The sequence below is a fragment of the Lactiplantibacillus sp. B652 genome (genome assembly GCF_023806745.1).
GTDB classification, from domain to species: Bacteria; Bacillota; Bacilli; order Lactobacillales; family Lactobacillaceae; genus Lactiplantibacillus; species Lactiplantibacillus pentosus.
In genome coordinates, this window is the sequence record NZ_JAMSKY010000005.1 from 1 (window position 1) to 115,343 (window position 115,343).

General features: G+C 46.6%; 98 protein-coding genes, 1 other RNA gene and 2 other annotated features (1 of these 101 running past the window's edge). Of the genes, 12 read left to right on the forward strand and 87 right to left on the reverse strand.

The genetic code is table 11. The features are described 5' to 3' along the window. Positions 1–142 precede the first annotated feature (142 nt). The 6 genes from MZO40_RS07580 to racE form a co-directional block, all read right to left on the reverse strand. Positions 143–1,297 (reverse strand): N-acetyldiaminopimelate deacetylase, encoded by a 1,155-nt coding sequence (locus tag MZO40_RS07580; protein WP_088771067.1) that lies wholly within the window; start codon positions 1,295–1,297, stop codon positions 143–145. A 17-nt stretch (positions 1,298–1,314) separates the two neighbouring features. Beyond that, on the reverse strand, positions 1,315–2,025 hold the full coding sequence (gene dapD, locus MZO40_RS07585; RefSeq protein WP_050339331.1) for a 2,3,4,5-tetrahydropyridine-2,6-dicarboxylate N-acetyltransferase: 711 nt from the start codon (positions 2,023–2,025) through the stop codon (positions 1,315–1,317). An 18-nt stretch (positions 2,026–2,043) separates the two neighbouring features. Then, positions 2,044–2,535, reverse strand: a complete 492-nt coding sequence (gene cbpB, locus MZO40_RS07590; protein ID WP_050339332.1) for a cyclic-di-AMP-binding protein CbpB — start codon at positions 2,533–2,535, stop codon at positions 2,044–2,046. Positions 2,536–2,623: 88 nt separating this feature from the next. Next, on the reverse strand, positions 2,624–3,142 hold the full coding sequence (locus tag MZO40_RS07595; RefSeq protein ID WP_088771066.1) for a metallophosphoesterase: 519 nt from the start codon (positions 3,140–3,142) through the stop codon (positions 2,624–2,626). After that, the gene (locus MZO40_RS07600; protein ID WP_088771065.1) at positions 3,139–3,747 is read right to left on the reverse strand and encodes an XTP/dITP diphosphatase; all 609 of its coding nucleotides are present in this window, start codon (positions 3,745–3,747) and stop codon (positions 3,139–3,141) included. The genes MZO40_RS07595 and MZO40_RS07600 overlap by 4 nt, the downstream gene beginning before the upstream one ends. Then, a complete protein-coding gene (gene racE / locus MZO40_RS07605) occupies positions 3,740–4,561 on the reverse strand; it encodes a glutamate racemase (RefSeq protein WP_050339334.1) in 822 nt (273 codons plus the stop codon). The genes MZO40_RS07600 and racE overlap by 8 nt, the downstream gene beginning before the upstream one ends. A gap of 198 nt (positions 4,562–4,759) precedes the next feature. Here racE and MZO40_RS07610 point away from each other — a divergent pair, with 198 nt between their 5' ends. Continuing rightward, the gene (locus tag MZO40_RS07610; protein WP_003639146.1) at positions 4,760–5,278 is read left to right on the forward strand and encodes a YslB family protein; all 519 of its coding nucleotides are present in this window, start codon (positions 4,760–4,762) and stop codon (positions 5,276–5,278) included. A 174-nt stretch (positions 5,279–5,452) separates the two neighbouring features. On the opposite strand, the gene trxA is transcribed toward MZO40_RS07610, so the two are convergent. The 15 genes from trxA to ruvA form a co-directional block, all read right to left on the reverse strand. Further along, positions 5,453–5,764, reverse strand: coding sequence for a thioredoxin (trxA, locus tag MZO40_RS07615; RefSeq protein ID WP_003639147.1), 312 nt, complete (start codon positions 5,762–5,764; stop codon positions 5,453–5,455). Positions 5,765–5,913: 149 nt separating this feature from the next. Continuing rightward, positions 5,914–8,280 (reverse strand): endonuclease MutS2, encoded by a 2,367-nt coding sequence (locus MZO40_RS07620; protein ID WP_050339335.1) that lies wholly within the window; start codon positions 8,278–8,280, stop codon positions 5,914–5,916. A gap of 59 nt (positions 8,281–8,339) precedes the next feature. Continuing rightward, positions 8,340–8,591 carry a cell division protein ZapA gene (gene zapA / locus MZO40_RS07625; protein WP_050339752.1) on the reverse strand — a complete coding sequence of 84 codons (252 nt, stop codon included), beginning with the start codon at positions 8,589–8,591 and terminating at the stop codon, positions 8,340–8,342. Between the two features lie 132 nt (positions 8,592–8,723). Continuing rightward, positions 8,724–9,020: a DUF1292 domain-containing protein gene (locus MZO40_RS07630; RefSeq protein WP_050339336.1), complete on the reverse strand. Its 297-nt coding sequence runs from the start codon at positions 9,018–9,020 to the stop codon at positions 8,724–8,726. 12 nt (positions 9,021–9,032) lie between these two features. After that, the gene (gene ruvX / locus MZO40_RS07635; protein ID WP_003639151.1) at positions 9,033–9,467 is read right to left on the reverse strand and encodes a Holliday junction resolvase RuvX; all 435 of its coding nucleotides are present in this window, start codon (positions 9,465–9,467) and stop codon (positions 9,033–9,035) included. Further along, positions 9,464–9,733, reverse strand: a complete 270-nt coding sequence (locus MZO40_RS07640) for an IreB family regulatory phosphoprotein (protein ID WP_003639152.1) — start codon at positions 9,731–9,733, stop codon at positions 9,464–9,466. The genes ruvX and MZO40_RS07640 overlap by 4 nt, the downstream gene beginning before the upstream one ends. Positions 9,734–11,096: 1,363 nt before the next feature. Next, positions 11,097–13,739: an alanine--tRNA ligase gene (gene alaS, locus MZO40_RS07645; RefSeq protein ID WP_088771064.1), complete on the reverse strand. Its 2,643-nt coding sequence runs from the start codon at positions 13,737–13,739 to the stop codon at positions 11,097–11,099. Between the two features lie 323 nt (positions 13,740–14,062). Further along, the gene (locus MZO40_RS07650; protein WP_021337345.1) at positions 14,063–15,406 is read right to left on the reverse strand and encodes a DEAD/DEAH box helicase; all 1,344 of its coding nucleotides are present in this window, start codon (positions 15,404–15,406) and stop codon (positions 14,063–14,065) included. A 2-nt stretch (positions 15,407–15,408) separates the two neighbouring features. Then, positions 15,409–16,365 (reverse strand): bifunctional oligoribonuclease/PAP phosphatase NrnA, encoded by a 957-nt coding sequence (locus MZO40_RS07655; protein ID WP_088771062.1) that lies wholly within the window; start codon positions 16,363–16,365, stop codon positions 15,409–15,411. Between the two features lie 93 nt (positions 16,366–16,458). Beyond that, the gene (gene dinB, locus MZO40_RS07660; RefSeq protein WP_105962050.1) at positions 16,459–17,592 is read right to left on the reverse strand and encodes a DNA polymerase IV; all 1,134 of its coding nucleotides are present in this window, start codon (positions 17,590–17,592) and stop codon (positions 16,459–16,461) included. Between the two features lie 320 nt (positions 17,593–17,912). Then, positions 17,913–18,296, reverse strand: coding sequence for a preprotein translocase subunit YajC (yajC, locus tag MZO40_RS07665; protein ID WP_050339340.1), 384 nt, complete (start codon positions 18,294–18,296; stop codon positions 17,913–17,915). 77 nt (positions 18,297–18,373) lie between these two features. Next, complete coding sequence (gene tgt / locus MZO40_RS07670) at positions 18,374–19,516, reverse strand: tRNA guanosine(34) transglycosylase Tgt (protein WP_003639158.1); 1,143 nt, start codon at positions 19,514–19,516, stop codon at positions 18,374–18,376. 301 nt (positions 19,517–19,817) lie between these two features. Continuing rightward, positions 19,818–20,852 (reverse strand): tRNA preQ1(34) S-adenosylmethionine ribosyltransferase-isomerase QueA, encoded by a 1,035-nt coding sequence (queA, locus tag MZO40_RS07675; protein WP_003639159.1) that lies wholly within the window; start codon positions 20,850–20,852, stop codon positions 19,818–19,820. Positions 20,853–20,863: 11 nt separating this feature from the next. After that, complete coding sequence (gene ruvB, locus MZO40_RS07680) at positions 20,864–21,880, reverse strand: Holliday junction branch migration DNA helicase RuvB (protein WP_050339341.1); 1,017 nt, start codon at positions 21,878–21,880, stop codon at positions 20,864–20,866. Between the two features lie 16 nt (positions 21,881–21,896). Continuing rightward, positions 21,897–22,508: a Holliday junction branch migration protein RuvA gene (gene ruvA, locus MZO40_RS07685; protein ID WP_088771059.1), complete on the reverse strand. Its 612-nt coding sequence runs from the start codon at positions 22,506–22,508 to the stop codon at positions 21,897–21,899. 1,044 nt (positions 22,509–23,552) lie between these two features. Here ruvA and MZO40_RS07690 point away from each other — a divergent pair. Continuing rightward, positions 23,553–24,068 carry a DUF1015 family protein gene (locus MZO40_RS07690; protein ID WP_050339343.1) on the forward strand — a complete coding sequence of 172 codons (516 nt, stop codon included), beginning with the start codon at positions 23,553–23,555 and terminating at the stop codon, positions 24,066–24,068. Positions 24,069–24,315: 247 nt separating this feature from the next. Here MZO40_RS07690 and MZO40_RS07695 read toward each other — a convergent pair whose 3' ends face one another. The 12 genes from MZO40_RS07695 to yfmF all read right to left on the reverse strand — a co-directional run bounded on the left by MZO40_RS07695 (position 24,316) and on the right by yfmF (position 43,791). Continuing rightward, positions 24,316–27,387, reverse strand: coding sequence for a YfhO family protein (locus MZO40_RS07695; RefSeq protein WP_122217988.1), 3,072 nt, complete (start codon positions 27,385–27,387; stop codon positions 24,316–24,318). Positions 27,388–27,623: 236 nt separating this feature from the next. Beyond that, the gene (locus tag MZO40_RS07700) at positions 27,624–27,956 is read right to left on the reverse strand and encodes a hypothetical protein (protein WP_225424095.1); all 333 of its coding nucleotides are present in this window, start codon (positions 27,954–27,956) and stop codon (positions 27,624–27,626) included. Between the two features lie 385 nt (positions 27,957–28,341). Next, on the reverse strand, positions 28,342–30,387 hold the full coding sequence (gene mutL / locus MZO40_RS07705; protein WP_252133204.1) for a DNA mismatch repair endonuclease MutL: 2,046 nt from the start codon (positions 30,385–30,387) through the stop codon (positions 28,342–28,344). Positions 30,388–30,505: 118 nt separating this feature from the next. Then, the gene (gene mutS / locus MZO40_RS07710) at positions 30,506–33,238 is read right to left on the reverse strand and encodes a DNA mismatch repair protein MutS (RefSeq protein WP_105962046.1); all 2,733 of its coding nucleotides are present in this window, start codon (positions 33,236–33,238) and stop codon (positions 30,506–30,508) included. Between the two features lie 28 nt (positions 33,239–33,266). Continuing rightward, positions 33,267–34,073 (reverse strand): TIGR00282 family metallophosphoesterase, encoded by an 807-nt coding sequence (locus MZO40_RS07715; RefSeq protein ID WP_050339348.1) that lies wholly within the window; start codon positions 34,071–34,073, stop codon positions 33,267–33,269. A gap of 123 nt (positions 34,074–34,196) precedes the next feature. Then, positions 34,197–35,756, reverse strand: coding sequence for a ribonuclease Y (rny, locus tag MZO40_RS07720; RefSeq protein ID WP_050339349.1), 1,560 nt, complete (start codon positions 35,754–35,756; stop codon positions 34,197–34,199). A 230-nt stretch (positions 35,757–35,986) separates the two neighbouring features. Beyond that, the gene (gene recA / locus MZO40_RS07725; RefSeq protein WP_105962045.1) at positions 35,987–37,123 is read right to left on the reverse strand and encodes a recombinase RecA; all 1,137 of its coding nucleotides are present in this window, start codon (positions 37,121–37,123) and stop codon (positions 35,987–35,989) included. A 91-nt stretch (positions 37,124–37,214) separates the two neighbouring features. Then, positions 37,215–38,477 (reverse strand): competence/damage-inducible protein A, encoded by a 1,263-nt coding sequence (locus MZO40_RS07730; protein ID WP_105962044.1) that lies wholly within the window; start codon positions 38,475–38,477, stop codon positions 37,215–37,217. A 1,167-nt stretch (positions 38,478–39,644) separates the two neighbouring features. After that, positions 39,645–40,229 carry a CDP-diacylglycerol--glycerol-3-phosphate 3-phosphatidyltransferase gene (gene pgsA / locus MZO40_RS07735; RefSeq protein WP_003639171.1) on the reverse strand — a complete coding sequence of 195 codons (585 nt, stop codon included), beginning with the start codon at positions 40,227–40,229 and terminating at the stop codon, positions 39,645–39,647. A gap of 22 nt (positions 40,230–40,251) precedes the next feature. Beyond that, a complete protein-coding gene (locus MZO40_RS07740) occupies positions 40,252–41,124 on the reverse strand; it encodes a RodZ domain-containing protein (protein ID WP_050339353.1) in 873 nt (290 codons plus the stop codon). Between the two features lie 103 nt (positions 41,125–41,227). Beyond that, entirely contained in the window at positions 41,228–42,529 is a 1,302-nt protein-coding gene (gene yfmH, locus MZO40_RS07745) for an EF-P 5-aminopentanol modification-associated protein YfmH (RefSeq protein WP_105962043.1), read from the reverse strand. After that, positions 42,526–43,791 carry an EF-P 5-aminopentanol modification-associated protein YfmF gene (gene yfmF / locus MZO40_RS07750; RefSeq protein ID WP_105919786.1) on the reverse strand — a complete coding sequence of 422 codons (1,266 nt, stop codon included), beginning with the start codon at positions 43,789–43,791 and terminating at the stop codon, positions 42,526–42,528. The genes yfmH and yfmF overlap by 4 nt, the downstream gene beginning before the upstream one ends. A 209-nt stretch (positions 43,792–44,000) precedes the next feature. Here yfmF and MZO40_RS07755 point away from each other — a divergent pair, with 209 nt between their 5' ends. After that, on the forward strand, positions 44,001–45,356 hold the full coding sequence (locus MZO40_RS07755) for an aspartate kinase (protein WP_252133205.1): 1,356 nt from the start codon (positions 44,001–44,003) through the stop codon (positions 45,354–45,356). 261 nt (positions 45,357–45,617) lie between these two features. On the opposite strand, the gene MZO40_RS07760 is transcribed toward MZO40_RS07755, so the two are convergent. From MZO40_RS07760 to ezrA, 16 genes are all read right to left on the reverse strand, one after another. Further along, entirely contained in the window at positions 45,618–46,457 is an 840-nt protein-coding gene (locus MZO40_RS07760) for an amino acid ABC transporter substrate-binding protein (protein WP_050339357.1), read from the reverse strand. Positions 46,458–46,472: 15 nt separating this feature from the next. Then, complete coding sequence (locus MZO40_RS07765; RefSeq protein ID WP_050339358.1) at positions 46,473–47,114, reverse strand: amino acid ABC transporter ATP-binding protein; 642 nt, start codon at positions 47,112–47,114, stop codon at positions 46,473–46,475. A gap of 12 nt (positions 47,115–47,126) precedes the next feature. Continuing rightward, positions 47,127–47,768, reverse strand: coding sequence for an amino acid ABC transporter permease (locus tag MZO40_RS07770; protein ID WP_056952760.1), 642 nt, complete (start codon positions 47,766–47,768; stop codon positions 47,127–47,129). A 202-nt stretch (positions 47,769–47,970) separates the two neighbouring features. Beyond that, positions 47,971–48,201: a binding site (T-box leader), on the reverse strand. A gap of 47 nt (positions 48,202–48,248) precedes the next feature. Then, positions 48,249–49,055, reverse strand: coding sequence for a septum site-determining protein MinD (gene minD / locus MZO40_RS07775; RefSeq protein WP_003639179.1), 807 nt, complete (start codon positions 49,053–49,055; stop codon positions 48,249–48,251). Beyond that, a complete protein-coding gene (locus MZO40_RS07780; protein ID WP_101873232.1) occupies positions 49,055–49,723 on the reverse strand; it encodes a septum site-determining protein MinC in 669 nt (222 codons plus the stop codon). Before MZO40_RS07780 ends, minD begins: the two co-directional genes overlap by 1 nt. A gap of 21 nt (positions 49,724–49,744) precedes the next feature. Further along, entirely contained in the window at positions 49,745–50,263 is a 519-nt protein-coding gene (mreD, locus tag MZO40_RS07785; RefSeq protein WP_003639181.1) for a rod shape-determining protein MreD, read from the reverse strand. A gap of 12 nt (positions 50,264–50,275) precedes the next feature. Then, a complete protein-coding gene (gene mreC, locus MZO40_RS07790; RefSeq protein ID WP_252133206.1) occupies positions 50,276–51,121 on the reverse strand; it encodes a rod shape-determining protein MreC in 846 nt (281 codons plus the stop codon). A gap of 70 nt (positions 51,122–51,191) precedes the next feature. Further along, on the reverse strand, positions 51,192–52,196 hold the full coding sequence (locus MZO40_RS07795; RefSeq protein ID WP_003639183.1) for a rod shape-determining protein: 1,005 nt from the start codon (positions 52,194–52,196) through the stop codon (positions 51,192–51,194). Between the two features lie 221 nt (positions 52,197–52,417). Beyond that, positions 52,418–53,056 carry a JAB domain-containing protein gene (locus MZO40_RS07800; protein WP_050339362.1) on the reverse strand — a complete coding sequence of 213 codons (639 nt, stop codon included), beginning with the start codon at positions 53,054–53,056 and terminating at the stop codon, positions 52,418–52,420. 1,079 nt (positions 53,057–54,135) lie between these two features. Next, positions 54,136–55,461, reverse strand: coding sequence for a folylpolyglutamate synthase/dihydrofolate synthase family protein (locus MZO40_RS07805; protein ID WP_105962040.1), 1,326 nt, complete (start codon positions 55,459–55,461; stop codon positions 54,136–54,138). Positions 55,462–55,602: 141 nt separating this feature from the next. Next, positions 55,603–58,272: a valine--tRNA ligase gene (locus MZO40_RS07810; RefSeq protein WP_105962039.1), complete on the reverse strand. Its 2,670-nt coding sequence runs from the start codon at positions 58,270–58,272 to the stop codon at positions 55,603–55,605. 51 nt (positions 58,273–58,323) lie between these two features. Continuing rightward, positions 58,324–58,557 (reverse strand) — a binding site (T-box leader). Positions 58,558–58,594: 37 nt separating this feature from the next. Beyond that, a complete protein-coding gene (gene tpx, locus MZO40_RS07815; protein ID WP_050339365.1) occupies positions 58,595–59,089 on the reverse strand; it encodes a thiol peroxidase in 495 nt (164 codons plus the stop codon). A 160-nt stretch (positions 59,090–59,249) separates the two neighbouring features. Then, a complete protein-coding gene (locus MZO40_RS07820; protein WP_105962038.1) occupies positions 59,250–60,479 on the reverse strand; it encodes a glutamate--cysteine ligase in 1,230 nt (409 codons plus the stop codon). A gap of 1,008 nt (positions 60,480–61,487) precedes the next feature. Beyond that, positions 61,488–62,705 (reverse strand): tRNA uracil 4-sulfurtransferase ThiI, encoded by a 1,218-nt coding sequence (gene thiI / locus MZO40_RS07825; protein WP_105919792.1) that lies wholly within the window; start codon positions 62,703–62,705, stop codon positions 61,488–61,490. A gap of 17 nt (positions 62,706–62,722) precedes the next feature. Further along, positions 62,723–63,877 (reverse strand): cysteine desulfurase family protein, encoded by a 1,155-nt coding sequence (locus MZO40_RS07830; protein WP_050339368.1) that lies wholly within the window; start codon positions 63,875–63,877, stop codon positions 62,723–62,725. A gap of 270 nt (positions 63,878–64,147) precedes the next feature. Further along, a complete protein-coding gene (gene ezrA, locus MZO40_RS07835; RefSeq protein WP_105962037.1) occupies positions 64,148–65,869 on the reverse strand; it encodes a septation ring formation regulator EzrA in 1,722 nt (573 codons plus the stop codon). 170 nt (positions 65,870–66,039) lie between these two features. Here ezrA and MZO40_RS07840 point away from each other — a divergent pair, with 170 nt between their 5' ends. Next, positions 66,040–66,501 (forward strand): GAF domain-containing protein, encoded by a 462-nt coding sequence (locus MZO40_RS07840; protein WP_021338328.1) that lies wholly within the window; start codon positions 66,040–66,042, stop codon positions 66,499–66,501. 201 nt (positions 66,502–66,702) lie between these two features. Then, the gene (rpsD, locus tag MZO40_RS07845) at positions 66,703–67,311 is read left to right on the forward strand and encodes a 30S ribosomal protein S4 (protein ID WP_003641475.1); all 609 of its coding nucleotides are present in this window, start codon (positions 66,703–66,705) and stop codon (positions 67,309–67,311) included. 92 nt (positions 67,312–67,403) lie between these two features. Here the strand turns inward: rpsD and MZO40_RS07850 are convergent, their stop codons facing one another. From MZO40_RS07850 to MZO40_RS07860, 3 genes are all read right to left on the reverse strand, one after another. After that, positions 67,404–68,030: a LytTR family DNA-binding domain-containing protein gene (locus MZO40_RS07850; protein WP_252133207.1), complete on the reverse strand. Its 627-nt coding sequence runs from the start codon at positions 68,028–68,030 to the stop codon at positions 67,404–67,406. Between the two features lie 358 nt (positions 68,031–68,388). Next, positions 68,389–68,718, reverse strand: a complete 330-nt coding sequence (locus tag MZO40_RS07855) for a hypothetical protein (protein WP_105919795.1) — start codon at positions 68,716–68,718, stop codon at positions 68,389–68,391. A 171-nt stretch (positions 68,719–68,889) separates the two neighbouring features. Further along, the gene (locus tag MZO40_RS07860; protein WP_105962035.1) at positions 68,890–69,498 is read right to left on the reverse strand and encodes a DUF1054 domain-containing protein; all 609 of its coding nucleotides are present in this window, start codon (positions 69,496–69,498) and stop codon (positions 68,890–68,892) included. Between the two features lie 131 nt (positions 69,499–69,629). On the opposite strand from MZO40_RS07860, the gene MZO40_RS07865 reads away from it, so the two are divergent. Then, entirely contained in the window at positions 69,630–70,094 is a 465-nt protein-coding gene (locus MZO40_RS07865) for a YueI family protein (protein ID WP_105962034.1), read from the forward strand. Between the two features lie 63 nt (positions 70,095–70,157). Here the strand turns inward: MZO40_RS07865 and MZO40_RS07870 are convergent, their stop codons facing one another. From MZO40_RS07870 to gshAB, 3 genes are all read right to left on the reverse strand, one after another. Beyond that, positions 70,158–70,784 (reverse strand): DUF1648 domain-containing protein, encoded by a 627-nt coding sequence (locus MZO40_RS07870; protein WP_252133208.1) that lies wholly within the window; start codon positions 70,782–70,784, stop codon positions 70,158–70,160. After that, entirely contained in the window at positions 70,771–71,061 is a 291-nt protein-coding gene (locus MZO40_RS07875; RefSeq protein ID WP_003639197.1) for an autorepressor SdpR family transcription factor, read from the reverse strand. Before MZO40_RS07875 ends, MZO40_RS07870 begins: the two co-directional genes overlap by 14 nt. Before the next feature lie 322 nt (positions 71,062–71,383). Continuing rightward, positions 71,384–73,633: a bifunctional glutamate--cysteine ligase GshA/glutathione synthetase GshB gene (gene gshAB / locus MZO40_RS07880; protein WP_105962032.1), complete on the reverse strand. Its 2,250-nt coding sequence runs from the start codon at positions 73,631–73,633 to the stop codon at positions 71,384–71,386. 363 nt (positions 73,634–73,996) lie between these two features. Between gshAB and MZO40_RS07885 the strand changes: the two genes are divergently transcribed. The 4 genes from MZO40_RS07885 to MZO40_RS07900 all read left to right on the forward strand — a co-directional run bounded on the left by MZO40_RS07885 (position 73,997) and on the right by MZO40_RS07900 (position 76,544). Further along, positions 73,997–75,277, forward strand: coding sequence for a replication-associated recombination protein A (locus tag MZO40_RS07885; protein ID WP_050339385.1), 1,281 nt, complete (start codon positions 73,997–73,999; stop codon positions 75,275–75,277). 60 nt (positions 75,278–75,337) lie between these two features. Beyond that, positions 75,338–75,525, forward strand: a non-coding RNA gene (gene ssrS / locus MZO40_RS07890) — 6S RNA. 185 nt (positions 75,526–75,710) lie between these two features. Then, positions 75,711–75,995, forward strand: a complete 285-nt coding sequence (locus tag MZO40_RS07895; RefSeq protein ID WP_021338337.1) for a hypothetical protein — start codon at positions 75,711–75,713, stop codon at positions 75,993–75,995. 66 nt (positions 75,996–76,061) lie between these two features. Beyond that, positions 76,062–76,544, forward strand: a complete 483-nt coding sequence (locus tag MZO40_RS07900) for a universal stress protein (protein ID WP_003644650.1) — start codon at positions 76,062–76,064, stop codon at positions 76,542–76,544. A gap of 1,245 nt (positions 76,545–77,789) precedes the next feature. On the opposite strand, the gene MZO40_RS07905 is transcribed toward MZO40_RS07900, so the two are convergent. The 31 genes from MZO40_RS07905 to MZO40_RS08055 form a co-directional block, all read right to left on the reverse strand. Beyond that, positions 77,790–78,686, reverse strand: a complete 897-nt coding sequence (locus MZO40_RS07905; RefSeq protein ID WP_003639202.1) for a helix-turn-helix transcriptional regulator — start codon at positions 78,684–78,686, stop codon at positions 77,790–77,792. Positions 78,687–79,136: 450 nt separating this feature from the next. Then, on the reverse strand, positions 79,137–80,711 hold the full coding sequence (locus MZO40_RS07910; protein WP_105962031.1) for a glycerophosphodiester phosphodiesterase: 1,575 nt from the start codon (positions 80,709–80,711) through the stop codon (positions 79,137–79,139). Positions 80,712–80,782: 71 nt separating this feature from the next. After that, the gene (locus MZO40_RS07915; protein ID WP_003639204.1) at positions 80,783–81,895 is read right to left on the reverse strand and encodes a D-alanine--D-alanine ligase family protein; all 1,113 of its coding nucleotides are present in this window, start codon (positions 81,893–81,895) and stop codon (positions 80,783–80,785) included. Positions 81,896–81,997: 102 nt separating this feature from the next. Continuing rightward, complete coding sequence (locus MZO40_RS07920) at positions 81,998–83,026, reverse strand: zinc-binding alcohol dehydrogenase family protein (protein WP_105962030.1); 1,029 nt, start codon at positions 83,024–83,026, stop codon at positions 81,998–82,000. Between the two features lie 21 nt (positions 83,027–83,047). Continuing rightward, complete coding sequence (locus tag MZO40_RS07925) at positions 83,048–84,022, reverse strand: DUF2785 domain-containing protein (protein WP_105962029.1); 975 nt, start codon at positions 84,020–84,022, stop codon at positions 83,048–83,050. A gap of 160 nt (positions 84,023–84,182) precedes the next feature. Then, positions 84,183–85,112, reverse strand: a complete 930-nt coding sequence (locus MZO40_RS07930; protein ID WP_050339390.1) for an L-lactate dehydrogenase — start codon at positions 85,110–85,112, stop codon at positions 84,183–84,185. 1,171 nt (positions 85,113–86,283) lie between these two features. Further along, positions 86,284–87,111 carry a MetQ/NlpA family ABC transporter substrate-binding protein gene (locus MZO40_RS07935; protein ID WP_003639208.1) on the reverse strand — a complete coding sequence of 276 codons (828 nt, stop codon included), beginning with the start codon at positions 87,109–87,111 and terminating at the stop codon, positions 86,284–86,286. A 27-nt stretch (positions 87,112–87,138) separates the two neighbouring features. Then, the gene (locus MZO40_RS07940; RefSeq protein ID WP_050339391.1) at positions 87,139–87,831 is read right to left on the reverse strand and encodes a methionine ABC transporter permease; all 693 of its coding nucleotides are present in this window, start codon (positions 87,829–87,831) and stop codon (positions 87,139–87,141) included. Then, positions 87,824–88,855, reverse strand: a complete 1,032-nt coding sequence (locus tag MZO40_RS07945; RefSeq protein WP_003639210.1) for a methionine ABC transporter ATP-binding protein — start codon at positions 88,853–88,855, stop codon at positions 87,824–87,826. Before MZO40_RS07945 ends, MZO40_RS07940 begins: the two co-directional genes overlap by 8 nt. 366 nt (positions 88,856–89,221) lie before the next feature. Continuing rightward, positions 89,222–89,518, reverse strand: a complete 297-nt coding sequence (locus MZO40_RS07950) for a glycine cleavage system protein H (RefSeq protein ID WP_003639211.1) — start codon at positions 89,516–89,518, stop codon at positions 89,222–89,224. A 30-nt stretch (positions 89,519–89,548) separates the two neighbouring features. After that, on the reverse strand, positions 89,549–90,754 hold the full coding sequence (locus MZO40_RS07955) for an FtsW/RodA/SpoVE family cell cycle protein (RefSeq protein ID WP_003639212.1): 1,206 nt from the start codon (positions 90,752–90,754) through the stop codon (positions 89,549–89,551). A gap of 148 nt (positions 90,755–90,902) precedes the next feature. Continuing rightward, positions 90,903–91,130 (reverse strand): DUF2969 domain-containing protein, encoded by a 228-nt coding sequence (locus MZO40_RS07960; RefSeq protein ID WP_003639213.1) that lies wholly within the window; start codon positions 91,128–91,130, stop codon positions 90,903–90,905. Continuing rightward, entirely contained in the window at positions 91,114–91,386 is a 273-nt protein-coding gene (gene yidD / locus MZO40_RS07965) for a membrane protein insertion efficiency factor YidD (RefSeq protein ID WP_003639214.1), read from the reverse strand. The genes MZO40_RS07960 and yidD overlap by 17 nt, the downstream gene beginning before the upstream one ends. A 6-nt stretch (positions 91,387–91,392) precedes the next feature. Continuing rightward, positions 91,393–92,394 (reverse strand): rod shape-determining protein, encoded by a 1,002-nt coding sequence (locus MZO40_RS07970; RefSeq protein WP_050339392.1) that lies wholly within the window; start codon positions 92,392–92,394, stop codon positions 91,393–91,395. Between the two features lie 124 nt (positions 92,395–92,518). Continuing rightward, positions 92,519–93,073: a GNAT family N-acetyltransferase gene (locus MZO40_RS07975; protein ID WP_050339393.1), complete on the reverse strand. Its 555-nt coding sequence runs from the start codon at positions 93,071–93,073 to the stop codon at positions 92,519–92,521. A 106-nt stretch (positions 93,074–93,179) separates the two neighbouring features. Next, positions 93,180–94,496, reverse strand: a complete 1,317-nt coding sequence (gene murA / locus MZO40_RS07980; RefSeq protein ID WP_252133209.1) for a UDP-N-acetylglucosamine 1-carboxyvinyltransferase — start codon at positions 94,494–94,496, stop codon at positions 93,180–93,182. A 1,529-nt stretch (positions 94,497–96,025) separates the two neighbouring features. Continuing rightward, entirely contained in the window at positions 96,026–96,454 is a 429-nt protein-coding gene (locus MZO40_RS07985) for a F0F1 ATP synthase subunit epsilon (RefSeq protein ID WP_105962027.1), read from the reverse strand. A gap of 11 nt (positions 96,455–96,465) precedes the next feature. Continuing rightward, positions 96,466–97,869 carry a F0F1 ATP synthase subunit beta gene (atpD, locus tag MZO40_RS07990; protein ID WP_003639219.1) on the reverse strand — a complete coding sequence of 468 codons (1,404 nt, stop codon included), beginning with the start codon at positions 97,867–97,869 and terminating at the stop codon, positions 96,466–96,468. A gap of 24 nt (positions 97,870–97,893) precedes the next feature. Next, on the reverse strand, positions 97,894–98,838 hold the full coding sequence (locus MZO40_RS07995) for a F0F1 ATP synthase subunit gamma (RefSeq protein ID WP_105962026.1): 945 nt from the start codon (positions 98,836–98,838) through the stop codon (positions 97,894–97,896). Positions 98,839–98,867: 29 nt separating this feature from the next. Then, positions 98,868–100,388 (reverse strand): F0F1 ATP synthase subunit alpha, encoded by a 1,521-nt coding sequence (gene atpA, locus MZO40_RS08000; protein WP_003639221.1) that lies wholly within the window; start codon positions 100,386–100,388, stop codon positions 98,868–98,870. Between the two features lie 22 nt (positions 100,389–100,410). Continuing rightward, positions 100,411–100,956 carry an ATP synthase F1 subunit delta gene (gene atpH / locus MZO40_RS08005; protein ID WP_056952768.1) on the reverse strand — a complete coding sequence of 182 codons (546 nt, stop codon included), beginning with the start codon at positions 100,954–100,956 and terminating at the stop codon, positions 100,411–100,413. Continuing rightward, positions 100,946–101,461 carry a F0F1 ATP synthase subunit B gene (atpF, locus tag MZO40_RS08010; RefSeq protein ID WP_003639223.1) on the reverse strand — a complete coding sequence of 172 codons (516 nt, stop codon included), beginning with the start codon at positions 101,459–101,461 and terminating at the stop codon, positions 100,946–100,948. The genes atpH and atpF overlap by 11 nt, the downstream gene beginning before the upstream one ends. A 53-nt stretch (positions 101,462–101,514) precedes the next feature. Further along, positions 101,515–101,727, reverse strand: coding sequence for a F0F1 ATP synthase subunit C (gene atpE, locus MZO40_RS08015; RefSeq protein ID WP_003639224.1), 213 nt, complete (start codon positions 101,725–101,727; stop codon positions 101,515–101,517). Positions 101,728–101,764: 37 nt separating this feature from the next. After that, on the reverse strand, positions 101,765–102,478 hold the full coding sequence (gene atpB, locus MZO40_RS08020; RefSeq protein ID WP_088771027.1) for a F0F1 ATP synthase subunit A: 714 nt from the start codon (positions 102,476–102,478) through the stop codon (positions 101,765–101,767). A 277-nt stretch (positions 102,479–102,755) separates the two neighbouring features. Continuing rightward, the gene (locus MZO40_RS08025; RefSeq protein WP_105919809.1) at positions 102,756–104,036 is read right to left on the reverse strand and encodes a uracil-xanthine permease family protein; all 1,281 of its coding nucleotides are present in this window, start codon (positions 104,034–104,036) and stop codon (positions 102,756–102,758) included. 987 nt (positions 104,037–105,023) lie between these two features. Next, positions 105,024–105,653, reverse strand: a complete 630-nt coding sequence (upp, locus tag MZO40_RS08030) for a uracil phosphoribosyltransferase (protein WP_003639227.1) — start codon at positions 105,651–105,653, stop codon at positions 105,024–105,026. A 79-nt stretch (positions 105,654–105,732) separates the two neighbouring features. Further along, positions 105,733–106,971, reverse strand: coding sequence for a serine hydroxymethyltransferase (glyA, locus tag MZO40_RS08035; protein ID WP_088771025.1), 1,239 nt, complete (start codon positions 106,969–106,971; stop codon positions 105,733–105,735). 58 nt (positions 106,972–107,029) lie between these two features. Next, positions 107,030–108,049 carry an L-threonylcarbamoyladenylate synthase gene (locus MZO40_RS08040; protein ID WP_105962025.1) on the reverse strand — a complete coding sequence of 340 codons (1,020 nt, stop codon included), beginning with the start codon at positions 108,047–108,049 and terminating at the stop codon, positions 107,030–107,032. A gap of 1,132 nt (positions 108,050–109,181) precedes the next feature. Continuing rightward, positions 109,182–110,042, reverse strand: a complete 861-nt coding sequence (gene prmC / locus MZO40_RS08045) for a peptide chain release factor N(5)-glutamine methyltransferase (protein WP_105962024.1) — start codon at positions 110,040–110,042, stop codon at positions 109,182–109,184. After that, entirely contained in the window at positions 110,035–111,117 is a 1,083-nt protein-coding gene (gene prfA / locus MZO40_RS08050) for a peptide chain release factor 1 (protein WP_003639231.1), read from the reverse strand. The genes prmC and prfA overlap by 8 nt, the downstream gene beginning before the upstream one ends. 13 nt (positions 111,118–111,130) lie before the next feature. Then, complete coding sequence (locus MZO40_RS08055) at positions 111,131–111,709, reverse strand: thymidine kinase (protein WP_050339403.1); 579 nt, start codon at positions 111,707–111,709, stop codon at positions 111,131–111,133. A 257-nt stretch (positions 111,710–111,966) separates the two neighbouring features. Here MZO40_RS08055 and MZO40_RS08060 point away from each other — a divergent pair, with 257 nt between their 5' ends. Together MZO40_RS08060 and MZO40_RS08065 are read left to right on the forward strand one after the other, a co-directional pair. After that, positions 111,967–113,313 carry a Mur ligase family protein gene (locus MZO40_RS08060; protein WP_065674772.1) on the forward strand — a complete coding sequence of 449 codons (1,347 nt, stop codon included), beginning with the start codon at positions 111,967–111,969 and terminating at the stop codon, positions 113,311–113,313. After that, a complete protein-coding gene (locus MZO40_RS08065; protein ID WP_003639234.1) occupies positions 113,313–114,035 on the forward strand; it encodes a type 1 glutamine amidotransferase in 723 nt (240 codons plus the stop codon). Before MZO40_RS08060 ends, MZO40_RS08065 begins: the two co-directional genes overlap by 1 nt. 545 nt (positions 114,036–114,580) lie before the next feature. Here the strand turns inward: MZO40_RS08065 and manA are convergent. Then, positions 114,581–115,343: the 3' portion of a mannose-6-phosphate isomerase, class I gene (manA, locus tag MZO40_RS08070; protein WP_065674774.1), read on the reverse strand. Its footprint extends 203 nt past the window's final position; the window shows 763 of its 966 coding nt (coding positions 204–966); the start codon falls outside the window, past its right edge — the gene reads right to left on this strand; its stop codon occupies positions 114,581–114,583.

Consider the following 115,343-nt stretch of genomic DNA (forward strand, 5'->3'; position numbering starts at 1 on the left):
AAAACTTTATTTATCGAATTCAAATTGAATTCAAAATCAAAATCGAAAAAAAGAACCCAATTCGTAAATGAATTGGATTCTAAATATAACTTCATCAACACCGGTTGACAGAGACCCGATATTTATATCAATACAGTCGTCCTTATTTTCGTAATGCGTTTCGATGGGTCAAGTAACCAGTCATCGCATTGACGCCACTCATAATGGCCGCAGTATGCGGGACCATATTTTCCGAATGCAAGGAGTATGGACTGTCCACACCTAGCCAGAACATGGTGCCCGGAATCTGATGAATCAGATAACCAAAATCTTCACCCGTCATGGCTGGTGCCGTCTCAATAAAGTTCACGTCGGCATCATCCTGCATGTACTGAATGAAGTCAGACGTGATGGCATCGTTATTCTCAACCGGATAATAGCCACCCTGATTGAGCTTCAAATCGATGTTACAGTCGTAAGCCAGCGCCACGCCTTCAGCAATCGTCCGTACCCGCCGTTGAATATGCAAATTCATCTCTTGCGTCAGGGCCCGAATCGTCCCATCAATTTGTGCTTCACCGGCAATCACGTTACCAATCGTCCCGGCGGAGAAGTGACCTAACGTCACGACGCCGCTTTGAATTGGATCAACGTTGCGGGCAACGATCGTCTGTAATTGTGACACGAGGGCTGCACCAGCCACGACCATATCGTTCGCTTGGTGTGGGTAAGCCGCATGACCACTCTTACCGCTAAGATGCGCATGAATCTCGCAAGTGCCGGCAAACAACGTTCCCATCCGGCACCCAATCGCACCGGTTGGTAGATTGGGATTGTCATGGAAGGCAAAGATTTCATCTGGCATCCAATCACCATCAAGAGCGCCACTTTCATACAGCCGTTGCCCACCCGAGGCGTTTTCTTCTGCCGGTTGGAACATAAAAATCATGTCCGTTTCAGGACGATTTTCGGCAAAGTAACTCAAAATGCCTAGCGCCACCGACATATGAATATCATGGCCACAAGCATGCATCACACCCGGATGAGTCGATGCAAACGGCAGGCCAGTGTTCTCAGTAACTGGCAAAGCGTCAATATCCGTCCGGTAACCGATGCGATAATCGTGCCGCTGACCACTAACTTTGACTAGAATCGCGGTATCAAGCGTTGGAATCGTTTTGACCGTCAACCAGTCTTGAGGCATCTTGGCAATGATTGATAGCAAGTATGCCTGTGTTTCGTGTTCCTGTAAGCCGATTTCCGGAATTTGATGTAAGTGTTGATAAATTGGAATTAAATCGGTTTCCCGTAAGACCATGGTTTATCCCCCTCACACTAAAGATTCCGTAATTCAGCCATCAATTCTGTCTTGCTCTTAGTCTTGTCGTCAATGTCTTTCAATTTACGAGCAGGCACCCCACCAACAACGGTGTTTGGCGCAACGTCTTCGATGACGACGGCACCGGCAGCCACAACGGCTCCCTTACCAACGTGCACACCTTCAAGGACAGCCGCATTCGCACCAATCAAGACATCGTCATCGATTTGAACTGGTTTTGCCGAAGGTGGTTCAACCACGCCGGCTAACACAGTGCCGGCACCAATGTGACAATTTTTACCAACGATTGCACGACCACCTAAGATCGCACCCATGTCGATCATGGAGCCTTCACCGATTTCGGCACCAATGTTAATGACCGCACCCATCATGATGACGGCATTGTCGCCAATCAAAACTTGATCCCGAATAACAGCACCAGGTTCGATTCGTGCGTTATATTGCTTCAAGTCCGCCATTGGAACGGCAGAGTTGCGCGCATTGTTTTCTAATTCATAATCTTCGATATTTGCAGCGTTAGCCTTTAAGAACGGTTCAACATCCGCCCAATCACCAAATAAGACCCCAGCGTTGCCGCTGAAGAAAGTTTTGATCGTTGCTGGAACGTTTAATTGGTCCAAAGCACCCTTCACGTATACTTTAACGGGTGTTTTTTTCTTCGCACTGCCAATGTAGTTAATAATTGATTGTGCATCTAATTTTGCCATCGGAGACCCTCCATAAATTTATTTAGCTTTTTCGCTGGTGGAAAAATCCTTCTCAATCATATCATATTGTTTGCCAATTTCATGGGTCAGAAAATTAAAACTCTTCATGAATTCGCGCCGAGTGACGATTCCCTCGAACAGATTATCGTCATCAACGACTGGGACAAACGGATTATCGATCATCAGATGCAAGGTGGCTTCCACGTCGTCAACATCGTGCACCGTCTTGACTTGTGTTTCCATCACATCTTGCACTCGCTGTTGCAATAGGACCTCGGTATTTAATTGATCAAATCCGAGCATCTGTTCAGTAATCAATGGTAATGAGACCAGTCCCTCAAAATGACCACTGTGGTCGAGGACCGGAATTTTGGAATACTTGATCTTGGTCAACACCAAAAATGCGTGATACAAATTATTATCAGTTTGGACATTTGCCACCATGTCGGCCGGAATCAAATAGTGGTCGGCATTGCGCGACAATAAGTCCGCAACTGGTTGAATTAACATACAAGCGCCCCCTTGACTAAGCTTTCATGTCTCTATTGTAACCGGAAACAGGCTCAGTTAAGTCACTAAATGCATTTTTTACCACAATTTAATTTTCAAAATGGAATTTTAGTTCCGGCACAGCTTGCATGCGCCGATTGTAGTATTGGACATCAATCGCAGTCGAACTGGTGGTAACAATGGCGTAGGTCCCACCGATACGTGCAAACTCCCCGCGTGGAAAAGTGATACTACCCGGATTCAAAACGAGCACCCCTTCACGACGCTCAACACCTAATTGATGGGTATGACCAAAGAATGCCAAGCGTGCATGGGCTGCCGTGGCATTAGCTAACAGGTGATCCAACCCCATGTTCACGCCAAACACGTGTCCATGGGTCATATAGACTGTCACGTCGTCAACCGTAGTTTGCACTTCAATTGGCATGTGCGTGTCAAAATCCATATTGCCCTGGACGATGTACATGTCTTTCAATAACGGATCATCATCTGATAGCTCGGAATCACCACAATGAAAAATTGCATCCACTTGATCACGATAAGTTTCTAGTAATCGAACGACAATGTCGCGGTCACCGTGACTATCACTTACAACTAAACATTTCATGCTTTTGACCACCATTCGTCGAATTTCGTCATAAGTTGGCGTAACGCCGCACCCCGATGACTAATCTGATTTTTTTGTGCCGGCGTCAGTTCTGCCAGCGATTTTTGAAACTGGGTTGACCAAAATAACGGATCGTAACCAAACCCATTATCACCACGCGGCGCAATGAGAATCCGACCCGCTAGTTCGCCGTTAACAACGAGTTTGGACCCACTCGGCTTGAGTGCAACTAACGTCGTATGGAACGTCGCCGTCCGCTTGTCTTCTGGAACACCACCGAGATTTGCTAATAATTTGGCATTATTGGCGGCATCATCGTGATCACCAGCATAACGTGCTGAAAAGACCCCCGGATCACCGTGCAAGGCGTCGACCATCAAGCCAGAATCATCCGCGATTGCGGGTAAACCGGTCGCTTCAACCACGACCGTCGCCTTCTTAGTGGCATTTTCTTCAAACGTAATACCATTTTCCTTAATCTCCGGAATATCAGAAAAGTCTGCCAGCGTCTTGATCTGGATGTCATAAGTGGCAAACATTGCGCTAAATTCTCGCGCTTTGTTCGGATTATTCGTTGCAATAATCAATGTCTGTGGTTTAGTCATTTGTTTCACTCCCTAAATCAACATGTTGTGCGTGAAAATCAGGCTGCTCCAGCCAGTCCCGTGCGATAGCTTCAAACTGCTCCGCCGCACCAGTCGTGTAGTATTCATCAGGATACTGTTTGGTGGCAGCATCGTTTGCGATATCTAAGTAATCGAGGACTGCCGAAACATCATTGATCGTCTCAGCACCAGAATCGATCAAAGTGACGCTGGGCCCCATCACGTTTTGAATCAGTGGCCGTAGCAATGGATAATGGGTACATCCCATTACCAGCGTATCAACTTGTTGCTTCTGCATTTGCTGCAATGATTCCGCAACAACGCGTTTGGCAACAGTTGAATGATATTCGTTCGATTCAACTAATGGGACAAACTTGGGGCAGGCCTCTGGAAAAACGGTCGCAGTCGGATCTTTCTTCAAAATCGCTTGGCGATAGGCATCGCTACGAATCGTCCCCTCGGTCGCAATGACCCCGATGCGATTCGTGTGTGAGGCTTTCAATGCGGCCCGCGACCCCGGTGCAATCACGCCAATCACCGGAATCGGTAGCTTTGCGCGTAAATCTGGCAGAGCCGCAGCAGTCGCCGTATTACAAGCAATGACCAGCATTTTAATTTGCTTAGCCATCAAGAAATCCGCCATTTGCCATGAAAAATCCCGCACCTGTTCGGTAGGTCGTGGCCCATATGGCAAACGCGCCTGATCGCCAATAAAATAAACTGTTTCACGGGGCAGCTGCTTCAACGCTTGCTTGACAACGGTCAGTCCGCCGACCCCTGAGTCCATGAATCCAATTGCATGTTCATTTGCCATTTTAAAATCTCCGTTCAATGAATTCTGAAACTTTATTATGGTCTTTTTTGAAATTGATTTCAAGCCAGACTAATTGCGACGAAATTGTAAAGTTTCCTTGGTTAAATTTAAAAAATCCGCCACATCATTAAAAACAAGGTATAATATTGATTATACAGTGGTTCAGATACCACGATTTTTGCATGGAAAGGAATTATCATGACGAACGACTTTTATTCTCAATTTGCGGGCAACTCGATCAAGGCTTCTATTCTCAGTGTAGAATTGTTGCGAGATGCCTTAATACCAAAATTATTGGGTGATGACAGTAGTGGCATTCTTTACTGGGCTGGTAAGGACTTGGCGCGCCAATTTCCTGTCGCTAGTGATGATGATCTCGTGATGTTTTTTGAACAAGCTGGCTGGGGCCACCTCATTGTAATGGATACTAGCGATGAGCTCATTACTTACGAATTGACTGGTGAGCCAGTTGCACGGCGTAGCGCCGCCATCAAGTCACCGGATTTCATGCTCGAAACGGGCTTTCTAGCCGAACAGTCGGCGCTTCACACTAATTGTGTCAGTGAAGCTAAAATCACTTTTCAAAATCGCATGCGGCTGCGCATTTCAGTGACGATTGACCACAATCAACCAATTATTAATCATGATCCGGCCACCCCAATCGAAATCGTCCGCCCACAAGTTGAGCAAGATGACGAAACTGAAGAAGCACAATAAAACGGTCATTTTGACCGTTTTTTTGTGTCGAGCGGCTCTGCATAACAAAACAACGACCAGCTCAAGAATGATCATCATTCCTGAACCGGTCGTTGTTTTTAACCAATAAAGTGGCGAATAGGCTATTTCATTGGCCCAACCCTGGACCGCTATTAGCGATTCAGAATCACTTGTTTATAAATACTGATCTAAAGTTTGTTTGATTTGATCCTTGGAATGGTAGCCAACTAATGTATCGACGACTTCGCCATCCTTCTTAACTAATAAAGTTGGGATACTCATGATACCAAAGTTGCTGGCCGTTTCTGGGTTCGCATCGACATCCATTTTGTTGAACGTCACCTTGTCACCCATTTCATCGGCTAACTGTTCGACAACTGGTGATTGCATCCGGCAAGGACCACACCAAGTTGCCCAGAAGTCAGTTAACGTAACCCCTGAAGCAGTATCCGTTGTAAAAGTTTTATCAGTAGTTGCTGCGACCATGTAAATCGGCCTCCTTTTCTTATTCTGTTACTTATAGTAAGTATACCAGTAACGTCCGGGAACACAAACAATTTGCTCACAATTTAAGTGTTATCGGAAGGACTCACTACCATCATTAGCCTGAGTGGCAATTGAGTGCTTAAATATTGTTACTTGAACTGGACTTCAGTCGCCCCGTTGCCACCGTGATTGGGCGCCGCAAAGTGGAACGACTTGACTTGACGATTCGACTTCAGGTAATTGGTAATTCCCTCGCGGAGGGCACCAGTTCCCTTACCGTGGACGATGGTCACTGACGGATAACCCGCGAGCAGTGCCGCATCAATGTAGCGGTCAACTTGAGTCATCGCGTCCTCATACCGCACGCCCCGCAAATCGAGGTTCGGCGAAACGTGGCTGGCGTTGGCACTCTGGACTGTTGCCCGCGCCCGTTTCGGTTCTGGTTCCGGTGTGACGCGCTCTAAGTCACTGTCACTGATCTTCATCTTCAAGATACCCAGTTGAACTTCCCAGGCGTGCTTGCCCATCCGTTGCATTAAAACGCCCCGTTGTCCGTACGATTTGACGAGGACATCGTCACCTTCATGAAACTCATGTTGGGCTTTAGCCCGGCGCAAAACTCGGTTCTTCTTCAGCTTAGGTTGCTGTTCAAGGGCATTCAAGGCTCCCTTGGCATCAATCAGCTCATTTTCTTTGACATTCGCCGTACCGCTGGCTAATTGCTTTTTACGCAAATCACTGATAATCGCATCGGCCTTGGTCTTACTCTCTTCAACGATCGTATTGGCTTGAACCTTGGCATCTTCAATCAGCTGATCCTTACGTTGTTGATAAGCGTTGAATTCACTCTTCAGTTGCCGGTGCAGTTTTTCTGAATCAGCCACTTGGGCCTTCAAAGCGACTTGCGCATCCTCAACTTGCTTACGTTTAGTGACCAAATCGGCAATCATTGCGTTTAAATCTTGACTATCGGTATCTGTCAGCGAGCGTGCCTGGTCAACGATTGACTGTGGAATCCCCAGCCGTTGTGCAATATCAAGCGCATTACTACGCCCTGGAATCCCGACTAATAATCGATACGTTGGCTTAAGCGTCTGCTCATCAAATTCCATGCTGGCGTTGATCGTATCCGGTCGATTAAACCCGTATGCTTTCAATTCTGGATAGTGGGTCGTTGCGACGACTTGGGTGCTTTTAGCGCCAATCGCATCCAAAATCGCAATCGCGAGTGCGGCCCCTTCTTGTGGGTCGGTCCCGGCACCTAATTCATCGACCAACACTAAGCTGTGTTCATCGATTTGAGCCAGGAAGCTCTCGATATTTTCCATGTGTGACGAGAACGTACTCAAATTCTGTTCGATTGATTGTTCATCACCAATGTCTGCAAAGATTTCATGATAAACGCCGACCCGGCTCCCCGCTTCAACTGGGATAAACAGCCCAGATTGGGCCATTAGCTGCAGTAACCCCAGTGTCTTCAAGGTAATCGTCTTACCACCGGTGTTCGGACCAGTGATCACCATCGCTTGATAATCGATACCTAAACTGATATCGTTGGCGACCACTTTTCGCGGATCGATTAAAGGGTGCCGTGCTTGTCGCAAGTAGACCTCATTGGACGGCGACACTTCTGGTTCAGTTGCGTGCATATCATGGGCATAGCGCGCCTTGGCATTGATAAAATCAAAGTGACCTAAGATGGCCGCGTTGTGAATAATTTCTTCTTGATAAGGTGCAATCAAGTTAGATAATTCTTCCAAGATACGTTGTTCTTCTTGTTTTTCAGCCACTTGGTTTTGCCGCAATCGGTCATTTAAGGCCATAACTGCCTGTGGTTCGATGAAGAGCGTCTGTCCACTGGCACTTTGGTCATGCACGATGCCACCAAACCGCCCCCGATTTTCGGCTTTGACCGGAATCACATAGCGGTCATTACGAATCGTAATAATCGGATCACTCAAATACTTGGCATCATGGCCACGTGTATAGTGTCCCATTTGATTTCGAATTTCAGTCTCTGTCCGGCGAATGCTGCCCCGAATGTGGTTCAATTCTGGGGACGCATCGTCAGTAATATGACCGTCACCTTCAATCGCCGTTGCTAACCGCTTGGTAACCTCTGGCAACGTGACTAATTCATCGACTTCATCGAACAAATGTCGAATGTCATTTTCGGGTGCATCAGCCAACAAATCCGCAAAAAAGCGGGTAATCGCACGGGTTGTCCGTAAAACCCGTGCCACTTGACCCAGCTCACTACCGTTCAAGGTCGCACCAATGGCCAGGCGTTTCATATGTGGTTGGATATCTGCTAAACGGGCGACTGGAATCCCACCCTTTAACCGATAAACTTCCACCCCATCATTGGTTTCGTCCAAGGCGCGCTGAATATCAGCGACCGTGGTCATCGGCTGTAAGTCGTTCAATGCTTGTTGCCCCGTCGCCGAAACGAGGTATGGGGCGAGTTGTTGTTTAACTTGTTGATACTCTAGCGTATTCAATACTTTGGAATTCAATAACATCCCTCCGAAGTTCCAATGAATTACGGAAAGTCGCAAAAAAACGGACAATGCAATTACTTGTCGGCATCATCCGTTTGCATTTTCAATAATTCAGCTTGTTTGTCCACCTGGTCTGAGATTGCGTTAAAAGCGAGTAACGTCGCAATTTCCGTATCCGACATATCAGGTGCTAATTTTTTAAGTTGTGTAATTTGTTCATTCATCATCCGCGTCACCGTTTGCATGTGACGGTCAGATGCCGTGCCGATGATCGTGTAAGTATGACCATCAATTTCCGCTTTGAAGCGGCGCTTATTAGCAGTCATCAACATCCAGCTTCCTTTCAATAACAATAATATTCTAGCATGGTTAGGCCTTTTTTGCGACCGTTAGAACCGCAGTAGGCCCTTCAAAAAGAGCCCGCGGACCTGGGTCCACGAGCTCAACATTACGGGTGACTATTGCATACCACCATCATCGGCTAAGAAGGTGTTCAGCACTTGCTCAACCATATCCCATTCATCATCGGATTCAATGAGTTGCAATTCGCCATTATCGCCATCTTCTGGGTCATAAATGTAGGCTTGAATATCAACTTCATCATCGGCCGGTGCATCTGCCGGGTAAATTAAGATGTAGGAATGACCATAGTCTTCCGAATCAAACGTGAATAAAATATTAAATAGGGTTTCATTACCCTCGTCATCAACTAAGGTGATAACGTCGTTGTCTTTACGATCTTGGTTTTGACTCATGTTAGTTCCTCGCTATTCTTGTGTGAGTTTGCCATGGCGATCCAAGTAATTTTGTAAGATCAAGCTAGCAGCTAGCTTATCGATCACCTTTTTGCGTTTCTTGCGTGAGGTGTTCGCCTCTTCGACGAGCATCCGCTCTGCTTCGACGGTCGTTAACCGTTCATCTTCGAAGTCTACCGGTAAGTGAAACCGAGCCGTCAATAGCTCACCATAATGTTGAGCGGCTTCAGCCCGCGGTCCCAGCGTATTATTCATATTCTTTGGCAAGCCGAGGACAAAGCCCCCAGCATCCAACTCGGTCACAAGTTCAGCGACCCGGTCGATACCGAATTCTTCAGCATCCTCATTAATACGAATAATTTCAACGCCTTGTGCCGTCCAACCAAAAGCATCGCTAATGGCAACGCCCACAGTTCTGGAACCAACATCCAACCCCATTAACTTCATGCATCAACATCCTTATCTGCCTTTAAATAAGACTTGACAAGTTCCTCGATAATCTCGTCACGCTGATGCTTCCGAATTAAGTTCCGAGCATCGTTTAAGCGCGGGATATACGCCGGATCACCAGATAGTAAGTAACCGACAATCTGATTAATCGGGTTATAGCCCTTCTCTTGTAATGCTTCATAAACCGTTGTTAGCGTATCATGGACATCTTTAACGCTATCATTATCGAAGTCAAAGTACATTGTTTTGTCTAATGAACTCATATCAAGCACCTCCCGCTAGTTTCCGCTTCTTGTCTATTTTACTAAATGCCCATATGAAGTACAATCAATCCACTTTGATGTAACACATTCGTAATAATAAACGGCGAAATCGGTTCTTTTCTGCAATAATTACATCATTTACAGGTATTTTTCATTAATAAACCGCTCTGCCAATTGGCGGTCCACGCCACGATAATCTGACATACGTCGTGCTAGTTATTATTTAGCATGAATCATGGTTAAAAGATGCCAATGCTTAAGTTCCAGAACAGCCAGCTTAGACCCGCTGGAAAATAGGGCGAGTTGGCGTAAATCTGCTGTTGCGGAGACGTCCTACGCCGGCTTCCAGGCATTCTGGGCAATGGCCGGAACGTGGTGGACAGATTTAAGCCGACAACCCACGTCTTAAATACTGGTCTTTCACTAACCAAGCAAAAGACACTTGCTAAGTGAAATTTCACCACTGGGCCTTGCCCAGAATACCTTCCAGCCGGGATCCTATTCGAAAGGCAGATATATGCGGACCCAATTTTTAATGGACTGATTGCTGATTCATATCAAACAGTACAGCTGTTATCTAACTGTCAGATTTGTTTTATCTAAAACTTTTTTCTTGATCATTAGGCTATCGTCTAGTCTCATCAGTACAGGAGTGTGTTGATTACTATCCTTTACTTGATATGTTTTCGAATCAGACTAAATATGAACTACTTAATGCTTTGAAATCAGCAATCCTGTCATTTAATAACAAGGTAGTTTCGATTAGATCCGCTCAACAAAATCTTGGCCTGCAAATTCCAGATGAATTTTATTGCCATCATCGATACCAACTCAAAGTTTGTCTGAAGGACCCGTCACCCAGCATTTAGTGGTCAGTTACACCATGTAAGGTGGCCGTTCATCTGCCATTCGAGCGGCTTCCCGACTGGAAGGGCTGGCTGACAATGCTCAAAGGCGAAATTCTTCTTGTCCGGGCGGTTTTCCCGGGCTAGAAGAAGACTCGTATTTGAAATTGCGCAGTGGGTTTCTGCGTGAGTTCAAATCGATGTCCGCCCTGTTCCAGCGTTGTCAGCCGGCCCCGGAAGTCGGACTAGGATGCTCCCGGCTGACAAACACTAAGCTAACTAAACTGGCATCTTTTAATCATGATTCATGACGAACTAACTAGCAAAATGCATAGGCACCGCATCGGTGTTGATTTCGCGATTGATTACCAAAAATCACGGGCTGGCCGTTAAGCATTGCCATATCAAAAAAACGGCATTTCAAATCGAATTGAAAAACCGTTTCTCTGATAAATTTATTATTGTGTCTGCTCAGCTTAATTACAGCGAGTTCATGAGCAAACTTCCAGGCTTACTAATTACTGTTCAGCTAACCAATCATGAGCAGCTTTCAGTGCAGCAGGTAATCCAGCGGGCTTCTTACCACCAGCTTGGGCCAACGTTGGCCGACCACCACCGCCACCACCAACTTGTGGTGCAATGGCTTTGATCAAATCACCGGCTTTGATGCCTGCTTTGACCTTGTCATCACTCACAGCAACTAACAAGTTGACCTTTTCACCGATTACAGTACCCAAAACCAACACGTCTGAATATTGCTTCGTCTTCCAAGTATCAGCTAACTGCCGTAGTTGATCCATGCCAGAAACTTCAACTTGTTGTGCAATCAAGGTGGTGCCATTGACCGTATCGACCTGGTCAAAGACAGCGCCAGCTTGTTGCTTAGCTAAACGACTTTCGAGACTGGCACGTTTTTGTTGTTCGGCCTTCAAGTCGGCTTGCAACTGGCTGATCTTAGTTGGCGTATCAGCTAACTTAGGCGCCTTGACTTGTGCAGCCACTTGCTTCAAGGTCTGTTCTTCACCAGCCAACAGTTCAAAGGCTTCCTTCGACGTAACGGCTTCAATCCGACGAGTCCCAGCACCAATCCCGGTTTCGGAAACGATCTTGAACAAGCCAAGTTCGCTACTGTTCTTAACGTGGGTCCCACCATCGAATTCAATTGAGTAATCCCCGATTGAAACGACACGGACAATTTTACCGTATTTTTCAGTAAAGACCGCGATAGCGCCCATCTTATGACCCGTTTCTTGGTCGGTTTGGATGGCAGTTACCGGCAAGGCCGCCCAGATTTTATCGTTAACGATTTGTTCAACCTTGGCGAGTTCTTCATCCGTAACTTGGCCAAAATGGGTAAAGTCGAAACGCAGGTAATCAGGTTCAACCAGTGAACCCGCTTGCTTCGTATGTTCACCTAAGACATCGCGCAGCGCTTGATCCAGTAAGTGGGTCGCCGTATGATTTTTCTCGACCTTGTTATGGAAGGCAAGATCAACATTCAAGGTGTAGGTGGTATCCTTGTGCATTGGCTTCAAGACTTCCACCGTGTGCAAATGTTGCTTGTTAGGCGCATTTTGAACATCCGTCACCTTGGCCACGGTTGTACCGTCGGCATCTAAAATAACCCCACGGTCGGCAACTTGACCACCCATTTCGGCGTAAAATGGCGTTTTACTGAAAATCATTTCAGCCTTACCACTGTCAACATGATCGACTAAGGTCTCGTCCACGATAATATCGTTCAACGTCCCCTGCACATCCGTCAATTCATCGTAACCAACGTATTCACTCGGCGTCTTGATGTCAATCAACAAACTGCGTTGCACGCCCATTGATTTGGCCCCACTCCGCGCATTACGAGCACGATCACGTTGGGCCTTCATTTCGACTTCGAAGCCGGCTTCATCAACGGCTAAGTCTTCATCGCCAGCGTATTCCTTCGTCAATTCAAATGGGAAACCGTACGTATCATACAGTTTGAAGGCATCCTTACCTGCTAAGGTCGTTTGACCAGCCTGCTTGGTTTCGGCAATCAAATTATTCAGGAGGTTCAACCCATCATTCAAAGTTTCGTTGAACCGCTTCTCTTCACCGGCCACAACTTTTTCGATATAGTCACTGTTTTTCAACACGTCGGGATAATGTGAAACCATGATTTTACCGACAATTGGCACTAATTGATCCAGGAAGGCTTCTTTTAAGCCCAGCTTTTGGCCGTGTAAAATGGCCCGCCGAATCAACCGCCGAATGACGTAGCCCCGGCCTTCATTAGAAGGTAAGGCGCCGTCACTGATGGCGAACGTAATTGCACGCGCATGGTCAGCAATCACCTTGAACGACACGTCGTCCTGGGCATTGTCACCATAATGCTTGCCATCACTTAATTCTTCCGTCTTGTGAATGATCGGCAAGAATAAGTCGGTTTCAAAGTTCGTTTTGGCATTTTGGAAGACCGAGACGACCCGCTCGAGACCCATCCCCGTATCAATGTTTTTACGTGGTAATGGTTCATAGGTATCTTCTGGCGTGTGGTTGAATTGTGAGAAGACGATGTTCCAAACTTCCAAGTAGCGTTCGTTTTCCCCACCTGGATAGTTTTCAGGATCATCATCGGCTAAATTATTAAAACTTTCACCACGGTCATAGAAGATTTCTGAATCGGGGCCGGATGGGCCTTGACCAATATCCCAGAAGTTATCTTCAACCTTAATGATATGGTCAGGTTTAACGCCAGTCTCTTCCCAGAACTTAGCCGCATCGGTATCCTTAGGGTAAACCGTCATGTAAAGCTTCTCAGGATCCCAGCCAAACCATTTTGGTGAGGTCAAAAGTTCCCAAGCCCAGCTGATGGCTTCCTTTTTGAAGTAATCACCAACCGAGAAATTACCGAGCATTTCAAATAAAGTGTGATGCCGTGCGGTCCGCCCAACATTTTCGATATCGTTGGTCCGAATACTCTTTTGCGAACTCGTCATCCGCGGATTATCAGGAACAACTGAACCATCGAAATATTTCTTCATCGTTGCGACCCCAGAGTTGATCCACAATAACGTTGGGTCATCGACTGGAACCAGTGAAGCACTCGGCACGATGGTATGGCCTTTTTCATGGAAAAAGTCGAGATACATTTGCCGAATCTCACTACTACTTAATTTTTTCATCTAATTCTGGCACCCTTTCTTACGCTCCAAATTAAGGCAAAAAAACACCGTTGCTAGCAAAGACGCTGTTAACGCGGTACCACTTTGCTTGCAACGATGTGTTCGTTTACCTCTTAAGCTCATTAACGCTGAGACGCGGACTAGTTTGCTAGTCATTCATTCTTAGGTAGCATCTAACGTCCACCGCACTTTTTCCAGCAGCCAAAGCGTCTCTAGACCGATATGGGCGTTAAATATGTCCTTACTTTGCAAAGTATAGAAAACTTAGCCGACGTTGTCAATACACGCCCACCAATTTCTCTCGACATCGCTGAAAAATCAGCTTAAGATTTACGATCTTTACGGGCCTTTCGAGCAGCGGCGCGTTGTTCGATTCGCCGATCCATCCGTGCTTTATCACTGATCTTCTTGCGAATACGGCGCTTATAGCCTGGTTTGACCTTTTTCTTCGACTTTTTGACGTAACCAATCAACGTTGGATCGAGCTTTTCCTGCTTCGGCCCCCGTTTGGCCCGCCGATTACGGTCATACGAATCAACGATTTCACCATCGCGGATTGCTTTTGGCTTAAACTTAATGCCCATCGCTTCAACCGCACTGACTTTGTCTTCTTCACCAGGGCTATAGAGCGTAATCGCCGTCCCGGCCATGCCATTGCGACCAGTCCGGCCGACCCGGTGAATGAAGAATTCCAGGTCATTCGGAATATCATCATTGATGACGTGCGAAACGCCTTCAATATCGATCCCACGAGCTGCCAAATCGGTCGCCACAACGAACTGATACTTCAATTGTTGGACGTCGCGCATCACGCGCTTACGTTCCCGGGGTTGAATATCACCATGAATCATGGCAACGGTCAGTCCCTGTTGCCGCAGATAATGCGTCAACTCTTGAACCCGTTCCTTGGTATTCGCAAAAATGAGGACCAAGTACGGTTCACCAATCGTCAGTAAGCGGTAAATGATACTATTCTTGTCATGACTCTTCGTTGAAATCAGCCAATTGTCAATCGTTGGACTAATCACGGATTCAACCGGAATTTCTTCCATAACGGGGTTGTTCATGTACTTTTTCAAGAATGGCGTTAGCTTTTGCGGCATCGTGGCTGAAAAGACTAACATTTGTAAATCGGCAGGCATCCGCCCGGCAATTTGATCAACCACGTTTAAGAATCCTAAATCGAGGGTCATATCAGCTTCATCGACAACTAACTGGGTGGCCCGGTGCACGTCCAGCGATTGGGAACGCATCAAATCCAAAATCCGACCTGGTGTCCCAATAATCAGTTGGGGTTGGTGCCGGTGTAACTTTTCGATTTGTTCTTGCTTATCGGTCCCACCGACGTACAGTCCGATGTGAATGGCTTTAGGACTGTGCTGAATCAACTGCTTGGCTGCAGCCTGAATCTGGTAAGCTAATTCCCGACTAGGTGTCGTAATAACGGCTTGAACGTAGCGCTCATCCGCATTTAACTGATTGATCATCGGCAGCAAGAAGGTATGGGTTTTCCCACTCCCGGTTGCTGATTGCCCAATCACACTGCGTCCAGCGGCAATCACTGGAATCAGCTTTTCTTGCACCGCAGTTGGTTTGCGGAAGTTGATTTCAGTCAACGCCTGCATCAAGAACGGCTGCAATTTAAAATCTTCAAAACTTGCGGTCATAGTTAAACCTCTTTCTCATAATCAGTTGCGACTTGGTCAAGTTCCCGAACCACTGTCTCAATCTCTTGTTGGTCTGCTGCCTTGGCGCCACTAGCCAGCGCGTGGCCCCCACCGTCATGCAGTTTGGCAACACCATTGATTGACGGCCCCTTTGACCGAAGGCGAATCCGGAAGTTGCCCTCTTTTTGTTGGACGAAAATAGCCCAGCATTTAACGGTATCGATTCGCCCTGGCAGTGGAACGACCCCAGCCGTACTAGCATCGCCGATTTCAAATGAATTTAGAATATCATTGGTTAAAATCACGTAAGCGGCACCGGAATCGAGCTGAGTCAGATGCTCGTAGACATAGGCAGAGAGCCGAGCAACGGGTAAGGTAATCGTATCTTCAATGCGGTTAACCGCTTCGGCATCAGCGCCAGCCTCCATCAACGCAGCAGCTGCCCGCATGGTGCTAGGCTTCGTGGCTGAATATAAGAACCGGCCGGTGTCACCAACGATGCCTGCATAGAGTAGCCGGGCAGCGTTGGCGGATAGTGTTAATTCCGTCGTGAACTCGGCGTACCAGTTGTAAATCATCTCACTGGTACTCGAGGCGTCCACGTCGACCCACTGGGGATCGCCAAAAGCGTCGTCGTTAGGATGATGGTCAATTTTGACACAGGTTGCCCCGTGATTCCAGAATTCACCATCAACCCGGGGCTGATTAGCCGTATCTAGAACTAAAACTAAGGCGTCCTGATAGTCAGCCTCCGTCACTTCGTCCATCTGACCTAGCCAGTCAAAGCCATGGTACTGCTTGCCGGGCGTCAAGACCCGTTTGTCAGGGAAACTAGTGGTAATAATGTCAGCTAATCCAAGCTGGCTCCCAATGGCATCGGGATCTGGGCGTTGATGCCGATGGATAATAATTGTTTTTGCTTGTTTAATTAAGTCTAAAATTGCTGTTTGGACGGTCATATATGAACCTTCTTACTCTCATAATTTACTGGTGGCGAATCAAACTGTCACAGTACTCCAGTATACCGAAGAATGGGCGGCGCGCCAAATAAATTAATTATCATTTGGATATAACGGTAAAGTCAGGTTCTCAAAAGCCAGTGGGGCTAACCCAGTCAACGTGATGCCTAATAGCCGGATGCCAGAGGAAAAATGCTCATCAACAACGTCCTCAAAAATTTCTTCGGCGTACTGGTCGAACAGTACCGGGTCGTTCGGAATAAATTCAGAAAATGTCCGCCGCTTGGTAATCGTGACAAAATCACCATACCGTAGCTTTAAAACCAGTGTCTTTCCATGCCGTTGATGAGACTGCATGCTAGCCGCAACTAATTTGGCAATTGCCTTAAGATGTGCCGTGACCTCAGTCGTGGACTGTAGGAATGGGCCAAACGTGCGCTCCTTGCCAATCGACTTTCGTTCCCGCAAATATTCCACTGGCCGGTCATCGCTCCCCCGAACACGCCGATACAAGATGTACCCCAACTTACCAAACTGCTGAATCAAATCTAGCTCCGAGCGTTCATACAAGTCTTGACCAGTCATGATTCCTAAATCATGCATCTTGGGCACCGTCTTTTTACCGACCCCGCGGAATTTTTCAATCGGTTCTCGTAATAAAAATGATTCCGCGTCCTGAGGCAACACGATGGTGACACCAGCTGGCTTCCGGTAATCTGACGCTAATTTTGCGATGAACTTGTTATATGAAATTCCCGTCGAACAAGTCAAATGAGTCTGATGCCAAATTTCTTGTTGTAATTGATGGGCGAGCGCCACCGCACTATGCATTTGTTTCTTATTGACCGTCACATCTAAATAAGCCTCATCAAAAGCGATTGGCTCGATCATATCGGTATACTCATGGAAAATTCGATGAATCTGAGCAGAAACCTCTCGATATAACGGAAAATTAGGCGTCTTAAAAACAGCTTTGGGGCACAATTCCAACGCCTTAGCTGCTGGCATCGCCGAGTGGACGCCAAATTGACGGGCAACGTAATTTGCCGTTGTGACCACCCCACGACCACCAGTCTGACGCGGATCATGTGCAATCACCAGTGGTTGTGTCTTATACGCCGGATTTTCCCGTTCTTCAATTGACGCGTAAAACGCATCCATATCCACGTGAATAATTTTCCGACTCGTATCAACCCGAATCGGTGCTTCAATTATCGACTGTGCCACTGGTATCGCCCTCCATCCTTTATCGTTTATTTGGTTATGTATGTGCTAAAATTCAAAGTTAACTGCAGCCAGCTTAAGCTCACTTGGCAGCACCGCATTTTTATGTGAGCTTGCTTAAGTGTTCACAGTGGGTACACCTCTTTGGCCTTAACCACCATCGCTGACCAACAAAACTAGTACTCACCTTTGAAACCTGACAAACTTTCACCTAAGCTAGTCTCTTTATTATACACGAACGTACGTTCAAGCGGGTGCTAAAAGTCTCAGAAAAGCAAAAAAAATAAGGGCAGCCATTACTGACCACCCTTACCTCATCATACTTATTTAGCTTCAGAATCGCTTGCTTCGTCCGTTGCACTGGCAGCAGATTCAGCTTCAGAAGTTGCTTCAGATTCCGCAGCAGCGCCGGATGCGGGTGCAACCGTCTTAGCTTGTGCATCTTCAGCTGGTGAAATTTTAGCAATTGCATTCAAATCGAATACCAAGTAAATCCCGTCACAGTCTAACGTAACCGTCTTTTCAGTTTCGTTAACTTCATCAACGACCCCGTGTAAACGACCAATCGTTGTGACCTTGTCACCACGTTTGATTTTGTTGAGCATCTGTTGATGTTGTTGTTGCTGTTTCTTTTGTGGACGGATCATGAAGAAGTACAGAAATGCAAACATGACCACGATGAACAAAATTGATGCCATTGATCCCATTTAATATCGCTCCTAATCTTAGTAAAAGTTTGACTATCTTTAACTTTAACAAATTACAGGTTGAAATACCAGTATCGCTAGAAGTTTTTCGGATTTTTCTCGTTAAATCCGTACATTTCAAAGAAGTTCTGCCGGAACTCTAGTAAATTATCGTCCATGATGGCTTGGCGAACTTGTTGCATCAGATGCAATAAGAAATACAGGTTGTGATAACTCGTCAACCGAAGTCCAAAGGTCTCGTCAGCCTTAATCAAGTGTCGGATATATGCCCGGGTGAAGTTACGACAAGTATAGCAATCGCAGTTATCATCCAGTGGCGTAAAGTCGTGAGCGTACGCGGCATTTTTGACAACCAAGCGGCCATGTGACGTCATGCAGGTCCCATTACGCGCAATCCGCGTTGGCAAGACACAGTCGAACATGTCAACCCCACGAATGGCCCCGTCAATCAAGGCATCCGCTGAACCAACGCCCATCAAGTAGCGTGGCTTGTTTTCAGGTAGCAGTGGCGTCGTAAAGTCAAGCACGTGATTCATTTCAGCTTTGGATTCCCCAACGGACAGACCACCGATAGAATAACCTGGGAAATCCAGGCTGACTAAGTCCTTAGCACTTTGTTCCCGTAGATCCTTGAACCCAGCACCTTGAACGATACCGAATAAGCCTTGGTAGTCCGGATGTTGATGAACCTTCAAGCCTCGTTCAGCCCAACGACTCGTCCGGGCGACGGATTTGCTGACATAGTCATAACTTTCGAAGAATGGCGGACATTCGTCCAAGCTCATCATAATGTCTGGACCGAGGTCGTTTTCGATTTGAATCGCTTTTTCAGGTGACAAGAACATCTTGGAGCCATTCAAATGATTCTTGAAATGCACCCCTTCTTCCGTAATATCACGGTTCTTGGCCAGTGAGAAGACCTGGAAGCCACCTGAATCGGTCAAAATCCCCTTCTTCCAGTTCATAAACTGGTGTAATCCGCCCGCTTCCTTGACGATTTGTTCGCCAGGACGTAGCCAGAGATGGTACGTGTTGGATAAAATCACGCCTGCCCCCATCGCATCCAGTTCTTCGGGTGCGAGGGACTTGACACTTGCCTGAGTCCCGACTGGCATGAACATTGGGGTCGGGAAAGTCCCGTGGGGTGTAATCAATTCACCTAAACGGGCCCCAGTGTGTTTTTCTTTCTTAATCAATCGGTATTTAATTGCCGGTTCCATAGTTGTTCCTCCGTATCAAAATGTTGCTAAACTCAAATAATGATAGCACGAAATCCAGCCGTGAACCAGTCACAACGATCAACAGCAGCCAACCATCTCATGATGAGCGCCCCCATGCAGAGATAAAATAACAGCACTATACTGGCCGTTTCGAAAATTCACAACTCAACTTCGAAACAGCCGTCACAGTGCTGTCACTATCATTTAATCATTGTAATCAGCTGGAACGTGCCACGTGGTGCACCATTTTGCGGTGTCGCTCACAGACACAACCGCTATCTTAGCAAGTTACACTCACTGACTAGTGAATGAACATCGCATCACCGAAGCTAAAGAACCGGTACTTCTCGTCAATGGCATGTTGGTAGGCTTTCAAAATCATATCGCGTCCTGTGAACGCAGCCACCAGCATCACTAAGGTTGACTTTGGTAAGTGGAAGTTGGTGATGAAGGCATCCACGACTTTCCATTGATAGCCGGGTTTGATGAAAATATCCGTCCAACCAGAATCTGGCTTAATTTCACCATCAAACTTGCTCCCAATCGTCTCCAAAGTCCGAATCGACGTCGTCCCAGTGGCGATGATCCGACCACCATTTTGGCGAACTTCATTCAACGTCTTCGCAGCGTCTTCATCCAATCGGTAGAATTCGCTGTGCATCTTGTGATCATCGATATTATCCTCTTCAACTGGTCGGAATGTGCCCAGCCCAACGTGCAACGTCAAATAAACCAGTTTGACACCCTTATCTTGGACTTTTTGCAATAATTCTTTTGTCCAATGAAGCCCAGCGGTTGGCGCTGCGGCAGAACCGTTTTCCTTGGCATAAACCGTTTGGTAACGGTCAGGGTCATCGAGTTTTTCCTTGATATATGGTGGTAAAGGCGTCTCGCCCAAGCTTTCGAGGATTTCCATGAAGATCCCATCATAGTGGAATTCAATCATCCGAATGCCGTCTTCTTTTTCAGCCGTGACGGTCGCCGTTAACTTACCATCGCCAAATGAAATCACGGTACCGACTTTGGCGCGTTTGGCAGGCTTCATTAGGGTTTCCCATTCATCACCCTCAGTGTTGTGAAGTAAGAGTACTTCAGCATGACCACCGGTTTCAGGCTTAACGCCGTACAAACGAGCTGGCATGACCCGCGAATTGTTCATAACAACCGCGTCGCCAGGATTAAGTTGGTCGATAATATCGTAGAAATGCTTATCTTGCATTTCACCTGTTTTCCGATCCAACTCTAATAACCGTGAACTGTCTCGTTTTTTGATCGGTGTCTGAGCGATTAGTTCGTGTGGTAAATCATAATCAAAATCTTCAAGTGTTAAACTCATGTTGTGACCTCTTATCCTAATTTATTTTGCGGGTATGGGAACCCTAAGTGTTGATAACCCTTGATCGTGACGACCCGACCGCGTTGCGTGCGTTTTAAAAACCCAATCTGTAATAAATAGGGTTCGACAACTTCAGCAATGGTATCCGTTTCTTCACCAATATTGGCCGCAATCGTCGCCAGTCCAACTGGGCCGCCATCGTAATACTCTAGCATCGTCCGTAACAGTTTGTTATCCGTCTCATCTAAACCAGCATCATCGACACGTAAATAAGTCAACGAGCGATCCACGATGGCTTCATCAATAGCGTCCTGATTGGCAACCTCCGCAAAGTCTCGAATCCGTTTGAACAACCGGTTGGCAATTCGTGGCGTTCCACGTGAGCGCCGCGCAATTTCGTGCGCACCAGAAGGCTTGATACTCGTTTGAAAAATGTCAGCTGTTCGCTTCACAATGTCCGTCAGATCAGCAACTTCGTAGTAGGCCATATGTTCAACGATTCCAAACCGATCCCGTAACGGCGCGGACAACATTCCAGCACGAGTCGTTGCACCAATCAACGTGAATGGCGGTAACGGAAAGTGGACCGGATGTGCGGTGGGCCCTTGACCGACAACGATGTCGACAAAAAAGTCTTCCATCGCAGAGTACAGCATTTCTTCCACGATTTTAGGCAATCGATGAATCTCATCAATAAATAAGATATCACCAGGTTGTAATTCGTTCAAGAGTGCGACTAAATCACCTGGTTTTTCAATAGCTGGGCCACTGGTCGTCCGAATATTGACCTGCATTTCATTAGCAATCACCATCGCTAACGTCGTCTTTCCAAGACCGGGCGGGCCATATAGTAGGACGTGGTCTAATGATTCTTCACGCTTACGAGCAGCCTCAATATATACGCTCAACTCATGTTTGACGCGGTCCTGACCAATATACTGGGCTAACGTTTGCGGACGTAGCGATTTTTCTAACGACGCTTCTTCGTCATTGGCCTTATCACCAGATAATAACTTGTCATCGTCCATTCGTTACCCCTCCTATCTATTTCTTCATCAACAATCGTAACCCTTCACTCAGCAGAGCATTCGTATCGGATGCCTGAGTTTGGCTGAAGGTTTCTAACTTCTTCGTCACTTTTTTGACGTCCGCTTTGGAGTAGCCGAGTGCTTCCAATGCAGCCAAGGCATCCGCCAAGGCACCGTCAACTGCCGGCGCTTCAACTTCTAACGCAGTTTGACCCGTCACATCAACGTTCAAGTCATTTAATTTACCTTTTAAATCTAAAACAATTTGTTGGGCGGTCTTCTTGCCGACACCTGGGAAACTCGTTAAATAAGTCGCGTTCTCTTGATTGATGGCTTGAATCAGGCCAGCATGGTCATTATTGGCTAAAATCGCCAAGGCCGACTTTGGGCCAATTCCGGAAACACCGAGTAGCTTCTCGAATAAGGCTTTTTCGTCCGCATCGAAGAAACCAAACAGGCTCATGCCATTATCACTCACGGCTTGATGGATATACATTTTAACGTCAGTTTGCCCCACTTGGTAACGGTAAGGATTAGCCGTCAACACCTTGTAACCGATGCCGCTAACTTCAATTACCACATACCCGGGGGTCACATCGGTCACTTGACCGAGAAAATATTCATACACAGAGAAAACTCCTTTAAATAAAACGTATGTTTGCTTGCTAAATTGTACCACATTACACGTTCTAACGTGTAGTATTAGTTGGGTTGATGTGGCTCAACCCACTGGCAGTTCCTCATTTCTGTATTTTACTAGCAATCTAATCGTTAGTGTCCTGACGCTTTGTGCTAATAATTATTTGTCATGAATTATGATTAAAACATGACAGTTGGTTGGCGTCCTGTTCGTCAGCCGATGCGCGCCTTATTCCGACTTCCGGGGCCGGCTGACAATTGCTGGAACGTAAGCCGACGTCGATTTGAACTCACGCAGAAAACCACTGCGCAATTTCAAATACGAGTCTTATTCTAAGCCGGAAGAAGCCCACTTCCGACTAAGAATAATTTGGCTACTGAGCATTGTCAGCCGGCCCCTCCAGTCGGGAACCCGCTCGAATGGCGGATGAACAGCCACCTAACTTGATACAATTGACCACTGAATATTAAGCGACTAGTCCTTCAGGCTGAGGCTTATTCGGTAGGGATAGTGATTGATGGCAATTAATTACTGAGAAGATTACCTGAATATTATTCGCCCATCGCAAGACTGCAAATTTCAATGCTAACTAATGACTGTCTACTGAGAACCAACGACCATGTCATCAAAAGTTAGGTCCACACATGTCCGCCTTTCGAATACCATCCAGGCTGGAAGGCGTTTCTGACAATGCTAAGTGGTGAAATTTCACTTAGCAAGCGTTTTGTGCTTGGTTAGTGAAAGACCAGTATTTAAGACGTGGGTTGTCGGCTTAAATCTGTGTCCACCACGTTCCAGCGTTGTCAGAAATGCCTGTAAGCCGGTGTAGGACGCATCCACCACAGAAAGTTTACGGTAACTCGCACTGTTTCCAGCGGGTTTCAGCTGGCAGCCCTTGAACTTGCATGCTTTAATCATAATTCACGACAACTCAACTCACACAATCTATTTTCGCACCCCTACACCATGCATAAATGCTTGCCGGCATTCGGTCATCGTGCTATGCTCAGAACCTTAGGAGGAATTATCGATATGCAAATCAAGCCATTTACGGCGCTATTGCCGACCGCATCCGGTCTAACTAAAATTCAAACCGCTACCACTGACTGGAACGCTGATGATCAGCACGTTCAACCTGGTGAAAGCTATTACTGGTATGAATTGACGCACAATGGTATTCACCAGTGGCGGTTAATCGCAAGCTGGCCAGTTGACCAAACAGTGACAACAATGGTGCCCGGTACCATCAATACCGTCCTGTACCAGCAACAACCAGTTATCGAGATGCTCATTGATGACTGGGTCGGTCATTTCGCGCCAGTTGTTGAAGTCACCGACCCCCAAAACGTGACGCACCGGTTGTGGCAGATTACCGAGTCCGAAGTGAACGCTGACATTACCGCTGCAATGGCTCCGGTCACACCACAAAAGACCTGGTTAACCACAGTGAGCACGCCGCTCGTCATGTTGGTGGCGACCACGGAATGGCAGAAATTCCCAGAGGCACCCACAATCCCTGAGCAGCTAATTGCGATGGCAACCGCATAAGTTATCTTAGCAGCGATTCGCTTCATTTATTCAAATACAACTGGCCTAAGTATCTTTGACTGGGCCACCTGAATAGCCTGCGCTGGAATCTTGCTGGATTCCAGCGCAGGCTGTTTTTATGAATTCTCGTCGCAATCCATCATTCAATCAATAAATCCCCCAAAAATAAAAGAGTGGGTGGCTACCCAACACACTGTTCAAAACATGTGTCAGTCATGCCACCCACTTGCTTAAATTACAAAATTAATTATTCACGCATTCGTGGTCGTCGCCGTACCCACAGCCAGACGCTGCCAATCAGCCACAACAGGCCTGCAACTAGACTCAACCAGGCTCCTAGCTTCAGCCCGGGTGTGCGATAAGTCAGTTCGATGCGATGACTGCCAGCTGACAACCGCGCGCCAACAAACCCCTTATTCACCACTTGGGTCTGTACTAAGCGACCATCAACACGTAACTGCCAACCAGTCGAATACGGAATCGACGTGGTCAATACGGTCGCATGCTTAGTCGTTGTCGTCCCCGTGATGCGATTGTTCGTCACATGCTGATACTTCAACCCACTTTTCTGTAAGCGGCGCGTCTCTCGATGCGTCGTCTTACCAAGTGGTACCGCCACTAATTTGGCAGATTTAAAACGCAAACTCCGAATGCTCGTAAAGTTTAACGTGATCAGTTGACGGGCATGCTTGCTGTAGCCCAGGTTGATGACTGCCGAAGTCCGTGGTTCATAATCAGACATATTGGTCGTTCCCAGCTGACTAAAAGTCGTTTGGTTGTCGGTCGTTTGGGCGGTCAGGGAATAGCCACTGGCACTTAAATTCCCCTTGAGGCCATCACGCAAATCGTTGAGTCGATCCACTTTGGTATAGGGCCGCGACGTAAAGACGGTCGTATTTTGACTCGTCTTCAACGCGTGTTTGATTGATGAACGCCGGTAGCTAATCCCATCGAGGACCAAATACAATTCCATCTTGCGATAACGCTTGGGATGTTTGATCGTCAATTGGTACGGGAGCTGATGGCCCTGAACGTCACTAACCATGTGCGTCAGACCCTTGGCGTTATCTTCTTGATTTTTCTGAACCAGCTTTTGATTGGCCGCAATCAGATTCAGTAACCGATTAGATGGCTTCGTTAACCCAGTCGCAGGTGTCAAACTTTCCCGCTGTTCCGGTGTCAGCGTAATCGTATCAGCGGGCAACTTGGTCAACGCGTTATTGGAAGACCCCGTTGCATGCTGATTCCGATAAATGACGACTTTATCCAACGTATCCAAGACATTGGTCGTATCCGCCTGAACGGTGTAATCGACCGTTTTGCCGCTCACAGTTGGGTTGACCGATTTCACGCCGGTTGCATGGGTCGTCGTAACGGCACCCTGAAGCATCGCCTGTTCACGGTCAACGGCACTGAGCTGGTCAAAGGCGTGCTGACTGATTTGACGCCGTTGCGTATAAACTAATGGCAAGGCATTCTTGGACTTCAATAAAATCGTCCCTGTATGATTACTCATGCCATAAATAAATTTATCTGCAAAAATCTTCGGCTCACCAGTCTTCATTTTAACGACTTCGTAACCAGCTGGTAGCGCCTGCTTCTTCAGCTGATCTTCACGGGCAAACAGATATTTGACGCCCAACAAATTGTACATCGTCGTGCGGCCATCCAGTGACCCTAATGGTGAATTCATGGCATATTCCGAATTGCCTAGCGCTTGGCTGAAGGCACCAACGTAGCCATTCTGTACTGAAAAATAGGAGCCAACCGTGTGCGTGTCCAAGACCATCGGCACGTCACTTTCAGCCGAACGCATCGTGTAATAATTAGGCGCAAGTGCCGTGCGATAAAACTGACCACTCGTTGACAGTCCCTTTTGTGCACCATCGAAGTAATTTTTGACCCACTTCATCGCGGCTCCCTGCCGCAATTGCTCGGTACTGTTAGAATTCGTGTTGATACTCAACCATCCGAGCCCATTGTTCGCGAGGTTTAACGTCACGACGCCGAGCAAGAGCACGTAAAATTGCCGTTTGGACAAATTCAACGCGCGATACGCCAGCAGCACCCCGATTAGCGCCAGTAGAATCAAGTAGGTCGCAATGTCATGTTTACGAATATTGAGATAAAAGCCATTGATCAGCCAGATCAGAATCAGTAAACCACCACTGACACCCGCCAACCATTTTAAATCCGTCGCAGTTAGGTCAGTCACCTGATCCATAAAGGCCATCGTCGCGTATGCAAACACCAGCGTCGCCATTAACAACCAGCGATTCGATGGCGTGGAAAAGACGTTGAAGACCGCGGCAAACTGTGGCAACAGAATGCCGACCATCATTGCCAAAATAACCCAGTTCAGTACCCAATAACGTTTGAAATGCCGCAATGTATAAATGACCGCAATAAAGCTGATGCTGCTCAGCCCTAATGTGACCCAGTACTGCACGCTACCACCGTTGGTCAGGAGCCGATTAGGCAAATTAACATAATAATTAATCGGATAACTCGTGAGGCCGTTGGCAAAGTTAAAACTGGCGCGAGTCGCATTCAGCATCGCTAATAAGGTCGGCACCAGTAGCACCCCGGCCATCGCAACGCCGAGCGTCACTGCGACCAGCAATCGCCAAAATAATTGCCAAAACGAGCGCATCACTAATTTAGCCCGTCGCCGTGACCAAAAACGAACTAACGCGTAAATCATACCGCCGAGTGCTAGTAAGTATGCAAAATAAAAATTGCTCAAAATGACCACGGCGGTAATCAAACTGAGTGGCAACCAGTGTCGTCCCCGCAGGACGCGTTCAATGGCCCAGCAGAGCAACGGAAACCAAATCATTGGTAATAAAAAGAACGGATGGTGCATGCCCACGTAGAACGTATACGCCGTAAACGTATACGTCAGTGCGCCGACAAGTTGGCTGACTTTTTTGAAATTAAACTGGCGACTAAAACCTAGAAAAGCCAGACCAACAAAATACAGTCGCAATAAAATCAAGGCTTGGTATGCCCATTCTAGGTGGGACGGCGATACCAAAGCCACTAAATAATTGAACGGATCACCGACGACATAGTAAGCAAATGTCGTTAATTGGTCGGCCCCCAAGCCGAGATTCCACGACCAGCTAAATAATTGCTGGGGGTGGTGTTGTAAGATCCGTTGAAATTCCAACAAAATTGGGAAGTGTTGGGCAATCCCATCTACTTCCCAAATCAGCGTTCGGCCTGCTAAAAAAAGCCCGCTGTAGGTTATCGTGGCAATCACCACAAACATCGCAGTATACCAGACGGCTAGTGGTATTTTTCGTGCTATCTTCAAATCAGGTTCCCCTATCTTGTCATTACGTTATAATCGTAATCCCCATATTTTGCCGTTAAAAACAATGCTCTTATTTTACCATGAACCCATCTTGACTGTGGCAATGCCTTAAAATCTTAATAAAATTCATGGCTAGTTGACGCCTGCGACACGCAATCATTGAATCGCTCAATTAAAGTATTCAAGTGAAGGTTTCAAGCGAAGCGCCCGCTCACAATCACGCCCGGGCATCCGTTTTACCGCCAGTCCCAGTTGTCCAGCGTTTCAATCGTGGTGGTCGGTGGATAGCTTTCAAATAGGCGGACCAACAGCTGTAGCGCTTCAGTTGCATTATCAATCTGGTGACTGATAACGGCGATTTCGGTCGCATCATGCTGTTCCGTCGCCATTTCAAAGGCAGCGACTTGTTCATATAAATCTAAAACGATGCCTTTGGCTTTTGCGGCACTCGGATGCGAGTTTAATTGCCAAAGTGTCGGCCGCGCCGCGATAAAAGGCGCCGATGCTTCTGGCAAATCCGCTAAAAAACAATAGGCAGAATAGGTCTGCCGATAATATAATTTCGTCATATCCATCATATCAACTCCCATTTCATCATCGTTGCTCACTGACGGGTGGCTGAGCCAACGACTTTTTTACCATCATAGCGAATCATTTAGTCCCTTTCAACGACGCGTGACAACCCATCTCTCAATTGTGGCTATCTTCACTGCCTATACGTCAAAATCGGCTTAGATTCATCCATGCCAATCAGACCAATTGCGTGCGGGTCACTTCATACCCCATACCTAATCGTTATCACGCGTTAAGCACCGCGGTGGACCATTTAATCGTGCTCACTAGACCAAACTGGACTTGCCAAGAAAGCTCTAGTCTCAGAGTTCTGGCAAGTCCAGTTTAGTTGATCAAATACTTGACGTTGTTATCTTGAAATCCGCTCAAGTCAGGACGCGATCAGTCGCGCGCTTCATGGCTATCTTGAATCCGTTTGAACATCCGCTCCATGTCAGAATTCGTGAAGTGAACGGTGACCGGACGACCATGTGGGCAATTAAATGGATTCTCACAGGTCGGTAACTTTTCAAGCAAGGCCCGCGCCTGTTGGTCATCCAGATGATGATTGGCTTTGATCGCGCGTTTACACGACATCATAATGGCCGTTTTTTCTCGGAATTGGGCCACCGTCAGCTTATCATCTTGTAGGATCCAATCAATCATCTCTCGAATCGTATCCTCTTCTTGACCGGCTTTAAACCAGGTCGGATGGGCATGGACGATAAAGCTGTTACCGCCAAACGATTCCAAATGCAGCCCTAATTCTGCCAACAACGGCAACTTTTCCTTGATTTTCAGGACATCACTGGTGGGATAATCGAGAATAATTGGCACCAACAGATTTTGCTGGTCAGCACTCACCTCACCAATGGCTTGACGATAATATTCGTAATTGATACGTTCTTGAGCGGCATGTTGATCCAAGATATACATGCCATCGTCCGCTTCAGCCAGCAAATAAGTGCCGTGCATTTGCCCCAAGTAACGTAATTGTGGAAAACGTTCTGTTCCGGGCGCCTCACTCGTTGGTGCGGGTGCGGTCGAATCGGTCACTTCAGGCTCAGCGGTCCTACCAAAGGGCTGTGCGGCCGCTTCAGATTGATACCGCTGGTCAAAAGCTTGGACAGACGGTGTTGCTAGCTCATCAGCCCGACTAATCATGATTGGTTCAGCGGAGGTGGAAGCTGATTGAGTCTCGACCGTTGAAGGCGCGGCTTCAGACGGAACATCTGATGCGACTGGCACACTAATCGTTGCTGCTGAAGTCGAGGTAGCCGTCGTTGCGGCCGCAATTGAAGCCGCAAATTGTTCAGCTGAAGCCGAAGTGGCCGCATTAGCTTTCGTTTTGGGTGTCGCAACGTGATATTGTGAAGACGCAGCGTTTAAGTCCATCGCCAATTGATCTGTTTTGAGATGCTCACGGCGGTGGCTACCCAGGTTGGTCAAGGCGGAAGGAATCAAATTAACATCCACCAGTCGCGCCGTAATCGTTTCACTGATCAACTTCGACAACTCTGGTTCTTTGCTTAACCGCACTTCCTGCTTCGTCGGATGAACGTTGACATCGACTAGTAACGGATCCATCGTTAATGCGATCACTGCGATCGGATAGCGACCTACCATCAACTTTGAGCCGTAACCCTTGATAACTGCTTTGGTCAACTGTTGATTTTTGATGGCCCGCCCATTAATGAGCACCGTGATATATTGGCGATTGGCACGCGTCAATTCCGGTAACGCGACAAAACCAGCTAGCTTGAAATCTGGCGTTTCACCAGCAATTGCCACCATCTTACGGGCATTCTGTACCCCATAAATGCCGGCAATCACTTGTTGTAGGTCACCGCGCCCCGCCGTTTTTAGGAGCTCCTTGGCATTGTGCACGAGTCGAAAGGCAACGCTCGGATAACTCAGTGCAATCCGGTTGACCACGTCTAAGATATTAGCCAGTTCCGTTTGGGGCGACTTTAAATATTTCAGCCGGGCCGGTGTGTTGAAAAACAAATCGGTCACGGTAATATCCGTTCCCTGTCGCAGCGGTGCTGGGGCCTGTTGCAACAATTTGCCACCGCGGTAGTGAATACTTGTCCCAGTCGTGCCGGTACTGGTATTCATCACCACATCCGCGACTGACGCGATACTTGGCAAGGCTTCACCTCGAAATCCTAGCGAATGCACGCGAAACAAATCTTCACGCGACGTGATTTTGCTGGTGGCGTGCCGTTTAAAGGCCGTCAACACTTCTGAATCATCAATGCCATCACCATCATCAATCACCCGAATCGACTGGACTCCCGACTCTTGGACTAAAATATCCACTTGGGTGGCGTGGGCATCGACGGCATTTTCAACTAGTTCTTTTACGACCGAGGCAGGCCGCTCCACAACTTCACCCGCAGCGATTTGATCCGCTAACACGGAAGATAATTCATGAATTTTTCCCATTACCATCGGTCCTTTCCGCTTGATTTAATACTGGTGCTGTTCACGACAAAAGCGTTCGCCGCCGATTAGCCAGTAGCTTCAACCTGCCGACGAGCTCAGCCACAAACGTGTTGCACATTTACTTACCTAATTTTTGTTGCCACTTGTACAATTGGTTCATGACATCCATTGGCGTCATCGCCATTAAGTTCAGATTCTTCAATTGTTGTAAGACTTTTTCACTCTTTGGATCAGTGACCGTTGGTTCGGCAAATAGTGACAGCTGTTCATCAGTAGGTTCGCCAGTTGCTACCGCCTTGGCAGTACCGTCATCACCCCGACTGTCTGCTGCGATCACATCATCAGCGGGGGCTGCCGATTGTTTCTCAGGCTCGCTGTCGGTCGTTGCGGGGGCACTAGCTGATTGCACTGTTGCCGCCGAATGGTCCCCATCACTAGCCGCGAGTGATGCAGCCGTGGTTGAGACCGTGCTGGTTTGATTTTCCAAACTCGTTAAGATTTTATTTGCACGCTTCAACAAACTATCTGGCATTCCGGCCAGCTTGGCCACGTGGACCCCATATGACTTGTCAGCCGCGCCGGGTTCGACTTTATGCAGGAAGACTAATTCGCCGTTCTGTTCGGTCGCGCCAACGTGAACGTTACGCAGGCCACTTAACTCTTGGTCCAGCGCTGTCAGCTCATGATAATGCGTGGAAAAGAGCGTTTTGGCATGAATATGGTTATGCACGAATTCGATGATTGCCTGGGCCAATGCCATCCCATCGTATGTCGCGGTTCCACGACCAATTTCGTCAAACAAGACCAGACTATTGGCCGTTGCGTGTTGTAACGCGTTGTTAGCTTCCTGCATTTCGACCATAAAGGTACTCTGACCTGAAATCAAATCATCAGTTGCGCCAATCCGCGTAAAAATCTGATCAAAAATCGGGAGCTGCGCCGATTTTGCGGGGACAAAGCAACCGATTTGGGCCATGATGACCGTCAACGCTAACTGACGCATGTAAGTACTCTTCCCGGACATGTTCGGCCCGGTAATCAATAAAACCGTCTCATCGGGCGCCATGGTAACGTCGTTTGGCACATAGCTTTGATTGCCCATGACCTTTTCAACGACCGGATGGCGGCCATCGACGATTTTTAAATCATGGTCTTTAGTCAAAGTTGGCCGGACGAAGTGGTAATCTTCACTGACCACCGCAAAGCTTTGCAAGACATCAATCGCAGCCACCGCTTTAGCTAACGTTTGAAGCCGCTGAATTGCCTTTTTAACCGTTTCTCGTACCGTCGTGAATAATTGGTACTCCAAATCGGTAGAATGGCTCTCAGCCTCTAAAATCAGGCTCTCATGTTCTTTGAGCTCTGGAGTGCTAAACCGTTCTGCATTGGTTAAGGTTTGCTTACGTTCGTACCGATCAGCTGGTAACTGCGCCAGATTGGCCTTTGTCACTTCAATATAATAACCGAAAACGCGGTTAAAGCCGATTTTGAGGTTCTTGATACCGGTCGCCTCGCGCTCCTGAGCTTCGAGTGCCGCGATCCACTTCTTCCCGTTGTTCATCGCATCGCGATACTGATCCAACTGTTGATTGTAACCGTCCTTAATAACGCCACCATCCGTAACGGACAACGGTGCATCCTCAACGATGGCTTCTTCAATCAAGTCAGCGACATCTTCGACGGGATCCAGCTGATTGACTTCATCATTGAAAACTTGCGTGTCTAATTCAGATAAGATATAGCGAATCTTTGGAATCTGCCGTAACGACGTTTTTAACTGAATCAAATCCCGGCCGTTGACACTACCGAATGCGACTCGTCCGGCCAGACGTTCTAAGTCATAGACTTTGACCAGTTCTTCTTGTAAATTACTACGTTCAAAATAATGGTCTAAAAGTGCCGCAACTTTATTCTGACGCGTTTTAATATCGTCCTGTACAATCAATGGTCGATCGATCCACTGTTTGAGTAACCGACCACCCATCGCCGTCTTAGTCTCATCGAGCAACCACAGCAGGGTCCCCTGCTTCTTACCAGTCCGGATCGACTTCATTAGTTCCAAATTATATTTAGAATTATGATCTAACTTCAAGAAGTACGATGGTTCGTACGCAACTGCTTTTTGCAAATGCGCCAGACTCCGCTTTTGCGTCACGGTAATATACATCAACAACCGTTCCACCACTTGCTTTTCCAATTCAACCGTTAAATCCTGCGTTAAATAACTGAGCGTCGCTTGAGGGGTCACTTGATTTTGTTCTGAAATTAAAATACCCAATTTCTGGATCTGGTCGCGTAATTCGGCTGGCACCGACTCATCGACCACAATTTCTTTGGTCTGCAGACTCGTTAGTTCATTAACGAGTGCCTCGTTGGTCGTCAGGACACTAGTCTTTAATTCACCGGTCGATAAATCCGCATACGCGAAGCCATATTGCTTGTCGACTTGAATCAAGGCGGTCAGGTAATTATTCGACTTCGCCTGTTCCGCCCCACGTTCTAACGTGGTCCCCGGTGTGACCAGCTGAATCACTTCTCGTTTGACCATTCCTTTTGCCAGCTTTGGGTCTTCCATCTGCTCACAAATGGCCACTTTATAGCCCTTATCGACTAAAATATCAATATAATTTTGCACTGCACGATGCGGGACCCCACACATTGGAATCGGATTTTCCGCTGAGTGGTTCCGCGTCGTCAGCGTCAATTCTAATAACTGGGCACCTTTAATGGCGTCATCAAAAAACATTTCATAAAAATCACCGAGTCGATAAAATAAGAACGCATCGGGATATTGATTTTTAACTGCTAAGTACTGACGCATCATCGGCGTATCTTTCGTTTTTTGTGGCACGCTTAATCCTACTTTCTATCTTTAAGGCTTAATCATCAAAATATGGGTGGTCCGGATTGATTAAAATCCGGGCAATCTTTTTTGCTCGCCCGCTCTGGCCATCAAGGTCAATGACACACCCTGATAACACTGCTGGACTATCTTCTTGGACATTGAAACGGGTCGGCATCTGTTCAAGGAAGCGCTGAATCACATTTTCACGCGTCATTCCCAAGATTCCATTATACGGGCCCGTAAAACCGACGTCACTTAAAAAGGCCGTTCCATTAGGCAGCACCCGCTCATCACTCGTTTGCACATGGGTATGGGTGCCCACGACTGCACTCACTTGGCCATCTAGGTACCAAGCCATCGCTTCCTTTTCACTCGTCGTTTCGGCGTGAAAATCAACAAAAATATTGGGCGTCTCCTCACGTAACTTGGCGACTAATGGTTGCACGGTCGTGAAGGGATCCGCTAAGTTTTGGCCCATAAAGACGTTGCCTTGTAAATTGATCACCGCTAACTTGACCGCATTGACCTTGACGATGGTATATCCCACGCCCGGCGTCGTTGCCGGTGGAAAGTTCAGTGGTCGGACTAACTTCTTGGCACCATTGATAAAATCAAAAATTTCATTGTTATCCCAAGTATGATTGCCCATCGTAATCACGTCAGCCCCAGCCGTCAGGATATCTTTATACACTGCTTCATTGATTCCCCGTCCACGAGTGGCATTTTCACCATTGACGATTGTGACTTGTGGCTTGTAGCGCCGTTTTAATTTGGGTAAGTACGTTGTAATTGCCGTTTGACCGACATTGCCCATGACATCCCCAACAAATAGAATTCGCATAGATTGCTCCCTTGTTTTAACGTTATACCAATCATTTTAGCATTATTTTGCCTTGAAAACGTGCTTGAATGTGACGGAAAATAAAAAAATGAGCTCAGGTTAAGACCTAAGCTCACTTCCCGGTTATTTAGCGTAATCAACTGCTCGAACTTCCCGAATAACCGTAACTTTGATATGACCGGGATATTCAAGTTCATTTTCAATCTGCTTTTTAACATCGTGTGCCAAAACTGTCGCCTGTAAATCAGAGATTTCATTTGGCTTAACGATGACCCGAATTTCACGACCGGCCTGAATAGCGTAACTCTTCTTGACGCCCGCTTGTTCATTTGCAATCGCTTCTAGCTTTTCGAGCCGATGGATGTAATTCTCCAGTGACTCGCTCCGAGCACCTGGCCGCGCGGCTGAAATCGAATCAGACGTTGCAACCAATACGGCAATAATCGACTTCGCTTCCACATCACCATGATGAGAAGCAATCGTATTGATGACTACCGGGCTCTCTTTGTACTTCGTTGTTAATTCCACGCCAATTTCAACGTGGGAACCTTCGACCTCATGATCGACGGCCTTACCAATATCGTGTAATAATCCTGCGCGTTTCGCGAGTGTAACATCTTCACCAAGTTCAGCGGCCAAAACGCCCGCCAACTTCGCAACTTCAATTGAGTGATTCAAAACATTTTGACCATAACTGGTCCGATAATTCAACCGACCAACAAGCTTGATTAAGTCAGGATGCATCCCGTGCAATCCCAAGTCAAAGACAGCTTGTTCACCAGTCTCACGGATTTTTTCGTCCATTTCTTTACGTGCTTTTTCAACCATTTCTTCAATCCGAGCAGGATGAATCCGCCCATCTTGAATCAGTTTTTCAAGCGCGATCTTCGCGATTTCACGACGAATCGGATCGTAACCACTGAGAACGACCGCTTCAGGCGTATCATCGATAATTAAATCAATCCCCGTCAGCGTTTCTAGCGTTCGAATGTTACGACCTTCCCGGCCAATAATTCGGCCTTTCATGTCATCATTTGGTAGCGAGACAACCGATACCGTGGTCTCAGAGACCATATCGGCAGCACTCTGTTGAATCGCTTGGACAATTAAGTTCTTAGCCTCTTTTTCAGACTGCGCTTTCACTTCATCCGTATTTTCCTTAATCAACACGGCGCGTTCATGCGTTAATTGCTCACGAGTCTGGGTCAAGATTTGGTCACGTGCCTGTTCTTGTGATAAGGCGGCGACCCGTTCTAACTCAGCTTGACGTTGCGTGATTAGTGAAGCTGCACTTTGTTGCTGTTGTTCGACACGTTTTTGCTCATTGGCAACTTTTTCTTCTTTTTTGCCTAAAGCATCCTCGCGCTTTTCAAAAGTATTCTCTTTGTGATCTAAAGTTTCTTCACGTTGAAGCAACCGGTCTTCTTGCTTTTGCACTTCATTCCGTCGTTGCTTTAACTCTGTTTCAACTTCAGCCCGGTAACGATGACTCTCTTCCTTAGCTTCAAGGACTTTTTCTTTCTTATGAGTCTCCGCTGCCCGTTTGGCCTCAGAAATAATACCTTCGGCTGTGTTCTTGGCAACATCCAATTCTTTTTCATGGACGTTCTTGCGTACATAGTAACCAATCCCATAACCGACAACAATTGCGATGACTGCGAGGATTATACCGAAAACATTCATGTTTCCACCTCCGCATCACCAAAATCCAGTTAACATAAAATCAACTACAAATTTTCAGATGTTATATTTTGATTATTTACACACTTGTTATTCTAATGTTAGAAACGAACAGTGTCAACTTAAAGTCTTATGGCAACGGACAATCGGCGCCCCTAACTGAGTAGAAAACCAGCGGATTATGTACACAAAACGTCCAAAATAAGTATTTTGGACGTTTGACTAAAGAACGATTATTTATCGGTTTTTGAATCATCAAGATCTAAAGATGTTTCATTTGCAACTGGCTTTTTAGGCTTGGCTTGTGCCTGTGACTTGTCACTAGGTTTAGTTGCCTTATCCTTGGACTTGTCATCAGCTTGGTCGTCTTCTTCACCCGTCTGGTCCATGCCGTATGCATCCCGGACTTTTTGACGAATCTCAGCCATGACATCTGGATGTTCATCCAAGTACTTCTTCGCATTCTCACGACCTTGACCAATCCGGTCATCACCGTATGAATACCATGAACCACTCTTCTTAACAATATCCTTTTCAGCGGCCATATCAACAATTTCACCGGTTTGTGAGATTCCTTGACCGTACATGATATCAACTTCGGCCCGCTTAAATGGCGGCGCAACCTTGTTCTTCACAACTTTGATCCGAACACGGTTCCCAATGATGTTGGTTCCTTCCTTGATTTGTTCAGCACGACGAACTTCAAGTCGAATCGTCGCATAGAACTTCAGAGCCCGACCACCAGGGGTCGTTTCAGGGTTTCCAAACATCACGCCAACTTTTTCACGAATTTGGTTAATAAATAGTGCGATGGTCTTTGTCTTGTTCAAAGTCCCGGATAACTTCCGCAACGCTTGTGACATTAACCGGGCTTGTAACCCAACGTGGGCGTCACCCATTTCACCTTCAATTTCGGCCCGTGGTACTAACGCCGCAACTGAATCGACAACTAAGATATCAACCGCGCCACTGGAAACTAAAGCATCCGCGATTTCAAGACCTTGTTCACCAGTATCTGGTTGTGAAAGTAACAAATCATCAATGTTGACACCTAAATGTTCCGCGTAAACCGGATCCAAGGCGTTTTCAGCATCGATATAGGCGGCCGTCCCGCCTTGCTTTTGAACTTCAGCGACCGCGTGTAGTGCAACGGTCGTTTTACCGGAACTTTCAGGGCCATAAATTTCAACGATTCGGCCACGTGGGTAACCACCAACGCCTAATGCGTCATCTAAGGCTAGTGACCCGCTGGAAATTGTTGAAATGGTCGTCTGGGCAGCGTCACCCATCCGCATAATCGCCCCTTTACCAAAGTTCTTTTCGATCTTTTTTAGGGCAGTATCTAGTGCTGCTTTCCGTGCATCAGCCAAATTATTTCCTCCTTTGGTGCTCGTTTCTGACTCTTAATATCATAGCTGTTCACAGCTAGAATTGCAAGTAAAAAGCGAACAAAAGTTCGTATTATTTTTTCAGTGTCGAATCGGCCGCCAGTGCATGCCGTAATAGGTCCAATCCGGCCATCACGCTGCGCTGACGAATGCGTTGTCGTCCCCCAGCAAAGTGGAATTGCTGGGCAATTGGCGCCTGCTGCCGATAAGCTAAGCCAATCCAAACCGTGCCAGCCGGTTGCCTTTCTAGCCTATCGGGACCTGCGACACCGGTGAAACTGACGGCAACGTCCGTCTGTAGCTGCTGTTGTGCGCCTAAAGCCATGGCTTTAGCAGTTGCCTCGGACACCACCCCATCGGTATCAATGATGTCTTGAGGCACATTGACCAGCTGATGCTTAACTTCATTTGCATACGTCACAAAGCCACCTGGAAAAACTGCCGAAACACCTGACACGCTCCCAAGGGTACTCTGAAACAAGCCAGCGGTTAAGCTTTCGGCGGCCGTAATGCTCAAGTTAGCATCAATCAGCTGTTTAACCACCACGTTGACCAATGAATTATCATCACCGTAGCCATAGAAATAGCGTCCAATCAACGTTTTGATCTGTTGGTCAACTTGGTCGATCGCCGCTTTGGCAGCCGACTCAGTCTCAGCCTGGGCACTCAAACGTAAGGTCACTTCATTCGTCTTGGCATACGGTGCAATCGTCACCGCCGTCTGATTGTCAATTAGCGGTTGTAACTTGGTCGCAAGTGCCGATTCGGTTATCCCGTAGAATCGCATCACCCGCGAATAAATCTGAGCCTGGTCGCCATAAGCTGCTGCCAGCTTCGGCTTAGCTTCCCGGTCAAACATCACCGCTAACTCACGTGGTGGTCCTGGCAACAATAAGAAATCCGCACTGTCAGACGATTGATAAAACGCACCGACCGCCATGCCGTTATGATTGACTAACGGCTGAGCGCCTTGCGGATACAGTGCCTGTTGCCGGTTGTTAGCGGTCATGACCTGTTCATTTTTTGCAAACCAGTCGGTGATTTTTTGCATTGCTGCTGCATCTTCGACTAATGGTACATTTAAATAATGTGCCAATGTCTGCTTCGTTAAATCATCCGCAGTCGGTCCGAGACCACCCGTTAAAATCACTAAATCATTGCGTTGCGCCGCAATTTCAATTACCGCTGACAGCCGTTGCGGATTATCACCCACCACCGTCTGATAGTAACTGTCAATGCCTAACTCAGCCAGTCCACGTGCAATGTGCGTACTGTTCGTATTCGTGATTTGTCCTAATAAAATCTCGGTGCCGACCGCGATTATCTCTGCCTGCATGCCAAAGAACCTCCTCGTAATCACAACGATTACATCCAATGTGGGCGCCGTTCAGCGCGTCCTACATTTAGTATATACGAAAATTAAGTCCGACCCCATTAAAAAGATTACCTTTTTTCTCGCAATTCGGCTAACTTGATAAAACTGGCTACGCGTTGTGCTGATTATTCTTTAGCGTTAAGGATGATTCAATCATGCTATTCCTTAAGTTCAAAAGCAGCCAGCTTAGAAACGCTGGAAAATAGGGCGAGTTGGCGCAAATTTGCAGTGGTGGTAACATCCTACACCGGCTTCCAGGCATTCTGGGCAATGGCCGGAACGTGGTGGACAGATTTAAGCCGACAAACCACGTCTTAAATACTGGTCTTTCACTAACCAAGCCAAAAACGCTTGCTAAGTGAAATTTCACCACTGGGCCTTGCCCAGAATACCTTCCAGCCGGGATGGTATTCGAAAGGCGGATATTTGCGCACCCAACTTTTTGTTGTATTAGTCGTTGGTTCCTTAGTTACAGGGCCATTTTGACATTCAACTGTCAGACTGATTCCAACAATAGCTATACTTTTTTATCCATGCTTTATGGCTACTGACAAGCAAACTTCACTGAACTTGTTAAAACTTTCTCTGGTCATTTGAGATAGCCAAGTCTGGAACTATAAATAAAGGCAATTTTATTGAACAAATTCAAAACTAGCAGCTGTTGAAATTAGTGAACCATTCGGTAATCTTCTCAGTATTAAAGTGCCATAAAGCATTATCGAATATCGATTAAAAGTTTGCTAGAAGGACCAGTCACCTAATATTCAGTGGTCAATTGCACCAAGATAGGTGGCCGTTCATCCGCCATTCGAGCGGGTTCCCGACTGTAGGGGCCGGATGACAATGCTCAGTAGCCAAATTATTCTTAGCTGGAAGTGTCTTTCTTCCGGCTTAGAATAAGACTCGTATTTGAAATTACGCAGCGGTTTTCTGCGTGAGTTCAAATCGACGTCGGCTTACGTTCCAGCAATTGTCAGCCGGCCCCGGAAGTCGGAATCGGACGCGCATCGGCTGACGAACAGGAATCTGATGCCACAGACTTTGACATTGAACTTACCGTTTAAACAGACCATTCCAAATAAAAAACGCCCACCAAGCAACCCGCTCGGTGAGACGTTTCAATCAAGCTTATTTAAACCCATCTGCGAAAACATCCCGGTTTTGGACGAAGTAGTCCACGCCAGAATAGATGACGAAGAATAGGCAGATGTACAGCATAATCAGTGCAAATGGCACGTTGATCGCTGCAAACAACACATTATTCAACAACAAGAAAATAATGGCAATCATCTGTGTCGTCGTTTTAATTTTACCAGGCATGGCAGCTGCCATGACCTTACCGTTGTTTTCAACGATCAACAAGCGTAAGCCCGTCACTGCTAATTCCCGGCACATAATAATTGCAACGACCCAATCAGGAGCGGCATTCATCCGCACCAAAATAATGAAAGCCGTCATCACTAACATCTTGTCCGCAAGTGGATCCGCGAACTTTCCAAAGTTAGTGACTAAATGTTGTCCCCGGGCGATTTTCCCATCCGCTAAGTCGGTTAACGAAGCGACCGCAAAAATCACCGTTGCCACAACCTGGGTGACTGGAATCATTGTACCAGCCCACACCACTTGCCCCCAATTCAGGGGTAAGACCATAATCAAAATAAACACCGGAATCAAGATAATGCGAAACACGGTCAATTTATTAGGTAAATTCAAAGTACCCGCCTCCTCCGCAACACTATTTGATGGTTAACGTGATTGTCCGAACTTTAGAACTGCTGTTGTTCGGATTAAAGTTGAACGCCTTCCCATTAATGGTGACGGTGGTTTCAGTGGCGTTACCAAATTGGAACTTGACCGTCTTCGCATTGCTTGGCAGCGTTAACGTATGTGAGCCGTTCGCTGACAACGTGCCTTGCCAAGTCTGACTACCATTAGTCGTGACTGACGTCCAAGCAGCCTTGCTTGACTTGATAACGACTTTGTTCTTGTCGGCACCATTCGTTAACGTAAAGGCCGTATCACTGCTACCGTTGGCTTTAATCGTCTGTTCCTTGGTCGAAGAAGCCTTAGAACTAGATTTGGCCGAAGAACTAGCCTTCGATGAACTGACTTTCTTCTTCGAGCTTGAAACTTGGACCGACGAACTGTCCGCACTCGTACTAGAGCTCGAGCCAGCATGCGTCCGAACTGCCATAAACCAAATAAACAAAAGAATCAAAACGACAATGGCCGTAATAATGATCGTCGGTAGATAATTTCGAACACGGTTGGCTGGTGAAGCGGGTTGCTCACGGCTGGCCACCCGGGTCGGTTGAACTTCATCAACGTTATCAACGATTTTTTCAGTGTGCACACTTGGCAACTCGTCACGATATTCTTCTAACAGCGCGTTGCCATCGAGATCGACCGTATCCGCATACTGCTTAACAAACGCCCGGACATAAAAATCACCCGGTAACTTGTCAAACTGTTCGTCTTCAATAGCAATCAAATAGCGCTTTTGAATTTTGGTGATTTGCTGCAAATCATCAATCGTAAGCCCTTTCGCTGTCCGGGCGGCTTTTAGACGCGCCCCAATCGTTGTTTTTTCTTCGTTATTTTCACTCATTGACTTTTTCTCCACCCTAAGTCTATTTTCAAAATCTTACGGTTAATAGTATATCACAGCAACTAAATTTAGCAGCCCCATGACAACTAAATTTCAGATTTCTTTAATTCTTTGCTTGTGGCCGAATTTGATATTCACTAATCGCCTGTGATTGCAATAACTGCTCAGCAACAGCGGTTAAATCATCCAAGGTCAAGCTATCAATAACCGCTGGCTCATCAAAGATCGTCGCCGTTCCAAATAAGCGCTGATCATAACGATTAGCAACGGCCTCCAGGGAGTTAGCCATAAAGACGACCCGGCCAATCATTTCCTTTTTAACTAAGGCCAACGCATCGTCCTGGTCAATCACCGACCGACGCCAATTTTCCAAGACGTCAATAATGGCCGTATCAAATTGCGCAGGGTCGTCGGTCTCACCACTAAACGTGACGAAGTTGAACCCATTTTGCAATTCAAAATCATAACCAAACGTATCGTCGATGATGCCTTGATCATATAACCGTAAATAATCGGCTGAAGTATCACCGAATAATAATTCTAATAAAACATTGACTGCAGCACGATACTTGAGCGCTGCCGCACCACTTTCAATCGGCACGAGGCCTTTGACCCCCACGATTGACTTGGCACGGTTGACTGGCATGTCAATCGTCCGATAAGGAATAATGTCATGACCGTCAGCAGCCGTTTCAGGAATCTTACGTTCAATTGGCTGAAAAGCAGTGAAGTCTTTGGCGTCTTGATTGGCTTTGACGAGTGCCAGCACTTCATCTGGATCAAAATTACCAACCACAAATAACGTCATATTTTCTGGGTGATAGAACGTGCGATATGCTGCGTATAGATCATCCGCGGTAATCTTAGCAATCGAATCAGTTGTGCCCGCGATATCATACTGTAATGGGTGATTAGGATATAAATTACCAATCATACCAAAGTACAAGCGCCAGCTTGGATCATCATCGTACATTTCGATTTCTTGACCGATGATGCCCTTCTCCTTTTCGACGGTTGCCGTTGAAAAGTATGGGTCCTGAACAAAGTCCAGTAAGGTCGTCAAATTTTCCTTGAGATGACGCGTCGCCGAAAACAAATAGCTGGTTTTAGTGAAACTGGTAAAGGCGTTGGCACTGGCCCCATACTGACCAAAGATTTGAAAGGCGTCGTGGTCAGCCTTCTCAAACATTTTGTGTTCTAGAAAATGCGCGATTCCATCTGGAAAACGTTGCAATTCAGTACTGCCCGCAGGCACAAAGGTGTTATCAATGGAACCATAGTTGGTGGTCAACGTGGCATATGTTTTGTGATAACCGGTCTTCGGTAGCATGGTCACGGTCAACCCGTTAGCTAGCTTGGCTTGATAAACACTTTCATTAAATTGATCATATTTTTTTACTTTCATTTGGACTCCCCACTTAAGAAAAAGCCGTTATTCAGGGTCGCCATTTTTGCAACCGCAATAATCTGTTCGCGTGTGACGCTTTGAATCTGACGTAACCAGTCCGCGTCTGACACGTGCTGTTGCGTCAAATCGTCAATCAACGTTTGAACGGCAACGGTTCGTTGACTATCCAGACTGGATTCAAAGTCGTTGATCAGCCCCAATTTGAGTTGGTCAACGAGGTTATCCGTGAAGTCGCCGTTTTGAATCGCAGTTAACTGATCCGCAATAATCGCCAACACTTGGTCATGATTCTTACCATCGATTCCGGCTTGCACTTTCAGCACACCACGGAAGGTATCGAGTGAACTGCTGGCATAGTAGGCCAGACTCGCTTTCTCGCGCACATTAGTGAAAAGTTTGGATAACGGTGAACCCCCAAACAATTCATTGAAAACGAGTGCCGCGTAGTAGTGATCGCCACGATAGAACACAGGGAAATCGTACCCGAGGTTCAGCTTAGCTTGACTGAGCGCTTGTTCTTCATGAACTTCAACGTAGTCTTTTAGATTATGATGTTGATAAAATGGCCGTGGCCGACCCGTTGACCGGTCTTCAAACCCGACTTGCTGCCATTGTTCCAGCACAGCCGCTTCATCGATATCACCAGTCACAATGATGTCGATTTGGTCATCTTGTAACAGTTGCTGATAGTAACGATAAAGTGATCGTGCATCGATGGCTGCTAAATCGTCAATCACCCCAAAGCTCGGAACTTGTTGGGCCGGTTCATTGGCGAACAATGCCGCATTTAGTTGTTGGGCCGCATAGTATTGCTTATCGTCAGCAACCGATTTGATTGCCGCCTCTAAATTGGTTTTTTGCCGGTCAAATGTCGCTTGGTCAAACTGGTGATCACTGGCGAGCGGCTGCCAAATGACCCGTTGTAAGAATTGAATAGCCTGATTAGTCAATGGCTGATCCGTGGCTAAATAGCGTTCATTGGCCACCGTAATCGCTAATTGTAAATTATGTGTCGGCCCCTTACGACTGACACCGGCACCAAACGCTGCGCCATACATGGCTGCGAGTGCATTGGCTAACGTCCGCTGGTCAGGATAGTCTGCGGAACTCGTTTCTAATAAGTTTGAGAGTAGTGCCCGCTGAGTGATCGTCGACCGATCCAGTGGTGCACGAAAATTAATCATAATTTGATTGGTTTTAAATTGATGACTAACAACGGTCGTCAATTGAACCCCTTTTGCTAACTGAGTTTGCAACATTTTTCCTCCTTGCATATGTAATAAATAATAAGCGAAAGGCCGAGTTCACGCAACTTTCCGTCTTGAATGCACGCCAATTTTTTCATTATCAGTTTCAAAATGGCGATTATACCCATTAAATTAAATTATCGTGAGTAACAAATAACATTGCCAAGTCGCGTTTTGTCTGCTATTCTTTTCATTATTGATAAAATTAAGGAGCGGTTAATGTGAAAGTAATTAAATTTGGTGGCAGTTCACTAGCTAGTAGTCGTCAACTGCAAAAAGTCCTCTCAATCGTCGAAGCTGATCAACAACGTAAATATGTGATCGTATCAGCCCCAGGTAAACGGTTTGACGGCGACACCAAGGTCACCGATTTACTTATTCAATATGCACGTCAAACGATTCATCATCAAGATACGCAAGCCGTCATGAATACGATCATTGACCGCTATGCAGAGATTGGTCACGGGTTCGATGTGCCTGAAGCCCAATTGACACCGATCTTCGAGACGATTCGTAACTTACCAAAACAAGCTTACGCTGACAACACGTATTTAATGGCAGCTTTTAAAGCCCATGGCGAACGGCTGAACGCGCAACTTGTCGCGGCGGTCTTCCAAAAAAGTGGCCTCAATGCCCGCTATTTGGATCCCAAGGACGCTGGTATGGTCGTCACGGACGTGCCAGATGATGCGCAAATCATCAAGAGTAGCTATGATCAGCTCGCCAAATGGGCCAATAGCGAACAAATCTTAGTGATTCCCGGCTTTTTTGCCTATAACCGAAACGGTCAGATTTGTACCTTTTCACGCGGTGGCTCCGATGTTACCGGTGCCATCATCGCCCGCGGGGTCAATGCCGACCGCTACGAAAACTTTACGGATGTCGATGCCATCTACGCGGTCAATCCCAGCTTAGTGGAAAAGCCAGCAGCCATCAGTGATATGACGTTTACCGAAATGCGTGAACTTTCTTACGCCGGCTTCTCAGTGTTCCACGACGAAGCCTTGATTCCTGCAATTGAAGGCAACATCACTGTCAACGTCAAAAATACCAATCATCCGGAAGCACCAGGTACGCTGATTCAATCAACGCGTGAACCGAACCCAGACTTCCCAGTGACTGGTATTGCAAGCTCTTCCAGTTTTTGTTCACTATACTTACGTAAATATCTGTTGAATAAGGAAGTTGGGCTCGGTCGCAAGATTCTAACGATTTTAGAAAATCACCACATTAGTTATGAGCACATGCCATCCGGGATCGACGATTTGACCATCATTTTCGATGAACACCAATTAACACCGGAACTCGAGAAAACGTTGGTTGCCGAAATTTCAGCGGCAATTAACCCGGATGAAATCTATTTCACCCATGACTACTCGATTCTGATGCTGGTCGGTGAAAACATGCGCAACCGGGTCGGCATCATGTCCCGGGCAGCAACTGCCTTAGCCGAAAACAACATCAAGCTAATTATGGTCAACCAGGGTGCGTCCGAAATCTCCATCATGTTCGGTGTGCACGATAACGATGCGGATCAAGCAGTGGTTGCGTTGTACCACGAATTCTTCAAAGCATAGGCACTAGCGACGTCGGCTTAGCGTACATGACAAGTTGACAAGTTCATCTGACCGGGCTAGTTCGTCAAGCTGCTGGTCATACACGCTACCTCAAACTAGATTCAGCCCAAACAGATGTTGTCTCGAATCCAGTTTGAGTCCACTATCTGACAGGCATATTATTGTAAACTATTAAAAAATCTGTTGATAGCCATCATCAAATTGATGTCTATCAACAGATTTTTTCATCCAGTAATAACGATTGATTTAAATCACGCTAACTTAGTTCTCAACCTTCTGATTACCAAACCACTTCTTATTGATCTTGTCTAACGTGCCGTTAGCTTTCAAGGTCTTCAGTCCAGCATTGATCTTCTTGCGCATCGTCTTATCGCCCTTCCGCATCCCAACGGCGAAGTCTTCGGACTTGAAAGTGCCCTGTGTTTCGTTGTAATCCGCTGAATTGGCTTCGTGCTTGATATAATAGTTCGCATAGACGCTATCAATCAATAATCCCTTAATACGACCGGCATTCAGATCCAAGAAGGCATTCGTAAAGGTATCGTATTGAACAGGCGTCTTCTTAGCAATCTTGTCTTTCAGGAGCTTGGGATTATTTTCAAGTGATTCATAACCCGAGGAACCGGACTGCACACCCAGCGTCTTACCCGTCATATCGTCAAATGAGTTGATATGATTCTTCTTCAACGAAACTAAGACTTGCTTGTTCTTCAAATAAGTATCGCTAAATGCCACGACTTTTTCCCGTTGTGGATTCTTCGTATACCCATTCCAGATCAGATCAATCGTGCCGTTACGCAATTCAGTCGCGTTCATGGACCAGTCAATCGTTTGAAAACTAATTTTGATACCGTACAGCTTGAAGACGGCGCGTGCCAAGTCAATATCGTAGCCGACTAACTTCCCCGACTTTTCACGAAAGCCCATCGGCACAAAGCTATCATCCAAACCGACGACCACGTAGCCCCGCTTTTTGATCGTCGACCAGGTGTCCTGCGTATCCGCACGCTGCGTCACATTCTGACCACAACCACTCAATGTCGTGGCGACACCCATCAACATCACCAGCAGCAGGCCTAGTGAAAATAATCTTTTCTTCATCTATTATGCCGCCTCCTACTGTTGTTTGTTCGGTTCAACGTGGAACATTTCATCCGCAATATTTTCAGCGAAGGTCAAATCATGGGTCACGACGATTTGAGTCATACCGTCCGCCTTTAATCCCAAAATCAACTTTTCAACTTCTTGACGCAAATTCGGATCTAACGCTGAGGTCGGTTCATCGTAGCAGAGCACATTAGGCCGCATTGCCAGTGCCCGTGCGATTGCGACCCGTTGCTTTTGACCACCAGATAATTGGAACGGATACTGGTCGGCGTGGTCACCTAAGTTCAAGCGGTCTAATAGCGTCTGGGCTTGTTTCGTGGCTTCATCGGTAGATTGTTTCAAGACCATCGTTGGCGCTAACGTGATATTTTGCATCACGGTCAAGTTGGGGAACAGTTCAAAGTTTTGGAATACGACCCCAATCACACTGTCATTACTGCGATTCGTGTATGGGTCAAACGGTTGTCCGTCAACCAGAAACTCGCCAGCGTTGACTTTTTCGAGTCCGGTAATGCAGCGTAGCAACGTGGTCTTCCCAGCGCCAGAGGGGCCAACGATACTCAGAATCTCGCCGTCCTTAACGGTTAAGTTCAAATCCTTGATGATGGTACGGCTGCCAAAACTTTTGGTAATATTTTTGAGTTCTAACATATGATGACCTCCTTATTTCCAGTAACTGTAGTGTTTTTCGACGCGTCCGAGGATAAAGGTCGTGACCGCCGTTAGGGCTAAGTAGATGACCCCCACGAGTACCAGTGGAATCAACGTCACATCGCGTGAAGTGGCAACGTTGCCGGCACGCAATAAGTCGCCCAAACCGATGACGTAAACTAAGGATGAATCCTTGATCAAGTTAATGACTTCATTTCCGACTGATGGTAAGACGATTTTGATCACTTGTGGCACCACGATCTTCCGAATCGTTTGCCAGTAGCTCAACCGTAGCACTCGTGCACTCTCATATTGACCGTTATCGATCGATTGTAAGCCACCACGGAAGATTTCCGCAAAGTAGGCGCCGTAGTTCAAGATGAAGGCAAAGAGCGCCGCGTAGTACCGTGGAAAGACGATGCCAATCAGTGGCAGTCCGTAGAAGACGAAGATTAATTGAAGTAATAATGGCGTTCCCCGCATCAGCCAGACGTACAAGTGTAATAACCATTGCAGTGGTTTGAAGTTGGTCATCATGCCGAGCCCGACGACTAACCCCAATGGTAACGACCCAATCAAGGTCCAAATAAAGATTTTAAGTGTCATAACGGCACCAGATAATAATGATGGCAATATTTCTAAAATATAGTGCATGTGCTTTCCCTCCCAAAATTACAGGTCACAAGTCATTTTGTCTATCGATCGTCATGATTTGAGGGACTAAAAAACCGTCCACTCAAGCCTAACGCTCAAGAGGACGGTCATCCGTGGTTCCACCTCAGTTCGTAATAACCTCACAGTTATTACCTCAGGGAGTTTCGTGATAATAAAAAAATCGTCCTTAGGTCATCATACCTAAGAGGACGATTTAATCGCGGTTCCACCTCATATTCATTAGTTGCTCACACAACTAACCTCAACGAGTTTATCACTAAACTCCGCCGCTAACGAGGCCAACCGGAACGACCTACTTACTTCAGTCGTCCAACTCACAGATGTGGTTCGTCATAAGTCTTGGTTATCTTCCCATCATCGATAACTCGCTGAACAAGATGCTCACAACTACTCTTCTGTTCCCTGTTTTTTAATGTTGAATCCATACTAATTGAAAATTAATCAACCGTCAAGCCTTTTTTACTTGTTGCGATGAAAAATTCCGGCAATTCGTGACCAAACACCGGCTTTAGGGGTCTCCAAATTCATCAATGGCACCGTCTCGCCTTCGATTCGACGCGCAATGTTCCGGTAACCCTGCGACGCTGGATTCTTAGGATCCAAGACGATGGGTTCCCCATTGTTAGAAGTTCGAATGACGGCATCATCATCAAACACGATTCCTAATAGATCAATCGACAAGTGATGGGTAATTTCATCAATATCCATCGTCTCGCCATCTTGCATCATGCGCGTCCGAATCCGGTTAATGACTAGCTTGGGCGCTTCAGCTAACGGATATTGTTCTAGTAAACCGACGACCCGGTCGGCATCGCGAATGGCTGAGATTTCTGGCGTTGAGACAATAATTGCCGCATCAGCACCCGCAATCGCATTCATGAAGCCTTGTTCAATTCCGGCTGGACAATCTAACAGAACGTAGTCAAAATCAGGTTTCAACTCATCCACGATGGCCCGTACCTGGTCTGGATTCAATGAATCCTTATCCGCATTTTGCGCTGCGGGTAACAGGAATAAGAGGTCATCAAACCGCTTGTCCTTAACTAGCGCTTGCCGTAATTGTGCCCGGCCCGCGACCACATCCACAATGTCATAGAGGATTCGGTTGTCGAGACCAAGAATCACGTCCAAGTTACGCAACCCAATATCTAAATCAACTAAGCAAACTTTCTTGCCCATTAATGCAAGGGCCGTCCCTAAATTGGCCGTCGTGGTCGTCTTACCAACGCCACCCTTACCAGAGGTGATGACAATTGCTTTTCCCATCAAATCCGTCCTCCATTTCGTGTAAATAGCTTCGGTCGTACCCGTTTTAATTGATTAAGTGGCTGATAGTCTAACGCTTGAATGTCGTTGATATAAACCACATTGGTCCCCTCAACGACTTTTTCGAGGTCAACTAATTCTAACAATTCGCCCACTCGCACACGAGGTACCGTCGCCAATGGACTCACGATGACCGCGTCGTTATGGTCGGGATAGCCGGCTTCCAGAGCACCGTGAATCTCACCCATCACAAAGATACTCCCAGTGGCTCGGAGCACCCCGCCCTCATGAATCTTACCGAAGAACAGCACGTCCCCCGTAATTTCAACGACTTGACCGTTACGAATAATCTGATTAACTAAGTGAACCGTATCGCGTTCAATCATCGCCAGCGCATCAGCGGTCAAAATCACGTCCGCCGTGAGCTTATGAATACTGAACAACGGATACTGCTGAATCAACTGCGTGACTTTTTGACTCTGGTCAGCCGTTAACAGCCGACTTGCTGTATCTAAATCAAACGAGATCTGCTCATCACTGGTGTTATCAGCCTGCAAGCGGTCGAGTAAGACTTTCAAGTCAACCATAATATCGTCAAAACTGGCCGCTTGACGCAAAATTAATTCATAGCCATCATTGCTGGCCTTTAAAACCACACTCTGCTGCATGTTAGAATTCCTTTCTGCCGACTAAATAACACTCAGATATAACCGACGCATTGGATAATATAAAATCACAAAGATTGCTAGGTTGACCGCAATCGTTGGTCCTAGCGTGTACACGGCAAAGTCTGCCAAACTACTTGAGATGACGTGCCCCATCGTGTACCAAATGTACGTAAATGCTTCTAAAATCGTTAAATTGATAATATAAATCATCAGTAATGTCAAAAAATTCAAATCCAACCAAGGTTTGATCTGTCGGCATAAATACACGATCAACGGTAAGCCCACCATGTAGACGCCGAAGACCCCGGTATAATACCAGTCAAAGACCAACCCAACAAAGGTCGCCCAGATGCCGACTGGTAACGCGTCGTGATCATCCAAGAAGACGGCGAAGACCAACCATAGTAAGGTTAGATGTAGCACGCTGGCATAGGGATAGCTGAACAAATGCCCAGCAAAGACATTCGAGAGCGAGCCGTCTAAAAAGAGTGCAACAAATAACCCGATTGGAAAAATGACTCTTAATCTTGAGAAACTCACCGTTGCACCTCCCTATTGTTCAGCGACCGTCACGACCGTTAAGTCACTCAAGTCAGCTGCGGGCGTAATTTCAACTTCGGAAGCCAGCCCATAATCATCCTGCTTGACCTTGAAAACCTTACCAACGTACAGGCCTTTTGGCGTATTACCACCCAGACCACTCGTGACGACCTTATCGCCCTTCTTGATCTTAACGTTAGAGGTCACGGAGCCCATCTCTAGCAAGTTGCTACTCTTATCATAGCCTGAAATAATCCCATTGACGATCTTACCAGCACTATTGGTAATTTGAATGGCAAATTTATTGGCGGAAGAACTCGTATTAGAAATCAATTCAACCTTCGAATTGGTCTGATTGACTTCAACCACCCGGCCAATCAAACCAGATTGTGACATGACGGGCATGTTCTTCTTAACGCCAGCCGTCGCACCTTTAGAAATCACCAATTGGTTCATCCATGAAGAAGGTGTCCGGGTCAAAACATTGGCCGTCACCGTCGTGTAATCAGATAGCGAGTCGTTCAGCTTGAGCTCCTTGCGTAACTGTTTGTTTTCGGCACGCGTCGTTTGCGCACTGACCTTGGCTTGGGCCAATTGGTCAACTTGTTTCTTTAATTTTTGATTTTCTTGATAGGTGTTCAACAAGTCAGAAACTGAGTTGGTCGCGCTTTGTAAACCATTAACCGGCCAGGCAATCACCCGGTCAACCGCACCCGCCACGTCATTTCCAAATTGTTGAATCAATGGTGGTGTTGATTTTTTATCACGAATGGCCACTGAGACACTCATCAAGCCGAAACTAATAATGAAGATAACAATTGCAATTACCAGTTTACGGTTAGAAAAAAACTTTTGCATAATGAACCCCCGGTCGAAAATTCAATGAGTTAACAATAAATAAGCGGGAAGACGTCTTCCCGCTCACCTGTTATCGCTTTTTCATAACGTCGATGCTCTTGAGTGATTCACCCGTCCCAACGGCAACGCAGTCGAGCGGTTCGTTTGCGATGAATACTGGAACTTTGGTTTCATCTGCAATCACTTCAGAAAGATTCTTCAATAAAGCACCACCACCGGTCAAAACAATCCCGTGGTCAATTACGTCTGAGGCAATTTCTGGGGAAGTTTCTTCAAGTGTTTCTTTGATAGCAGAAATAATTTCAGAAACGACTTCTTGAATCGCTTCGGAAACGTCTACTGACGAAATTTCAACCGTCTTTGGTAATCCAGATAACAGATCCCGACCCCGAATGGTTGAGCCTTCGATTTCTTCAGCTGCTTCTAAGGAAGCTGAACCACAATCAATTTTGAGTTGTTCTGCAGTCCGTTCACCGATTAGCAAGTTAAACTTCTGACGAACATGATAAATGATTGAATCATCAATCTTATCACCGGCCATTCGAATTGAACGGCTTGACACGATCCCACCTAACGAAATCGTAGCCACGTCGGTCGTCCCACCACCAATATCAACGACCATGCTACCAGTTGGATCCATTACTGGCAAACCGGCACCAATCGCAGCGGCAAATGGTTCTTCGATAACGTACGCGTCACGCGCACCGGCTACTCGAGTTGCATCGATAACGGCCCGCTTTTCAACTTCTGTGACACCACTAGGTACACAAACCATCACGTAAGGCTTCCCATTTGAGCGGCCTAACGTCTTTTGAATAAAGTACTTCATCATCGCAACCGTCGTATCGTAGTCTGCGATGACCCCGTCCTTCATTGGTCGAATCGCCACAATACTTGCTGGCGTTCTCCCAATCATATCCCGTGCTTCTGAACCAACTGATACAATTTCACCAGTCTTCGTGTTCTTCGCAACTACGGATGGTTCCCGTAATACGATGCCCTTGCCGTCAACGTACACAATTGTGTTGGCAGTACCGAGATCGATCCCGATATTTTTTGTCCCAAATCCGAACACTATATTCATCCCTTCATCATTAACAAATTTAATTTTTTATTTTAGTCATAATAGTAAGTATTATAGCATAGTCGCACTGCATTGAAAAAGCACTGCCTGAAACCTAGCATACCGTAAATCAATAAAAAATACAGTTTCACTATTTAACTTAGATAAAATTTAACAAAAAACGCGATCAGGCCGATGAACAATCGGTCCTAACCCCGTTATTTTACCACATTCTATTGCGAATCCGTATTACAATTTATTAAGCCCTGTTCCGCAAAACTATAGTAATCGTTTACACCGACAATAAAACTATCCAACAATGGCATTCCCATCAATTCACAAGCCAATTGGAGCCGCTTGGTAAATTCAATATCCTTAGTGGATGGTGTGACGTCACCACTGGGATGATTGTGAACAATGACAATTCTCGCCGTCACCGTCATCAACGCCAACTTAATGATTTCACGTGGCTGTGCGGGACAACTGTTGATTGTCCCCTGAAAAACAACTTCACGCCGCAATACGCTGTTTTTGGTATCCAGGCACAAGAGTTGCAGCTGTTCCTGCTCCAGATGCGCATAATCTTCTAACAGCGTCCGCGCTAACTGTTCACTACCATACACCTGGTCTAACAATCGACGCGCCGGGCGTGGCAATAACTGCCCACATCGTAATCCGATTATCAGTCGGTTCCACACTGGATCCTTAGACGATTCGTGTAACCAATCCGTCGCTTCCTCTAATGGATACGACCGTTCAAACATCCAGACAGCGTGATCGACCTCCTCCGCTGGTAAATACGTCGCAAAATACTGCTGAACTAACTCATGCGCTTGGGTCACTGGTACGTATGCCTCTTCTAATATCGTCATCAAAAACACCCTTTCTAATTAGTAGATACGCAAGCACGACGAGTCTCCATTATTTTTATTGAAGTTTTTTTGAAAAAGTTTTTTTGAGTAACATTATTTATCATTGAAACGTGCCACATTGTCGGATGTCTGTCCGTCTGCACATGCTCATCCTACGTCGACTTCTGGGGCCGGCTGACAATTGCTGGAACATAGCCGACGTCGATTTGAACTCACACAGAAAACCACTGTGCAATTTCAAATAGGAGTCTTATTCTAAGCCGGAAGCAACCCACTTCCGACTAAGAATAATTTGGCTATTGAGCATTGTCAGCCGGCCCCGCCAGTCGGGAAGCCACTCGAATGGCAGATGAACGGCCACCAATCTGGGTACAATTGACCTCTGAATATTAAGTGACTGGTCCTTCAAGCAAACTTTTAATTGGCCTCAATAATGTTTTATCACGCTTAATCACTGAAAAATCAGTTGAATTTTATCGACTAAATTCAACGGACATTAATCTTGAATTTGGTCGATAAATTACCTTCGTTTATAATTTGAGACTTTACTATCTCAAACGACTAAGGAAAGTTCTGACAAATTCAGTGAAACTGCTGATTTGAAAAGTTAAAACATGGGTTAGGAAGCTTAGCTATCATTCGAAACTAGTCTGACAGTTGACTATCAAAATGTCTGTGGGCTAAGAATCAACGACTAATCCAACAAAAAGTTGGGTCCACAAATGTCTGCCTTTCGAGTACCATCCCAGGCTGGAAGGCATTCTGGGCAAGGCCCAGTGGTGAAATTTCACTTAGCAAGCGTTTTTGGCTTGGTTAGTGAAAGACCAGTATTTAAGACGTGGGCTGTCGGCTTAAATCTGTGTCCACCATGTTCCGGCCATTGCCCAGAATGCCTGGAAGCCGGCCTAGGACGTCGCCACAACAGCAAGCTTACGCTGAGTCGTACTTTTTCCAGCGGGTCTCAGCTGGCTGCCCTTGAACTTGAGCACGTTTCAATGATTTTTCATGCCGTTAACAGCTTAAAAAAATCAGCGCACCAAGCTAAAAATTTAAGCTTGGTGCGCTGATTAGTTGTGTGGTTAATCTGCATCCGCCTGTTTGAAATAAGCGCGGACGTCGCTGATGAAGTAGAGCGAGCCAGTCAGCAATAACACATCGTCACTCGACATTTCTTGCAACGCCTGCATTAGTGCCGCTTGCCAGTTGTCAAAGACGGCTGCTGAATGACCGCTTGGCATCTCAGCAGCTAATGTGCTGGGATCAGTCGCTTGCCGCTTGGCATTGGGACCCGCAAATTGCGTTAACAACAAGTGGACGTTGGGTAAAGCGCCCAACGTTTGAATCATCTGTTGATGCTGTTTATCTGCTAAAACGGCAAAAATCACATACACCGTTTGCTGTCCAAAACGTTCACGTAAAGTCGCCGCCAATTCGGTGATTGCGGGCTCGTTGTGTGCACCGTCAATCATGATCAGTGGGTCCGCATTTAACCGTTCAAAGCGACCCGGCCACTGAGTTCCAGCCAGCGCCTTTTTGACATCACTCGCACTAACAGGGACTTGCGTCTGTTGGTGATAAGTGAGGTAAGCCGCCAGTGCGACCGCTGCGTTATCGACCTGATAATCGCCGAGTAACGGGGTCGTCAAATCTTTAAAATGTTCATCTAAACCATCAAAGTTGAACCGCTCCTGCCAACCCTGAGGTGCTAATAACTTAGTCGTGAAATCAACATCCAGCGTCTGTAGCGGTGCTTGCTGGTCTGCCGCCGTTTGAACCATGACATCCTGTGCTTCAGCTGGGAGTTTGCCCACAACGACGGGGATTTGTGGTTTGATAATTCCCGCTTTTTGGGTCGCAATCGCCGTCAGTGTATCACCTAGGATCTGCATATGGTCGTAGCCAATCGTCGTAATCACACTGACAGCAGGTGTCCAGACATTGGTTGAGTCATATAAACCACCCAGGCCCACCTCGATGATGGCAATGTCAATTGGTTGGGCGGCGAAGTATAAGAACATCATGGCCGTTATGATTTCAAACTCCGTCGGTCCCCCACTCTCCAGGGTTGCATCTAGCTTGGCAACTACCGGTTGCACCTGTTGAACCAGTGCCACCAAGTCAGTATCGCTGATTGGCGTGCCATCGACACTGATGCGCTCATTAAAACGCGTGATGAACGGTGACGTAAACGTCCCGACTGTCAGTCCATCAGCCATAAACAGTTCCCGTAAATTGGCAACCGTTGAGCCTTTGCCATTGGTCCCCGCAACGTGAATGCCATGGACTTGTAATTGTGGGTCTCCAAGTTCATGTAAGAATTGACGCATCCGCTGCAAAGTCGGCGCCTTTTTAAATTTCGTTCGGCCGTGAATAAAGGCTAACGCATCCGAATAAGTCTCAATCATTTTTGCCTTTCCTCCCTAAGATGCCACCTACTGACATCGTTTCTACCCGTTCATTTAAAATAAAATGGTAACCCTCCCGAACAACTGGGACGATTACCATTTTACCAATTAACTCAGCGATAAACTGAGTCATACGACTAACTAAGCTTGCGCTTTAATGTCGACTAACCGTTGCTTCAAAGCAGCCAATTTGGTTTGGTTATCAGCTAATTTTTCTTTTTCGCTATTAACCACGTCTTCAGGCGCGTTGGCCACAAAGCGTTCGTTACCAAGTTTCTTAGTCGCACGTGCGACTTCGCTCTCAAACTTCGCCTGTTCTTTTTCTAGCTTCTTGATTTCTTCATTCAGATCAACCAATTCAGCGAGTGGGATGTAGACTTCCGCATCACTGATCACTTGAGTCATGGCTAACTTCGGTGCAACCACATCAGCGCCAATTGACAAGGTCTTCGGATGTGCAAACCGTTGAATGTAATCTTCATTAGTCTTGAAGACTGACTGTAGCCGGGCGTTATCCGTCTTGATCAACAAGTCGACCGCTGACGACATCTTTGCATTTGCTTCAGCCCGGATACTCCGAACAGCCGTAATCAATTCGATCAATGAAGCCATATCACTTTCAGCGTCCGCATCGTCAAATTCTGGATGGTCCACCGGATATTGCGCAACGACTAATGATTGGCCTTCATGTGGCATCGACAACCAGATTTTCTCTGTAACGAATGGCATGATTGGGTGGAGTAACCGTAAGATTTGGTCGAGCACGTAGGCTAACACATTTTGCGTGTTGGCTTTAGCTTGTTCGTCATCCCCGGTCAGCACTTCCTTACTCATTTCGATATACCAGTCACAGAAGTCGTTCCAGATAAAGTTATAGAGCGCGCGACCGGCTTCACCGAAGTCAAACTTGTCAAAGGTCGTCGTCACTTGTTTAACCGTGGCATTCAAACGGCTCAAAATCCACTTGTCAGCCAACGTCCATTCACTGGCAGCTGGTAAAACCGGTTTGTCCATCGCGCCCAAGTTCATGATAACGTAGCGGCTGGCGTTCCAGATCTTATTGATGAAGTTCCAAGCAGCGTCCATCTTGGTGTAACTGAACCGGACATCTTGTCCAGCCGTCGAACCGTTTGATAGGAACCACCGTAAGGCATCTGCACCATACTTTTGAATGACATCCATTGGGTCGATCCCATTGCCAAGTGATTTACTCATCTTAACACCGTGCTCATCACGAATTAAGCCATGCAATAACACATTCTTGAATGGTCGACGCCCCGTAAATTCAAGGCTTTGGAAAATCATTCGTGATACCCAGAATGGCAAAATATCATAACCGGTAACCAAAGTGTTAGTCGGGAAATAACGCTTGAAATCTTCCGCATCCGTATCTGGCCAACCCATCGTTGAAAATGGCCAGAGGGCACTGGAGAACCAGGTGTCCAAAACATCAGGGTCTTGTTCCCAATTTTCGGGATCCTTGGGTGCATCAACCCCGACATAAGTTTCACCAGTCGTCTTGTTATACCAAGCTGGAATCCGGTGGCCCCACCAGAGTTGCCGCGAGATAACCCAGTCGTGAATATTTTCCATCCACTGCTTAAAGGCATCTTCAAAGCGCTTAGGAATAAAGTTGACAGCATCGTCGCCAGTCTGATTCTTCAGAGCTTGTTCGGCAAGTGGCTTCATCTTAACAAACCACTGCGTTGATAAACGGGCTTCAACTTGAACATCAGTCCGTTCAGAATGCCCAACACTATGCACGATTGGATCGATCTTAAGCATCAAATCTTGGTCTTCCAAATCTTTGACCATGGCTTTACGGGCTTCAAAGCGGTCCATACCTTCGTACTTACCAGCGTTGGCGTTCATCGTAGCATCTTCGTTCATCGTGTTGATGCGCTTCAAGTCATGCCGGTTTCCGACTTTGAAGTCATTTGGGTCGTGGGCTGGCGTGATTTTAACCATCCCAGTTCCAAATTCAGGGTCAACGTAAGCATCCGCAATAATCGGAATTTCACGGTCGGCTAATGGCAAGATGACCTTTTTGCCAACTAATTCCTTATAACGTTCATCACTTGGATTGACCGCTACGGCCGTATCACCCATCATGGTTTCGGGACGAGTCGTTGCAATTTCAATGTAATGCTTACCATTGAACGTGTAATCCTTGTCCGCAAATGGGTACTTGACGTGGTAGAAGGCACCCTGGTCATCTTTATGAATCACTTCAATGTCAGATAACGCGGTCCGTGCTTGCGGATCCCAGTTGATGATGTATTCGCCACGGTAAATCAAGCCCTTGTTGTATAAGTCAACGAAGACTTTCTTAACTGCGTCTGACAAGCCATCATCCATCGTGAACCGTTCACGTGAATAATCTAATGACAGCCCCATCTTGGCCCATTGTTGCTTGATGATTGACGCATATTCGTCTTTCCAATCCCAGACTTGTTGAATAAACTTCTCCCGTCCGAGGTCATAACGACTAACGCCTTGTTCACGAAGTTTGGCTTCAACCTTTGCCTGGGTGGCAATCCCCGCATGGTCCATTCCTGGCAACCACAGTGTATCGAAGCCCTGCATCCGCTTCTGACGAATAATAATATCTTGTAAGGTCGTATCCCAAGCATGGCCTAGATGCAACTTACCAGTAACATTTGGCGGCGGAATCACGATTGAATACGGTTTAGCTTTCTTATCGCCCGAAGGCTTGAATAAATCTTGGTCTAGCCAAGTTTGATAACGGCCCGCTTCAACGGCGGTCGGATCATACTTAGTTGGCATATCAGTAGTTGGTTCTTCTGACATTGGGGCACATCCTTTCCATTTAGGTACAAAAAAATCCACTCATCCCAATTGAGTTAGGACGAATGGATTCGCGGTACCACCTAATTTTAAAGCAATCACAAGTAACTGCTTTACAGCTTAAACATCGTTGTTAACGAACGGTGTATCCCGTCCGGCTATTCCTACTTAAACGTTCAGAATAACAGCTCGCAAGCTACCTTCGTGCTGAAACGCCAAACGTGTTCCACTACTCACGTTCTCTCTAAAGACGTCATTCAGCACTACTCTCTTGCTCATTGCTAGTTGTCACTATTGTAATGAATTTCCTGGTTATCGTCAATCTTTATTCGAATTGTTTTAAAGCTTCCAGTGCAGCCACATAGTTTGGTTCATGACTGACATTGGGCACGATTTCGTGATAAACGATCTTGCCGTCCGCATCCGCTACATAAATGGCGCGTGTCAACGTCCCATTATTGGGCAGATAAAGATTCGTTGCATACCCAAAGGAAAGCTCCTCATCAGAAGCCACCGTCAGATTTTTCACGCCTTCCTTAGCACACCAGCCAGCTTGATCCGCTACTGAGTTGTTGGAAATCGCGACAAACTGAACGTGGGGGTACTTATCGGCTTGTTGATTGAACTTCTTAGTTTGAATCGAACAAACGCGCGTATCAATATCGGGCATGACACTCAATAGGACTGGCTTACCAAGTAAGTCTTTGGTCTTGATCTTCTTATCATGCGTCGTAAATACTTTGAACTTTGGTAATTGATCGCCATCTTCTAGTGGCTCACCGACTAGGTCTAATGCTTGATCATGAAATAATACTTGCACGAAAAACACCCCTTCGATAACTAATGATTGACAATGTATGCCTTGAAACTAGTATAGCTTAAATTTACCGCAATTTCAGGTGCTTCGCAAACTTTAGCCTCATCAATCGTTAATTTATTTTTAGCCTCCTGGTCGGGATTATTTGCAACAAGATAGTGCGTTAAATCCGACGTGCGGCAAGGTGCAGTGCCAATTGGGTGGCTTGCGTGACTGACCCCTGCGTTTCGTGACACCAACGCGCAGCCAAAGTCAATGCTGGTGCACGTAGTCTGGCTGCAATCAACGTTGCCACGTCTTCTGCTGCCGATTGATGTAAGCTTTGCCCAAGCTCACGTAACGTCGCAGCCAACCGCATCCCCGTTTCAAAATATTGGGTCCTCGCAGTCGGCGCTTCTAACGCCACGTGCTGGTTAGCACGTTGACCGGCGTCAATCCACGCGTCCGGGTCAGTGGGACTTGGCAACCACAACATCAATGCGGTAAACCACGTCACCACTTGAAGTTGTTCATTGGTCACACCGATGATCGACCACGGATTTAAATCTAACTGGCGTAACTCTAAATACTGAATGCCCGTTTGGCGCAAGGTCGATAAGTCACGACCACCACGCAACCGCACTTGTCCATAATACTCTTTGACCGCGCTTAACTGCCCACGGGCGACTGCCGTCTGCAAACTATCACAATACTGTGTCAGTGACGCATAGGAAACATGCAGGCCAGGCCGATTCACGTAGCCCTCAGGACCATTGCGCAGACTACGTACTAACCCATGACTCTCGTGAAATCCCGAATTCGGCCAAACGTGCGGCGTACAGCCATATAAATAAGTTAATAGCCACCGATAATGTAAATAATTTTGCGCGATATGCAAGTAGCAGTGATTCCGAAAGTCGACCGGGTCGGTTATTTCTGTCTGCGTCTGAAATAATGCGGTCAGCAGGTCCGGATTTAAGCTGATATTGCAATGCAGACCAGATAGCATTTGCCGACGCCGACCGTACCGTTGCGCGAGGCCCTCACGATACGCGACCGCCGCCCTGTCCAGCTTTGCAATTGGAATTAGCCTTTCGTCCGTTGGCAAGGCCGGTGGGACACTCAAGGGCCAAATCAGTTCAGGTGCGATTCCCTGGCGAACCTGGCGCGTTAATTCAGTCAACGCCCTACCAGCAGCTTCAGCATTGGAACAAACTGGGGTCACTAACTCGACCTGAGTTTCAGCGAAGTCCCGCTGCAGCCCAGGTAATTTTCCAATCAAAGCGGGCGCCAAATCCGTTTGCGCCAATTGACCAGTTTCAACGATCCGCTGGCCTTCACGCTCGAGGCCGACTTGGAGCATATTCGAATTAATTGCTACTGAATTTAATTTCAATAACTGTTGCCAATCCATGCCCACCGCCCCATTTCTAACGCTATCCTAGCATACCTAGTCCATCGGTTCATAAATGATGACCATTATTTTAGGTCAGCTAACACATTAATTCAACAATATTGATATATTACTGACATTTTGTGCTTGTTATTCTCTAGCATTATAGATGATTAAATCATGCCGGTTGGGATTGCTGTTCGTCAGCCGATGCGCATCCGATTCCGACTTCCGGGGCTGGCTGACAACGCTGGAACAGGGCGGACATCGATTTGAACTCACGCAGAACCCCACTGCGCGATTTCAAATACGAGTCTTCTTCTAGCCCGGGAACCCCACCCGGACAAGAAGAACTTCGCCCTTGAGCATTGTCAGCCAGCCCCTACAGTCGGTAACCCGCTCGAATGGCGGATAAACGACCACCTAACTTGGTGCAATTGACCACTGAATACTAGGAGACTGGTCCTTCAGGCAAAGCTTAATCGGTGTCGATGATGACTGATGGCATTTAATTACTAAGAAGATTGCCTGAATATGATTCACTCATTTTAATACTATTAATTTTGATGATGACTAATCTTAAATTTAACCGATAAATTACCTTTGTTATTGAAGATTTTGCAATCTCAAACGACTTGAGAAAATCCTGACAAGTTCAGTGAGGATGTTTGTCAGATACCTTATCGCATGGGCAAAAGAGTTTATCTATTGTTAGAACCGGTCTGACAGTTGAATATCAAATTGGCCCTATAGCGTAGAAGCAAAGACTAATCTAACCAAAAGTTGGGTCCGCACATGTCTGCCTTTCGAATGCCTGAAAGCCGGTGTAGGAAGCATCCGCTACAGCAAGTTTACGGTAACTCGCACTGTTTCCAGCGGGTCGCAGCTGGCGGCTCTTGAACTTGAAAAATGGCATGATTAAATCATGCTTCATGACGAATTAACTAGCACAATACGGATGACTTATTTTATCTAAGCAACAAAAAAACGAGCACCCAATTTAGCTAGGCACTCGTTTTTAAATAAAAATTAAAGTAGTTCCGCAAAAACGTCTTCTTGAGCATTAAGGTAGTTTTCACCGGGTTTGATCTCGGTCATCTTAATTCCCGCTAAAGCACGTTCCATTAAACCATCAACGTCGATACGTTCTTCGTAAGCACGTGAACGATCCAACTTCGGATGGGTCTTCGGTGCTGGTGGCGCGAAGATCGTACAGCAATCTTCAAAAGGCATGATTGATAGATCATAGGTGTCAATGTCTTCAGCAATCTTGATGATTTCCGTCTTATCCATTGAAATCACTGGCCGTAAAACGGGTAAAGTCGTCACATCATTGATAGCAATCATGCTATCCATGGTTTGTGAGGCGACTTGCCCAAGTGATTCACCGTTGAAAATCGCCTTGCCATGCCGTTGACGCGTCACTGCGTCCATCAACCGCATCATCAAGCGCCGTTGCACGGTCATCAAGTAGCCTTCTGGAACCTTTTCCTTGATTTCCTCTTGAATCTCAGTGAATGGAATCTGAATAAACTTGACGCGACCAGAGTAACTGGCGAGCGTCGAGGCTAATTGTTTGGCCTTGGCGAGCGCTTGTTCACTCGTGTATGGCGGACTAAAGAAGTGCACCATCTCCATGTCAACGCCGCGTTTCATCCCGAGATAACCGGCAACTGGTGAGTCGATACCACCAGATAACATCAACATCCCCTTACCAGCAGTCCCTACTGGCAGGCCACCAGCACCTTGAATCGTTTCGGATGACAAGAAAATCCCATTCAACCGAACTTCGACACGCAGGACGATGTCTGGATTCTTCATCTTAACTTGAATCCCGTCGACGTGGTCAAGAATTTGACCACCCAACATATCGTTGATCTGGTTCGTGTCATATTCGAAGTGGTGGTCAGAACGACGGGTGTTGATTTTAAACGTCATTCCCGGTTGATACTGGGCTTTGATCATTTCGATCGCCGTCGCGTAGACCGCATCCATATCCGTATCCACTCGAATACTTGGTGAAAAGTTTTGAATCCCGAACACTAACTTCAAACGATCCATGACAGGTGCAGCATCTTCATCATTTAACATGATGTGCATCCGGTCACGGTTCGCATGAACTTTTAGAGTTGGAAAATCGTGCAACGCGTTGCGGACGTTACGGCCCAAGCTATCGATAAAGTTCCGCCGGTTCTTACCCTTGGTCGACAACTCGCCGTAACGTACCATAATTTCAGTGTACTGCATGAACAAGTTCCTTTCCGTTATGCATCTGCATTGATTTTAGAGAATTTTTGATAAAGCTGATCAAAAACTTTGATAAATTGGTCGGCTTCTGCCAACGTATTATTTTCATCAAGACTGACCCGGACGGCACTCGTGGCAATATTTTCTTGCACGTGCATCGCCATCAACGTACTTGACGCCATGTGTTTCTTAGACGAACAAGCACTAGTCGTCGAAATATAGATGCCCTGATCTTCAAACGCGTGGACGATGGTTTCGCCCCGCACCCCATTGATCGTGAAGCACAGGATATGTGGTGCAAATCCATCAGTCGGTTGGCTAAAAATCGTGACTTTCGGGAACGTCTTGATGTGGTCGTAGATTCGCTGTTTGATGGCACGTTCGCGAGTGACCTTTTCGTCCTCACCCGTCAATAATAGACGTAGGGCCTTCGCCATTCCAGCGATTGCGGGCAAGTTTTCAGTCCCCGAACGCCAGTTACTTTCTTGACCGCCACCATTCATGAGCGGTGCTAATTTGCGCCCATTCCGCGCATAAATAAAGCCCACGCCCCGGGTCGCATGAAACTTATGGCCTGAGAACGTCACAAAATCGACCCGGTCATTCATGATCATGTTCTGAATGCCCTTGCCGATGCCTTGAACCGCATCAATGTGGAAGTGAATCTTTGGATATTGTTTTAACAAATCAGCCACTTCAAGTAGTGGTTGAATCGTACCAATCTCATTGTTGACGGCCATCGTGGAAACCAGAATGGTGTCCGGTCGAATCGCCGCTTTCAAATCAGCCACGTTAATACGGCCTTCTTGGTCCACGGGTAAGTACGTCACTTCATACCCCAGTTCTTTCAACTGTTCCATCGAATTGTGGATAGCCGGATGTTCGACCGCCGTGGTAATCAGGTGTTTCCCAAAGGCACGTTTCTCAATCGCCGTCCCCTTGAGCACCCAATTATCACCTTCCGTCCCACCTGACGTGAAGAAGATTTCGTGCGCCTGAACGCCGAGTAAATCGGCAATCTGTTGGCGCGATTGTTCCAATAAATGAAAGGCTGTTTCACCAAAGTTATGCAAACTAGAAGGATTCCCCCAGATTTTCTGAGAGACCTTCGTATAAGTATCTAGTACGGCGGGAGCAGCTTGCGTCGTCGCACTATTGTCAAAATAAATCATTACTACGCCTTCTCTTTCCAAGAAAGTGTGCCTTGCACTTACTTTCGATAAGAATTCTTTGCAATTATACCAAAAATTAGGACTGAAACAAGATTTTTTGTTTCAAAAACGCGATTAATCGACGCTAGCAGCAGTATCGCTGAAGCTCACAAGCAATCATCCTGCAATTGTCGGGCATTTTTTGACGCCAATCAAAAACCAGCTGGCCGTGGTTGCGTTCATCACAATCACCACCAACTGGTTGGCATTTATCTTCTTGATTGGCGCTAACTAAGCATCAGCATCTGAACTAGCCGCCTGCTTATTAGCATAGTAGCTGTCCTCAATCCGTTTGTAAGAGCCAGGATCGACCTTATCGACCGCCGTCGCAATAACTTCCAAGCTCCGTGCGTAGTCATGGGCTTCGTTGAACAACCGTTGTGCTTCAACACTCGCTTCTTGAACATCTTCATGACTGTTTTTATAACGATTAGCATATTGCAAGAGTTGTTCGGCAATCAATGCAGCATCCGTCAAATCATCGGTCTTCTCTTTTAAGGTAGCCATATCGGCCTGAATCACGATGAGTTGCTTCGTAATATCATCCATGTTAATCACAAGTTTATTGATATCATGGTCTAAGCGCTCGATTTCCTTAGAAACGACCCTGAAGTAATCCAGATAATCCTTAGGTAAACCTGGCAGATTCAGATTTTCCACTTGGCGTTTGACCGCATGGATTTCAAAATCAAACCGTTGCAAGGTCTCATGAGCCTTAGATTCCTCAGCAGTCAAGTTGGCAACACCCTGGTTGATTGCCACTTGTTCCTCTTCAATGCCGGTGAGTTGTTTGTCCTGCTCCTCAAAGTGAGCTGCAATCTCACTGAAAACCGCTTGCTTACTGGTAATCGCAGTCGTATCGGCTTGATAAACCGCCTGAATATTCTTCAATTGCTCGTTCAATTCACGCGTCCGTTCAACTTCATTGTTATTGAGTGTATAACTTTGTGCTAACCGGTCCAATTCGACTTGTAAGCGGTGGTTTTGATTCATCGCGTGCGTCAAGAACTTGCTGATCTCTTCTTGGCGTTGGTCAACGATGGCTTTGGCGTCGATTTCTGCCTGCATCACATCGTACAAATGATCGATACGCTTCTCAATCGCATGATTGCCATTTTCCGCATCGGTGACTTTCAAGTCGCCCAGCAACGCGGTGTTATCATCGATGGCTTGTTTGAGGCCCTGAATCTCAGGTTCGATTGAATCCACTTCGAAGTGAAAATGTTGGGCGGTCAATTGTTGATAACCACTCGCTAGTTCAGCTAATTGATCAGGAAAGCCACTCACTAAGTCTTTATAAATCGGTGGAATCCGGTCAATATCCATTTCAAGGGCGCCGGTATCATGATGTAACTGGTCTAGGACCTTTTCAGCCGCATCGTGATCGCCAGCCTTCGCTAATTCAGAAAAATGATCGAAGTCACTTTCCAAGTTGGCGAGCTGATCTTCAAGTTTGTCGATACTCGGGCCAAACGAGAAGTTTTGCGACAACAACGTCTTCCGCAAGTTTTGATATTTTTTCTCTAAACTCGCAACCGCTTGACGGTGGGCCGCATCGGCGTCATCTAAGGCTTGTAGCCCGTCACGAATTTCGGCCTGCCGCTGTTCGATTTGATCCAACAGTGCCGCGACTTTTTTTAGATTTTGTTGGGCGTCTAAGAACTTGATGCCGCGCGCCTCGGTGGTAATTGTCGCCAATTTATCGCTTACTGCGGGCAACTGGTCGTTTTCCACTTCTTGACCAGCACTCTGCAACGCTTCCAACTTTTCTAACGAGCCGCCCGTTAGTCCGAGTTGTTCAATTTTTTCGAAATCCGTGGTCTGTGATTGTTTCACTAACGCTTGTTGGCGCTCCGTCAGTTGGCGGACTTGCTTATCAATATAATATTGAAAGCCCTTGACCGCCGCGTAGATGACAATCGCAACCACCACAATGCCGATTGCTACTTGCATACGAATACCCCTTACATTAATTATTCCGTTTTAATTGCGTTGCGCCTCACCCTGCTGAGAACCGCAGCCTTGCTTTTTTCTGAAAATCCAATTAAAATCTATCTTAAATTATAACATAGACGTAACTAACGGACAGTAACAATTTGTTAACATTCAAGGAGGATTTTCCCATGGCTACCACCGAAACATCACTTATGAACCAACAGCTCGACGCGTTACTTTTTCAAGAAACGAACTTGGTCGCGAACCTAGCCAACGCTAGCGCCCTCCTCAACAGTACGTATGACGACTTGAACTGGGCCGGCTTCTACTTATTTAACGATGAGACTGGCGAGCTTGACCTCGGTCCCTTCCAAGGCAAAGTTGCCTGCATGCACATCAAAGTCGGTGCAGGGGTCGTTGGTACGGCCTTTGAAACGCAAACTAACCAACGGATCGCGGACGTTCATCAATTTCCAGGCCACATTGCCTGCGATAGTGCCAGCAATTCTGAAATCGTCGTTCCAATCACCAAAGACGGTCACCAAATTGGCGTCCTCGACGTTGATTCCCCATCCTTAGACCGTTTTAGTGCCGAAGATGAGGCTGAATTAACCGAATTCGTCGCAATTTTAACGACGCACATTGACTAACCATTACCAAACGTGTTATGCTACTCTTTGTGTAAAATAATGCAGCAGTAAGTGGGTAAGCTCGTCAACAGATTGGTGCCAATATTTTGGTCAGTTAGTAACCTGCGGCTGCAATGGTGAACCCTGCAGTCCAATCTGAACGAATATCGAACTTACATCGGATTATTTTACTCCAACTAAAATTATTGGAGGAAACATTTTATGTCTCGTTATACAGGTCCAAGTTGGAAGATTTCCCGTCGTTTGGGAATGTCCCTTTCAGGTACTGGTAAAGAATTAGCTCGCCGCCCTTACGCACCTGGTGATCATGGCCAAGGTCGTCGTGGTAAGCTTTCAGAATACGGTACTCAATTACGTGAAAAGCAAAAGTTACGGATGATGTACGGTTTAACTGAACGTCAATTCGCTAACTTATTCATCAAAGCTGGTAAGATTCGCGAAGGTAAGCATGGTGTTAACTTCATGATCTTACTCGAACGTCGTTTGGATAACATGGTTTACCGTTTAGGTTTGGCAACGACTCGTCGTCAAGCACGTCAATTAGTAAACCATGGTCACATCACTGTTGATGGCAAGCGCGTTGACATCCCTTCATACGAAGTTAGTGTTGGCCAAGTTGTCTCAGTTCGTGAAAAGTCCAAGAAGTTGGCTGTTATCACTGGCGCCGTTGAAGCCGTGGTTGCACGTCCTAACTTCGTTCAATTCGATGCTGATAAGCTTGAAGGCTCATTAACTCGTTTACCAGAACGTGAAGAACTTGAAGCAGATATCGACGAATCATTAATCGTTGAATACTACAACAAGCTTTAATTTCCGGTTATTAAAAACCGTCGCGGTTGCGGCGGTTTTTTTGTGTTCTTTTAACGATTTAGCTGTTCAAGAATCGGGCGCTTCTAGGCATACTACTGAACCCCAATGACGCCGCCCTCGCCTGCATTAAAGCTTCGAATTCTTGCACCCACTTCAGCCATCATCCTCCTAGCAACCGGTATCTGATCACCATTATTCATCATTAACATTTGAAGCGAGCGATCCATCACTTCAATATTGGGCACATTCACTACAAATGACCGATGAACACGAATAAAGCTCGGGTTAGCAACCACTATTTCCGATAGCTTTGCGGTCACGGTTCGTTTGGAAAAATTAGTCACCACGTCAATCTTGTGTGGTTCATCAGCCGTCTGAAAGTAGTTGACGTCCAACAGCGGCAGCTGCAAACTGATCGATTTATTTTCAAAGAAAAACCAGCCCCCGTTCTTCTGACTACTACCAATCATCGGCAAACGCAAACTCGCTTTCAGATCAGTCACAATTCGCCGATTCAAGTCGCTGTCGCCTATGCTGTACGTATTTAGTGGGTAAACACGTGACTGGATAATTGCCATCGCATTTACGGGCTGCGTAGTGACTAAACTGATCACTGCGAATTTATCAACCGCTCTAATCAGCCGGCAAACCTTTAAGGCATACGTGTCCCAATGGGCAAAAACCACAAAATAAACCTGATAATTGGGTTTTTGCGTCAAATATCGTGCGACGCGTTTTAATGACGACAAATGGCAGACGCGTTTGACTAACAATAATTCAGGCCCACCATTGAATTTCTGACAAAAACATTCCCCACTTGCGAAGTCTTCAGAACAAATGCAAACATCGAATTTCATTGATTTCCCCCATCAACGCTGTTTTTCATGGCAACACTAGAAGACAAGATACAATGATTAAACCTAACGCTTTACACCACAAAGTCTAGCATATCGCTTGGACGTTCTCTATCAATCGCGTCTCTTGTTTCATACACTAAAACGGACAGTTGATCTAAGCAGCGCTATAGCGACTTAAATTAACTGTCCGTTTCCACTCAATCTGAATGACATCAATAATTTACAGATAAGGATCAAAAATGGTTGGCGTTTCAGCAAGCTGCGAGATTAGATGGCGATTCTTCAATTCTTTTTCACGCAACAGCAGCAACATGTGCCACGTATATTGGTACAATTTCTGATTATTAGTTGGCAGCATCACCGGTACCATATCGTTTTCGCGAAAATTATGATACAAGTCAATCATCACGAATTGAGTCCCCTTGCCGTTCCTCAATTCGTGTATCATCCGTTTCAGGCCGTTTTTATATGAAATCGACTGCTGATTATCAACAGGCTCTTGATAGGCAGTTTCAATCAACTGTTCCAAAGTTTCGGCATCTGCATCCATCCTAATTACCCCCTTGTGCCTTACAAAATTTTCGCTAACTCGAAAGATTTTGTCTTTCAACAAGGTTATAATCCTTTTGGCCACCGGCTACCAGCTATTCTCCCAAACAGGATACTAGGACGCTTAAGTGGCTGAATGCGATTTTTCACCCGTCTCATCGCCCGCTTTTGACTATCTATTGTTCATCACTTGATCATAAATCGGGAGTAACTGCTCAAACGTTGCCAAAATCGTCGCCGTTAGTTCAGCCGGATTATCAAACAACGGGTCTCCTACTTGAACCGACCGCCCCACGACCAGTTCACTATGTTTATACTGATCAAATTTCTGAATTGCTGCCGTAATATTAGCGGGAGTGGCGGGCATTGTCTTGGCTTCACCGTGATTATTACTGATGACATAACCAGCGGGCAACGCCATGAGCTTGGGCGTTAAATCTTTAATCGCCATTTTAGCCTGAACACTAGGCTTACATTCGTCCAAAATATCAAAATAGATAAAGAGCCGGTCGGGCCACAAACCGAGTTCAAAATGCGGCCAGGCCTTATAACTCCGCTTATTTTGACTAAAAGCCACCCACGTATCTACCGGCGGATTCTTGTGGCGCCGCAGATGTTTGGCAACATGGGCATAAAATAGCGCACCGTTTGGCTGTTGTAAGTGATCAATAATCAGCGGTGCCAGTTGCTCAAACTTCGGGTCAATCACCGTTTTGATCAGCTGCATCCGTCCAGCCAGTGTCGGGTCGTTAAAGATTTCAAAATCTTGATTCGTAAACACGAGACTCATCTCCATCAGTCGTTTACACTAACCATACCGCACCACCAATCCGAACGCCACCCCCTTCTCTTCGCTATTCTGACGGTAACATGCTACAATGATAATTACTATCTAGGAAAGGATGTTAGACAATGGCTGAAACAGACAAACAACCGGTCGATCGAATCGAAACTGCCATCCACGGGACGCCAAAGCTGCATCCCGACGAACAACGAAAGTACCTTGGGACATTTCGTGAACGCGTCGAAGTCGCAGTGACCGTGGCGCAAATTAAGCAGGCAGACTACGTCGATGCACTGACCCAGGCTTTTGCGGCCCATCCCGATAACCAACTATTCATCAATGGCAATCTGGAACAGGACTTGATTGGGCCATACATCAAGGCTGCGAGTCACGCCAATATCAAATTCACCATCAAAACGGATGATATTTATCGTACCGCTGATGACAATTACGCCCTGGTGTTCACCGCGGCAACGGCCATCAACCAAGACGATATTGATATTGCTCACCGCTATCCAGCACAAAGCACGTCGACTGACGAAGATGATAACAAGCCAGCTGGGTTGTTAGATAAATTCAAAAAATTATTATAAGCATTCAGATAACAAAAGCCCGGACGACTTTAAACTTGAAGTCGTCCGGGCTTTTTTCATGCGCTAGCTATGCGCTAACGTACTATACAAACTCATTGCGAATAACGCCAAGATAACGACGACCATGACGATGATCGCAATCACCTGCGTGGTCATGACGCTTAATAATAACAATATCCCGCCACCAACTAAGGTGTAACCTAACCAATACCGCACGCGCCGCCAAACCATCGGATGAATCGGCCGGGTGCCACGCCGCACCTGTGCGTACTGATTGGCACTAATCGTCGGCAAGTAGTTGCCAATTGCCATGAAGATGAACGCCACCAAGCTGATGGCAATCCGCCAAATATCCATCCGATGGCCCAAATTGTAGCTAATCGTGGTGGCATAAATCACGCCAGACAGTACGGGCACGATCCAAATCATCATCCGCTCAAATCGTGGCGCTGGCCCTTTGTGGGTCGCATTCAGACGTGTAGCTCCCACGCAGATCAGTTGAAAAACCACCATTAACAATGGCAAGCCAAAAACGACCACCACTTTACTTGCCATGCCATTCGGCTGATTATCCAAGTTGAAATGAATTGCCATTCGGACTGGTAACGCTTGATAGTTGGCCACGCCATACAAAATCGGTAATAAAATCACAATATAACTCAACCATAATTGCACGCTACGCTTCATCATTATTGTCATCCCCCTGCTTGCCGCTGAACCGATACAGCCACGTCAACATCTCTTCGAACACACTCGCATTTAACTCATAATACAAATAATTTTTTTCTTTAGTGACGGTAACCAAACCCGCGGACCTCAATAATTTCAGGTGATACGAAACCGTCGCTTGGCTCAAATTAAAGTGTGCGGCAATTTCGCCCGCCGACTGTCGATTCTGTCGCAACTCCTCCAGAATTTGCCGTCTCACCGGGTCAGCAATCGCCTTGAACGTTGTATTCAATGCCATCTGAACCCCACCTTCTCACTACCTATTTAGATATATCTCTAAATAGATTATAACAACGAGTTGTTTGAAACACAAGGGAGTATTTAGAAAAATTTCGAAACAGATTTCCTAGATGCTTTGATGCTTGGCTTCAACGTTTAGGTCAACCATTTCGACGCAAAAAATCGGTTTTTAAGTTGGGGCTTAAAAGCCGATTTTCTGTCGTAAGTTTCAGGATGATGCCTGCTATTTTAGTGTGCACTGAGACTAGCATACGCTGCCGATTACGAGGCGCAATATATTTGCCTTGCACTGTCACAACCAGAGACTAGTCTGCCGGCCCCTACTCCGCAAACAACGTCTCCACCAACGTATCCGCCACCGGCCGCGCCGTCCCAAATGTTGGGAATAAGTGTGGATACAAGTATGGTGCGGCATGAATTCCCAGATAGACCGCCATTTCGGGATGCTCAGGCACTAATTCGGCGTATAGGTTGGGGATCATAACATCCACACCGGCCACGGATAACTGTAAGTCCGCCACCAACTTTTCAACCGCTTCAATATACGATTGATGCATGTCATCAGTCGCATCGAGGACGTCTGCCCCATTCCCAAAGGTCGCATCTTCACGCAATAAAATCTGTGTTCCACGACTGACGACCGAGTCTAAATCAAGATGGTAGGAAGCCAACCGATAACGTTCGATTGTCCCTAGTTGAAGTTCTGATTGTGGGTACTGGAAGGCAGGTCCACGCAATGCTCGGCCATTTTTGCGCGCAAGTAAGGCCTCAACGGTGGAACGACCATCCCCAACGATGTTAGCAGGGAGCCGCTCAACAATCGCCTGAACGTGCCCACCAATGACTAAGAAGCGATAGCTTGAAGCAACCACGACTTCTTCCGCCATTACCGCACGCGTTTGCTCAAATAATTGCCGGACGACTTGTTCGAACAACTGCCGTTCTGGCATGATCCGGAAAACGACCACTTTATGCGTCGCATCCGCAGCTTTTAACACGATACCGCCCGCTTGGACGTACCGGTCATAGTCGTCGATTAACTGGTTGGCCGAATGGTAAGTCTGTGAAGCAGGCACCTGCACCCCGTGTTCAGCTAAGACTTGTTTGGCGGCAGCTTTATGTTGCAAAACCGTCGTCAAGGCTTGTGGATTCAAATCAGTGCCGCTGCCATTGACCACCAGCCATGATTGACCGAGCTTCGTTAATCGTAAAATATTTGTGGACTCGTCGATCACATCGGCCTGAATACCACGTGTCAGCGCCGCCTGCACCACTTGTTGGCTGGAAATATCCAGTCCAGTAAAGCCATCGAGTTCAAATGGCCGTTCGGTTGCTACTTCCTGATAGTTAGTTGCCTGTTGCAACGCCCAAGTTAACGGTTCTGATTCATTGGCAATCCGCGCACTCGGGGTCTTTTTCGGATCGGTGACCCGTTGCTTTAACTGTTTCAACAACACGGCGTCATCATTCGGCAATCCATAAGCTTTCACGAAATCGGCCAGTGCATCTAAAACTTGCGCTGCCGGAATGGCCTGAGCACTGGCGGTCGTTGGATTTTCAGCTAAAACCTGCTGGGTTAATTGGTCCGCCTGGGCATTGACTTGTGGCACCAGTTTGGTTGGCAAACCAGGCATCATCACGAAATAACTGGCCAATAGACGCATCAACGCGATGGCATTGGCGTCGACCCCGTTGGCCTTGGTTGGATCCAGGTCAAGGCCGCGGTACTCAACATAGTAGACCCCTTGGCGTGCCATCGTAGCTAACTGGCCATTACTGTGAAACCGAACTGGACCATCGAAATCGTTCACAGATAACAACTGCTCTTGACGCACCGCAGCCGTTAATTTCGCAACGTAGCGGTCAATCGTCGTGTAGTCCCCAGTGACCGGTTGGTAGCGCCCATCTGGATGCTGAACGCTACTGCGCCGTGGCCGCGTCTTGGTATCGGTCACAGCTAATCGCGGTGATGCTCCAAATAGATACTGAATCAGCCAGTTCATCCGCACAAAGCCCTGTGCGACTTTCAAATAAATCACGTTGCGAAAATTGACGTAACTATGATATTGCTGATGAAAAACTTCGGTATACAGCCGCGTAAATAGTTGCTCATTGAGGCTCAAATTCACGTGCGTCCCAGTCGTCAGTAGTTTCTGGAGGTCCGTCTGCTGAGCCAAGTCACGGCGGTGCTGGTAACTCGTTTGGTCAACATCCGCCAGTTGAATCGTCGATAAGTCTTCCGGCAAGACTGGTGTACTTGACAGCGGCCAGAGCTGTTCATCAGCTGCTAACGTCCGACGAGCGGCCATGTTTAGCCCGTTCAAGTCGGCCATCAACGTTGGAATCGTGTGCCGAACGGGTGTGGCTATTTTTAACGTACTAGCCGCAAAGCCCGGTCGCAATTGCCGATTTTGCTGAGGACTGCCAAACCTCTGCGGATGTGGTGTGGTCGCGAGGTGGCCCTGGCGATCAACACGCTGCATTGTGACTTCCAGCCCGAGGTTCGTCTGATGAACGAGCGGGACCAAATGATACTGAACAATTGCTTTACCAACTGCATCTAATTCCATAATGATCAATCCTTATTTTTTATTTAGTCTTCTAAACCTATGCGCATTGTGCGAGTTAATCTTCGTAATTGATGATTAAAACGTGCCAGTAGCTGGTTTACCGTTAGTCAGTCGAGTCTATTTCCTAATCCAACTTTCAGGGCTGCCGACAACGCTAAAACGAGGCGGCATCGATTGAAACTCACGTAGCACCCCACTGCTCCCAGCGGGTCCAAACTGGCGGGTTTGGTGCTTAAGAACTGGCGCGTTTAATCATCTTTATTGTCATATCATAATCAACACAACACGTAAACCTATTATTCGGTGTCGGTCACTGTAAATGCTATAATAGTTGGGACTAGTTTTGCAAGGAGGAATTACACGATGCAACAACCATTAGCTTATCGCATGCGTCCGAAAACACTTGAAGACGTTGTCGGTCAGCAACAATTGGTCGGTCCGGGCAAAATCATTGCGCGGATGGTCAAAGCCAAACGGTTATCATCCATGATTTTGTACGGGCCACCGGGTACCGGCAAGACGAGTATCGCCAGCGCGATTGCGGGCTCGACTAAGTACGCCTTCCGAATGCTCAACGCGGCGACCGATAGTAAAAAGCAACTCCAAATCGTCGCCGAAGAGGCTAAAATGAGCGGGACTGTAATCTTACTGCTTGATGAAATCCACCGACTCGATAAAACCAAACAAGACTTTTTATTGCCCCACTTAGAAAGTGGCCGCATCATTTTGATCGGTGCCACGACTGAAAATCCCTACATCAGTATCAATCCGGCGATTCGCAGTCGGACGCAAATTTTTCAAGTTTTCCCACTGACCGCTGACGATATCCAGCACGCAATTGAACGGGCGCTTGCTGACAAAACTAACGGTCTCGGTAATTATCAAGTGGATCTGGATCCCGCTGCCATGCATCATCTCTGCACGGCCACCAATGGTGATTTACGGAGTGCGCTTAACGGACTGGAACTCGCGGTACTTTCTTCGACCCCAGCTGAGGATGGGACGATCACCATTTCGCAAGCCACAATTGAAGAATGTTTACAGAAAAAGGCCCTTTCAGCTGACAAAGATGGCGACGCCCACTACGATGTCATCTCCGCTTTTCAAAAATCGATTCGTGGGTCAGACGTCAATGCAGCCTTACATTATCTCGCCCGGTTGGTGGAAGCCGGTGACCTAAAGAGTATCATGCGCCGCCTGATGGTCATCGCATATGAGGACATTGGTCTAGCAAATCCAGCCGCATGTGCCCATACCGTCTCGGCTGTTCAAGCCGCTGACCAACTGGGCTTTCCGGAAGCACGCATTCCACTAGCCGACGCGGTCATCGAGCTGGCTTTATCGCCGAAGTCCAATTCTGGAATCAGTGCAATTGATGCCGCTTTGACGACGGTTCGCAACGGACACTTCGGTGATATTCCAGACGACATCAAGGACGCCCATTATCAAGGGGCGGCTAAACTCGGTCACGGTGTCGGCTATGATTTTCCCCACGACCACCCCGGAGACTGGGTCGCGCAACAGTACTTACCAGACGCGATCAAGTCTGACCAGTACTACGAACCGAAAACGAATGGTCGCTACGAAACTGCCCTCGCCCAGCAATACGAAAAATTATTAAAAGCCAACGCACGAAACCGCTAACAATCGCGAAGCTGTGCTTATAATTGCAACTTTTATTTTTATATGCTAGACTAAGAGTCGAAATTACTAAGGTGTGCGCATTGCTCTAAACAAAGTGTTGCCGAACAATTAATACTACTTTGGGATGTCCGTTAGCTAATCCCATAACATGCCTTATCCTTTGGTAGTTAGCGGATTAGTCAGAACGTCCCACCTGCCTTGAAGCGGGTCAATACTGAAGGGCGATTAACGGCACCACTAGTTTTTCCGGAAGTTTACTTCCGTCGGTCAGGACTTGTCCTGGCCCTTTTTTTATTCACAATTTTATGCGCCCGCTAAACGGTTGGTTCGCTGACGGTCCAATCTGCGCCCGGCATTTCATCCCCTGCGTTGCAGTTGTCTTCCGTTCTGGAATCCGCTAAAATAAAACCATCATCACTATTGGAGGCACATTTTGATTACTTTACTGCTCGTCCTTTATACCCTAATTGCCGGGTGGCTCAGTTACTACTTACTGACCCATCAGTCACGGCCGTTTCTATTTTTCGACCCAAATAAGGCACCCACCATCAAACACGTCGCCCGTTATGGTGGTAGTTTGATGTTACTCGTTACACTCGGCTGCCTGGTCGCCATTTTTGTCCAAACGACGATGCTGATCGCCATTGTGCTGGCCAGTGGTTCACTAATTATGATGGCCATCGCACTAATTTTGGTCAGTTTTATGCAAATCTCATAGAAAACGCTTTTTATTTTTTACGAAAACCTTTACAATATAGTTATAAAATAATGAGGGGTGAGAATGATGTTACAACAATACCAACACATTTTAGTTCCTGTTGATGGTTCCTATGAAGCGGAATTAGCATTCAAGAAGGCGGTCGCGGTCGCGAAACGGAACGGCCCTAACGCTTCCGTTCACATGGTGCACGTGGTTGACACCCGGGCATTCCAAAACATTTCTAGTTTTGATACGACCATGGTTGAACAAGTTACGGATACCGCACAAAAGACACTGGACAAGTATGTTGCTGAGGCTAAAGCGGACGGCTTAGATAACGTCGATTACTCCATTGAGTATGGCGCACCAAAGACGATTATCGCACGGGACGTTCCTAAGGACATGGGCATTGACTTAATCATGATTGGCGCCACCGGTTTAAATGCCGTTGAACGCTTATTGATTGGTTCCGTCACTGAATATGTCACCCGGATGGCTGTTTGTGACGTGCTCGTGGTTCGGACTGACTTAGAAAATAAGCCTGCACCAAAACCTAAGAAGAAATAAGCTTTATTAATCATGATTGACGCGCTAAAGGCTGAAAAGTCTTGGCGCGTCTTTTTGTGCTTGATCGCCTTAAGTTACACAGGATTTCAAAGTCCTCCTGATTGTCGTCTATAATGTTGACCCATTGTGCTGGTTATTCTTTAGCAGTAAAGATGCTTAAATCATGCTGTTTCGGATTGCTGTTCGTCAGCCGGTGATCTCCTTATTCCGACTTCCAGGGCCGGCTGACAACGCTGGAACAGGGCGGACATCGCCCTTGAGCATTGTCCGCCAGCCCCTCCAGTCGGGAAGCCGCTCGAATGGCGGATGAACGGCCACCTATCTAGGTACAATTGACCACTGAATCTTAAGTGCCTAGTTCTTCAGGCAAATGATCAAGCGGAAACTGTGATGCTTTATGGTATTTATGTACCGGAAGATTTCCTAAATGTTACTCACTAATCCAAATGGCAACTGATCTTGAAATTAGTCGATAAAATTGTCCTCGTTTATAGTTCGAAACTTTGCTATCTCAGGCCGACCAAAGAAAGTTATGGCAAGTCCAGTGAACCCGATGATTCGATGATTTAAAATCCGGGAAGAAAGTTTAGCTATCATTGAGAACAAGTCTCACAATTAAATGTCAAAATGACTGTTAGCCAAGAATCAACGACTAATCCAACAAAAAGTTGAGTCCGCACATGTCCGCCTTTCGAATACCATCCCGGCTGGAAGGTATTCTGGGCAAGGCCCAGTGCTTCTCAGAGTGTGAGGCTCAGACGGTTGGGACTGAGGATTAGCCTAGCTAGAGCGTTAAGCGGTGCTTTTCCGCTTGGCGTTCTGGCGTAGCTAACCGGAAGTCCCAGTCTGACCCGAACACGTTTCATCCATACTGCAGCTAACGTGAAAGACCAGTATTTAAGACGTGGGTTGTCGGCTTAAATCTGTGTCCACCACGTTTCCGGCCATTGCCCAGAATGCCTGGAAGCCGGCTTAGGACGAACGTACAACAGCAAGTTTCCAGTAACTCGCACCGTTTCCAGCGGGTTTCAGCTGGCAGCACTTGAACTTAGAAAACAGCATGATTCATGACAAATTGACTAACACAATGCGTGATGTTGACTGGGAGATAACATCGTGAGAATGTCGCCATTGTGGGGCTACTGACAACGGCAAAAAAAAAGCCAGCTAACGACGCCGGCACTCATAGAAAGAGAGAATCCCTCCTACTAGGCTGGTCTAGCGTTAGCTGGCTCATACCGCGAATTAAGCTTCGTTTGCCACTTGCAATGGTGCAATGTGGTAAGCGGCCATTTCCTTGGTAATCTTTTCAGTTAAAGAAGTGTTGTGCGTAACGAGGCTCAACGCGTAGGCCACGTAATAGTGGTCGTGCGCAGATTGCACGTTATTTAACACGACCTCGTTGGCGGCTTTTTGTGCATATAACCGATCCAACAAGTACAATGACTGGCTTTCTTGGGCCTTCTTGAGGGCTAAGTCGATCAACTCAAGGGCTTCTTCTGGGAAGTTGATCTTTGCATAGAGCTGTGCGGCTGAAGCGTAAATCAAAATCTCATTTTGCAAGTAGTCATCGTCGCCCATTGGCATCGCTTGCGCGTCGATCGTATGCAAGGTCGCCACGGCTTGTTTGACAAAAATCTCAGCCTTATCATAAGCCTGCTTACGTTCATAAGCCAAGCCGGTCCCCAAAGTGGCTAAAATAGCATACATATCATGACTAGACTTCACAAACTGGTTCAATAACAAGCCAAAGTTGAAGATTGCTTCGTCGGCGTTGTCGTTCAAGACAAGCTGTAAGTAGCCTTCGTAGTAGTAATATTGTTTCTTGTCATTATTACTACGCAATTGCTTTGGCCGGATCCGTTGAAAGACATCCTGCGCTTCTTGGAGCTGCGTGTGACGAATCAATGAATCAATTTTTTTGAAAGTCCGATATAACTGGTCATCATTTTCAATAATCACTTCTGACAAACGAATTCCTAATCGATTACAGATTTTCATCATAATCTTCATACTAGGAATCTTGCTTTTTTTCTCAATCAAACTGATCGTTGCCTGGGTACAAATACCCTCTGCCAATTCTTTTTGCGACATGCCCTTACGCTTCCGGAACTGCCGCACCTTTTCGCCTAATATTCTCATGCTTAACCCCTCTTTTTTGATCTGCCTTAAACCAAACTCAGTTGTACCTACCCTTACCCGACCCCACTTCGTAAGTAAGGGTATCGTGACACCTAATCAATCCTCATTAAAACGTTCGAATAATTGAGTCCTAGTCAATTGGACAATACCAATTACGCATATAATTATATTCACATAACGGAATTTAAGCAAGAAATACGCGTAATTCTTATTTAATATTAAGTTTATACCATGTTAACCGCGTTAGGTCATTTATTAATTATCGACTGACCCTGTTTGTTAACCAGCCAAATTAAGGCCTTGTTTATTAAAAGTGATAACTACTGAAAGCGATTCAAAGCCGAGCCAATTAGCCTTACATAAGGTCAAAATCAATTGTCATGACACCCTCAACAACCTGAATCCGTATCCTTAATAATTAAGCGGGCTTCTCATAGTCTTTTCAGCGGATTATAACCACTCCAGGAACCAATTTATCAATTGATAAAAATAATAATGGCTGCTGTCAGTCTGGACACGGCGTAACTGTCCAGGACGGTTGGTAATGATGCCATCCGCCCCCATCGCCGCTAAGCGCTGCATGTCAAACGACCGGTCGACCGTCCAAAAATAGACCGGTTGTTGGTGCCGATGTGCAGCACTGATCTGTTCACGGGTGGCTGTCAACGCTTGTAGCGAATAAAAATTTGCGACCGAATCTGCAAAATCAGTCAGATAAAATGGCGTAATGAATCCCACTGATAACTTGGCATTCCGCTGATGGAGCCGCTCGATCACTCGGTAATCCAACGAATGTACGGCTCCTTGATGACGCACGATCAACTGCGCATAGCGGTCCGCAAACGGCCCCATCAATTGGTCAGCCGGTCCGACTGCTTTGATTTCGACTAATAGTGGCTGGTGTAACTGTTGGGCAATGGCGAAGTATTGTTTAAACGTACTCAACCGCCCCGTTTGGCCATGTTCACGCAGCGGTAAACCACTCAAATCATTGACCGGATAATCACGGACTGTTCCAGCTTGCCCAGCTAAAGCCTTTAGCGTCGGATCGTGCATCACGACCCAGTGTAAATCGGCAGTCGGCTGAATATCCATCTCCACCATATCGGGATGCGTCTGCTTAACGGTCTTTCTGAGCGCCGCTGTCGTGTTCTGTACGCCGTCATGGCCATTGACACCCCGATGGGCAATCACGGCTGGTGTGGTCTCAGGAGGCGTTCCTAGCCACCAACCCGCATAGCCTAGTAAACTCAATCCGCCAATCAGCATTAACAGTCGTCCCTGCCACTTTGGCCGTACGGGGATTTTCGAATCAGGCCAGTGAATCGACCACCAACCCATCAATACGTGCCACCACCAAGCTTGTCCCATGGCGAGCACAATGATAGCAAGCACCCGACTGACCAGTTGGTTACCGACGTTGCCCAGCGGCGCGATGTCACTCAGCCAAACGAAGCCAGTGCCAATCACCACTAGCCCCAGCCAACCAATGATTGCCAACAGCTTGGCAAAACTGGCTTTGAATACCGACCACCAATGTTTTTGTCGCCCGGCGCGCCAAAAATCACGCCAACCGGTCGGCACTGCCATCAACTGAGCAACCCCTGCTAACCATTTCCAACTCGCTAACCAACAGAACAGCCACAACGGGATGACGACTGGCAGCCACTCATAACGGGTATTAAAAAGCCAGTTTTGCCAAACCGCTGGTAACTTCAAACTCGCCTGAACAGTCGGTAAGTAGCTGAACCAGCCGAGCGGTAACCACCACACAGCCAGTACAACTAATTGGCACCATAAGCGGCCAATTTGTCGGACTGTCCAGCGCCGACGACTACTGCGAACAGCGAATAACGGTAGCCAAAGACTCAGTAACAGTAAGCCCCCAAGTGTGACGATGCCGCCCAGCTGAATGCCCAGTAACTTCACCACTAGGGCCAGCCACAACCCAACTAGCCACCAGCTTGCGAATGGTCCGGTTAATTGTCGACGACTCGCCAACCATTGACCTTCGCGATGACTCACTTTGACCCCTCCTCGTAAAAAAAGGTGGTTGCGATGAATGACTTCATCCCAACCACCACGACATTCACCAATTATTCTGCGTCCAAAGCCACAAAATCGTAGTGAATTTCAGATTGACGTTTAAATTCATCAAACCCAAGTTGAATCAACTGATCGATCAAATCAGTATAACTGATTCCTGAGACTTCCCATAATTTCGGATACAAACTAATATTCGTGAAACCAGGTAAGGTGTTGATTTCGCCCAAATAAGGTTCGCCATCTTCAGAAACTAAGAAGTCAACGCGGGCCATACCCTTCAACCCTAAGGCTTTGAAGGCATCTAATGACATTTGTTGAATCCGTTGTGTTAAGTCTGCGGGCAATTCGACAGGTAATTCGAAGGTCACACCACTCGCGTCCACGAACTTATTGTTATAGTCGTAGAACGTATCCGTCTTAGGCACGTCGATGGCCCCAAGCTTAGAAGCTTTCGGATCTTCGTTACCCAGGATTGAGCATTCGACTTCACGCGGATTGTCGATTGATTCTTCGACCAAAATCTTGTAGTCATACTTGAAGGCATCTGCTAAGCCGTCCAGATATTCCTGCTCGTTTTCAGCCTTGTGGATCCCGACCGATGACCCTTGGTTCGCTGGCTTAATGAATAAATGATCGCCAACGTGTGCTTGCAAATAAGCATAGGTCATTTGTTCCCGGTTTTCAGGCGTTACCACGACATACTTGGTGTTCTGAATATGATGGTGTGTCAAAATCTGCTTGGTAATGTCCTTATCGAAACTAGCAGCAGAAGCTAACACGCCACTCCCAACATACGGCTTTTTCAATAGCTTGAAGAGTCCCTGTAAGGTCCCGTCTTCACCTAAATTACCGTGCACAACTGGGTAGAAAATATCAATATCCTTAGCGAGTGCAAGGTTCTTGATGGGCGCTAATGGATCACTCATGTCCAACTTCGGCATTTCTTCGGCCACCACTTGATCCTCTGGTTCACCATCAAATACCCGCCGAGTTGCGGCATCACTTAGCACAATTCCGTCCTTTGTCAGTAAAAACAAATCAACATCGTACTTATTCTTGTCCATGGCATCATAAATGTTATGAGCGGAACGCTTTGAAACATCGTGTTCTGAAGAGTTCCCGCCAAATAACATCCCAACGTGGATCTTTTTTTGTGTCTCCATAATTTTGTTCATCCTATCAAGGTTTATTTCATACTACGGCTTAATTAATTCTACAATATCTGAGCACAATTGGAAACATTTTTGCAACCAAAACATGCTTTTTTAAGCATTGAAGGGCCCAGTCAAAACAACTTTACCTAACATTTGACCTGTTTCGACGATTTCATGGGCTTGCCGCAGATTGGCTGCATTGATGCCAGTCAACGTTTGTTTGGTCGTTGGAACGATGATCCCAGCATCCGCCAGCTGAGCGACGCGCGCCAAGATAATCCCCTGCGTCGCCATGGTCGTCAGCTGATAATTGGCCTTCGTGAACATGAACTCCCAAGCAAAGTTCAAGCTCTTGGGCTTCAGCAAGTCCATCGGTAGCGGCTTCTGATTCGTCACCACCGCCACAATCGTCCCGAGTGGTTGGACCAGTGGGGTCACGATTGGCAAGTACAAATCAGTAGAATGCAGTAGGATCGCATGCTCGACACTGTCTAGACCCGCAGCGGCCAGTTGTGGCGCCAAGTCCTGATGATAATCCAACACGACATCAGCACCAAGTTGCTTGACCCAGGCAGTCGTTTCAGGCTTACCAGTCGTCGTGACCACCGTGAGCCCGGCCCACTTAGCCAATTGAATCGCCATGGAACCAACTCCACCGGCACCATTAATGATTAAAACGCTGTGACCGACATTGGCATCCGCAGCTGCCGTATAAGGTAACTTTTCAAACAAAGCTTCCCAAGCAGTCAAAGTCGTCAACGGTAAGCCTGCCGATTCAGCGGTCGTCCAGGTCTTCGGGGCACAAGCCACGAGTCGTTCATCAACGAGTTGATACTGGGCATTACTACCAGGACGGTCGACCGCACCAGCGTAATAGACGATATCATCGGTCATGATCGTCGTGACGGCCTCCCCGACTGCCAGGACCTTTGCGACAGCGTCAAAGCCTAGTATCCGTGGTGTCGTGACTTCAGGCTGCCCCTGCCGTTGCTTCGTATCAATCGGATTAACTGACGTCGCCAAGACTTCCACGAGAATATCTCGTCCCTGTGGCCGTACGACGTCAATGGTCACGTCCTGTAAACTCCGTGGGTCACTGATCGGTAATCCTTGTAAGACCCCAACTGCTTTTGCTTGCATTCAAAAGACTTCCTTTCAAAACTATCCTAAAAATTCCAATTCATCATCTAAATAATCGACCACCGCGGTTGGCAAATCATCATGGAGCGCTAAGGCTTCTAGCAACCGATTCCGATTAAAGATCTGCGTCCATTCTGCTTCACTATTGGGGTGACGGTGGGCCATTAACCGTTGGTGCCACCGTTTGAGTGCCATCAGCAAGTACTCACAATACAACTCATCCTTATTGGAAATCAGCGTCAAATAAGACGACAAGCGCTCAGGTTCGCCAAAAATCAGGGGCGTCGTCAGTGTTTGGTAACGACTCATCAGGGCCGCCAATAACAGCAATTTATCCGCACGCGCTAATTCTGATTCATCCGCTAACTCGTCTAAAATATTGCCGATATGCGTATAGGCATGGGCCCATCCGGTCGTCCCAACAAAGCCGCGCGTATCCTGCTCAAGCAAAATATAAGCGGTCATCTGGGTAACGATGAGTTCCAAGCGTGCGGGTGTCATGAAAGTTAACCCCGCGTGGTCGGCATATAGTAAAACTGATAATAATAAAACGGCAAATGAGCGCTGATAAACGGCGTCATTCTGTGGTTCATCGATATGGGCAAATAACACGTCATCTTGAATCAACTGGTCGAAAATATCGCCCAGCTGTTGCGTTGTCAGGACTTGCTGTTGCAAGGCCTCGTTTAGTAAATAATAAACACCCTGGTCACGCACACGCGGATTGCGTGAGCCAATATGTGCCATCAACTGTCGAATCTGCTCATCACTGATGGCCGTCAACGTGCCCTTCGTTAATTGTTCGTGAAGGTCCGTAATCAAGGGCAGGACTTCCTCATCACTAGGAAGCGTCACCGTCGTTGTGACCGTCTGCGGCAACTGCGCAACCAGCCCGTCCATCCGAATTGGTAACGACTGATAGAGCTGTCCTGAGCGCAGTTGCTGTCTCAATTTTAAAACTGCATCTTTAACCTGCTTCAATTTCTCTGCTTGCATAAATGACCTCGTAAATATCCAATTTAACTTCTATTTTAGCATGTTGGCGCCCGTCTGCCCAAGAGAACCCACTAGTTTTATAAAGGACCATCAAGATCGACTGATGACTACTCAGGTCGCTCTTGATGGTCCCTAACTAAATCGTTTGATCATGTGTTAATTATGCGTTAACTTCGGCACCTGGCAGCACGTCGACCTGTGACTTGATAAACTTGGCTGAGGCTGCTAATGACGCTTGTTCATCAGCCGTTAGTTCAAGTTGGATCAAGGATTCGATCCCATTTTTGCCAATCACAGCCGGCATACCGACGTAAGTTCCGAATTGTGGGTCAAACGCCGAAACTGGGCAAGCGAGCTGCGCGTCAGCACTAACCGCTTCCGCCAAACGTACGCCACAAGTGGCAATCGCAAAATTGGTGTAGTGCTTTCCGGCCATGACAGCAAAGGCCCCTTGCCGCGCATCTTCTTCCAACTGGTCAAGATTCAAGCCAGGGAATTTCTTGATTGGCTGACCATTCACACTGACCGTGGACCAAGCGACAAATTGGGAATTGCCGTGTTCGCCATAAACATAGCCAGAAACATTTTTACCGTTCGTCCCAGTTGCTTGTCCCACATATTTTTGCATCCGTGCCGTATCGAGGAACGTCCCGGTCCCAAAGACCCGGTTGCGTGGAAACCCAGTCATTCGTTGTAAGTAATCGGTCATCACATCACATGGGTTCATGATATCAATGAGAATCCCCTTGAAGCCAGACGCCACGATTTTAGGCGCAATATCACGGACGATGGCTTGATTCAAATCGTATTCACCAAAGCGCCCCTTTGAACTGTTCATATCGATTGCCCCAATATTACCGGAAGCCACAATCAATACTTCGGCGTCTGCTAAGGCATCGTAGTCATTTAAAATGATTTTAGTTGTTGAGCTTAGCCGAGGAGACGCATCGTCTAAATCGAGCTTTTGGGCCTTCGCCAAGGCCTCATTCTTGTCAATTAAGACCAATTCATCAACAATTCCTTGTTGAACCAACGTATAAGCCACCGTCGCACCGACTTGGCCTAACCCGATCACACCATATTTACGCATGCTGCAAACTCCAATCTGTAGTTTATTTAACTTGGTAAGCGTACCTTGGAACCGCTATAAAGTCAAGCAGGACGCTGTCTCACGGGATTTTAAGGATGTTCTAATTTTGAGGTTTTCATGTATGGGGTAGTGACTTGTTCGTCGGCATTTGCTCGTCCTAGTCCGACTTCCGGGGCCGGCTGACAACGCTGGAACAGGGCGGACATCGATTTGAACTCACGCAGAAACCCACTGCGCAATTTCAAATACGAGTCTTCTTCTAGCCCGGGAAACCCACCCGAACAAGAAGAATTTCGCCCTTGAGCATTGTCCGCCAGCCCCTTCAGTCGGGAAACCGCTCGAATGGCAGATGAACGGCCACCTATCTGGGTGCAATTGACCACTGAATATTAGGAGACTGGACCTTCAGTCAAACTTATAAACGGTATCGTTGATGCTTTAAGGCATTTGAATTCTGCGAAGCGTACTGAATATTCGTCACTCATCTTAATGATACTAAATTTCAATGGCAACTAGTCTTGAACTTAGTCGACAAAATTCCCTTCGTTAGAATTCAGGACTTTGTTATCTTTGGTGATCAGGACAAGTTCCCAGGACCCGATGATTCAAATAAATTGCAAGCCCACCTACTTCCACAGCGGTGGTGTTTTGTAATAAAATCATATCATCGGTTGTATATCATTTATAAAATGGGGGATTAAGATGACAATCAAAAAAGTCGGACTGATTACATTAGTCCTGTTCCTTGCGCTCGGCGTACTATTTGAACTTGCTAGGTTCGTTGTATTGTTTGGCAAGCTTTTTAGCTGATTTAGAGGGGTAAGAATCACTACTGAAGCACAATTAAGGGCCACTGCAAAGTCCGCAAAAAATGGGCCTGATAAACGGGGCCGCACCAAAGCCTGCTCTGCTGCCAAAAGTTTGATAAATACCATGCACAGACTGTTAACACGACTGCGCGCAGATCAAGGCACAGACCCAGCTTCAAAAAAGCATGCCACCCCAATCGTGATGATTGAGGTGGCATGCTTTTTGTTTGCTCAGCAGCTTTTCCAACGGTTCTCAGCTGGCCATTCCTGATTGTCAATTCCAAAAAAAGCTAGCCCCAAAGCACTCAGGCTCTGAAACTAGCTTAATTGGAATCATGATGTTTGGTATTGCAGGGTCATGACTAGTCAGCAGAAACTGGCAAGATGGCACCCTTGTATTTCTTTTCGATCCACTTCTGGGTACTCTTAGAACGTAAGGCCTTCATCAACTTCTTGATGGCCGGCTTGTTCTTGTCACCTTTACGGACAGCCACAATGTTAGCGTATGGCGAGTCGGATTTTTCAAGGGCGATGGCATCCTTCTTAGGATTCAACCCAGCTTGAACAGCGTAGTTAGCGTTGATCACAACCGCGTCACCTTCGTTGTTTTTGTAGAAGGTCGGCATTAACTTAGCTTCGTAAGAGTGCTTGAACTTCAAGTGACGCTTGTTGGTCTTGATATCGTTAAACGTGGCAGAAGTCAAATCAGTGCCCTTCTTCAACGTGATCAAGCCCGCATCCTTGAATAAGGTTAAGACCCGACCATAGTCGGCAACATTACTACTTACTAAGACCGTTGCGCCATCCTTCAAGTCTTTCAAGTTCTTGACTTTCTTGGAGTAAACACCGATTGGTTCCAAATGAACCTTGCCGGCAGAAACTAAAGTACCGTTGTTTTCCTTGTTCCAGTTCTTTAAGAATGGAATGTGCTGGAAGTAGTTGGCATCTAATTCCTTTGAAGCTAACGCTTTGTTAGGCAAAACGTAATCTTGGAAGACTTTGATCTTCAAGTTGACGCCTTCCTTTTTCAATTCTGGTTGCACATGCTTTAAAATCTGTGCGTGTGGTACGGCAGAAGCGCCCACCGTAATCGTCGTGGTCTTCGATTCTGAAGAAGACTTACCACAGCCAACTAATAAAATGGCGGTTGCTGCAACTGCCAATAACCCTAAAATCCGCTTTTTTTGCATGACCCTAATTCCTCCTAAGAACTAACTTTAATTGACCCGCTTATCGATATGACGAACAGCGAAATCCCCAATAAATTGGAAAATAAACACAATAATGACAATAATCACGGTTGCGACCAATGTCACGGCATTGTTGTTGGATTGGAACCCATCTTGATAAGCCAAGTTCCCCAAACCACCAGCACCGATCGCACCAGCCATCGCAGTATACCCAATCAACGAAATCGTTGTTACGGTAATCCCAGAAACTAACGCTGGCATGCTTTCGGGCAACAATACTTTGCGGACGATCTGCCAACGTGTGGCACCCATCGATTCAGCCGCTTCAATCACGCCATGGTCTAATTCATGGAACGCTAATTCGACCATCCGTGCGTAAAACGGTGCCGCTGAAATAATCAGTGAAGGCAGCGCCGCGCGTGGTCCAATGATGGTTCCAACTAACTTGGACGTAATCGGTAATAATAGCACGATCAAGATAATAAATGGAATCGACCGGAACACGTTGACGAACAACGCCACGACCCAATTCAAGATTTTAGCTAAGATATTTTGACTGCCGGCGGTCTCGTAAAGTAACAATCCTAAGGCAATCCCTAAAATTGCCACGACCACCATGGAAACGATCGTCAACCAAATCGTTTCCCAAGTTGAGGACATCATGCTTCCCCAATCCACATTGGAAAATTTGAAGTATGAATCTAATCCTTGACTATTCACGGTTTAAGACCTCCGTTTCGACACGCATGGTTTGTAGGTATGCTAAGGCACCTTTGAGTTGTTCTTCATCACCAGTCAATTGCACGTACAGTGACCCAATCGCGCCCTCTTGCGTCTGATGAATCCCACCTTCAATGATGTTCAAATCCAGTGGATACTTCTTCAACATTTCGGACACAATTGGTAACTGGGCTTGGTCGCCGTGGAACGTCAATTGAACGATCGTCCCCTTAGGATATTTTTCAAGCAACTGATCAACGACCACTGTCGTATCATTCAATGAAGGGGTGACCTCTTCGTTCACGAAACGCTTCGTAACGGCTTGCTTTGGCCGCTTGAAGACTTCGAGCACTGGGCCCTGTTCAACGATCTTACCGGCTTCCATGACGGCCACGTGATCCGCAATCTTACGGATGACGTGCATTTCATGGGTGATCAAGACAATGGTTAAATGCAACTTTTGATTGATCGACAACAATAAGTCGAGGACTTCATCAGTCGTTTGCGGATCCAAGGCACTCGTTGCTTCATCAGAAAGTAAGATTTGCGGGTCATTTGCTAACGCCCGGGCAATCCCGACCCGCTGCTTTTGACCACCAGATAATTCTGACGGATAGGCGGTCTCGCGACCAGCGAGTCCAACCAAATCTGCGAGGTGTTCCGCCTTCTTGCGCGCTTCCGCTTTGGACTTACCCGCAATTTCAAGTGGAAACATGATATTTTCTAACACGGTCCGTGACCACAACAAGTTGAAATGTTGAAAGATCATGCCGATTTTTTGCCGTTGAGCACGTAATTTAGCGCCACTCAGCGTCGTAATATTCACATCGTCAATCACAACTGACCCGCTAGTTGGCGTTTCGAGCCCGTTGAGCATCCGGACTAAGGTACTCTTACCCGCGCCAGAATAACCGACGATGCCATAAATGTGACCGTCCTCAATCTTCAAGTTAACATCTTGGACCGCGTGAACGGCGCCCTGCTTAACATCAAAGGTCTTTGTCACATCTTTAAATTCAATCAAGTCAATTCCTCCTTATGCATCAAAAAAAGCTTCTCATCCCAGACAATTATCACCATAATCATCAATAGGACGAGAAGCTTAGCCTCGTGGTACCACCCATCTTCACAACCAGCTCACACTGGTTGTCTCAAGAGTTACTCTGAACTCCCGCATAGTAATGGATGCGACCCACGTCCAGCTTGCTTTCGTTCACTGAACGCCATTATTTCAAGACCATCTTCCGCTTCACGATTAATCCCCTTGCACCAACGAGGGACTCTCTAGGTAATCGTAGCCACGTACTCATCTTTTCAAAATGAAGTTTTTTAATCATTTGTTAATGTAACGAGTATACCGAGCCTGTTTCTAATTGTCAAGGCCTGACAATTAGTCCACGTCGATTAACCAAGCAACCCCGTCTTCAACACTGTTCAAGGCATCAAAGTTGTCCTTAAGTGCGGGATTGACTGCAACCACCGTCCCGTTGATTGGGGCGTTAAATTCTGAGACGGCCTTCGTTGCTTCAACGCTTAAAAACGCACTGTTTTGACTAATCTTGTCGCCAATTGCGGGTAATTCCGCATACTTAACTTCGCCCAATGCTTCGTGAGCGGCTTTAGTTAAGCCCAAGCGTGTGTGACCATCGACATCTTTTGTCCAAAAATAAGCTGCATCTTCACTCATACATTCCACCATACCTTTGCAATAATTTTACTATTCGAACCGGTCGTTACGACTGAACATATATGACTTGTAGTGGAACCGCATCGACATCATCAAGCCGATCCCCGCCATATTGGCAATCAACGCCGAACCCCCTTGACTGATAAACGGCAACGGAATCCCGGTCATTGGTAACAGTCCAATACTCATCCCAATGTTTTCGAACACGTGGAAGAGAATCATCATGATGACCCCGGTCGAAATGTAAGCATAAAATTCGTTCTTAGTATCAAACGTAACCCGAATCATTTGGTAAATCAATAGAAAATATAACAAAATAACTACGGCACAGCCGATAAAGCCAAAGTTTTCACCAATCACGGAGAAAATCATATCGGATTCACGCACTGGCACGGTCACGTGCGACACGTTAAACCCACGACCAGTAATCTGTCCGGACCCAATGGCCTTCATACTCTGCCAAACTTGGTACGCATTGTTAGACGTATCCGTTGAGGGATTCAACCAAGTATCGATACGTGCAAATTGGTACTGTTTGAACCCAACGGCTTCCAAAATATGCCGACCACTTTGAGAAATGACCAAGTACAACGCCGTCCCGGCAACCGCCGCAACGATTGCAAAGGTCGGTGCAAGTAACCGCCATGAAATCCCAGAAACTAAGATCACACCACCCAAAATGGCGAAGAACACGAGCATCGTCCCAAAGTCATTTTGGAGTTTCAACAGGATGGCAACGGGAATCATGTACGCCACCAATTTACCAATCAGCTGCCAGTCACCCGCCATGGTATGAGTCGGATGCTCCGTATTATGCATCGTCACCACCCGGCCTAACATCAAGATGAAGGCTGGTTTCATGATTTCAGACGGTTGCAGCGTCAACGAGCCGACCGCAAACCAACTTTTGGCCCCGGTACTCGTGTACAACGACCGACTATACAGGACCAGCACGGCCGCTAGTAGGAAAATCCCAAACCAATACGCGATGGGCGCCACGCGCCACAATTGTTCTGAGTCAAATTGCATCACGATCACGGCAATCGCTGTCCCAATCACAAACCACATGACTTGAGAAATCACCTGTTTCGTGACGTTCACTGAACTAGAATCGTGCACTGCGGCGACATAGATCGAGGCCAACCCGATCAGTCCTAGCATCATCACTGAAAATATGATACCCCAGTCAATTCTTGAATCTTCGTCTTGACTGCGGAGTCTAGATTCTTCTGCCACAAATAACGCTCCTAACCTATTTGAATTAGTCCAACGTCCACGTTGAATCTAACCTTATTCACACTATCAATTGGTATTCTAAGATAGCTTTTATTATACAACAACCTGGTGCCGAATTCTCGGGACCAGGTTGAAGGTTTACTAAAAATTAGCCTTTGTGTAAATGGTAAGCTGACAAGATTTCTTGCAAACTCTCATCAAAAGATTTGGTATGTGCAAATGGTTGGTTGTCGCTAACCATTTCGGCATCAAAACGTTCGCCGACTTGGGTGACCTGACCAATCATCTGCTTTCCAATTAAAACTTCGGTAACCGTCTGACCGTTGACCTTGGTCTCATTTAAAGTGACCGAAATCGCCTTATCTTTTCTTGCCACGGTTGTCTTCCTCCTTGTATTGCGGATTACGACGCAGTGAAAAATGGGCTGGTACGGGGTCAAAGCCCCCCTTAACGAAGGGGTGACAACGCAAGACGCGTGCCACCCCCATCAAACTTCCCTTAACTGCGCCAAACCGGTCGATTGCCTCCAACGTGTAATTTGAACAAGTCGGATAATAACGGCAATGGGCCGGACTAAACGCAGAAAAGGCCCGCTGATAGAAGCGGATCCCTTTCATTAATAACCGTCGCATCGCGAATTATTTCTTGTTCTTTGCGGTTTTCTGCATGTGTTCCAGCAAAATCCCGGCACCCTGAGCCACGTTGTTCAACGGATGTTCAGCAACCATGACGGGCACGCGTAAGTTTTCACTAATCAACTGGTCGAGTCCGCTGAGCAGCGCACCCCCACCAGTCAAGGTGATCCCGCGATCGATAATGTCTGCCGCAATTTCAGGCGGCAAAGTTTCCATCACGTGATGCGCGGTGCTGACGATCTGCATCAGCGTTTCGTGAATGGCTTCTTCTACCTGATTTGAGTCAATATCAATTGACCGTGGCATCCCAGTAACCGTATCACGACCACGCACTTGGGTGACCTTGTCATCATCACCATCTTGCTTGAAGACTTGGGCAATCTGAATCTTGACTTGTTCAGCACTGCGTTCACCGATCAGCAGGTGATGCTGATCCTTAACGTAGTTGACAATGTCTTGGTTCATGCGATCGCCAGCCATCCGTAGTGAACTACTTGCGACAATATCACCAAGTGATAAGACCGCGATATCACTCGTTCCACCACCAATATCGATGACCATGTTACCGCGTGGTTGGAAAATATCCATCCCGGCACCGATTGCAGCAACTTTCGGTTCAACTTCTAAGTAGACCTTGTTACCACCGGATTTTTCTGCTGCTTGTAAGATTGCTTTACGTTCAATTTCAGTTGTGTTCGTTGGGGTACAGATCATAATACTTGGACGTGACATGATTCCCCGAACGTTTAATTTTTTGATAAAATAGGACAACATCTCTTCGGTGACGTCAAAATCGGAGATGACCCCGTCTTTTAACGGCCGAATCGCCCGGATGTTGCTAGGCGTCTTCCCAACCATTTGATAGGCTTCGGACCCAACTGCTAATACTTGATTCGTGTTGGTATCAATAGCGACAACGGATGGTTCATTTAGTACGATGCCCTTACCTGATACGTAAATCAAAACATTGGCAGTTCCCAGGTCAATACCAATATCTAAAGCCATGTTTTTGCTCCTCTCAAACATACAATTATACGACTAATCATTATACCATACTCTACAGTTGATGAGAACTAATGGCTGCATGTACCAACGATTCAGTTGTGCGCGCCAAAACGCTCAACAGTCGCTAGTCATCTTGCCGTTTGGACCATTCATCAACGGTCAACGAATAGATGGCTTCATCACGGTACTGCTCATTGACGAGGATGTTCTCAGGCAACGTTGCATCCAAATGGTATTGCCGACGTTCAGCAACGGCGCGGCTCGCTTGATTATTGACATCCGCGCCCAAACTCAACTTGTGTAAGTCTAATTCAGTAAAGGCAATCTCTTCTAATCGTTCCAACGCCTTGGTCATCACGCCCCGCCCCGTATAGGCCGCGCCTAACCAGTAGCCGATTTCACCACGATGATTGACGTCACTGATATTGTGAATGTCCAGCATTCCCGCAACCTCACCGTCCACGATAATAGTCGTAATGAAGACTTGTCCGTGCGCTTGCTTGGTCAACATGCTTTCAATGAATTGGCGTTCATCGGCGATAGTCGCAGTCGCATCGACCCATGGCATCCATGGGGCTAAGTGGTCGCGATTCTGATCAACGAGATCAAATAGTGGCTCAGCGTCAGCCACCTCAGTTGGTTTTAACGAAATGTGTTTGTCGATAATATTAATAAACATAAGTGTCCTCCCGAATGATGGGCGTCAGCCACAGTGGCTCGCCACAAAAAAACCTTCAAACACGAGTTTAGCGCACTTTGAAGGTTTTGTAAGCAATTATTTACATTTATTCTGCTGCCTGGTTGGCAAAGTCTGGATTAAGCGCATAAACGGTGCCATCTGGAATCTCGACCCGTTTGATTTCTGCACCCAACTTAGCTAACTTACCATGGAAGTTGAAGTAGCCCCGATCCAAATACTTGAGGTTAGTCACTTCGGTATAACCCCGACTGACTAAACCGGCGATGACTAAGGCTGCAGCTGCGCGTAGATCAGTAGCCGTCACTTGCGCCCCGTTGAAATCAGTTGGCCCATACATAATGACCGACCGTCCTTCAATCTTGAAATCAGCGTTCATTCGGCGGAGTTCATCTAGGTGCATGAAGCGATTCTCAAAAACCGTTTCCGTCAGTAAACTAGTGCCTTGCGCACACAATTGCAGAATCGTCATCTGTGGTTGCATGTCCGTTGGGAAACCAGGATGTGGCAGTGTCTTGACCGACGTTGGTTTTAACGTCTCCGGACCGATGACCCGGATACCCCCGCGTTCTTCGGTCACCGTGACACCCATTTCGCGCATCTTTGAGATCAACGGCTTGTTATGTTCCGCAATCGCGTCTTCCACCAAGACGTTACCTTGCGTCACTGCGGCAGCGACCATAAACGTGCCGGCTTCGATCCGGTCTTGGACGATGCTATGGTCACAACCGTGCATCGTCTTAACACCTTCGATTCGGATCGTTTCAGTCCCGGCACCCGTGACTTTAGCGCCCATCTGATTCAGATAGTTAGCTAAGTCGACGATTTCTGGTTCGCGCGCCACGTTTTCCATGGTCGTCACGCCGTCAGCGAGCGTTGCGGCCATCATGATATTTTGGGTCGCACCAACACTTGGAAAATCTAAGTAGATTGCCGCACCATGTAATTTAGTTGCGGTGGCTTCAACGTAGCCATCGTGGCGTTCGATTTCTGCACCGAGCGCATTTAAGCCTTTGAGATGTAAATCAATCGGCCGTGAGCCAATCGCACACCCACCCGGCATCGCAACCTTCGCATGACCTAAACGTGCCAATAACGGTCCCATCACAACAATTGATGCGCGCATTTTAGACACGTATTGGAATGGTGCTTCAGATGATAATTGACGGCTGGCGTCAATATCGATCGTTTTATTAATTTCATCAAAATCAATTTTAGTATTCAAAAATTTCAAGACGTTATTCATTGTGAAGACGTCTGACAAAACTGGTACATTTGATAAATGTGTTTGTCCGTCGCTAGCCAATAAACTGGCTGCTAAAATCGGTAACACAGCGTTCTTAGCGCCCTCGATATGAACATTACCTGTCAAACGTTGACCGCCATGAACTACAATTTCCTCCATGGATAAACCCTCCATCACTAAACGATAATCAATAAACAAGCTACGTCAGATTGCAGACCCAATGAAAACAAAACGGTCTCGCACCACGCAGCAGTACATGTCGCCTTGGCTGCTCAGCATCCCAGAGCGACTGGTTCACGTGATGGTGCAATCTCAATATCATTCAACCGCCAGTTGACTTGAAGGCCCCTAGCCAAACGACCCGAGTGTCATTCAAGTTCAAATCGGTTCCTAATCATCATAACATAGAACTACGGTGAAGAAATATTACATTTTACATTTTCGTTACAATTCCAACACAAATATTAAATACTTATGATTACTTAACTAATGTTGGATTTGTTAGCGCTTTCGCTTGACAATCAAGCAATTGAATCATCACACACCCTTGCCTGTGTTGATTTAGCTAGCGATGGCAGTGTAAGCAGCCACACTTTGAGCGTCCCCTATCAGTATCTATTCATAACCCGTCGTTAGCATTTATTCTATCATTTCCCATCCTGACACGGGTCTAATACGCTCACGGGTATCGTGGAAGTTATTTATTGAGTGATAAAAATGACTATGCGCTGGATTCCTGTTCGTCGGCCGATGATCGTCTTACTCCGACCTCCGGGGCTGGCTGACAATTGCTGGAGCGTAGCCGACATCGATTTGAACTCACGCAGAAACCCACTGCGCAATTTCAAATACGAGTCTTATTCTAAGCCGGAAGCACCCCACTTCCGACTAAGAATAATTTGGCTACTGAGCATTGTCAGCCAGCCCCTACAGTCGGGAACCCGCTCGAATGGCAAATAAACGGCCACCTATCTTGGTACAATTGACCATTGCCTTTTAGTGACTAGACCTTTATCCAAACTTTTAGACAATGTCAATAATGATTCATAAACTTGAATGCTTACAAGATGATATGAAGATCATTCACTAATTCCAATGTCATCTAGTCGTGAGATTTTGACAGACCGGATGACAGAATTACCAACTGTTTGGAATTTGAGACTTTACTATCTAAGTCAAGGTAAAAATTTTCTGACAATCTTCAGCAGTCTACTGATTTGTCGCTCTGAAACACAGGTAAGACAGCTTATTAAGCATTATCGGAAACTGTCTTACAGTTGAATATCAAATGACTGTCTATTAAAAACCAACAATCAGTTTAACAAAAGTTGGGTCCGCACATGTCCGCCTTTCGAATACCATCCCCGGCTGGAAGGTATTCTGGGCAAGGCCCAGTGGTGAAATTTCACTTAGCAAGCGTTTTTGGCTTGGTTAGTGAAAGACCAGTATTTAAGACGTGGGTTGTCGACTTAAATCTGTGTCCATCGCGTTCCAGCGTTGTCATAAATGCCTGGAAGCCGGCCTAGGACGACACCACGACTGCAAGTTTACGCTAATTCGCCCTGTTTCCAGCGAATCTCAGCTGGCTGCTTTTGACCTTAAACGGTGTTCAGAACTCGAATTATCGTGGCACAACAAAAAAGCACCCGCAAATAATTGCAGATGCTTTTCAGAATTTTAAGTTGTGGTTAATGCCGGGCAACGTTCAAACGGTTCATAGCCCGACGCAAGGCAACTTGCGCCCGTGCCAACTCAGCATCATCATGCTTTTGTTGGGCAGCTTTGATTGCCGTTTCAGCGCGTTTCCGTGCATTCTCAGCCCGAGCAACGTCAATGTCATTCTGACGTTCAGCACTATCGGCGACAATGGTAGCCGTATTGTTACTGAACTCAACGAAACCACCGTTAACGGCGATTTCATCGTCTTCCTGATCACTTTCGAGTTGCTTGATCCGAACCTCATCGATTGCCAGCGAAGCAATCACTGGAATATGGTTCGGCAAAATCCCGAGTTCGCCGTCAATCGTCCGTACGACCAACATTGGCGTCTTGTTTTCATAGACCTGACCGTCTGGAGTTACGATGCTAACGGTTAATGATTTTGCATTGTCAGCCATGTAAACCCCTCCTAATCAGTTACCATCGATTTCGCTTTTTCGACCACGTCTTCGATCTTACCAACTTGACGGAATGCGTCTTCTGGTAGGTCATCATATTTACCTTCAAGGATTTCTTTGAAGCCCTTGACCGTATCATTGATTGGCACGTATGAACCAGGTTGACCCGTAAAGTTTTCGGCAACGAAGAAGTTTTGTGATAAGAAGAATTGAATCCGCCGTGCACGTGCAACGGTCGTCTTTTCTTCGTCAGATAATTCATCCATCCCTAAGATCGAGATGATATCTTGCAATTCACGGTAACGTTGCAAGACCCGTTGAACTTCAGTGGCAACTTGATAATGTTCTTCACCCACGATTGATGGGTCAAGCGCAATTGATGAAGAAGCCAATGGGTCAACGGCTGGATAGATCCCTTGTTCCGTCAAAGAACGTTCCAAGTTGGTCGTCGCATCCAAATGGGCGAAAGTCGTTGCAGGTGCCGGGTCGGTATAGTCATCGGCAGGCACGTAAACGGCTTGAATCGAAGTAACGGAACCCTTCTTAGTCGACGTGATTCGTTCTTGTAATTGACCCATTTCAGTCGCCAAGGTTGGTTGGTAACCAACAGCTGAAGGAATCCGGCCAAGTAAGGCGGAAACTTCAGAACCAGCTTGAGTGAACCGGAAGATGTTATCGATAAATAACAGCACGTCTTGACCTTGAACATCACGGAAGTATTCCGCAATCGTTAACCCAGTCAAGGCCACCCGCATCCGGGCACCTGGTGGTTCGTTCATTTGACCATAGACCATGGCGGTATTCTTCAGAACGCCGGAACCCTTCATTTCAAAGTAAAGGTCGTTCCCTTCACGCGTCCGTTCACCAACACCGGTAAACACGGAAATCCCGTTATGTTCTTGAGCAATGTTATGAATTAATTCCTGAATTAAAACGGTTTTACCAACACCGGCACCACCGAACAACCCAATCTTACCACCACGAACATAAGGTGCTAAGAGGTCGATAACTTTAATCCCAGTTTCCAATACTTCCGTACTAGTTGTTAATTCATCATATTTAGGCGCATCCCGGTGAATCGGGTTACGTTCTGCGTCTGGACCGAATTCTGGACCACCATCAATGGTTTCCCCTAAAACGTTGAAGACCCGGCCTAACGTCTCTTTACCAACAGGAACGGTAATTGAAGAACCAGTGTCTTCAACCGTCATTCCCCGGCGTAAACCATCCGTACCGTCCATCGCAACGGTCCGAACGACCCCATCACCTAATTCCAACGATACTTCCACCGTTAAAGTGTCATCGTTGTCCTTTTGAATGATCAAGGCGTTATTAATATCGGGTAACTTGTCGTTTAGAGAGAATTCAACGTCAACAACGGGTCCAATAACTTGTACAACTTTACCTGTACTCATTAGTCGTTAATTCCTCCCACTTCGTTATTCTTGCGCAACCAAGCCACCAGTGATTTCAGTAATTTCAGTGGTAATCGCAGCTTGACGCGCACGGTTATATTTCAGATTTAACTTATCAATTAAATCGCCAGCGTTATCTGATGCAGCCTTCATCGCAGTTGACGACGAAGCATGTTCAGCAGTCTTGGCATCCAAGATTGCACCATAAACTAGGCTTTCAGCGTATTGTGGCAACACGGCCGACAAAATCGCTTCTTCTGACGGTTCCATTTCGTACTCAGGACCGACATCGACCCGACTGTCCTTGGCTTTACGGTTGTCTGATTCACTTTGTTCAAAGGTCTCTTCAGAGATCGGCAGCATTTTAACTGACCGGAAACCAGAAGAAAGCCGGTTGATAAAGTGATTGTAGAACACGTAAAGTTCATCAAAGACTTCGTTATGATACATTGATGTGACTGTCTTAACGATTTCACGAACTTCTTTAAAAGTTGGTACGTCAGAGACGCCGCGGTATTCATAGGCCACGTTTAAGCCGTTCTTTTTATAGAAATCCGCACCAGTGCCACCAACCGCCAAAACGACTGCGTTATTGGCATCAAGCTTATGCGTCCGCATGAAGTCATTGGTTTGCTTTAACACGTTACTGTTATAGCTCCCCACGAGACCACGGTCGGAAGTGATGATCAATAAACCAGTCTTTTTAACAGGCCGTTGTGCTAATAATTCGCTGACCGAGATGGTATTGGAATTACTATTGGCAACACCGACACTTGCTGACATCAGATGAGCTTTGGCTAGATGCGAAACGATGCTTTCAACTTTGGAAGCGTACACTCGATACGTCGTCGTATGCTTTTGAATCTGATTCAACTTAGAGGTTGAAACCATTTGCATTGCGGACGTGATCTGATGAGTCTTCTTCGTTGAGTCAATCCGGCGCTTGACATCCATTAATGATTCTGCCATGCACTACTCACCATCCTTTTCAGCCATAACTACTTTGCAGCGGCAGCGGTTGGCTGGAATTGTTCTGCGAATGCATCCAGCGCACTGTTCATCTTGTCGGTATCTGGCAACTTCTTAGTTGATAAGATCGTGTCAAATAGGTCTTGATGACTAGCATGGACGAATTCGAACAATTCGCTTTGATAACGGGCAATATCATCTACTGCCACTTTATCGAGATAACCGTTCGTCAAAGCGTATAAAATCATAACTTGTTCTTCAACCTTTAATGGTGAATGAACAGGTTGCTTTAAGACTTCAACGATCCGTTGCCCACGATTTAACTTCGCTTGGGTTGCGGCATCCAAATCAGAACCGAATTGTGAGAATGATTCCAATTCACGGTATGAAGCCAAGTCCAGACGTAACGTCCCGGCAACTGACTTCATGGCTTTGATTTGAGCATCCCCACCAACCCGGGAAACAGAAGCCCCGGCATCGATCGCTGGCCGAACACCAGAATAGAATGAATCACTATCCAAGAAGATTTGGCCATCGGTGATGGAAATAACGTTAGTTGGAATATATGCTGAGATATCCCCGGCTTGCGTTTCGATGATTGGTAAGGCAGTCATTGAACCGCCACCCAATTCATCACTCAACTTAGCGGCCCGTTCGAGCAACCGTGAGTGCAAGTAGAAGACATCACCAGGATAGGCTTCACGACCTGGAGGACGACGAAGAATCAATGAAAGTTCACGGTAAGCCGTTGCTTGCTTTGAAAGGTCATCATAGACGATCAACACATGCTTGCCATTGAACATGAATTCTTCACCCATCGCTGCCCCAGCATAAGGTGCTAAGTACAACAATGGTGCTGGTTCAGAAGGTCCGGCGGTAACGACGATCGTATAATCCATCGCACCTAACTTCTTCAACGTTTCAACTTGGGCCCGCACCGTTGAGTCCTTTTGACCAATTGCGACGTAGACACAAATCATGTCTTGGTCTTTTTGGTTCAAAATGGCATCAATGGCAACGGACGTCTTACCAGTCTTACGGTCACCGATAATCAATTCACGTTGGCCACGACCAATTGGAACTAAGGCATCAATGGCCTTGATCCCAGTTTGGAGTGGTTCGCTAACTGATTGCCGTTGCATGATCCCTGGGGCTTTATGTTCGATTGGCCGCGTGTTCGTGGTCTTAATCTCACCTAAGCCGTCGACTGGTTGACCTAATGGGTTCACGACCCGGCCAATCATGGCATCCCCAACTGGAACTTCCATGATGCGGCCAGTCCGCTTAACAGTATCGCCTTCACGAATACCATCAAAATCCCCTAAGACAACGATACCAACATCGTTGCTTTCGAGGTTTTGTACCATCCCGTAAACTCCGTTACTGAATTCGAGCAATTCACCTTGTAAGGCGTTGTCGAGTCCGTGAGCACGGGCGATCCCATCACCAACGTAGGTGACAGTACCGGTTTCAGCAACTGAGAGCTCAGTTTGATAACTTTCTAATTGTTGTTTGATTAGAGCACTGATTTCTTCAGATTTAATGCTCATAAAAGTTTCACCTCTTCGTAAACTAATTGTTGATGAGTGCTCGTCTTAAATTCGTTAGTTGTAACGCAACGCTTCCATCAAACGTTTGATTATTTGATTTCACAATTACTCCGCCAATGATTGCTTCATCGACTTTACGTGATAAAACAACCTGATTGGCACCAACGCGTTCGGCGAATGCCTTTGCGATTGCATCAGCTTGCTCATCTGACAACTTGACCGCGGACGTTACTTCGGCATGCACTATTTTACGACTCTCATCGAAACGTGCTTCAAACGCGTCAACAATGTCAACTAAGTTAGACATGCGGCCGTAATCATACAACATTTGAATAAAGTTTTTAATGTATTCTGAAGCGTGGTCAGTCAAAGTTGACAACGTTGTCTGTTTTTGATCAACCGGAAGCAATGATCCTGAGAGGACCTCTGCCAATTGCGGGTTGTCGACAAAGACTTGCCGTAATTGCTTTAATTCAGCCAGGAATGCTTCGGTCTGATCCTTTTCAACTGCAAGTTCAAAGAGTGCCTTTGAATAGCGACTTGCAATTGTAAGATTATCAAGACTCATGCTTTCCCAACCCTTCAATATACGAATTAATTAATGCCTGTTGGCCTTCCGGATCCAATTGCTTCTTAATGATCTTCGTCGCAATCGCAACCGAAATGTCAGCGACGTCTGATTGGACGTTCTTCAAGGCATCCTGACGCTCCTGTTCAATATCCTTGCGTGCATTTTGTTTATATTGTGTTGCTTCATTTTGGGCATCGGCAACAATGGTCGTGCGTTGCTTTTCGCCACTCTTCTTCGCATCCGCCACGATTTCACTGGCTTCAGCGCGTGAATGTGACAACGCATCACGACGTTGATCAGCTAAGTCGCTGGCTTCTTGCCGGGACTTTTGGGCTGAATCAATATCGTTCGCAATCTTGTCTGCCCGGTCAGCCATCATTTTAGTGATGGGCTTCCAAGCAACAACTGAGATCAAGGCCATCAAGACAATGAAACTGATCCCGATAAACAACATATCACCAAGGTAGAGACCGGATGCACCGATAATTAAATGCGAGAGCATCTAATGACACCTCCTTCTTTCATTTTCATTAAAATGAACTCGTTGACCAATGATTACTTGTTCATAACCATCAAAGCAACAACGAAGGAAATGATAGGCATTGATTCGATCAACCCAACACCGATGAACATGTTAGTCCGTAATTGACCAGATAATTCTGGTTGACGGGCCATCCCTTCAAGCATCTTAGAAATAACCAAACCGTTACCAATACCAGCACCTAAAGCGGCACCAAACATAGCAATACCTGCAGCAATTGCTCCCATAATCTGTGTATCCTCCTTAAAATTAAAAAACTGAAAACTATTCCTCGTCGTTAACCTTCTGAGAAATATAAACTGAAGTCAAGGTTACGAACACGAACGCTTGAATGCTCCCGATAAACACTGAGAAACCTTGCCATAAGAGTTCAATTGGGAATGAGTATACATAGCTCAACCAACCGTTACTCTTTGCCAAGTCAGCCACCTTTGTCAGCAACATTTCACCAGCAAAGATATTACCGAACAACCGAAGTCCCAAGGTTAGAAAATCGGTAAATTGTTCAAAGACGTTGATAACCGAGAAAACTGCGAAAGGCTGCGTATATTCTTTCAAATAGCCGCCCATGCCTTTCTTGCGAACACCTGCCGCATGCGCAATTGCAACGGTCATAAACGATAACGTCAAAGTCACGATCGGATCAGCCGTCGGACTTTTCAGATACGTATACTCGCCGACTTGAACATGAATGAACAATCCAAGTTGGTTAGCAATGAAGATAAAGAGGAACAAAGTAAAGGCGTACAGACCGAAGTTGGACGCTTCATTCCCCTTGATTGAACCTTTGACAATGCCATTCGTGAACTCGATGAGCCACTCCAGCACATTTTGTCCACCCTTGGGCTTCATCGTAATATGTCGCGAAAGCAAAAATACAAACAAGAACACGATTAGACAAGTCACGATTACTGAGATGTCATTCGCGATATTAAACGTCAGCCCAAGGAATTTGACTGTAGGAACTGGATCACCCACTGAATATCACCTCTTTCCTTTAATTTCGGTACTATGATAACCTTAACCGTTGCGACTAGCAACGTCAATTTTATCGTAATCCGAAATGGTAGATCAGGGTCGCCCCTAATCAAAATACAAAGGTAATAATACCACCACCGTCGAAAAAATTCAAAATAATTTCAACTTTTCGTCAATCAATAAAAATCCAACAACATCAAGCTTTCATGAAGCTTTCACATCGTTGGATTTTCATCATCTGGACTTTATTTTCATGTGCTAACTGACAACCATCGATTTACTTCTCGTTGACAGCCACCTTTGGTAATATCAGGTTCATAGCGATTCCGAGCACTGTTGCGACAGCTAAACCACTAAATTGAAAGCTCCCAATTTGTAAGTAAGCATTCCCAATTCCAATCACCAAAATCGCTGATGCAATCATCAAATTACGCTTCTGATTAAAATCAACTTTATTATCAATCAGGATACGCATTCCACTGGAGGCAATCACCCCAAATAGCAAGAAACTGACACCACCAATGACTGGAGACGGAATACTTTCAATCAGTGCGGACAGCTTGCCGACAAAACTAAAGATGATGGCAAAAAACGCCGCGCCACCGAGCACGTAAATACTGTGAACCCGAGTAATGGCCAACACACCGATATTTTCACCGTAAGATGTCACGGGCGGGCCACCAACAAAACCAGCAATAATTGAGGCGGTCCCATCACCAGCTAACGTGTGATTAAGACCTGGATCTTTGAAAAAGTTTCGTTTGGTCAACTTGTTCAGCACCATAATGTGGCCCATGTGTTCTGACATCGTGACAAAGGCAATCGGCGCCATACTTAAAATTGCCCCCCAGTAGATGCCGGGATGGTAACTAATAAACGGTAATTGAAAGGCTGGCATCGCAAACCAGTGCGCCTTTTCAACACCAGAGAAGTCCACGATTCCGACTAAGACCGCCAAAATATAACCACAGACGATGCCGAGTAAGATTGGCACTAAACTCATGAAGCCGCGCAGATACATATTAAAGATTACCGTCAGTAACATCGTCGCAATCGCGACCGCAAAGTATTTTAAATCATAATTATTGCCATTCATCGTCGCGTCCTTGGCCGCGGTACTGGCGAGTGACAATCCAATCACCATGACGATTGGTCCAACAACAATTGGTGGCAACGCCTTGTCGATCCAATCCGACCCAATCAATGTCACTAACAGACTGACGAGCAAGTAGACGCACCCAACAGCGACCGTCCCTTGCGCGATTGCTGGATAACCAGCCGTCTTCATCAGCGACTGCATAACAACGATGAATGAAAAGCTAGACCCCATGTACGCTGGAATCTTACCACGCGTAATCAGGATATACATCAACGTCCCGACCCCGGAACTAAAAAGCGCAATGCCCGGATTTAGCCCCACCAGAATTGGCACCAGGACGGTCGACCCAAACATGGAGAACAGATGCTGTACGGATAATCCTAACCAACTACCAAACTTTGGTCGGTCATGAATGTCTAATACGACTTCATCATTATGAAACGCCGCTTTCTTTGTCATAATGCACCCCTTTATTAAATCATTGCAAAAGAAAAGACAGCCCACCACTCAAAGCGGCTAGGCTGTCCGAAATTACGTCTGGCTTCCTTACAAGTCGACGTCCGTTCATCCTTATCAGCCTCTCTGAGCTAATTTAAAGGAACTGTTTAATTGCAATTAGTGTACTCGTCTGTTGAATACTTGTCAACTAACGGTTTAAATGTCTTTGCTTTTTCGCTGGTGTGTTTGTATTGCAGATTAGTTAAAGTCAACTGCAGCCAGCTGAGGACCGCTGGAAAGTAAAGCGAGTTAGCGTAAACCGATTATTGTGGCGACGTCCTAGGCCGGCTTCCAGGCATTCTGGGCAATGGCCGGAACGTGGTGGACACAGATTTAAGCCGATAGCCCACGTCTTAAATACTGGTCTTTCACTAACCAAGCACAAAACGCTTGCTAAGTGAAATTTCACCACTGGGCCTTGCCCAGAATGCCCTCCAGCCGGGATGGTGTTCGAAAGGCGGACATTTGCGGACCCAACTTTAAATGAACTGGTCGTTGATTCATAGCCAACCGTCCATTTGATATTTATCTGTAAGACTAGTTTTCAATCATCCAACTAATATTTGAATTCTATGAATCATCAGTATCACAGGATATCACCAGGAATATGCATCATTGGCCGTGACACAAAAGACCTCAATTGGACACAAGCGCAAATTTTATCGTCTAACCAAATGTTCAGTTTCCACTGAATTAAATAATAATCTACGGGCGATTTTACTAATATCTAAATGCTGTGACGCATCAACGATACTGATTCATTTTCACAGAAAAGCCAGCCTCTCATAACCAATATTCAAATTCACTGAGTCAAGTACTCGTGAATCCAGTCTATCTCTCACTGGACAGGTCCTATAATATAGTAAGGATTTTTTCAAATATTAGTGAACCAAAAAGGCAGCCCCACCCCACGCGTTTGTGGAATGGTGCTACCTTTTTTATGGCAACTTACTTCGTACCAAATAACCGGTCGCCAGCATCGCCCAAACCTGGAACGATGTAGCCATCTTCATTTAAATGGTCATCAAGTGCTGCGGTATAAACATCGATGTCTGGATGTGCGTCGCGAAGGGCTTTAACCCCTTCAGGCGCTGCAACTAAGCACATGAACTTAATATTGCTAGCACCACGCTTCTTCAACATATCCATAGCCATGATAGCTGAACCACCAGTGGCTAACATTGGGTCAACGACAAATAACTGACGTTGTGAAATGTCACTTGGTAATTTAACAAAATATTCGACTGGCTTTAACGTCTTTTCGTCACGATACATACCGACGTGACCAACTTTAGCCGCTGGAATCATGTTTAAGAACCCATCGACCATTCCTAAACCAGCCCGTAAAATCGGCACAATGGCAACTTTCTTACCAGCCAACGTCTTTTGCGTTGACTTGGCAATCGGTGTCTCGATTTCAATGTCCTTCAATGGCATGTCGCGTGATACTTCGTACGCCATCAACGTTGAAATTTCGTTGACCATTTCCCGGAAGACTTTCGTCCCACAGTTCTTTTCCCGAATAATTGTCAATTTATGTTGAATGAGCGGATGATCCAAAACCTCAAACTTACCCATGTTGCTACGCACACTCCTTAGTGATTTCTTTCTATTGTAGCTAATTTGGAAAGAAAAAACCAGACCTGATATAAATTACTTAATCAACATCAATTGGATGTTTGGCTGTTAATGCCATGGCTTGTTGCTTAACGTCATCCAAGTTTGCTTGGTCTGTCGGCGCTTGTAACGCTTGCAAGATTAATTCAGCAACCTTGGCGGCATCCGCTTCATCAAATCCGCGTGTCGTAATCGCTGGCGTTCCTAAACGAATCCCAGACGTCTTGAAGGCCCCTAAAGTTTCGTTTGGAATAGCTTCCTTGTTGACGGTGATGTAGACCGTATCGAGTAGATCTTGGACTTGCCGACCATTTAATCCCGACTTTGTGACGTCGATCGTCATTAAATGGTTGTCCGTCCCACCAGAGATGACCCGAACTAAGTCAGATTCAGTAAAGACCTTCGCCATCGCTTTCGCATTATCAATAATGTGTTGTGCATAGACTTTAAATTCTGGTTGTAAGTCTTCGCCCAGAGCAATCGCCTTACCAGCAATCACGTGGTCCAACGGGCCACCCTGATTGCCAGGAAAAACGGCTGAATTGATCTTCTTACCGTATTTTTCCTTCGCGAGGATCATCCCACCGCGAGGACCACGCAACGTCTTGTGTGTCGTCGTCGTGACCACGTCGGCGTAAGGGACTGGATTTGGATGCAATCCAGCAGCAACCAACCCAGCAATGTGGGCCATATCGACCATCAAGAGTGCACCAACGGCATCCGCAATTTCACGGAATTTCTTAAAATCAATTAACCGACTATAAGCCGAAGCCCCCGCAACGATTAATTTTGGTTGGAATTCTTGCGCTTGTGCCAAGATGGCATCATAGTTCAGCTCTTCGGTCTCAGGATCTAACCCGTATCCTTGGAAATCATAGAGCTTACCAGAAAAGTTAACACTCGAGCCGTGTGTCAAATGGCCCCCGGCGTCTAATGACATCCCCATAACCCGGTCGCCCGGTTGAATTAATGCCATGTACGCTGCCGCATTCGCTTGTGAACCTGAGTGAGGTTGAACGTTAGCGTATTCCGCGCCAAATAATTTCTTAGCACGTTCAATCGCTAAGGTTTCAACTTGGTCAATATATTCGTTACCGCCGTAAAAACGGTGACCTGGATAACCTTCGGAGTATTTATTAGTCAGCACACTCCCCTGTGCTGCTCGAACACCTTTCGAGACAATGTTTTCGGAAGCAATCAACTCAATGTTGTGCTGTTGCCGTGCCTGTTCCTTACTAATCGCAGCCCATACTTCTGGATCTTGTTCTTGGTAATTCATGAATAAATCTCCTCCATTTCACAAGTGACAACTTTCGGGTTTTCCCGACTTGCAATTATTATACACTAAAATGAGTCTGTCCGGCAGATTTATTTAAGCGATTCATGTAAGCTAGCCCTAACCCTTTATTTTCAAAGGCTTGGCAGAGAATATCCTTAATTTCCGTTTCCGTATCAAAGTGTCGTAAGCCGGCAAACAAGCGTTGACTTGCCGATTGAATATCAGTCCCAAGCGAAAATTGTTCGCAATTTGACGGGATTTGATTTTGATTCAGAATGGCATCTGTCGCCATGACCCCCATCGGGACGTCTTGTTGCGCTGCCCAGGCTAAAGCTTGTGGCCAATCTTCCGAACGATCAACGATATAAACCTGTGCATTCGGCGCATAGTGCTTGTATTTCATCCCCGGTGCCTTAGGAACTTCAGTGGCCCCGACGTGATGTGCTTCCGTCTGAACGGGCATACCAATCACGGCTTCGATTGCTTCTGGCGTAATGGCGCCGGGCCGTAAAATCGCTGGCTGATCAGTCGACAGATCTAAGACGGTTGATTCCACCCCGACCTTAGTTGGGCCATCATCCAAAATACCAGCAATCTTACCGTTCAAATCATGATAAACGTGCTCAGCCAAGGTCGGACTTGGTTTACCCGACGTATTCGCAGACGGCCCCACGATTGGTGTCTTAGCTGCCCGAATCAATGCCAAGGTCGCAGCGTTATCCGGATTGCGGAATGCCGCGGTCTGCAAGCCACCCGTAACTTCAGTGGCAAGTGCGTTTGGTTTTAACTTAAAAATCATCGTTAATGGTCCGGGCCAAAAGGCTTTGATCAACTTCTTGGCTGTCTCTGATAGCGGCATGGCAAACCGCTCAACTGTCGCCACGTCGGCAACGTGGACGATCAGCGGATTATCACTCGGACGTCCCTTCGCGCGATAAACTTGTTTCACTGCATCGACATTCGTGGCATCCGCACCTAAGCCATACACGGTCTCGGTCGGGAAAGCCACTAGTTCACCCGCAGCTAACAACGCCGCGGCAGCTGGAATTTCATCCGGCTTAAATACTTTGGTTTCCATAATTACTGATTCCTCTACTTTATTGTATTTATAATTTGTGATTGACGATTTAATATGCATTATTAGTGCTAATTTGTCTTGAATCGTGATTAAAACGTGCTGATTTTTAAATTCAAAACAGCCAGCTGGGCCCGCTGGAAAATGGGGCAAGTTTCGTGTAAACCTATATGACAGATGCGTCCTACTCCGGCTTCCAGGCATTTCTGACAACGCTGGAACGCGATGGACACAGATTTAAGCCGACAACCCACGTCTTAAATACTGGTCTTTCACGTTAGTTGCAGTATGGATGAAACGTGTTCGGGTCAGACTGGGACTTCCGGTTATCTACGCCAGAACGCCAAGCGGAAGTTCGCCGCTTAACGCTCTAGCTAGGCTAATCCTCAGTCCCAACCCGTCTGAACCTCACACTCTAAGAGCCGCCGAGCATTGTCAGAAACACCTTCCAGCCGGGGATCCTATTCGAAAGTCGGACATATGCTGACCCAACTTTTGATGAACTGATCGTTGGTTCTTAGTAAAATGTTGTTTTTACATTTAACTTTCAGAATAGTCTCCTACAGTCTCTAGTCACACTTGCGCTCCGATTTTTCTAGGCTAGTAACATTATTGAATATTGTCAGAAATTTTATAGTCAATTGAGATTGAGACTACAACTTTTAAAAATTTACATGGCTACACGCTGCGACTAACTGTAAGAATTAGTTCTACGTGAAATTGGTCAATAGTCTTCTAATTAGCATTCAATTTTTGACTCACGATTAATGCTGTCTAAAAGTTTGTTTGAAGATCCAGTCACTAAAAAGCTGTGGTCAATTGCACCCAGATGGGTGGCCGTTCATCCGCCATTCGAGCGGCTTCCCGACTGCAGGGGTTGGCTGACAATGCTCAGTAGCCAAATTATTCTTAGTCGGAAGTGGGTTACTTACGGCTTAGAATAAGACTCGTATTTGAAATTGCGCAGTGTTCTTCTGCGTGAGTTCAAATCGATGTCGGCTTACGTTCCAGCAATTGTCAGCCGACCCCGGAAGTCGGACTCAGACGTTCACCGGCTGACGAACCGAAGTCCAACTCATCAGCACGTTTTAATCATTTTTAGCACAACCCAATAACTAATTGTAAGTCATCTGACCTACCCAGGTTGGACCACCCGTAACATTCGGTCGTGTCCGGCCATGTCTTGACGCAAGGTCACCGTTGCGGTTGGCAACGCTTGTTGAAATAAGTGCTTGACTGCTGGGCCCTGATGATAGCCGAATTCTAAATATAAGCGTCCAGCTGCCGTCAAGTGTGGTGCAACCGTCGCGGCCAGTTGCTCATAGAGTGCTAGGCCGTCGTGGGCCGCAAACAAGGCCGTTTGTGGTTCATAGTCTATGACGCTGGCATCCATGACATCTTTTTCATTCGTCGCGATGTACGGCGGATTACTGACGATCACGTCAAACGGTTCGGCCGCAATCGACTGCAATAAGTCGCTTTGCACAAAGTTCACGTCAAGCGCGAGCTGTTCAGCATTGCGTTTGGCGACCGCTAACGCTGCTGACGAGACATCACTCGCCGTCACCTGCCAGCTCGGACGCTCGTGTTTGAGTGCCAAAGCGATTGCCCCGGAGCCAGTACCGATGTCTAAGACCCGTAGCGGGGTATCAGCGGCTGCATAATCGGTCAAAATCCAGTCTACCAGTTCTTCGGTCTCAACCCTAGGAATAAGAACTGCGGGATCGACTTGCAAGTCTAAGCCATAAAAAGGCGCCTTGCCCAAGACATACTGGACTGGTTCTCCAGCCACGACCCGCGCAATGCCCTGCTGGTAGGCTTGCCAAATTGACGTTGGCAAACTGTCACGATAATGGATCAAGAGCTGCGTCTGGTCCAGATGGCTTAACCCCAATAACAAAAAACGAGCACTATCGGTTGGCAATTTGGCCGTTTTAAGACAAAAAGAAGCCCACTGCTGGGCTTCAAAATAGGTCGGCTGTTGTGGCTTATTCATTGGTTAAGCGCTCCATCTTTTCAGCCTGGTCCGCTAAGACTAATGCATCGATAACTTCGTCTAATTCACCGTTCATGACCCGGTCTAATTTGTTCAACGTCAAACCGATACGGTGATCCGTCACCCGATTTTGTGGGAAATTATAAGTCCGGATTCGTTCAGAACGGTCCCCGGTCCCGACAGCTGATTTACGTTCAGCATCGTACTCATTTTGTTCCCGTGATTGATAGTAATCGTAGACCCGTGCACGCAAGATTTCCATGGCTTTGGCCCGGTTTTGTTGTTGTGAACGTTGGTCTTGCATCGAAACAACGATTCCCGTTGGTAAGTGAGTCATCCGCACCGCTGAAGAGGTCTTGTTAATATGCTGACCACCGGCACCAGATGAACGAAAGACGTCGGTCCGAATATCTTTAGGATCAATATCAATATCCACGTCTTGGGCTTCTGGCATGACTCCGACCGTGGCAGTTGACGTGTGCACCCGCCCGGCAGATTCGGTAACTGGTACCCGTTGAACCCGGTGTGCGCCACTCTCATACTTCAGTTTGGAGTATACTTTGTCACCAGAAATAATCAGCACGATTTCCTTAAAGCCACCGACTTCGGTTTCGTTACGGTCAGCGACTTCCACTTGCCACCCCTGCCGTTCAGCATACTTGGAGTACATGTTAAAGAGGTCCGCAGCAAACAGACTGGCTTCATCACCACCGGCAGCACCGTGGATTTCCATGATGATGTTCTTATCATCGTTCGGGTCCTTTGGTAACATCAACAGGGTAATTTCATGTTCAAGTTGATCTTTTTCAGCGTTGAGGTTCTTCAGGTCGTCTTTGACCATCGCATTCATCTCGTCATCGAGCTTTTCATGCAATAGTTCATCGTTTTCCTCAATCTGACTCGTAACTTCTTTGTAGTGGTTATACTTTTCAACCGTCTCACGCAGGTTACCCATTTCTTTAGATAACTTCATAAAACGTTGTGAATCCGCAATCACATCGGGATCACTCAGCAGTTCGCCAAGTTCTTCATACCGATCAGCAACGGCTTGTAATTTATCAAAAAACTTATCCATTCTCAGCTATTCCTCACTTTGTTAATTTCGGCGGGTAAAAATAATGATGGCGACAAACTGGGTAGTACGCCTCATTACCCCCGATTTGAACTTGTTCGCCCTCATAGACTGGCTGGCCGTCGTGGAACCGTAAGTTCATGATGGCTTTCTTACGGCAGAACCAGCAGATTGTCTTCATCTCTTCGATTTTATCGGCATACAGTAATAGGTACTTGCTGCCTTCGAACAATTCATTACGAAAATCGTTCTTCAAACCAAACGTCATGACTGGGATTTTCAACTTATCAACGATGTTGGCAAGTTCCAGCACGTGATGTTTCTTTAAAAATTGGGCTTCATCGATCAGGACGCAGGCGGCATCCGGATTGGTCCGCTCAACCACGTCGAAAACGTCGGTGTCATCGAAGACCGGAATGGCTTCCCGTTTGAGTCCGATGCGACTAGCAACGTAGCCGACGCCGTCACGATTATCTAAGCCACTCGTTAAAATAATGACCGACTTATCCTGTTCCTCATAATTATGGGCAACTTTCAGAATTTCAATGGTTTTTCCACTGTTCATCGCGCCATATCGAAAAAATAACTGTGCCAAGTGACTAATCCCCTTTTTTACACATTTCTAGTCAATTATAGCGGATTTGAGCATGAATTTCAGCATTCTGTCATTAAAACTAATTAACGAATTGATAATATGCGTGCAAATGGCAGGAGTATCACTTTTCTTTTAGGGGCGTTCAGTATAAAATACTTGAGAGTAGGACATTTCGTCCGGTAATTATGATTTTCATACCCAGTCAGTGCTTTGTTCGCATTGACGGGTAAATCAAGAATTAGGGGTACCGATAACTTATGTCAATTAATAGTACATTAGCCACTTGGACGGGAAAATCAGCCTACTGGTTTTTACACACCTTTCGTGGTGGTGGGAGTTCACTTCCCGGCAAGTTGGCGTTGAAGCTTGATCCATCGATCTTGAAGCATCTCGCCAAAAACTACGACGTCATCGTCATCACTGGGACCAATGGTAAAACGTTAACGACTGCATTGACGGTCAAAGTTTTACGTGAACAGTACCCTGATATTTTAACCAACCCAAGCGGATCAAATATGAAGCAAGGCATCGTCACGACCTTTTTAACGGCCCCGAAAGCGCACCAAAAGCCCCTCGCCGTGCTCGAAGTCGACGAAGCCAACGTGATTATGGTCACCAAGTACATTACGCCTAAAGCGTTCGTGTTCACCAACATTTTCCGTGACCAAATGGACCGTTATGGTGAAATCTATACGACTTATCAAAAGATTTTGGACGGTGTCGCGCTGGCACCTGAAGCGACGATCATCGCCAATGGTGACTTGCCGTTATTTAACGCCAAACCACTGCCGAACCCCATCTTGTACTACGGTTTCGACTACCAAGCTGACCATGACCAACAAGCCCCAGCTAATACGGACGGCCTGCTGTGTCCACGTTGTCAGCACATCTTGCGTTATCACAGCCGCACCTACAGCAATATGGGCAAGTATTTCTGTCCCAACTGCGGCTTTGAACGGCCTCAGTTGACTTACAAACTGAATGCCTTGACTGCCATGACACCAACCAGTTCGGATTTTGAAATCAACGGTCAGGCGATGCACCTGAACATCGGTGGTCAATATAACATCTACAACGCACTCGCTGCCTATGCGGTCGGTCGTTTCATGGACGTCAGCCCGGCTAAAATCGCCCACGCACTCAGCGACAACGATGAACAAGTCTTCGGTCGTCAAGAAACGTTCCACGTTGGTGACAAGGACGTCACACTGATTTTGGTCAAAAATCCAGTTGGCCTGAACCAAGTTTTGCAAACGATCAGTACTGACGACCGGCCCTTCTCGTTTGCGGCCTTACTCAACGCCAACTACGCGGATGGAATCGACACGAGTTGGATCTGGGATGGCGACTTTGAAAAATTGCCATCGTTAAACATTCCGGCGTTTATTAGTGGTGGCGAACGTTACCGCGATATCACGTTCCGACTTAAAGTCGCTGGTGTCCCCGAGGACCAACTCACTGTCATTCCAGATTTAACTGAAATGACGGCAGCGATTCAAAAATTACCAACCAAGCAAGTTTACGTCGTGGCAACTTACACGGCGATGCTGCAATTGCGTAAACAGCTTGCCAGTCAAGGCATTATTGATGGAGGGATGGCATAATGACTTATACTTTACACGCCGCACACCTCTACGGCGACCTGATGAACACGTACGGCGACATTGGCAATATTCTTGCCATGCGGTACTACGCCAAGGCGGTTGATGCGGACATCACCGTTGATTTAGTCAGCTTAGATGATCCATTCGACCCGGCCGCTTATGATTTCGCCCTCTTCGGTGGTGGCCAGGACTACGAACAGACGATCGTTTCGAAGGACCTGCAGACCAAAAAAGACGCATTAACGGCTTACATTGAAGCTGGCGGCCCCCTACTGGCTATTTGTGGTGGCTTCCAGATGCTCGGCCATTACTACATCGGCGCGCATGGTGAGAAAATCGCCGGAATTGGCGCGCTCGACCATTACACGCTGAGCCAGGACAATAACCGTTTCATCGGTAACATCACGATTGAAAACGCCGAGACGCACCAGACTTACTATGGTTTCGAAAACCACAACGGCATGACCTTCCTGGGCGAAGGCGAACGGCCACTCGGCAAGGTGCTCCAAGGCAACGGGAACAACGGCAAGGACCAGTCTGAGGGTGTCATCTACAAGAATACCTTTGGCTCATACTTCCACGGCCCAATTTTGGCCCGCAACGAAGCGCTCGCCAAACGAATCTTGAAGTTGGCCCTACAACGCAAATATCCAGATGCCAATTTCGACGCCTTAGATCAATTGAACGAAGATTTAACCAAAAACGTGGTCGTTAAGCCGTAATTAGGTTGGACGTTGACCGATTCAAAACGTCTCAGGGCATTCAAACGACGTTAGATTTTCTCTGGCACCACATCAAACTGAACTAGCCTCATTACAAATTATTTGATACTCGCTGTCAGCAGCCATGACTCATGCTGACAGCGAGTTTTTGTTTGGAGCTAATTAGTGACTGCGCTCGCCTAGGAATTGGTGCTGAATCCAATGTGAACCCTTCCTGTCTACTTTCCACTTTCAAGCATGTCACAATTCCTGTCGGCAAAGGGATACTGGACGATACCCCTCATGACAAATTGGCAGTGCGCCAAGCGACCCGCACGATATTCAAGGCAACCCTTCGACTAGAATCATCCCGGCAAAAACTTTTGATTGCGCACGACTGATGTAAGCGTCAACATTAGTAAACCCCTTAAAGTTATAATAAATATTTATATACTTTTTGATAGCAATAACTAACAAACTGACAGTATCAGTCTAACTGGTAAAAAAAGATTGATAATGGCAAACGCCAATATCAATCTTTTTTATCCCATCAGGGGTTTAACTAATTAAGCTTTGTCGCCAGGTTCTGAGGCAATAATCTGTAAGTCACCTGACAAGGTCCACTGTTTCACATCGTATGGCAACATGAAGTGGACACCTTTATGCAATGGATAATCCTGACCGTCGACCGTAATCTTTCCGTCACCATCTAAGACGGAAACCAAGGTGTAAGGTGCCTTACCGCGGTTGAAAGTCGCTTGGCCATTCGTCAACCGCCATTGCCAAACGCTAAAGAATGGTGATTGGACGTAAGTCGTGACGGTCGCATCGCCGACCTGAGTCGTGGTGATATTCAAGTCCGGATCATGGTGGGGCACATTGGTCGTGTCAATCGACTGTTGTAAGTGCAATTCGCGCTTCTTACCCGTCGTCTTATCAACCCGATCCCAGTCATAGAGCCGGTAAGTCGTATCGGAGCTCTGTTGGGTCTCTAAGACCATGATGCCCTTGCCGACCGCGTGAATCGTTCCCGATGGCACGTATAGAAAGTCCCCGGCTTTAACGGGAACCCGCCGTAATAGCTTGTCCCATTCGCCATTGTTGATCCATTCAGCGAGCTGTTCGCGCGTCTTAGCATGGTGGCCGTAAATCATCGTTGCGCCTGGTTCTGCAGCGATGACGTACCAGCATTCAGTCTTGCCGAGCTCATGTTCATGTTCGGCCGCGTATGCGTCATCTGGATGAACTTGAACCGACAAATCTTCACTTGCATCCAAAATCTTAGTTAACAGTGGGAACACATCCCCTTTGGCATTACCAAAGACGTCG

Coding starts and splice junctions, on each gene's coding strand:
- MZO40_RS07580 (WP_088771067.1), bottom strand. CDS start 1,297: ATGGTCTTACGGGAAACCGATTTAATTCCAATTTATCAACACTTACAT.
- dapD (WP_050339331.1), bottom strand. CDS start 2,025: ATGGCAAAATTAGATGCACAATCAATTATTAACTACATTGGCAGTGCG.
- cbpB (WP_050339332.1), bottom strand. CDS start 2,535: ATGTTAATTCAACCAGTTGCGGACTTATTGTCGCGCAATGCCGACCAC.
- MZO40_RS07595 (WP_088771066.1), bottom strand. CDS start 3,142: ATGAAATGTTTAGTTGTAAGTGATAGTCACGGTGACCGCGACATTGTC.
- MZO40_RS07600 (WP_088771065.1), bottom strand. CDS start 3,747: ATGACTAAACCACAGACATTGATTATTGCAACGAATAATCCGAACAAA.
- racE (WP_050339334.1), bottom strand. CDS start 4,561: ATGGCAAATGAACATGCAATTGGATTCATGGACTCAGGGGTCGGCGGA.
- MZO40_RS07610 (WP_003639146.1), top strand. CDS start 4,760: ATGACGAACGACTTTTATTCTCAATTTGCGGGCAACTCGATCAAGGCT.
- trxA (WP_003639147.1), bottom strand. CDS start 5,764: ATGGTCGCAGCAACTACTGATAAAACTTTTACAACGGATACTGCTTCA.
- zapA (WP_050339752.1), bottom strand. CDS start 8,591: ATGACTGCTAATAAGCGCCGCTTCAAAGCGGAAATTGATGGTCATACT.
- MZO40_RS07630 (WP_050339336.1), bottom strand. CDS start 9,020: ATGAGTCAAAACCAAGATCGTAAAGACAACGACGTTATCACCTTAGTT.
- ruvX (WP_003639151.1), bottom strand. CDS start 9,467: ATGAAGTTAATGGGGTTGGATGTTGGTTCCAGAACTGTGGGCGTTGCC.
- MZO40_RS07640 (WP_003639152.1), bottom strand. CDS start 9,733: ATGAGTTCATTAGACAAAACAATGTACTTTGACTTCGATAATGATAGC.
- alaS (WP_088771064.1), bottom strand. CDS start 13,739: ATGAAAAAATTAAGTAGTAGTGAGATTCGGCAAATGTATCTCGACTTT.
- MZO40_RS07650 (WP_021337345.1), bottom strand. CDS start 15,406: ATGACCGCAAGTTTTGAAGATTTTAAATTGCAGCCGTTCTTGATGCAG.
- MZO40_RS07655 (WP_088771062.1), bottom strand. CDS start 16,365: ATGACCGTCCAAACAGCAATTTTAGACTTAATTAAACAAGCAAAAACA.
- yajC (WP_050339340.1), bottom strand. CDS start 18,296: ATGGGATCAATGGCATCAATTTTGTTCATCGTGGTCATGTTTGCATTT.
- tgt (WP_003639158.1), bottom strand. CDS start 19,516: ATGGAACCGGCAATTAAATACCGATTGATTAAGAAAGAAAAACACACT.
- queA (WP_003639159.1), bottom strand. CDS start 20,852: ATGAGTTTAACACTTGAAGATTTTGATTATGATTTACCACACGAACTA.
- ruvB (WP_050339341.1), bottom strand. CDS start 21,880: ATGGACGATGACAAGTTATTATCTGGTGATAAGGCCAATGACGAAGAA.
- MZO40_RS07690 (WP_050339343.1), top strand. CDS start 23,553: ATGCAAATCAAGCCATTTACGGCGCTATTGCCGACCGCATCCGGTCTA.
- MZO40_RS07700 (WP_225424095.1), bottom strand. CDS start 27,956: ATGACGAAATTATATTATCGGCAGACCTATTCTGCCTATTGTTTTTTA.
- mutL (WP_252133204.1), bottom strand. CDS start 30,387: ATGGGAAAAATTCATGAATTATCTTCCGTGTTAGCGGATCAAATCGCT.
- MZO40_RS07715 (WP_050339348.1), bottom strand. CDS start 34,073: ATGCGAATTCTATTTGTTGGGGATGTCATGGGCAATGTCGGTCAAACG.
- rny (WP_050339349.1), bottom strand. CDS start 35,756: ATGAATGTTTTCGGTATAATCCTCGCAGTCATCGCAATTGTTGTCGGT.
- MZO40_RS07730 (WP_105962044.1), bottom strand. CDS start 38,477: ATGCAGGCAGAGATAATCGCGGTCGGCACCGAGATTTTATTAGGACAA.
- MZO40_RS07740 (WP_050339353.1), bottom strand. CDS start 41,124: ATGAGTGAAAATAACGAAGAAAAAACAACGATTGGGGCGCGTCTAAAA.
- yfmH (WP_105962043.1), bottom strand. CDS start 42,529: ATGAAAGTAAAAAAATATGATCAATTTAATGAAAGTGTTTATCAAGCC.
- yfmF (WP_105919786.1), bottom strand. CDS start 43,791: ATGTTGCAAACTCAGTTAGCAAAAGGGGTTCAATTGACGACCGTTGTT.
- MZO40_RS07760 (WP_050339357.1), bottom strand. CDS start 46,457: ATGAAGAAAAGATTATTTTCACTAGGCCTGCTGCTGGTGATGTTGATG.
- MZO40_RS07765 (WP_050339358.1), bottom strand. CDS start 47,114: ATGTTAGAACTCAAAAATATTACCAAAAGTTTTGGCAGCCGTACCATC.
- MZO40_RS07770 (WP_056952760.1), bottom strand. CDS start 47,768: ATGCACTATATTTTAGAAATATTGCCATCATTATTATCTGGTGCCGTT.
- minD (WP_003639179.1), bottom strand. CDS start 49,055: ATGGGAAAAGCAATTGTCATCACCTCTGGTAAGGGTGGCGTTGGTAAG.
- MZO40_RS07780 (WP_101873232.1), bottom strand. CDS start 49,723: ATGCAGCAGAGTGTGGTTTTAAAGGCCAGCAATGATGGCTATGAATTA.
- mreC (WP_252133206.1), bottom strand. CDS start 51,121: ATGCAAAAGTTTTTTTCTAACCGTAAACTGGTAATTGCAATTGTTATC.
- MZO40_RS07800 (WP_050339362.1), bottom strand. CDS start 53,056: ATGACGATATTAGAAGAGGCATACGTACCAGTGACCCAAGCGCATGAG.
- MZO40_RS07805 (WP_105962040.1), bottom strand. CDS start 55,461: ATGATTGAGACTTATTCGGATGCGTTAGCCTTTATTCACGGCCGAACG.
- MZO40_RS07810 (WP_105962039.1), bottom strand. CDS start 58,272: ATGTCAGAAGAACCAACTACTGATATGCCAACTAAGTATGATCCGACC.
- MZO40_RS07820 (WP_105962038.1), bottom strand. CDS start 60,479: ATGGATTGGCAACAGTTATTGAAATTAAATTCAGTAGCAATTAATTCG.
- thiI (WP_105919792.1), bottom strand. CDS start 62,705: ATGCAGTACACTGAAATTATGGTACGTTACGGCGAGTTGTCGACCAAG.
- MZO40_RS07830 (WP_050339368.1), bottom strand. CDS start 63,877: ATGATTTATTTTGACAATAGTGCGACGACGCAAGCTGCTCCCGCCGTA.
- ezrA (WP_105962037.1), bottom strand. CDS start 65,869: ATGCAAGTAGCAATCGGCATTGTGGTGGTTGCGATTGTCATCTACGCG.
- MZO40_RS07840 (WP_021338328.1), top strand. CDS start 66,040: ATGGCTACCACCGAAACATCACTTATGAACCAACAGCTCGACGCGTTA.
- rpsD (WP_003641475.1), top strand. CDS start 66,703: ATGTCTCGTTATACAGGTCCAAGTTGGAAGATTTCCCGTCGTTTGGGA.
- MZO40_RS07855 (WP_105919795.1), bottom strand. CDS start 68,718: ATGGATGCAGATGCCGAAACTTTGGAACAGTTGATTGAAACTGCCTAT.
- MZO40_RS07865 (WP_105962034.1), top strand. CDS start 69,630: ATGGCTGAAACAGACAAACAACCGGTCGATCGAATCGAAACTGCCATC.
- MZO40_RS07870 (WP_252133208.1), bottom strand. CDS start 70,784: ATGATGAAGCGTAGCGTGCAATTATGGTTGAGTTATATTGTGATTTTA.
- MZO40_RS07875 (WP_003639197.1), bottom strand. CDS start 71,061: ATGGCATTGAATACAACGTTCAAGGCGATTGCTGACCCGGTGAGACGG.
- gshAB (WP_105962032.1), bottom strand. CDS start 73,633: ATGGAATTAGATGCAGTTGGTAAAGCAATTGTTCAGTATCATTTGGTC.
- MZO40_RS07885 (WP_050339385.1), top strand. CDS start 73,997: ATGCAACAACCATTAGCTTATCGCATGCGTCCGAAAACACTTGAAGAC.
- MZO40_RS07900 (WP_003644650.1), top strand. CDS start 76,062: ATGTTACAACAATACCAACACATTTTAGTTCCTGTTGATGGTTCCTAT.
- MZO40_RS07905 (WP_003639202.1), bottom strand. CDS start 78,686: ATGAGAATATTAGGCGAAAAGGTGCGGCAGTTCCGGAAGCGTAAGGGC.
- MZO40_RS07915 (WP_003639204.1), bottom strand. CDS start 81,895: ATGGAGACACAAAAAAAGATCCACGTTGGGATGTTATTTGGCGGGAAC.
- MZO40_RS07920 (WP_105962030.1), bottom strand. CDS start 83,026: ATGCAAGCAAAAGCAGTTGGGGTCTTACAAGGATTACCGATCAGTGAC.
- MZO40_RS07925 (WP_105962029.1), bottom strand. CDS start 84,022: ATGCAAGCAGAGAAATTGAAGCAGGTTAAAGATGCAGTTTTAAAATTG.
- MZO40_RS07930 (WP_050339390.1), bottom strand. CDS start 85,112: ATGCGTAAATATGGTGTGATCGGGTTAGGCCAAGTCGGTGCGACGGTG.
- MZO40_RS07935 (WP_003639208.1), bottom strand. CDS start 87,111: ATGCAAAAAAAGCGGATTTTAGGGTTATTGGCAGTTGCAGCAACCGCC.
- MZO40_RS07950 (WP_003639211.1), bottom strand. CDS start 89,518: ATGAGTGAAGATGCAGCTTATTTTTGGACAAAAGATGTCGATGGTCAC.
- yidD (WP_003639214.1), bottom strand. CDS start 91,386: ATGCGACGGTTATTAATGAAAGGGATCCGCTTCTATCAGCGGGCCTTT.
- MZO40_RS07970 (WP_050339392.1), bottom strand. CDS start 92,394: ATGGCTTTAGATATTGGTATTGACCTGGGAACTGCCAATGTTTTGATT.
- MZO40_RS07975 (WP_050339393.1), bottom strand. CDS start 93,073: ATGTTTATTAATATTATCGACAAACACATTTCGTTAAAACCAACTGAG.
- murA (WP_252133209.1), bottom strand. CDS start 94,496: ATGGAGGAAATTGTAGTTCATGGCGGTCAACGTTTGACAGGTAATGTT.
- MZO40_RS07985 (WP_105962027.1), bottom strand. CDS start 96,454: ATGGCTGACAATGCAAAATCATTAACCGTTAGCATCGTAACTCCAGAC.
- atpD (WP_003639219.1), bottom strand. CDS start 97,869: ATGAGTACAGGTAAAGTTGTACAAGTTATTGGACCCGTTGTTGACGTT.
- MZO40_RS07995 (WP_105962026.1), bottom strand. CDS start 98,838: ATGGCAGAATCATTAATGGATGTCAAGCGCCGGATTGACTCAACGAAG.
- atpA (WP_003639221.1), bottom strand. CDS start 100,388: ATGAGCATTAAATCTGAAGAAATCAGTGCTCTAATCAAACAACAATTA.
- atpH (WP_056952768.1), bottom strand. CDS start 100,956: ATGAGTCTTGATAATCTTACAATTGCAAGTCGCTATTCAAAGGCACTC.
- atpF (WP_003639223.1), bottom strand. CDS start 101,461: ATGCTCTCGCATTTAATTATCGGTGCATCCGGTCTCTACCTTGGTGAT.
- atpE (WP_003639224.1), bottom strand. CDS start 101,727: ATGGGAGCAATTGCTGCAGGTATTGCTATGTTTGGTGCCGCTTTAGGT.
- MZO40_RS08025 (WP_105919809.1), bottom strand. CDS start 104,036: ATGACAAAGAAAGCGGCGTTTCATAATGATGAAGTCGTATTAGACATT.
- upp (WP_003639227.1), bottom strand. CDS start 105,653: ATGGGTAAGTTTGAGGTTTTGGATCATCCGCTCATTCAACATAAATTG.
- glyA (WP_088771025.1), bottom strand. CDS start 106,971: ATGAATTACCAAGAACAAGATCCAGAAGTATGGGCTGCGATTAGTAAG.
- MZO40_RS08040 (WP_105962025.1), bottom strand. CDS start 108,049: ATGGAAACCAAAGTATTTAAGCCGGATGAAATTCCAGCTGCCGCGGCG.
- prmC (WP_105962024.1), bottom strand. CDS start 110,042: ATGAATAAGCCACAACAGCCGACCTATTTTGAAGCCCAGCAGTGGGCT.
- prfA (WP_003639231.1), bottom strand. CDS start 111,117: ATGGATAAGTTTTTTGATAAATTACAAGCCGTTGCTGATCGGTATGAA.
- MZO40_RS08060 (WP_065674772.1), top strand. CDS start 111,967: ATGTCAATTAATAGTACATTAGCCACTTGGACGGGAAAATCAGCCTAC.
- MZO40_RS08065 (WP_003639234.1), top strand. CDS start 113,313: ATGACTTATACTTTACACGCCGCACACCTCTACGGCGACCTGATGAAC.